Source organism: Phenylobacterium sp. (genome assembly GCF_036677185.1).
GTDB lineage: Bacteria > Pseudomonadota > Alphaproteobacteria > Caulobacterales > Caulobacteraceae > Phenylobacterium.
This window is the reverse complement of sequence record NZ_JAKFEN010000028.1, coordinates 1-113,746: the sequence shown is the minus strand read 5'-3', so window position 1 is coordinate 113,746 and position 113,746 is coordinate 1. Positions and strand designations below refer to the sequence as shown.

97 protein-coding genes, 3 tRNA genes and 3 rRNA genes are annotated in these 113,746 nt (G+C 67.8%); 39 read left to right on the top strand and 64 right to left on the bottom strand.

Translation table 11 applies throughout. The features are described from left to right. Positions 1 to 98 precede the first annotated feature (98 nt). From V6M51_RS17535 to V6M51_RS17510, 6 genes are all read left to right on the top strand, one after another. Complete coding sequence (locus V6M51_RS17535) at positions 99 to 2,402, top strand: TonB-dependent receptor (RefSeq protein ID WP_332769232.1); 2,304 nt, start codon at positions 99 to 101, stop codon at positions 2,400 to 2,402. Between the two features lie 106 nt (positions 2,403 to 2,508). Further along, positions 2,509 to 3,594 (top strand): Zn-dependent alcohol dehydrogenase, encoded by a 1,086-nt coding sequence (locus V6M51_RS17530; RefSeq protein ID WP_332769230.1) that lies wholly within the window; start codon positions 2,509 to 2,511, stop codon positions 3,592 to 3,594. Positions 3,595 to 3,687: 93 nt separating this feature from the next. Beyond that, positions 3,688 to 4,005 carry a 2Fe-2S iron-sulfur cluster-binding protein gene (locus V6M51_RS17525; RefSeq protein WP_332769229.1) on the top strand — a complete coding sequence of 106 codons (318 nt, stop codon included), beginning with the start codon at positions 3,688 to 3,690 and terminating at the stop codon, positions 4,003 to 4,005. Positions 4,006 to 4,084: 79 nt separating this feature from the next. Beyond that, positions 4,085 to 5,515 (top strand): aldehyde dehydrogenase family protein, encoded by a 1,431-nt coding sequence (locus V6M51_RS17520; RefSeq protein WP_332769228.1) that lies wholly within the window; start codon positions 4,085 to 4,087, stop codon positions 5,513 to 5,515. Between the two features lie 69 nt (positions 5,516 to 5,584). Then, entirely contained in the window at positions 5,585 to 6,916 is a 1,332-nt protein-coding gene (locus tag V6M51_RS17515; protein ID WP_332769226.1) for an SCP2 sterol-binding domain-containing protein, read from the top strand. Positions 6,917 to 7,092: 176 nt separating this feature from the next. Continuing rightward, positions 7,093 to 7,998: an alpha/beta fold hydrolase gene (locus V6M51_RS17510; protein WP_332769224.1), complete on the top strand. Its 906-nt coding sequence runs from the start codon at positions 7,093 to 7,095 to the stop codon at positions 7,996 to 7,998. 75 nt (positions 7,999 to 8,073) lie between these two features. Here V6M51_RS17510 and V6M51_RS17505 read toward each other — a convergent pair whose 3' ends face one another. The 29 genes from V6M51_RS17505 to V6M51_RS17365 form a co-directional block, all read right to left on the bottom strand. After that, positions 8,074 to 8,691, bottom strand: a complete 618-nt coding sequence (locus V6M51_RS17505) for a TetR/AcrR family transcriptional regulator (RefSeq protein WP_332769222.1) — start codon at positions 8,689 to 8,691, stop codon at positions 8,074 to 8,076. Between the two features lie 179 nt (positions 8,692 to 8,870). Further along, a complete protein-coding gene (locus V6M51_RS17500; protein ID WP_332769220.1) occupies positions 8,871 to 9,845 on the bottom strand; it encodes an alpha/beta fold hydrolase in 975 nt (324 codons plus the stop codon). A 38-nt stretch (positions 9,846 to 9,883) separates the two neighbouring features. After that, the gene (locus V6M51_RS17495) at positions 9,884 to 10,192 is read right to left on the bottom strand and encodes a hypothetical protein (protein ID WP_332769218.1); all 309 of its coding nucleotides are present in this window, start codon (positions 10,190 to 10,192) and stop codon (positions 9,884 to 9,886) included. A 111-nt stretch (positions 10,193 to 10,303) separates the two neighbouring features. Continuing rightward, the gene (locus tag V6M51_RS17490) at positions 10,304 to 10,753 is read right to left on the bottom strand and encodes a host attachment protein (RefSeq protein ID WP_332769217.1); all 450 of its coding nucleotides are present in this window, start codon (positions 10,751 to 10,753) and stop codon (positions 10,304 to 10,306) included. 384 nt (positions 10,754 to 11,137) lie between these two features. After that, positions 11,138 to 11,869, bottom strand: coding sequence for a c-type cytochrome (locus V6M51_RS17485; protein ID WP_332769215.1), 732 nt, complete (start codon positions 11,867 to 11,869; stop codon positions 11,138 to 11,140). 287 nt (positions 11,870 to 12,156) lie between these two features. Next, complete coding sequence (locus V6M51_RS17480; protein ID WP_332769213.1) at positions 12,157 to 12,624, bottom strand: Hsp20/alpha crystallin family protein; 468 nt, start codon at positions 12,622 to 12,624, stop codon at positions 12,157 to 12,159. A 192-nt stretch (positions 12,625 to 12,816) separates the two neighbouring features. After that, the gene (locus tag V6M51_RS17475; RefSeq protein WP_332769212.1) at positions 12,817 to 13,809 is read right to left on the bottom strand and encodes a zinc-dependent alcohol dehydrogenase family protein; all 993 of its coding nucleotides are present in this window, start codon (positions 13,807 to 13,809) and stop codon (positions 12,817 to 12,819) included. A gap of 40 nt (positions 13,810 to 13,849) precedes the next feature. After that, entirely contained in the window at positions 13,850 to 14,074 is a 225-nt protein-coding gene (locus tag V6M51_RS17470; protein ID WP_332769211.1) for a hypothetical protein, read from the bottom strand. Between the two features lie 299 nt (positions 14,075 to 14,373). Continuing rightward, positions 14,374 to 15,132 (bottom strand): histidine utilization repressor, encoded by a 759-nt coding sequence (gene hutC / locus V6M51_RS17465; RefSeq protein WP_332769209.1) that lies wholly within the window; start codon positions 15,130 to 15,132, stop codon positions 14,374 to 14,376. Between the two features lie 85 nt (positions 15,133 to 15,217). Beyond that, positions 15,218 to 15,958 carry a PepSY domain-containing protein gene (locus tag V6M51_RS17460; RefSeq protein WP_332769208.1) on the bottom strand — a complete coding sequence of 247 codons (741 nt, stop codon included), beginning with the start codon at positions 15,956 to 15,958 and terminating at the stop codon, positions 15,218 to 15,220. A 7-nt stretch (positions 15,959 to 15,965) separates the two neighbouring features. Continuing rightward, positions 15,966 to 16,667, bottom strand: coding sequence for a hypothetical protein (locus V6M51_RS17455; protein WP_332769207.1), 702 nt, complete (start codon positions 16,665 to 16,667; stop codon positions 15,966 to 15,968). An 82-nt stretch (positions 16,668 to 16,749) separates the two neighbouring features. After that, on the bottom strand, positions 16,750 to 19,437 hold the full coding sequence (locus V6M51_RS17450; RefSeq protein ID WP_332769205.1) for a TonB-dependent receptor: 2,688 nt from the start codon (positions 19,435 to 19,437) through the stop codon (positions 16,750 to 16,752). A 689-nt stretch (positions 19,438 to 20,126) separates the two neighbouring features. Further along, positions 20,127 to 20,447 (bottom strand): copper-binding protein, encoded by a 321-nt coding sequence (locus tag V6M51_RS17445; protein WP_332769204.1) that lies wholly within the window; start codon positions 20,445 to 20,447, stop codon positions 20,127 to 20,129. Positions 20,448 to 20,532: 85 nt separating this feature from the next. Continuing rightward, entirely contained in the window at positions 20,533 to 21,462 is a 930-nt protein-coding gene (locus tag V6M51_RS17440; protein WP_332769202.1) for a copper resistance protein B, read from the bottom strand. After that, positions 21,459 to 23,183, bottom strand: a complete 1,725-nt coding sequence (locus V6M51_RS17435) for a copper resistance system multicopper oxidase (protein ID WP_332769200.1) — start codon at positions 23,181 to 23,183, stop codon at positions 21,459 to 21,461. The genes V6M51_RS17440 and V6M51_RS17435 overlap by 4 nt, the downstream gene beginning before the upstream one ends. 121 nt (positions 23,184 to 23,304) lie before the next feature. Further along, a complete protein-coding gene (locus tag V6M51_RS17430) occupies positions 23,305 to 23,880 on the bottom strand; it encodes an RNA polymerase sigma factor (RefSeq protein ID WP_332769198.1) in 576 nt (191 codons plus the stop codon). Continuing rightward, the gene (locus V6M51_RS17425) at positions 23,877 to 24,317 is read right to left on the bottom strand and encodes a Spy/CpxP family protein refolding chaperone (protein ID WP_332769197.1); all 441 of its coding nucleotides are present in this window, start codon (positions 24,315 to 24,317) and stop codon (positions 23,877 to 23,879) included. The genes V6M51_RS17430 and V6M51_RS17425 overlap by 4 nt, the downstream gene beginning before the upstream one ends. Then, the gene (locus tag V6M51_RS17420) at positions 24,314 to 24,607 is read right to left on the bottom strand and encodes a hypothetical protein (RefSeq protein WP_332769196.1); all 294 of its coding nucleotides are present in this window, start codon (positions 24,605 to 24,607) and stop codon (positions 24,314 to 24,316) included. Before V6M51_RS17420 ends, V6M51_RS17425 begins: the two co-directional genes overlap by 4 nt. A gap of 88 nt (positions 24,608 to 24,695) precedes the next feature. Then, on the bottom strand, positions 24,696 to 26,327 hold the full coding sequence (locus V6M51_RS17415; protein ID WP_332769194.1) for a long-chain fatty acid--CoA ligase: 1,632 nt from the start codon (positions 26,325 to 26,327) through the stop codon (positions 24,696 to 24,698). Beyond that, positions 26,324 to 27,727: an aldehyde dehydrogenase family protein gene (locus V6M51_RS17410; RefSeq protein ID WP_332769192.1), complete on the bottom strand. Its 1,404-nt coding sequence runs from the start codon at positions 27,725 to 27,727 to the stop codon at positions 26,324 to 26,326. The genes V6M51_RS17415 and V6M51_RS17410 overlap by 4 nt, the downstream gene beginning before the upstream one ends. A gap of 56 nt (positions 27,728 to 27,783) precedes the next feature. After that, positions 27,784 to 29,982: a TonB-dependent receptor gene (locus V6M51_RS17405; RefSeq protein WP_332769190.1), complete on the bottom strand. Its 2,199-nt coding sequence runs from the start codon at positions 29,980 to 29,982 to the stop codon at positions 27,784 to 27,786. 23 nt (positions 29,983 to 30,005) lie between these two features. Beyond that, the gene (locus tag V6M51_RS17400) at positions 30,006 to 30,491 is read right to left on the bottom strand and encodes a cytochrome C (protein WP_332769188.1); all 486 of its coding nucleotides are present in this window, start codon (positions 30,489 to 30,491) and stop codon (positions 30,006 to 30,008) included. Then, complete coding sequence (locus V6M51_RS17395; protein WP_332769186.1) at positions 30,488 to 30,922, bottom strand: c-type cytochrome; 435 nt, start codon at positions 30,920 to 30,922, stop codon at positions 30,488 to 30,490. The genes V6M51_RS17400 and V6M51_RS17395 overlap by 4 nt, the downstream gene beginning before the upstream one ends. 11 nt (positions 30,923 to 30,933) lie before the next feature. After that, complete coding sequence (locus V6M51_RS17390; protein WP_332769185.1) at positions 30,934 to 31,491, bottom strand: methylamine dehydrogenase light chain; 558 nt, start codon at positions 31,489 to 31,491, stop codon at positions 30,934 to 30,936. A 3-nt stretch (positions 31,492 to 31,494) separates the two neighbouring features. Next, positions 31,495 to 32,085 carry a redoxin family protein gene (locus V6M51_RS17385; protein ID WP_332769184.1) on the bottom strand — a complete coding sequence of 197 codons (591 nt, stop codon included), beginning with the start codon at positions 32,083 to 32,085 and terminating at the stop codon, positions 31,495 to 31,497. After that, entirely contained in the window at positions 32,085 to 32,573 is a 489-nt protein-coding gene (locus V6M51_RS17380) for a MauE/DoxX family redox-associated membrane protein (RefSeq protein WP_332769182.1), read from the bottom strand. The genes V6M51_RS17385 and V6M51_RS17380 overlap by 1 nt, the downstream gene beginning before the upstream one ends. Continuing rightward, complete coding sequence (locus V6M51_RS17375; RefSeq protein WP_332769180.1) at positions 32,573 to 33,754, bottom strand: amine dehydrogenase large subunit; 1,182 nt, start codon at positions 33,752 to 33,754, stop codon at positions 32,573 to 32,575. The genes V6M51_RS17380 and V6M51_RS17375 overlap by 1 nt, the downstream gene beginning before the upstream one ends. A 210-nt stretch (positions 33,755 to 33,964) precedes the next feature. Then, complete coding sequence (locus V6M51_RS17370; RefSeq protein ID WP_332769178.1) at positions 33,965 to 34,654, bottom strand: TetR/AcrR family transcriptional regulator; 690 nt, start codon at positions 34,652 to 34,654, stop codon at positions 33,965 to 33,967. Positions 34,655 to 34,738: 84 nt separating this feature from the next. Beyond that, complete coding sequence (locus V6M51_RS17365; RefSeq protein WP_332769176.1) at positions 34,739 to 35,512, bottom strand: SDR family NAD(P)-dependent oxidoreductase; 774 nt, start codon at positions 35,510 to 35,512, stop codon at positions 34,739 to 34,741. A 240-nt stretch (positions 35,513 to 35,752) separates the two neighbouring features. Here V6M51_RS17365 and kdgD point away from each other — a divergent pair, with 240 nt between their 5' ends. From kdgD to V6M51_RS17345, 4 genes are all read left to right on the top strand, one after another. Beyond that, the gene (gene kdgD / locus V6M51_RS17360; RefSeq protein ID WP_332769174.1) at positions 35,753 to 36,697 is read left to right on the top strand and encodes a 5-dehydro-4-deoxyglucarate dehydratase; all 945 of its coding nucleotides are present in this window, start codon (positions 35,753 to 35,755) and stop codon (positions 36,695 to 36,697) included. Next, positions 36,681 to 38,264, top strand: a complete 1,584-nt coding sequence (locus V6M51_RS17355) for an aldehyde dehydrogenase (NADP(+)) (RefSeq protein WP_332769173.1) — start codon at positions 36,681 to 36,683, stop codon at positions 38,262 to 38,264. Before kdgD ends, V6M51_RS17355 begins: the two co-directional genes overlap by 17 nt. A 101-nt stretch (positions 38,265 to 38,365) precedes the next feature. Beyond that, the gene (locus V6M51_RS17350; protein ID WP_332769172.1) at positions 38,366 to 39,274 is read left to right on the top strand and encodes a LysR substrate-binding domain-containing protein; all 909 of its coding nucleotides are present in this window, start codon (positions 38,366 to 38,368) and stop codon (positions 39,272 to 39,274) included. Between the two features lie 31 nt (positions 39,275 to 39,305). Beyond that, positions 39,306 to 40,871 carry a carboxylesterase/lipase family protein gene (locus V6M51_RS17345; protein WP_332769171.1) on the top strand — a complete coding sequence of 522 codons (1,566 nt, stop codon included), beginning with the start codon at positions 39,306 to 39,308 and terminating at the stop codon, positions 40,869 to 40,871. Here the strand turns inward: V6M51_RS17345 and V6M51_RS17340 are convergent. Next, positions 40,855 to 42,726 carry a hypothetical protein gene (locus V6M51_RS17340; RefSeq protein ID WP_332769170.1) on the bottom strand — a complete coding sequence of 624 codons (1,872 nt, stop codon included), beginning with the start codon at positions 42,724 to 42,726 and terminating at the stop codon, positions 40,855 to 40,857. The two genes, V6M51_RS17345 and V6M51_RS17340, sit on opposite strands and share 17 nt — an antisense overlap. A gap of 12 nt (positions 42,727 to 42,738) precedes the next feature. Beyond that, positions 42,739 to 44,073: an MFS transporter gene (locus V6M51_RS17335; RefSeq protein ID WP_332769169.1), complete on the bottom strand. Its 1,335-nt coding sequence runs from the start codon at positions 44,071 to 44,073 to the stop codon at positions 42,739 to 42,741. 437 nt (positions 44,074 to 44,510) lie between these two features. On the opposite strand from V6M51_RS17335, the gene V6M51_RS17330 reads away from it, so the two are divergent. The 3 genes from V6M51_RS17330 (at position 44,511) to V6M51_RS17320 (ending at position 49,719) form a co-directional block, all read left to right on the top strand. Next, on the top strand, positions 44,511 to 47,306 hold the full coding sequence (locus tag V6M51_RS17330) for a TonB-dependent receptor (protein WP_332769168.1): 2,796 nt from the start codon (positions 44,511 to 44,513) through the stop codon (positions 47,304 to 47,306). Positions 47,307 to 47,324: 18 nt separating this feature from the next. Further along, positions 47,325 to 47,750 (top strand): cupin domain-containing protein, encoded by a 426-nt coding sequence (locus V6M51_RS17325; RefSeq protein WP_332769166.1) that lies wholly within the window; start codon positions 47,325 to 47,327, stop codon positions 47,748 to 47,750. A 373-nt stretch (positions 47,751 to 48,123) separates the two neighbouring features. Beyond that, the gene (locus tag V6M51_RS17320) at positions 48,124 to 49,719 is read left to right on the top strand and encodes an amidohydrolase (RefSeq protein ID WP_332769165.1); all 1,596 of its coding nucleotides are present in this window, start codon (positions 48,124 to 48,126) and stop codon (positions 49,717 to 49,719) included. A 90-nt stretch (positions 49,720 to 49,809) separates the two neighbouring features. Here the strand turns inward: V6M51_RS17320 and V6M51_RS17315 are convergent, their stop codons facing one another. Continuing rightward, positions 49,810 to 50,304, bottom strand: coding sequence for an Lrp/AsnC family transcriptional regulator (locus V6M51_RS17315; protein ID WP_332700231.1), 495 nt, complete (start codon positions 50,302 to 50,304; stop codon positions 49,810 to 49,812). A 436-nt stretch (positions 50,305 to 50,740) separates the two neighbouring features. On the opposite strand from V6M51_RS17315, the gene V6M51_RS17310 reads away from it, so the two are divergent. Continuing rightward, positions 50,741 to 53,566, top strand: a complete 2,826-nt coding sequence (locus V6M51_RS17310; protein WP_332769163.1) for a TonB-dependent receptor plug domain-containing protein — start codon at positions 50,741 to 50,743, stop codon at positions 53,564 to 53,566. A 118-nt stretch (positions 53,567 to 53,684) separates the two neighbouring features. Further along, on the top strand, positions 53,685 to 55,916 hold the full coding sequence (locus tag V6M51_RS17305) for a hybrid sensor histidine kinase/response regulator (protein ID WP_332769162.1): 2,232 nt from the start codon (positions 53,685 to 53,687) through the stop codon (positions 55,914 to 55,916). Positions 55,917 to 55,927: 11 nt separating this feature from the next. Here V6M51_RS17305 and V6M51_RS17300 read toward each other — a convergent pair whose 3' ends face one another. Continuing rightward, a complete protein-coding gene (locus V6M51_RS17300; protein WP_332769160.1) occupies positions 55,928 to 56,713 on the bottom strand; it encodes an energy transducer TonB in 786 nt (261 codons plus the stop codon). Positions 56,714 to 57,005: 292 nt separating this feature from the next. On the opposite strand from V6M51_RS17300, the gene V6M51_RS17295 reads away from it, so the two are divergent. Continuing rightward, positions 57,006 to 57,173: a hypothetical protein gene (locus V6M51_RS17295; protein ID WP_332769158.1), complete on the top strand. Its 168-nt coding sequence runs from the start codon at positions 57,006 to 57,008 to the stop codon at positions 57,171 to 57,173. Positions 57,174 to 57,218: 45 nt separating this feature from the next. Here V6M51_RS17295 and V6M51_RS17290 read toward each other — a convergent pair whose 3' ends face one another. Then, on the bottom strand, positions 57,219 to 57,401 hold the full coding sequence (locus V6M51_RS17290; protein ID WP_332769157.1) for a hypothetical protein: 183 nt from the start codon (positions 57,399 to 57,401) through the stop codon (positions 57,219 to 57,221). A 349-nt stretch (positions 57,402 to 57,750) separates the two neighbouring features. On the opposite strand from V6M51_RS17290, the gene V6M51_RS17285 reads away from it, so the two are divergent. Genes V6M51_RS17285 through V6M51_RS17275 form a run of 3 tightly spaced genes read left to right on the top strand, consistent with a single transcriptional unit; the run spans position 57,751 to position 62,407 of the window. Continuing rightward, positions 57,751 to 59,532: an FAD-dependent oxidoreductase gene (locus V6M51_RS17285; RefSeq protein WP_332769156.1), complete on the top strand. Its 1,782-nt coding sequence runs from the start codon at positions 57,751 to 57,753 to the stop codon at positions 59,530 to 59,532. Continuing rightward, positions 59,523 to 61,355, top strand: a complete 1,833-nt coding sequence (locus V6M51_RS17280; RefSeq protein ID WP_332769154.1) for a 2-oxoacid:acceptor oxidoreductase subunit alpha — start codon at positions 59,523 to 59,525, stop codon at positions 61,353 to 61,355. The genes V6M51_RS17285 and V6M51_RS17280 overlap by 10 nt, the downstream gene beginning before the upstream one ends. Next, a complete protein-coding gene (locus V6M51_RS17275) occupies positions 61,352 to 62,407 on the top strand; it encodes a 2-oxoacid:ferredoxin oxidoreductase subunit beta (RefSeq protein ID WP_332769153.1) in 1,056 nt (351 codons plus the stop codon). The genes V6M51_RS17280 and V6M51_RS17275 overlap by 4 nt, the downstream gene beginning before the upstream one ends. 158 nt (positions 62,408 to 62,565) lie before the next feature. Here the strand turns inward: V6M51_RS17275 and V6M51_RS17270 are convergent, their stop codons facing one another. From V6M51_RS17270 to V6M51_RS17260, 3 genes are all read right to left on the bottom strand, one after another. Then, a complete protein-coding gene (locus V6M51_RS17270) occupies positions 62,566 to 62,826 on the bottom strand; it encodes a hypothetical protein (protein WP_332769152.1) in 261 nt (86 codons plus the stop codon). Between the two features lie 235 nt (positions 62,827 to 63,061). Continuing rightward, a complete protein-coding gene (locus V6M51_RS17265) occupies positions 63,062 to 65,581 on the bottom strand; it encodes an ABC transporter permease (protein ID WP_332769150.1) in 2,520 nt (839 codons plus the stop codon). Beyond that, positions 65,578 to 66,255 carry an ABC transporter ATP-binding protein gene (locus V6M51_RS17260; protein ID WP_332769148.1) on the bottom strand — a complete coding sequence of 226 codons (678 nt, stop codon included), beginning with the start codon at positions 66,253 to 66,255 and terminating at the stop codon, positions 65,578 to 65,580. The genes V6M51_RS17265 and V6M51_RS17260 overlap by 4 nt, the downstream gene beginning before the upstream one ends. 56 nt (positions 66,256 to 66,311) lie before the next feature. Between V6M51_RS17260 and V6M51_RS17255 the strand changes: the two genes are divergently transcribed. After that, on the top strand, positions 66,312 to 66,956 hold the full coding sequence (locus tag V6M51_RS17255; RefSeq protein ID WP_332769147.1) for an arylesterase: 645 nt from the start codon (positions 66,312 to 66,314) through the stop codon (positions 66,954 to 66,956). 149 nt (positions 66,957 to 67,105) lie between these two features. Here the strand turns inward: V6M51_RS17255 and V6M51_RS17250 are convergent, their stop codons facing one another. From V6M51_RS17250 to V6M51_RS17240, 3 genes are read right to left on the bottom strand one after another with little or no spacing between them, the layout of a single operon-like run. After that, positions 67,106 to 67,855, bottom strand: a complete 750-nt coding sequence (locus tag V6M51_RS17250) for a GIN domain-containing protein (protein ID WP_332769146.1) — start codon at positions 67,853 to 67,855, stop codon at positions 67,106 to 67,108. Between the two features lie 5 nt (positions 67,856 to 67,860). Further along, positions 67,861 to 68,433 (bottom strand): DUF1700 domain-containing protein, encoded by a 573-nt coding sequence (locus tag V6M51_RS17245; protein WP_332769144.1) that lies wholly within the window; start codon positions 68,431 to 68,433, stop codon positions 67,861 to 67,863. After that, positions 68,430 to 68,756, bottom strand: a complete 327-nt coding sequence (locus tag V6M51_RS17240; protein ID WP_332769142.1) for a PadR family transcriptional regulator — start codon at positions 68,754 to 68,756, stop codon at positions 68,430 to 68,432. The genes V6M51_RS17245 and V6M51_RS17240 overlap by 4 nt, the downstream gene beginning before the upstream one ends. 124 nt (positions 68,757 to 68,880) lie before the next feature. Between V6M51_RS17240 and V6M51_RS17235 the strand changes: the two genes are divergently transcribed. Both V6M51_RS17235 and V6M51_RS17230 read left to right on the top strand, forming a co-directional pair. Then, positions 68,881 to 69,678 (top strand): peptidylprolyl isomerase, encoded by a 798-nt coding sequence (locus tag V6M51_RS17235; protein WP_332769140.1) that lies wholly within the window; start codon positions 68,881 to 68,883, stop codon positions 69,676 to 69,678. Between the two features lie 89 nt (positions 69,679 to 69,767). Next, the gene (locus V6M51_RS17230) at positions 69,768 to 70,400 is read left to right on the top strand and encodes a LysE family translocator (protein WP_332769138.1); all 633 of its coding nucleotides are present in this window, start codon (positions 69,768 to 69,770) and stop codon (positions 70,398 to 70,400) included. On the opposite strand, the gene V6M51_RS17225 is transcribed toward V6M51_RS17230, so the two are convergent. Both V6M51_RS17225 and V6M51_RS17220 read right to left on the bottom strand, forming a co-directional pair. Beyond that, complete coding sequence (locus tag V6M51_RS17225; protein WP_332769136.1) at positions 70,397 to 71,665, bottom strand: MFS transporter; 1,269 nt, start codon at positions 71,663 to 71,665, stop codon at positions 70,397 to 70,399. The genes V6M51_RS17230 and V6M51_RS17225 overlap by 4 nt on opposite strands. A gap of 77 nt (positions 71,666 to 71,742) precedes the next feature. Then, entirely contained in the window at positions 71,743 to 73,845 is a 2,103-nt protein-coding gene (locus V6M51_RS17220) for a winged helix-turn-helix domain-containing protein (protein ID WP_332769134.1), read from the bottom strand. A gap of 105 nt (positions 73,846 to 73,950) precedes the next feature. Between V6M51_RS17220 and V6M51_RS17215 the strand changes: the two genes are divergently transcribed. Then, on the top strand, positions 73,951 to 75,855 hold the full coding sequence (locus V6M51_RS17215; RefSeq protein ID WP_332769132.1) for a hypothetical protein: 1,905 nt from the start codon (positions 73,951 to 73,953) through the stop codon (positions 75,853 to 75,855). An 83-nt stretch (positions 75,856 to 75,938) separates the two neighbouring features. On the opposite strand, the gene V6M51_RS17210 is transcribed toward V6M51_RS17215, so the two are convergent. Next, on the bottom strand, positions 75,939 to 77,585 hold the full coding sequence (locus V6M51_RS17210; protein ID WP_332769130.1) for an amidohydrolase: 1,647 nt from the start codon (positions 77,583 to 77,585) through the stop codon (positions 75,939 to 75,941). A 104-nt stretch (positions 77,586 to 77,689) separates the two neighbouring features. Here V6M51_RS17210 and V6M51_RS17205 point away from each other — a divergent pair, with 104 nt between their 5' ends. From V6M51_RS17205 to V6M51_RS17195, 3 genes are read left to right on the top strand one after another with little or no spacing between them, the layout of a single operon-like run. After that, complete coding sequence (locus V6M51_RS17205) at positions 77,690 to 79,462, top strand: hypothetical protein (protein ID WP_332769128.1); 1,773 nt, start codon at positions 77,690 to 77,692, stop codon at positions 79,460 to 79,462. A gap of 55 nt (positions 79,463 to 79,517) precedes the next feature. Beyond that, entirely contained in the window at positions 79,518 to 80,162 is a 645-nt protein-coding gene (locus tag V6M51_RS17200) for a DUF47 domain-containing protein (RefSeq protein WP_332769126.1), read from the top strand. A 10-nt stretch (positions 80,163 to 80,172) separates the two neighbouring features. Continuing rightward, on the top strand, positions 80,173 to 81,186 hold the full coding sequence (locus V6M51_RS17195) for an inorganic phosphate transporter (protein ID WP_332769124.1): 1,014 nt from the start codon (positions 80,173 to 80,175) through the stop codon (positions 81,184 to 81,186). Here V6M51_RS17195 and V6M51_RS17190 read toward each other — a convergent pair. From V6M51_RS17190 to V6M51_RS17170, 5 genes are all read right to left on the bottom strand, one after another. Further along, a complete protein-coding gene (locus V6M51_RS17190; protein ID WP_332769122.1) occupies positions 81,183 to 82,304 on the bottom strand; it encodes a dipeptidase in 1,122 nt (373 codons plus the stop codon). The genes V6M51_RS17195 and V6M51_RS17190 overlap by 4 nt on opposite strands. Beyond that, positions 82,301 to 83,641, bottom strand: a complete 1,341-nt coding sequence (locus tag V6M51_RS17185) for an amidohydrolase family protein (protein ID WP_332769121.1) — start codon at positions 83,639 to 83,641, stop codon at positions 82,301 to 82,303. The genes V6M51_RS17190 and V6M51_RS17185 overlap by 4 nt, the downstream gene beginning before the upstream one ends. A gap of 379 nt (positions 83,642 to 84,020) precedes the next feature. Next, on the bottom strand, positions 84,021 to 85,472 hold the full coding sequence (locus V6M51_RS17180; RefSeq protein ID WP_332769120.1) for a glutamate synthase subunit beta: 1,452 nt from the start codon (positions 85,470 to 85,472) through the stop codon (positions 84,021 to 84,023). Positions 85,473 to 85,496: 24 nt separating this feature from the next. Continuing rightward, positions 85,497 to 90,128 carry a glutamate synthase large subunit gene (gene gltB / locus V6M51_RS17175; protein ID WP_332769119.1) on the bottom strand — a complete coding sequence of 1,544 codons (4,632 nt, stop codon included), beginning with the start codon at positions 90,126 to 90,128 and terminating at the stop codon, positions 85,497 to 85,499. A 140-nt stretch (positions 90,129 to 90,268) separates the two neighbouring features. Beyond that, positions 90,269 to 91,414 carry an L-lactate dehydrogenase gene (locus tag V6M51_RS17170; RefSeq protein WP_332769117.1) on the bottom strand — a complete coding sequence of 382 codons (1,146 nt, stop codon included), beginning with the start codon at positions 91,412 to 91,414 and terminating at the stop codon, positions 90,269 to 90,271. 87 nt (positions 91,415 to 91,501) lie between these two features. Here V6M51_RS17170 and V6M51_RS17165 point away from each other — a divergent pair, with 87 nt between their 5' ends. After that, the gene (locus V6M51_RS17165) at positions 91,502 to 92,257 is read left to right on the top strand and encodes an endonuclease III domain-containing protein (RefSeq protein WP_332769115.1); all 756 of its coding nucleotides are present in this window, start codon (positions 91,502 to 91,504) and stop codon (positions 92,255 to 92,257) included. 66 nt (positions 92,258 to 92,323) lie between these two features. Further along, positions 92,324 to 92,656, top strand: coding sequence for a hypothetical protein (locus V6M51_RS17160; RefSeq protein WP_332769113.1), 333 nt, complete (start codon positions 92,324 to 92,326; stop codon positions 92,654 to 92,656). On the opposite strand, the gene V6M51_RS17155 is transcribed toward V6M51_RS17160, so the two are convergent. From V6M51_RS17155 to rlmJ, 5 genes are all read right to left on the bottom strand, one after another. Further along, the gene (locus V6M51_RS17155) at positions 92,653 to 93,327 is read right to left on the bottom strand and encodes a cytochrome b/b6 domain-containing protein (RefSeq protein ID WP_332769112.1); all 675 of its coding nucleotides are present in this window, start codon (positions 93,325 to 93,327) and stop codon (positions 92,653 to 92,655) included. The two genes, V6M51_RS17160 and V6M51_RS17155, sit on opposite strands and share 4 nt — an antisense overlap. Next, positions 93,324 to 93,788: a c-type cytochrome gene (locus tag V6M51_RS17150; protein ID WP_332769111.1), complete on the bottom strand. Its 465-nt coding sequence runs from the start codon at positions 93,786 to 93,788 to the stop codon at positions 93,324 to 93,326. The genes V6M51_RS17155 and V6M51_RS17150 overlap by 4 nt, the downstream gene beginning before the upstream one ends. Before the next feature lie 85 nt (positions 93,789 to 93,873). Continuing rightward, a complete protein-coding gene (locus V6M51_RS17145; protein ID WP_332769109.1) occupies positions 93,874 to 94,437 on the bottom strand; it encodes a sugar transferase in 564 nt (187 codons plus the stop codon). Positions 94,438 to 94,502: 65 nt separating this feature from the next. Then, the gene (locus tag V6M51_RS17140; protein WP_332769107.1) at positions 94,503 to 94,982 is read right to left on the bottom strand and encodes a hypothetical protein; all 480 of its coding nucleotides are present in this window, start codon (positions 94,980 to 94,982) and stop codon (positions 94,503 to 94,505) included. Between the two features lie 76 nt (positions 94,983 to 95,058). After that, on the bottom strand, positions 95,059 to 95,874 hold the full coding sequence (gene rlmJ, locus V6M51_RS17135; RefSeq protein WP_332769105.1) for a 23S rRNA (adenine(2030)-N(6))-methyltransferase RlmJ: 816 nt from the start codon (positions 95,872 to 95,874) through the stop codon (positions 95,059 to 95,061). Between the two features lie 189 nt (positions 95,875 to 96,063). On the opposite strand from rlmJ, the gene V6M51_RS17130 reads away from it, so the two are divergent. The 5 genes from V6M51_RS17130 to V6M51_RS17110 all read left to right on the top strand — a co-directional run bounded on the left by V6M51_RS17130 (position 96,064) and on the right by V6M51_RS17110 (position 100,317). Next, positions 96,064 to 97,278: an LLM class flavin-dependent oxidoreductase gene (locus V6M51_RS17130; RefSeq protein ID WP_332769104.1), complete on the top strand. Its 1,215-nt coding sequence runs from the start codon at positions 96,064 to 96,066 to the stop codon at positions 97,276 to 97,278. 259 nt (positions 97,279 to 97,537) lie between these two features. Then, positions 97,538 to 98,836 carry a S8 family serine peptidase gene (locus V6M51_RS17125; protein WP_332769102.1) on the top strand — a complete coding sequence of 433 codons (1,299 nt, stop codon included), beginning with the start codon at positions 97,538 to 97,540 and terminating at the stop codon, positions 98,834 to 98,836. A 56-nt stretch (positions 98,837 to 98,892) separates the two neighbouring features. Then, entirely contained in the window at positions 98,893 to 99,132 is a 240-nt protein-coding gene (locus V6M51_RS17120; protein ID WP_332769100.1) for a hypothetical protein, read from the top strand. Between the two features lie 59 nt (positions 99,133 to 99,191). Beyond that, complete coding sequence (locus tag V6M51_RS17115; protein WP_332769098.1) at positions 99,192 to 100,007, top strand: arylamine N-acetyltransferase family protein; 816 nt, start codon at positions 99,192 to 99,194, stop codon at positions 100,005 to 100,007. Between the two features lie 100 nt (positions 100,008 to 100,107). Then, complete coding sequence (locus V6M51_RS17110; protein ID WP_332769096.1) at positions 100,108 to 100,317, top strand: hypothetical protein; 210 nt, start codon at positions 100,108 to 100,110, stop codon at positions 100,315 to 100,317. Here V6M51_RS17110 and V6M51_RS17105 read toward each other — a convergent pair. Beyond that, positions 100,314 to 101,294, bottom strand: coding sequence for an aldo/keto reductase (locus V6M51_RS17105; RefSeq protein ID WP_332769094.1), 981 nt, complete (start codon positions 101,292 to 101,294; stop codon positions 100,314 to 100,316). The genes V6M51_RS17110 and V6M51_RS17105 overlap by 4 nt on opposite strands. Before the next feature lie 68 nt (positions 101,295 to 101,362). Beyond that, the gene (locus tag V6M51_RS17100) at positions 101,363 to 101,644 is read right to left on the bottom strand and encodes a hypothetical protein (protein WP_332769092.1); all 282 of its coding nucleotides are present in this window, start codon (positions 101,642 to 101,644) and stop codon (positions 101,363 to 101,365) included. Between the two features lie 313 nt (positions 101,645 to 101,957). On the opposite strand from V6M51_RS17100, the gene V6M51_RS17095 reads away from it, so the two are divergent. Then, the gene (locus V6M51_RS17095) at positions 101,958 to 102,236 is read left to right on the top strand and encodes a hypothetical protein (protein ID WP_332769090.1); all 279 of its coding nucleotides are present in this window, start codon (positions 101,958 to 101,960) and stop codon (positions 102,234 to 102,236) included. A gap of 78 nt (positions 102,237 to 102,314) precedes the next feature. Continuing rightward, the gene (locus tag V6M51_RS17090; RefSeq protein WP_332769088.1) at positions 102,315 to 102,773 is read left to right on the top strand and encodes a hypothetical protein; all 459 of its coding nucleotides are present in this window, start codon (positions 102,315 to 102,317) and stop codon (positions 102,771 to 102,773) included. On the opposite strand, the gene V6M51_RS17085 is transcribed toward V6M51_RS17090, so the two are convergent. Further along, positions 102,770 to 103,585, bottom strand: coding sequence for an acyl-CoA thioesterase (locus V6M51_RS17085; RefSeq protein WP_332769086.1), 816 nt, complete (start codon positions 103,583 to 103,585; stop codon positions 102,770 to 102,772). The genes V6M51_RS17090 and V6M51_RS17085 overlap by 4 nt on opposite strands. A 2-nt stretch (positions 103,586 to 103,587) precedes the next feature. Continuing rightward, positions 103,588 to 104,058: a hypothetical protein gene (locus V6M51_RS17080; RefSeq protein WP_332769084.1), complete on the bottom strand. Its 471-nt coding sequence runs from the start codon at positions 104,056 to 104,058 to the stop codon at positions 103,588 to 103,590. A 152-nt stretch (positions 104,059 to 104,210) separates the two neighbouring features. Here V6M51_RS17080 and V6M51_RS17075 point away from each other — a divergent pair, with 152 nt between their 5' ends. The 4 genes from V6M51_RS17075 to V6M51_RS17060 all read left to right on the top strand — a co-directional run bounded on the left by V6M51_RS17075 (position 104,211) and on the right by V6M51_RS17060 (position 108,092). After that, on the top strand, positions 104,211 to 105,614 hold the full coding sequence (locus V6M51_RS17075) for an aldehyde dehydrogenase family protein (RefSeq protein WP_332769082.1): 1,404 nt from the start codon (positions 104,211 to 104,213) through the stop codon (positions 105,612 to 105,614). A gap of 19 nt (positions 105,615 to 105,633) precedes the next feature. Beyond that, entirely contained in the window at positions 105,634 to 106,407 is a 774-nt protein-coding gene (locus V6M51_RS17070) for an alpha/beta fold hydrolase (RefSeq protein WP_332769080.1), read from the top strand. 219 nt (positions 106,408 to 106,626) lie between these two features. Next, positions 106,627 to 107,568, top strand: a complete 942-nt coding sequence (locus V6M51_RS17065; protein WP_332769078.1) for a hypothetical protein — start codon at positions 106,627 to 106,629, stop codon at positions 107,566 to 107,568. Then, a complete protein-coding gene (locus tag V6M51_RS17060; RefSeq protein WP_332769076.1) occupies positions 107,565 to 108,092 on the top strand; it encodes an SMI1/KNR4 family protein in 528 nt (175 codons plus the stop codon). The genes V6M51_RS17065 and V6M51_RS17060 overlap by 4 nt, the downstream gene beginning before the upstream one ends. 22 nt (positions 108,093 to 108,114) lie before the next feature. Here V6M51_RS17060 and V6M51_RS17055 read toward each other — a convergent pair whose 3' ends face one another. The 7 genes from V6M51_RS17055 to V6M51_RS17025 all read right to left on the bottom strand — a co-directional run. After that, positions 108,115 to 109,275, bottom strand: a complete 1,161-nt coding sequence (locus V6M51_RS17055; RefSeq protein ID WP_332769074.1) for a pyridoxal phosphate-dependent aminotransferase — start codon at positions 109,273 to 109,275, stop codon at positions 108,115 to 108,117. 86 nt (positions 109,276 to 109,361) lie between these two features. Next, a tRNA-Met gene (locus tag V6M51_RS17050) sits at positions 109,362 to 109,438 on the bottom strand. A gap of 57 nt (positions 109,439 to 109,495) precedes the next feature. Further along, positions 109,496 to 109,610, bottom strand: a 5S ribosomal RNA gene (gene rrf / locus V6M51_RS17045). A gap of 80 nt (positions 109,611 to 109,690) precedes the next feature. Beyond that, positions 109,691 to 112,483: ribosomal RNA gene (locus V6M51_RS17040) — 23S ribosomal RNA — on the bottom strand. A gap of 219 nt (positions 112,484 to 112,702) precedes the next feature. Then, positions 112,703 to 112,778 (bottom strand) — tRNA-Ala (locus tag V6M51_RS17035). Positions 112,779 to 112,839: 61 nt separating this feature from the next. Beyond that, a tRNA-Ile gene (locus tag V6M51_RS17030) sits at positions 112,840 to 112,916 on the bottom strand. A gap of 173 nt (positions 112,917 to 113,089) precedes the next feature. Further along, positions 113,090 to 113,746: ribosomal RNA gene (locus tag V6M51_RS17025) — 16S ribosomal RNA — on the bottom strand; the annotation flags it as partial.

The following is a 113,746-nucleotide window of genomic DNA, read 5'->3' as shown; positions in this document are numbered from 1 at the left end:
CATCACCGAATTCCTGGTCGGATCTCGACCGGTCAGGTCGAAGCGAGGGGGCGCAGCGAAACCGCCACAACGGGTGGGAGCGCACAGCCCGAGCGAGCTTGGCCGGCGTCTCGGCGGCGTTGATTGCGCCAGCCGCATTCGCTGCCGAGGGCATCCCGCCAGCCGGCCACACCATTGAGGAAATCGTCGTCACCGCCCAGAAGCGGGAGGAGGGTCTCAACAGCGTCCCGATGTCGGTGTCGGCGGCGACGGGCGAGCAACTCGCCCGGAAGGGCGTCGACGAGCCGCGCGACCTGGTGAAGATCGTCCCCGGCCTGACCTACGCCGACTCCTACACCGCGTCGCCCATCTACACGCTGAGGGGGATTGGCTTTAGCGACACCAGCCTGGGCGGACGGCCCACGGTCAGCATGTACGTGGATGAGGCTCCCCTGCCCTTCCCCGTGGAGACGCGGGGCGCGAATCTCGACCTGGAGCGCGTCGAAGTCCTGAAGGGTCCGCAAGGCACGCTCTTCGGCCAGAACGCGACGGGCGGGGCTATCAATTTCGTTGCGGCCAAGCCCACCGAGACCTTCGCCGCGGGCGTGGACGCCAGCTATGGCAGGTTCAACGCCGTCGATCTCAGCGGGTTCATCAGCGGCCCCATAGCGGAAACCCTGCGCGCCCGCGTTGCGCTCCAGACCACGCAGCGCGACGGATGGCAGAAGAGCTACACGCATGGTGGGACCCTCGGCCGCGAGGACTTCATCAATGGCCGCCTTTTGCTGGAGTGGACGCCAACCGACGCTCTCACCGCACAGCTCAACCTGAATGGGTGGATTGACGATTCGGACACCCAGGCCCCGCAGGTGACCGCGATCACGCCGTCTATCCCTCCGCTCGCGGCCTTCGTTCCCGCTATGCTCGCCTATCCGCTGTCCCCCAGGACGTCTCGCGCCGCGGATTGGGACCCGGCCGCCAACTACGATCGAAACCACAAGTTCTACCAAGCCAATCTGCGGCTCGACTACAAGCTGCCGTACGACCTCACCTTGACGTCCATCACCTCGTACAACCACTTCACCGGTCGTCAGCCTATCGAGGTCGACGGAACGCCTCTGCACAACATCGAGCAGGTGACTTACGGGCGGATTTCCGGGGTGTCTGAAGAAATCCGGCTGGCGGGCGAACTGGCTGGCCGAGGCCACTTCGTGGTGGGCGCCAGCGCGGCCTACGACAAGGTGTTCCAGAACGACGACACCGATCTCTCCTACAGCACCATCGCGTACTCGCTTACGCCTTTCGGCTTGCCGGTGTTCACAGGCTATAACGCCATCAGCCGCCAGCGGGCCCAAACCCAAGCGGTGTTCGCCAGCGTCGACTACGACCTGACCGAGACGGTAAGCATCAGCGGCGGCGCGCGGTACACGAAGAGCGACAACAAGTTCGAAGGCTGCACCGCTGACCGGGGCGACGGCAACACGCAGGCCGTGTTCGGCAACTTCTGGAACTTCCTGCGCTCGACGCAAGGCCTCCCGCCCAATCCGCCGATCCCGCCTGGGGGATGCGGAACCGCAAACGCCCAGTTCGTGCCTGGGATGATCCACAACAAGCTGAACGAGGACAACGTCTCCTGGCGCGCTGGCGCGGAGTGGAAACCCCAGGAGGGCGCTCTCGTCTACGCGAACCTCAGCAAGGGCTACAAGGCGGGGGGCTTCCCGATCCTGGGGGCGACCAGGAACCCACAATTCGATCCCGCGCGGCAGGAATCGGTGCTGGCCTACGAGGTGGGTTTCAAGACCGCGCTCCTCAGCCGAACGCTGCAGCTCAACGGCGCGGCGTTCTACTACGACTACCAGGACAAGCAGATCCTCGGGCGGGTCTTGGACCAGAATCTCGGTCCATTGCTTGCCTTGGTGAACGTCCCGAAATCCGACATCCGCGGGGCCGAACTGCAGGCGACCTGGTCGCCGATGCACGGCCTCACGATCAGCACGGGGGTCTCGTACATCAATTCACGGATTCTCGGCGGTTTCGTGAACTACGACCCGGACGCCGTCCTGGCCAACTTCGACGACGAGGCGTTCCCGAACACACCCAAGTGGCAGATCCTGTCGGACGTAAACTATGTCTGGTCCATCAACGACCAGCTGAACGGCGTGGTCGGCGGCGGCGTCACCTACCAGACCCGCTCGAACAGCCAGCTTGGCGAGCTGCCGAGCCTCGCGACGAAGGCGTACGCCCTCATTGATCTGCGGGTCGGCGTCGAGACCGTCGACGGCAGATGGCGGGTCTCGGCCTGGGGCCGCAACGTCGGGGACACCTACTATTGGTCCGCGGCCAATCGCAACATCGACGTCACGGTGCGGTTCGCCGGGATGCCGGCCACCTACGGGATTTCTCTCAGCCGTCGGTTCGAATGACCGACCCGCTGCGCCTGCCGAAGGCGCACTCGCGACCTTCGGCGGGACAGCTCCCCCTTCCAATCGGGGCCCTCCCCTTGCAGCCCCATGCTTCTGGAGTGACATGATGAAAGCCGCCGTCCTGCGCCAAATTGGCCAGCCCTTGCAGATCGAAGACGTCAGGATCGGCAAGCCCGGTCCGCACGAGGTGCTCGTCCGCACAGCCGCCGCCGGCGTCTGTCACTCGGACCTGCATTTCATCGAGGGCTCGTATCCCTATCCGTTGCCCGTGGTTCTCGGCCACGAGTCGTCGGGGGTTGTGGAACAGGTGGGTTCCGAGGTCCGCACGGTGAAGCCTGGCGACCATGTGGTCACCTGCCTTTCCGCCTTCTGCGGCCACTGCAATCACTGCCTGACCGGCCGAATGTCGCTGTGCGTCTCTCCGGAGACGCGACGCGACGACGACGCGGAGCCGCGGCTGGCCTCCACCACCGGTGGGTTGAACCAGTTTCTGAACCTGTCGTCCTTCGCCGAGCAGATGCTCATCCACGAGCATGCCTGCACGCCGATCCGCAAGGACATGCCCCTGGACGTGGCGGCGCTGCTCGGTTGCGCCGTGACCACGGGCGTCGGCGCGGTCATCCACACCTCCCGCGTTCGGCCGGGCGAGACGGTCGCGGTCCTCGGCTGTGGCGGCGTGGGCCTGGCGGCGGTCAACGGCGCGGCCATCGCCGGCGCCGGCCGGATCATCGCCATCGACAGACAGGCCAGCAAGCTGGAGCTGGCGCGCAGCTTCGGGGCGACGGACGTGATCAACGCCTCGGAGGGCGATGTCGTCCAGCAGGTCCGGGAACTGACCGGCGGCGGTGTCGAGCACAGCTTCGAGGCCATTGGCCTGAAGGCCACGACGGAACAGGCGTTCGCCATGCTGGCGCGCGGCGGCGTCGCCAACGTGATCGGCATGATCCCGGTGGGGACCAAGATCGAACTCGATGGCTACGAGTTCCTCGGCGAGAAGCGGATCCAGGGCAGCTTCATGGGATCCAACCGCTTCCCCGTGGACCTACCTCGGTTCGTCGACTTCTACATGCAGGGCAAGCTTCACCTGGATCAAATGATCTCCCGGCGCATCAAGCTCGACCAGGTCAACGAAGCCTTTGAGGAACTCAAGCGCGGCGAGCTCGCCCGCAGCGTCATCCTCTTCGACGCCTAGCCTCGCAGGCCAGCGGGTGCGGCGGGCCCTGAACCCCTGCCGCACCTGTCCAGCCCACCCGGATCCCTCCCCTCCCCGAACAGGAACGACCCTATGCCGCAGATCACCTACGTCGAGCACAGCGGCGAGGCGCACACCCTCGACATCGTCATCGGCCTCAGCGTCATGGAAGGCGCGGTCAAGAACAGCATCCCCGGCATCGACGCCGACTGCGGCGGCGCCTGCGCGTGCGCCACCTGCCACGTCTACGTGGACGAGGCCTGGCTTGGCGCCTTGCCCGAGAGGTCCCCGACCGAGGCGCAGATGCTCGAGTTCGCCGACGGCGCGACCTCCAACAGCCGTCTGTCCTGCCAGCTCAAGGTCACCGCCGCGCTCGACGGCCTTCGGGTGACCATGCCCGTGAGCCAGTAGCGCCGACGCGTTTCGGCCAACCCCCTTCAACCTGCGGGCGCCCGATCGGCCTCCCGCCTCCGCACCAGAGGCCTTAGCCATGAGAGACTATCGCAAGCACTACATCGACGGCGCGTGGGTCGAGCCGCTCGGCGGCGTTGCGCACCACATCATCAACCCGGCCACCGAAGCCGTCGTCGGACAGATCTCACTGGGGACGAGTGAAGACGTCGACCGAGCCGTGCAGGCGGCGCGACGTGCTTTCCAGACCTTCGCCCGGAGTTCTCGGGAGGACCGGTTGGGGCTGCTCAACGCCATCCTCGGTGGCTTTGCAGCGCGCCAACAGGAGCTGGCGGACGCACTGGTTGAAGAGCTCGGCGCACCCGCCAAGCTGGCCCTGGAGGCGCAGGTCGGGGCGGGGCTCATGCACCTCATGAACGGCATCGAGGCGCTGAAGACCTACGACTTTGATCATACGGCCAGCGCGCGGACCGCCGTGCGGCGAGAGCCGATCGGCGTCGTGGGCATGATCACGCCCTGGAACTGGCCGATCAATCAGGTGATGTGCAAGATCGTGCCGGCGATCGCGACCGGCGCCGCCATGGTGCACAAGCCGTCGGAAGTAACGCCCTTCACCGCCCATATCATCGCCGAGATTCTCCACGCGGCTGGCGTTCCGGCCGGCGTGTACAATCTGGTCGACGGCGATGGTCCGACCGTGGGCGCGGCGATCTCGGCGCACGCCGACGTCGACATGGTCTCCTTCACCGGATCGACACGGGCGGGGATTGACGTGGCCATCCGCGCGGCCAGCACCGTCAAGCGCGTTCACCAGGAACTCGGCGGCAAGTCCCCAAACATCGTCCTCGAGGATGCCGATCTGCCGCGGGCGATCGGCGAGAACATCTATCGCCTGATGATGAACAGCGGCCAGACCTGTCACGCGCCGACGCGGCTGCTGGTGCCTCAGGGAAGACTCGAGGAAGCCAAGGCGATCGCGGCGCAAGTGGTCGAGACACTCTCCGTCGGCGATCCAACAACTGGCGTCTACATGGGGCCGGTGGTCTCAGAAAGGCAGTGGACGCGGATCCAGACCCTTATCCGCCAAGGTGTCGAGGAGGGCGCAACCCTCGTCACCGGCGGTCCAGGGCGACCGGAGGGCCTCTCCAAGGGCTACTACGTCCGCCCCACCGTGTTCGCCGACGTCTCCAACGACATGACGATCGCCCGCGAAGAAATCTTCGGGCCGGTGCTGTGCATCATCGGCTACGGCGACGTCGAGGAGGCGGTCAGCATCGCCAACGACACGCCTTACGGCCTGGCCGCCTACGTGCAGGCCTCCACGGACGAGCGGGCGGAGGAGGTCGCCGCGCGGATCGAAGCCGGGATGATCTACATCAACGGCGCGGGCGAGGACTTCGCCGCTCCGTTCGGCGGCTACAAGACCTCCGGCAATGGCCGCGAGTGGGGCGAGGCCGCCTTCGGCGATTATCTCGAGACGAAGGCCCTGATCCATCGGCCTGCCGCTTAGGGCCGGCGCATCCACCCAAAAGCTACAGGAGCCCGCCCTCGGCGGCGCCCAGTGCGACAGGAGCCAGACATGGCCGGACTGAAAGACCACCCGATCGCCGAACGTATCCGGCTGAAGCCTCCGGGCCCGCCGCCGGTCGCCATGAGCATCGAGGCCCTCAAGGCGCTGACCATGGAGTGCGGCGCGGACGATTGCGGCGTGATCAGCTTCGACGATCCGCTGATGGAGGAGGAAGCCGTGCACGCCCGGCGCGCCTTCCCGGGGGCGCGGCTGGCGGTGTCCATCGTGTGCCGCACGCAGCGCTCCGCGATCCGTTCGCCCGTCCGTTCGGCGGCCAACAACGAGTTCCACAAGATCAGCCACGACGTGGACGACGTGGCGCGCGAGTTGGTGCGGCGACTTGAGGCGATGGGGATCTCGGCGATGAATCCGCCGATGGCCTTCCCCATGGAGTTTGATCACTATCCGGAGCGCGGTTGGGTCATCTCGCACAAGATCGTCGCCGAGGCGGCCGGCCTGGGCAAGCGCGGTCTCCACCGCAGCGTCATCCATCCCAAGTTCGGCAGCTTCATCTTGCTGGGCACGGTTCTGGTCGACCTCGACATCGAGGCTCCGGCGACGCCGCTCGACTACAACCCGTGCTTCGAATGCCGGCTTTGCGTCGTCGCCTGCCCCGTCGGCGCGATCAAGCCGGACGGGTACTTCGACTTCTCAACCTGCCTGAACCACAACTACCAGCAGTTCATGGGCGGCTTCACAAACTGGGTCGAGGACATCGCCGACGCCAAGTCGGCCAAAGAGTACCGGGAACTTCACCCGGTGGCCGAGACGGTGAAGCGGTGGCAGAGCCTGTCCTACGGTCCCAACTACAACGCCGCCTATTGCGTGGCGGTGTGCCCCGCCGGCGAGGAGATCATGGAAGGCTACCTCGCCGACCGGAAGGGCCACGTGGAGAAAGTCGTCAAACCGCTGCAGGACAAGGAGGAGCCCCTCTATGTCGTCCGGAACTCCGACGCCGAAAGCCATGCCGCCAGGATCTTCCCGCACAAGACCCTTCGGTATGTTCGCACCAGCGCCCGCGCGACGACCATCGGGGCGTTCCTCTTCGGGATCACGCTCAGTTTCCAGCGGGAGAAGTCCAAGGGCCTGAACGCCACCTACCACTTCGTGTTCACCGGAGAGGAGCCGGCCGAAGCCACGGTGGTGATCAACGACCGGAAACTGACGGTCACCCAGGGGCTGGTCGGCGACGCCGACCTGCGGGTCCAAGCAGACTCGAAAGCCTGGTTGCAGACGCTGGACGGCCGTCTTTCGGTCGTTTTGGCGCTCGCCCAGCGCAAGATCCGGCTGAAAGGTCCCCTGCGACTGCTGAAGGCCTTCGGCGCCTGCTTCCCCAGCTAGGGTCCGCTCTCTCTGCGATGCCGCGGCCCTAGGCTTCGGCGTCGCGATCCATCGACGAGTTCGAAAAACGTACGCACCAAGACACTTGGGATAGCCAGGGAACGAGGGTCCAGGCACTTGATCTGTGTCCCGAGCCGGGTCGAGCAAAACGGTCCCAACCAGAGAAGGATGGCCACATGGCGCTGCCGAATTCAGGGCTTTCGAACGACGAGGGCGTGACGCGACGGACGGTCGCCGCAAACGGTCTCGAGTTTCCCGTTCTCGAGGCCGGGGACGGCCCGCTGGTGCTTTGCCTCCATGGCTTTCCGGACCAGGCCCGCAGCTGGGCGCCGCTTCTGCGGCGCCTTGCCGGCGAAGGCTACTGGGCTGTAGCGCCGACGATGCGCGGATACTGGCCGGATGGCGCGGCGCCCGACGGCCAGTATGGCGGTTCGGCCCTAGGACAGGACGTGCTCGCGCTGATCGAGGCCCTTGGACACGATACGGCGAGCCTGGTGGGACACGACATCGGCGCGCGCGCGGCCTACTCCGCGGCCAGCCTGGGTCCGAACCGCATCGACAAGCTGGTGGGCATGGCGGTCCCCTACGGCCAGCAAGTCCTCACCGCATTTGTCGCCGACGGGGATCAGCAACGTCGGAGCTGGTACATGTTCTACTTCCAGACGCGTCTCGCCGAACTCGGCGTGCCGTTCGACGATTTCGCGTTCATCGACCGGCTCTGGCGCGAATGGTCGCCGAGCTACGTCCTACCCGATGGCGAGCGCGCCTTGCTGAAGGAGAGCCTCGCCAAGCCTGGCGTTCTGACTCAAGCATTCGGTTTTTACCGCCAGTTGTTCGGGCCGCCGTCAGAGGATCCCGCGATCCAGGCTCTGGAGGCGCGGGCGAACGGTCCGATCAACGCGCCATCGCTCTACCTGCATGGCGCCGAAGACGGCTGCATGGCGGCCTATCTCAGCGAGGGCATGGATGCGCTGTTCCCGAACGGCCTCGAACGTGTGGTCCTCCCTGGCGTCGGCCACTTCCTTCACCTTGAGCAACCAGACGAGATCGGCGACCGCGTCGTGCGATTCCTCGGGGGCTAGTGTCGCCCGGCTCCGCTCAGTCAGCCGGCGCTAGAACAAGGAACGGTTGAGCCGAACCTGGTCCGAGCGGTTGGCTCAGCATGACTTGGGTTGGCTGTGCGCCAGCCCTCGGCAAATCGTGGCCAGAGCCCTCCCAGCGGCGGCCCGCAGCCGTTCGGAGTCAATTGCTTGAAGAGGCTTGCTGGTTATCTCGAGTGCGAGCATCCCGTGCAGCATCGCCCAGAAGAGAACCTCGGCGAGCTGAGTGTCCGAAGGCGGCCGGACCCCTCCGAGCGCGCGCTCCGCGTTGCGGAACATGGACGCCCTCGCGCGGCTTACGGCGCTGACAAGCGCTGGATCTGCGCGCTGATCACTCGGCGGAAGCTCGAACATCAATCGGTAGGCGGAAGGGTGCTCCGAGGCGAAGGCGACATAGGCCTCGCCGACCGCATTCGACGCCCCGCTAGCGGAGGCGGAGTCGGCTGTCTCGAGCGCCTTGGCGAGCCGCTCGAACGCGCGCACCTGCAACGCGGTGACCAGGGCCTGCTTGCTCTCGAAGTAGCGGTAGGGGGTCATGGGACTGACTCCCAGCCTCGCCGCCACGGCGCGCATGCTGAGGGCTCCCCGTCCCCCCTCCGCGAGCAAGGCCTCCGCCGCGTGGCAGAGACGTGATCGGAAGTTTGCGATGTCTTCGTCAGTCAGGATCTGGGGCACCGGTCGCCCTTCCGGAGACGCTCTGCCATCAAGCCTCGCGGCGGAGAGCAGCGACGGCGCTTACTGACGAGTGAGTTCTAATTTCGCATTTTAGAACTCCAGACGCAACCTCCATGGGCGGACCGCTCGCAATTGACCGAGCTCTCGCGGGGGCGTCGGGAAACCCCATGCCTTGGCGGTTATCCAGATTGGCGGTCGACGCTCCCAGCGCCTGCGCTGTCGACAAACGCCTTCACCTCTGCGCGGACCGCCGCCCCGCGCCCGACCAGGAGGTGCCCGCCCGTGTCGTAGACGGCGAGCCGCGCGCCTGGAATCCGGTCCGCCGCGTACTGCGCCGCCGGCAGGGTGTTGAAGAGGTCGTCACGGGCCGAGACGATCAGGGTCGGCGCGGAGATCTGCTCAAGCGGCAGTTCGTGCAGATCCGGCGTGCTGTCGACATTGATGCCGCGATAGCGCTGCGACAGGGGTTCGACGCTCCGCACGATGTCCAGGACACGCCGCCGCTCGGCCGGCGACGCGGCCGCGACCAGCTCCGGCCGGACGCCGAGGAATCGGATGAGGATCGAGGGCGCCATCTTCATCGCGGCCCACCAGGCGAAGTCGCCACCGGCGTTGACCGCCCAGAAGGCGAAACGGCTGCCGCGGCTGGGTTCGATCGAAACGGGGCTCTCCGGCGCGTAGAGTCCGGGGACCATGAGGATCACGGCGGCGACCCGCTCGGGCCGCCGCAACGCCAGCTCCACCGCCGATCGGGCGCCCGCCGAGACGCCGAGGACGATGGCCTTGGGTATCGAGAGCGCCTCCAGCAGCGCCGCATGGGCCTCGGCTTGCGCCGCCGGCGAGGCGTCCGGCGGAACGGGCGTGCGGAGATAGCCGAACCGCGACGGCGCGACGATCCGGTAGCCATCCCCCACCAGCTCGGCGGCGTTGGCCAGTCCCTGGTCGAAGCCGCCGCCAGCCCCATGGATCGACAGCAGGACAGGACCGCCGCCCTGGTCGGCATATTCAATCGACTGGCTGGGAAGGCTCAGCAGCCGGCTCCGGTGGCGGACGCCGGCTCGGGCATGGCCAAGGTCCGCGCCGAAGCGCCAGGCGACGCCACCGAGCGCCGCCGTTGCGGCCAGACCGCCGATCAGCATCCTGCGGCTCGTCATCGCCGGCTCCTCGGCGGCCACCCGCGAGCGGATCCCGGCTAGGCGGACTTCTTCCGCTTGACACTCAGGATGGTGATCAGGGCGGCGGCCGCCGACAGCGCCGCCGCCGCCGTGGCGATCGGGTGCGCCTTGGCCTCGGCCACGGCTTTCTGCGCGACGTATTTCACTTCGGGCGACGCCTTGTCGGCGAGCGCCTCGGCGGCCAGGCGAAGGGCCTGAGCGGCCTGCGCCACCGCCTTCTCGGCGTCGTCACTCAGGCCGTCGGCGGCTTGCCGCAGCGTCTTGGCGACGTCCTCAAGGGTGTCCTCGAGCTCGTGCTTCACCTTGCGGGTCAGGGATTTCGTCATCGGCATTTCTCCTGTGGACATCAGACTGGCGCAGCAGCGGACGGCGCGCTTTGAGCGAGATCAACCGCGCGAGGCCGTCGGCGGCGAGGAAGACGGGGTCGAGGGCCGCGCTCAGGTCCGAGCACGGGCTTCGCGGAGGTGACGGCGTAGGGCCTCTGTATCGTCCTGTTTGCGCTCGTGCGGGTCGGTGACCTCCACCCGCGCGACCACCGCGGCGGGCAGCACGCTCCTCAGGGCTCCCAAGGCGTGCGGCGGGCCCATCAGCACGAGCCGGTCGAAGTCGCCGCGGCCGGCGCTCACCATGAGACGCGTCGCCACTCGCTTCATGAACCGCCGCTCGGCCTCGTGTTCCGGCGAGCGCTCGCCCGCGCCATGGCGACCCGCGCCGACGCGCTGATGCACAGTGGCCGCCTGACGGCGCCCGGCGCCGCGCTCGGCGTTGCTCGCGGTCATCCGCAGCTCCGGCAGTTCGCGCACCGCGCCGGCCCGCACAGGTTCGGAAAAGAACCGCGCCTCCACCGCGTCCGCCGTCACGATCCAAGTCACGCCGCCTTCGTCCATGCTGTCCTCCATAGGTCAGAGGCAATGTGCGCCGGCGCGGCGTCCGGCGCCGTGACACAGATCAAACGAAGGGGCCGGTCGCCTCCGTGCTGGTACCTAGGGGACGCTCCTGATTGTTCGGGCGGGGCGGCAGGGCGTAGCTCTTGGATTCTCGACGAGGAGCCTTCGATGACCCTGGCTTGTCCTTTGAGTGATCCCTGTCACGCCCATCTGGCTACGGCCCTCACCGACGCCTTTGACCGGCTCGGGGTGCGCATGCCTTTCCCTCGCAATGCGGAAATCGCCTGTGCGGTCGCAGGCGTAACGCCGGCCGCGACCTGGCAAGGGAGCCAACCATGACGAAGCCAAGTTCGTCACCGGCGCGGAGCGCGTGATCGACGGCGGCTATGCCCGACTGGGCGGCGCGCCGCCCCGCTGCCTCACCTGGAGGCTCTGCAGGTAGCGCAGGATCGAGTCGATCTCGTGCGGTTCGAACCGGAACTCGGGCATGTCCGGGTGGCCGGTGAGAATCCCCTCCGCCAGGGCCTCGCCCAGCACCTCCACGTCGTAGCGACGCCATAGGTCGCGGAGGGCCGGCGCGACGGGATTGGAACTGTCGTCCGCGCGCCCGACCGCGTGGCAGCGACCGCAGTTGCTGATCACGAGCTCGCGGCCGAGCTCCAGCGCCTCAAGGGGGTCGACGCCGGCCTCATCGGCTTGCGCAACGGCGGGCGGGGCGGCCCGGCGGAGCCCCTGCGGGCGGGAAGCGGCTCGGGACCCCTCGTGGGAGCGAGCACCTCGTTCCCCTAGGCTCTCGATATAGGCCACGATGTCACCGACCTCCTGGGCGCCCAGCTCTATCGGCGGCATGCCGTAGTGGCCCTGCCGCGTCAGGGCCGCGACCCGGCCCTCAAGCCCCGCCGTGTGCTGTATTTCTCGGCTGGCGAACGCCGCCGCCTTGGGATGTGGGCTGACGCCGCCCGGCTCCACCGCATGGCAGGCGGCGCAATGGCGCAGCGCCGCCAGGTGGCCACGCCCGGCCGGCGTCGGAGCCGCCTCGCGCGGCGCTTCAAAGAGCGCACAGCCCGTCGAGGCCAGGGACAAGGCTAGGGCAAGAATCAGACGGGCCGTTCGCATTGACCTCTCCCTGTCAGGCCCGCCTCGGCAAGCGGCCGAGTCCGCATTGGCGCCGGGCAACCTAGTCCGATCGTGACAGCGCGCCTTTGCGATGGCGCAAGGCCGAAACGGCGCGAGCGCTTTCGGCATAGACCGCCACACTTACGCGGGCGAGTGGTTCGGTACGGAGGCCGGGGCAGCCGCCGAAGATCACAATGCGGCGGCCCATGGAAGATCCTCGTCGTCCTGGAGACGCCCCGGCCGGCGTCGGCCGGGGCGTCCAAGTCACCAGGCCGGAAGCCGGAGGATTACTTGGACTGGATCTCAATGGCCTTGGGCTCGCCCCCCGGACGCTTCGGGATGGAGATGGTAAGCACGCCATCCTTCATGGCGGCGTCGATCTTCGACCCGTCCGCGCTGCGGGGCAGGTAGATCGAGCGCGAGAACCGACCGAAGCTGCGTTCCGTGAGGCGCATGGCCCCCTCGGTCTTCTCGCTGGTTTCCGACTTCTCGCCGCTCACGGTGAGCACATCGTCCTCGGCCGTGACCTTGATCTGGTCGCGGGTCAGGCCCGGCACTTCCAGGGTGACCCTGAGGCCATCCTTTGTCTCGACCACGTCCATGCTCGGCGCGAAGTCAGTTTCGGTGAAGGCGCTGAGGCCATCGCCGAGCTCGTCGAAGAAGCGGTTGAACTCACGCTGCAGGGGCGCGAACACCTGTTTGGCGTTACGCTGCAGGGCGGGCACGAAATTCTGCGTGGTTGTGTGAGTTGTCATGGGTCGCCTCCTTGGCTGACGACCGCAATTAAGCCTCGGGGAGCCCCCGGCGCTTTGCGCGAGGTCAAGAGACGAACGGACCGGAATCGCGCCCGCAAGGTGCGAGGTCGCCCTGTTGGGCGGATTGATCGGGGCCCTGGTCGCCGTCTGCTGCAACGCGTCGGCGTTTCTCAACCGGCCCTCGCCCCGGTTCTAAGGCAGCAGCACCGCCGCGCCCGAAAACGCGCCATGGCGCAGGTCATCGAGCGCCTGATTGGCGTCCAGCAGTGCGTAGCGCCGCACGTGCGGGCGCACGCCCGCCGCGAGAGCCAGCGGCAGGTAGTCCCGTGCATCCTGGCGAGTAAGGTTGGCGACTGACACCAGACGCCGTTCGCCCCAGAGCAGATCGTACGGAAAGCTCGGGATGTCGCTCATATGGATTCCGCCGCACACGACGATGCCGCCCTTGCGGACCGCGGCCAGGGCTGTGGGTACGAGATCCCCGACAGGGGCGAAGATGATCGCGGCGTCCAGCGGCTCGTGCGGCCGTTCGCCGGACCCGCCGGCCCAGACGCAGCCGAGCTGGCGTGCAAGCGCCTGGGCCGCCTCGTCCCCTTCGCGCGTGAAGGCGAGAACGGTTTGGCCCTTATGGACGGCGAGCTGCGCCAGGAGGTGCGCCGCGGCGCCGAAGCCGTAAAGTCCGAGCCGCTCGACCTTCTGGGCTTCACACGCCATCCGCCAGGCGCGGAAACCGATGAGCCCCGCACACAGCAACGGCGCCGCCTCCAGGTCGGACAGGCTTCCCGGTAAGGGGAAGGTGCAGTCGGCCCGAGCAATCACCGTGTCCGCATAACCGCCGTCGCGGGTCCAGCCGGTGAAGGTCGGGTCGTCGCAGAGGTTCTCCTGGCCATCGCGGCAGTAGCGGCAGAGGCCGCAGGTCCCGCCCAGCCAGGCCACGCCCCGCCGCTCGCCAATCGTCACGCCCGCCACGCCCGGTCCGAGAGCATCGACGACACCAACGATCTCATGGCCGGGAACCACCGGCGCGCCAGGGGCCCCCAGGTCTCCATCCACCACGTGCAGGTCGGTCCGGCAGACGCCGCAGGCCCGCACCCGCAGCCGAAGCTCGCCCGGCCCGGGTTCGGGGTCGGCGCACGCCTCCGCGACGAGCGGCGTGCGGGGGGTCTTCAGGACCATGCGCAGCATCGGGCGATCCCCGGGGGTGAAGGCGAAACGATCAGCGCTCTCAGTGCTTGGACCGCCACAGCAGCCAGCCTCCCAACAACACCATCGTCTGGGCGACCGCCGAGAAGAGCAGGCTGAGGGTGAGGCCCAGTCGAAGCGCCCACGACTGGGACGCCGCGGAGTCTCCATAGGTAATCGCGATCAAGGCGGCCGTGCCGGAGAGTCCCGCCAGGAGGAGCACCAGGCCGAATATGACTTGGGCGAGGTTGGATCGGCGAGCCGCCATGGTCAGACCGTGAACAGTTCGTCGCACGCGCCGACGAAGCCATTGTTGAAGGGTAGGTCGGTCGCCGGGCTCAGCGTCAGGACCGGATTTCGAACGGTCACGTAGATTTCTCCGTACGCCAATGCGAGCCGCTTCGCGCGGGCTCGGTGGGAGTTGTAGGTTCGGCCGGAACCGGGAACCGGGCCTTGATCAGGGTCAAGCCGATTCCAGCGGCCACGGACCTGAAGCGGCCCTGGTGCAATGGTGGAGGCCCTCAAGCCGGGCCCCGCATCGAGCTACGGTCGTGCCTGCCGTCGCCCCTACTTGCCGCCACGCGGAACCGCGCTCGGCAGGCTCGGGCTCGAGGCCGGGGCGAAGCGCGCCACGAGGTCGTAGGAGTCGCCCGGGAAGGTCAGGCGGACTTGGGTGATCGGCTCGCGTCCCCGCCAGGTCCGTCGCTCCAGGGAGAGACACGCGGCCGTGGGATCGATCCGCAGGATCTTCGCGGTCGCGCGCGAGACATTGATCGCACTGATGCGGTGTTCGGCCTGGGTCCAGGCCACCGACGCGAGCAGCCAGGTTCCCGGCGGCGTCGCCGCGAAGTTCATCGCCAGGGCCTTGGGCGCCGACGCAAGGCTGATGAGCCGTTCCTCCAAGGCGAAGGGCCGGCCGTTGGCCCGATGGAGGCAGCGCAGGGCGACGACCTGGGCGGGGCCGTCCAGCTCGAGTTCCTCGCGGTCTCGCTTGTTGGCCGCGCGCGATTTCTGCGACAGCAATTCGTAGCCGTAGGCCTCGCCGCGGCTGGTGATGTCCGCCTGGATATCCAGGATGTCGAGCACGGCCGAGTGGACCTTCGGCCGCGAGACGAAGGTTCCCGCGCGCCGCTGCCGGACGATGAGGCCGCTCTCTGCGAGCGGCGAGAGGGCCTTGTTCACCGTCATCCGCGAACAGCCGTACTGGGCCATCAGCTCGTGCTCGTAGGGAATCCGATCACCAGGGGCCAACTCCCCGGACAGGATGCGCTCGGCGATCTCCGTGCGGATCCGCTTGTGGAGCGTGGTGTCGCCGCCGGACGTCATGCGGATCTCGGCCCTCCCGACCTCATCGTCGCCGCGAGGCTATCATGGTCGGTGAGGCGGCGCGTAGACGCCGCGGGCCGATGGATCAGCTCTCGCGTACTCGCGCCTTCGGCGCGCCGCGCAGACGCTCGACGGGGTCCAGGATCCAGGCGAAGTCGCGGCGGCGGAAGCTCTGGACAAGCAGGATGAGGCCGCTCAGCGCCAGCCAGGCGATACCTGCCGCCACGGTGATGATCAGCGGGTGGTTGAAGCTCTCGCGCTTGGTGTAGTCCATGATGTGGATCATCCAGAACACGTCCCAAAGCCGCCAGCTGTTGTTGCGGCGCTCGAGGACGTCCCCGTTGGTCGACGATAGGAGGAGCGTCGTGCGCTCGGCGTCGGCGAACTCCACGCGCCACAGCGGAAGCGGCAGCTTGCGGGTCTCGACGTCGGCCGCGTCCACCTTCCGGACCGAAGCCACGGGCTCGGAGCCGCTGAAGGCGGCGGCGGCCAGGGTCCCTGCCCTCGCCGCGTCGATGGGAACCGGCCGGCCGCTCTTCGCGTCGATCAGCTTCACGCCGGATGCGGTGGCGGCCTCGTAGACGAAACCGTCGCCGAGCGGCTTCAAGCGCAGGGCCAGGATGGGGCCCCCGACGGCCTCGGCGACGCGGGCCAGGGGAAGGGTGTCGGCCGGGACAATGAGCGCCGCCGGCTCGCGGACGGAATGCTCGGCCGAGACCTTGTGGTGGTCAAGCAGCGCCATCATCGCGCCGCTGATCGCCCAGAGGACGAACTGCAGGCCGAGGATCAGGCCGAACCATTTGTGTAGCGTGCGGATCAGGAACATCGGAACCTCAGGCTGCGGCTTTGCGCGCGCGGCGCCGGCGTCGGAAACTGTAGAGCAGGAGCCAGGCCCCGGTGAGCGAGGTCGCCACGGCCATCCAGGTGGCCACGCGCAGCAGGAGGTTGTTCACGTCCTCGCGCTCCTCGTAGTCCATGATGTGGAACATCCAGACGAAGTCAAAGATGCGCCAGAGGTCGTGCCGCTTGGCCACCAGCCCGCCGGTCTGCGGAGAGATGTAGAGGGTCGGCCGCCAGAAGCCTTCGAACTCGACCCGCCAGATCGGCGCCGGCCGGCCCTTGATCTCGCCCGGCACGACGTCGAGCAGCTCGGTCTTCACGATGCCGCCGGTCCCAGCATAGTGAAAGAGCGCCCGATCGCGGGCCGCGTCTTCGTCGAGCGGCGACAGCAACGCGCCGCTGCGGGCGTCGAACAGCATCTGGCCCGGGATCGCATCGACGACATAGACGGGCTTGCCGAGCTGGGTCTCCAGGCGAACCGACCTGGCGCCGGATTGGGCGAAGGTGGCGGGTTCCACGAGGCCCGCCATCGACAGGGCGCGCGGCTCGGCCGTCCGCACCAGGTGGTCGCCGTGGATGATGTCGATGTGGACGGCGGTCATGTAGAGGCCGCTCAGCGTCCAGAACACCGCCTGGACGGCGATGATCAGGGCGAGCCACTTGTGGGTCGTTCGCGCCAAGGCTGGCAAGCGCATCGTGGTTTCTCTTACCGCCGAATTCTCGAAGGGATCGGCGCCGGGCAGGACATGGGGTATCCCGCCCGGCGCCCGAAGGCGTCTAGTTGAACTGATAGGTCAACCGCACATAGCCCCGGCGACCGAGCAGGTCGTAGGTCATGGTGTCGGTATTGCCGTCGGTCCAGCTTTTGATGAAGGGCGCCTTCTTGTCGAAGATGTTGTCGACGCCGACGGCGATGTCGGCGCTCTCGCCCAGGCGATAGGCGAATTGGGCGTTGTGATAGAAGACGTTCGGCGCTCGGTAGCCGATGTCGGCGGGCGCGGCGTTGAAGTCGGTCGCCTTGCCGATCCACTGGACCGAATAGGTCCCCGTCCAGCGCTCATCCATCACCGCGAAGCTGGCGTTCGATCGCCAGTGCGGATAGCCGCCATTGCCGCCGCCGATATGGCCGTCGAACTCGATCGGGTCCGCACCGAGGAACGGCGTGATCACATACTCGTCGAGATAGGTCGTGTTCCAGTCGAGGCTGGCGCGCCGTTCGCCGATGTCGAAGTCGTAGCGGACGCCCACGTCGACGCCCTTCATCTGCTCCATGCCCGCGTTGGACGGCTGGGCCGAGAGGAAGTTGACCTCCCCGGTCAGCGGGCTGCGGGTGAAGTTGGCCGGGCCGCAGAAGGGGTGGGTCAGGCCGGGCGCCGCATAGCAGACCGCCAGCTTGGTGGAGCCCGGGATCGAGCGGATGGCGTCCTCGATCTTGATGTCGAAATAGTCGACGGTCACCGAGAGGCCGTTGACCTGGGTCGGCTGCCACACCAGGCCGAGGGTCAGGGTCTCGGCGGTTTCCGGCTGCAGGTTCTGGTTGCCGCCGACCGTGGTCAGCACGGTGTTGCCGAGCTGGACGTAGCCGGCGGGAACGCCGGAGGCCTGGCAGTTGGCGATCAGGGTGGCGTTGCCGCTGGTGCTGTAGCGGCTGCACGGATCGGTCGTGGTCAGGTTGCCCTCGGCCACACCGCCGAACAGCTCGGGCACGCTCGGAATACGGAAGCCGGTGCCGAAGGTCGCCCGCAGGCGCAGGCTGTCGATCACGGTCCAGTTCAGGCCGACCTTATAGGTCGTGTTGCTGCCGAACAGGTCGTAGTCGGAATAGCGGACCGCACCGTCGAGCTCGAGCTTCCGCACCATCGGCAGGTCGGCCAGCAGCGGCGCGGAAAGTTCAAGATAGGCCTCCTTGGCCTTGGTCTTACCGGCGATCGGGTCCTGTTGGTTGGTGTTGGCGATGCCCAGCACCGTCAGCGCGTCGGGGTTCCGCCATCCCTCCTCGTCCCGATAGACCAGGCCGGCGGCGGCCAGGAGCGGGCCGGCCGGCAGTTGGTAGACCGTGCCGGTGACGTCGGCGGTGATGCTGCGCTGCTCGTTGCCGCCGGAGTCGCGCGAGGTGAACAGGATATAGTCCAGCACCTGCTGGGTGACGTCGCCCGCGCCTAGATAATCGGCGCAGGGAATGGCCGCGCCGGCCGCCGTACTGCAGACGGCGGTGTTCAGCGTGTTATTCACCCGTTCCTTGTTGGCGATGTTGGTCATGCCGTCGATGCCGGTGTTGCGGCCCCAGTTCACGGCCGCTTCCCAGGTCCAGTCACCCACGATCGAGCCCTTGGCGCCGCCCACCAACCGGTAGGTGTCGGTCTCCTGGAAGAACTGACGCGGGCCCGGCTCGGCCAGGCGGCGCTGGATCACCGTGATGTTCTGGCCCGTCGGATTGGTCGGGTTGGTCGCCGAGACCACCAGGTTCCGCAAGGTCCCCGGCGTCGCGATCTGGTTGCTTTCGCGGTGGGTGAAGAAGAACTCCGCGAACAGGCTGACCTTGTCGTTGAGCTCGTAGTCGGCCAGGAACGCCGTGCTGATCCGCTCCAGCGGGGAGACCGCGTTCAGGAACGGGTTGGAGTTGAAGTTGTGCTTGGCCGCGCTGTAGGGCTCGTAGAAATTTCCGTTGCCGCCGGGCGTCTGGTTGAAGTTGATCTGCTGGCCGTTGAGGACCGCGCGGCCGCCGATGGTCGAGGCGCTGGAGACGCAGACCAGCGCGCCGCCGACCTCGCCCAGGCCGCAGGGCGCGCGGCTGGCCAGGTTGACCACCTCGGTCTTCTGGTAGGTCAGGGCCGCGGTGACGCCGCCGCGCTCGCCGCGCAGACCCCATAGGACGTCGACATTATATTCCCCGCCGTCGCTCTCGTCGGTGACGCCGTACTTGGCCGAGAGCTTCAGGCCCTCGTACTTGTCGAGGGTGATGATGTTCACCACGCCCGCGACCGCGTCGGCGCCGTAAATCGCCGAGGCGCCGTCCTTCAGGACGTCCATCCGGCCGATGATAGCGGTTGGGATCATGTTCAGGTCGGGGGCGCTGTTGGCGCCCGTGCCGCCGTTCACGACGCGACGACCGTTGATCAGGGTGAGGGTCCGGTTGATGCCCAGGCCGCGCAGGTTCACCTGCGCCGTGCCGTAGCCGTTGCCGGTCCAATAGGCGTTGGTCTGGTTGCCGGCGTTGCCGGCCGAGGCCGGCAGTCGCTGCAGCAAGGCCTCGACATTGGTGATGCCGGCCCGCGCGATCTGCTCCTGGCTGACCACCGTGGCCGGGCCGACCCCGGTGATGTCCTCGCGCTTGATGCGGCTGCCGGTGACCACGACCTCGTCGACGTCGTTGGCGGCCAGCTGCTGCGCGCCTGCCTGTGTGCTCAGCATCGCGGTGGTAAACAGCGCGCTCGCGAAAAGCAGGCGCTTCGAAATCCGGCTCATGGCCATCCCCTGTCTCTTTGGACCCCGGCCCGACCGATCTCCAGCGAGGCCGCGCCATTCACCAGACTGTCTTGTTTCGCCCGTCAGAGTGTCAAGATAGGTATATACATATTAGACGCCCTCAAGCTGGCTCGAGATTGCCGCTACAGGCCAGTTCCAGACCATTATGCGGTAAAATGCGATTAATTCGGCAATAATATCCCCGTTTTTGGGACTTATCCGCATGATATTGGCTATTTTTGGCTCGTCGCGTTTTCGCGCATAATACGCGCCTGGATGTATGTTTTCGATCACTACTCGTCAGGAACGCCGGAAATTTGATCGCAGAATCAGCACCCGTGTTCGGCGTTATATTTGGCGCATGACAATATTCATGGGTTCGTAAACGAACACATGGGGCAGCAGTTCTTATCTTTACAACCATTGCGACGATATATGTCGAGCATCATCATCGCTTCCGCGGATGCAATGCTCGAAACACTAAGATCTTTTGAAATCCCAAGCTGAATGCGAATATCCTTCGCCCCCCACGCAAAACAGAGGGCTGGATAGGACGGATACGCACCGGGAAGACCGATCCCTCATCTCTCGACGCAATATGCTGGCGAGGGACGCCAGGATCGTCTCGCGAAGACCAAGGGGGCCTGTCGGCCGGGGCGACGACGAGGCCCGACCGACAGGCCCATGGCCTAGAAAGCTCGGATGCCCACGATGGTCTGACCGCTCAGCTGGAAGCGGATCTTGCTGCCGACGGCCGCCTTTGCGAGCAGGGCCTTGTCGGACACCTTGAAGGGCATGGTCATCGCCGGCCAGTTGAGCGCCTTGATGGGGTCGTGGGCCAGGGTGACCGTGCCCGCCTTGGCGTCGATCTTCTTCACGACGCCGATGCCCTCGACCACGGCCGCGGACGGAGCGGCCGTCGGGGCGGCGTGGCCGCTGTGATCGCCTTGAGCGGCGGCGGCGGAGGTCATGGCCAGGGCGGCGGCAAGGGATAGGACGAAGGTTTTCATTTCGATCTCCAGACTGGCGCCAACGGCGCGGCATAGGCGGCGGCGGACGGCCGCCGGAAGAACCGACCTCGGAGAGGCCGGGTTGCTAGAACCAGGCCCGCAGGCCGATGACCAAGCGGGTGGTGTCGACATCCTCGCCGGCGGCGCGCGCGAAGTCGGCGGTCCGCCCGTACTTCCGCTCGTGGACGACGCCGACATAGGGTGCGAACTCGCGGCGGAACTCGTAGCGCAGGCGCAGGCCGAGCTCGGTGTCGGTGAGGCCCGAGCCGACCCCGGTCGCGGGGTCGTCCTGGGCCGCGAGATTGATCTCGGCCCGCGGTTCCAGGATCAGCTTCTGGGTGAGCCGCAGGTCGTAGGAGCCCTCGAGGCGCGCCGAGATGTCGCCCTTGTCGGAGAGGAAGGCCGCGCCCTCCAACTCGAACCAGTAGGGCGCCAGCCCCTCGAAGCCGAGAGTGGCGTAGGTGCGTGACGGGGTGGGCTCGAAGTCGTGCCGCAGCCCGACCTGAAGATCGAAATAGGGGCTGATCGGGCGGGAATAGAGCGCCTGCAGCTCAGCGCTCTCGAGATGATCGGCGCCCTCGCCTTCCGTCTTCACGACCAGGCGATGGGCGTCGCCGCCGTACCAGGCCTCGCCCTCCCAGGCGTAGCTGTCCTCGCCCGAGGCGGGGCGGAGTTCGGCCGTGCTGAGCATCACCTTCCAGGCAGGTTCGCCTCCATGCTCCCGGGCGAGTTGCGCGCGCGCCGCGGCCATGGCGGCGGGCGCATGGAATCGCTCGGCCGCGTGGTCGCTGGGAGTCGGCGGCGGAGGTTCGGCGCCCACCGGCGGCTCCATCTTCGACATGTCGTGACCAGCGTGCGGATCGATCGGCGGCGGAGCGGCTTCCGCCGGCATGACGTGCCCGGCGTGGGGGTCGGCCGCCGGCGGCGACGCAGGCATGGTGTGGCCGGCGTGCTGCGCCGAGGCGGGCGCCGCGACGGCGAGCGGCAGCAGGCCGATCAGGAGAAGGCGTTTCATGCGCCGCCTCCTTCGAGGGGCCGCACGGTGACGACGTTGAACATGCCCGCATGCATGTGGTGCAGCAGGTGGCAGTGGAACGCCCAGTCGCCGGGGGCGTCGGCCGTGAGGTCGAAGGTGACCTTGCCGCCGGGCAACACATTGACCGTGTGCTTCATCGGATGATGCCCAGGGTTCCCATTCACCACCTCATAGAAGTGGCCGTGGAGGTGGATCGGATGGGCCATCATCGAGTCGTTGACCAGGGTCACCCGCACCCGCTCGTTCAGACGGAAGGGGATGGGCGCCTTCAGGTGGCTGAACTTCTCGCCGTCGAACGACCACATGAAGCGTTCCATGTTGCCGGTCAGGTGAATCTCCATCTCGCGCGAGGGTGGTCGAGGATCGGGATTGGGGTTGAGCGCGACCAGGTCGCGATAGGTCAGCGCCTTGTGGCCCACATTCTCGAGACCTAGGCCCGGCTCTCCGGTGCGGTCGATCGGCATGGGCGAGATCATCTGCACGCCCGGCCCCAGCTTCACCTGCGGCGCGTTCCTCGGATCGCGCATGGACATGGAGCCATGATCCATCCCCTCCATGCCCGCCATGCCCGAGTGATCCATACCCATGTCGCGCATGGTCAGCAGCGGGCGCTCGCGCAGCGGCGGGACGGCGGCGACCATGCCTGGCCGCGGCGCCAGGGTGGCCCGGCCCATGCCCGAGCGGTCGGCGGCTTCGGCGACCAGGGTGTAGGCCTGGTCGGCGGTCGGCTGGACGATGATGTCATAGGTCTCGGCCGGAGAGATCTGGAACTCGTCGACCTCCACCGGCCGCACATTTTGGCCGTCGGCCTGGACGACGCTCATCTTCAGGCCCGGGATGCGGACATTGAAGGCGCTCATGGCGCCGGCGTTGATGAAGCGCAGCCGCACCCGCTCGCCGGGCTTGAACAGGCCGGTCCAGTTGTCCTTCGGGCCATGTCCGTTGATCAGATAGGTGTAGGTCGAGCCGGTGATGTCGAGGATGTCCGTGGGATCCATCAGCATCTTGGACCACTCCACACGGTCCTTCAGCGGCTGGTCCCTGCCCCGCATCAGACCCGCGATGGTCTGCTTCTGCTCATTGAAATAGCCCGCCTGGGCCTTGAGCTTCCGCATCATCACGTGCGGATGCATGAAGCTGTAGTCGGAAAGCACCACCACATGCTCGCGGTCGTAGGCGACCGGATCGGGGCCTGCCGGATCGATCACGATGGGGCCGTAGTGGCCCTCCTGCTCCTGGAGGCCGGAATGGCTGTGGTACCAGTAGGTGCCGGCCTGGCGGACCGGGAACTCATAGACGAAGGTCTCGCCCGGCTTGATGCCGGGGAAGCTGACGCCCGGGACGCCGTCCATCTGGAAGGGCAGGATCAGGCCGTGCCAGTGGATCGAGGTGTCTTCGTCCAGGGTGTTGGTCACCGCGATCCGGACGTTCTGGCCTTCCTTCAGCCGAACAAGCGGTCCGGGCACGGTCCCGTTGGTGGTGACCGCGTGGCCCGCGCGGCCGTCGACCTTGAACGCCGTGTGGCCGATGGCGAGCTTGATCTCCTCGCCGGAGACGGTCGGCAGGGTGGAGACCAGGCCCGGCGTCGCGCTCTGGGCCCAGGCCGGCAGCAGGGCGCTGACCGCGGCGCCTCCCCCCAGGGCCGCGGCTCCACGCAGAAGTTGGCGACGATCGAAATCAGCAGGGGCGCGTCGGCGCATACAGACAGGTCCTATCCTCGTGGCGCGGAGGAGATGGGGCTTCCCATGGCGGGAGGGTCAAGGGGGCGTTTGCAGAGATGGATACGCAAGGCCGTCCTCCACCCCTCGGCCGGCGGAACACTTATTCAGCGTCGAGACCCAGGATCTGGGCCAACTTCTGACGGGCTCGGTAGACTCGCGTCTCCACGGTCTTGGCGCTGACCCCCAGAAGCTTGCCGGCCTGTTGCTGCGAGAGCTCGTCGAAATAGGTGAGGATCAAGGGTTCCTTGAGCTTCGCAGGCAGCTTGGCGATGGCTGCGTCGAGGGCGGCGCGGCGCTGGGCCGAGACCAGCACCGCCTCGGCGTTCGGCGCCGGATCGGCCTGGCGCTGGGCCTCGGGGGACTCGGCGTCCTTCTCGCCGAGGACGATGCGGCGCACGGCCTGGCGCCGGCCGCGGTCACGGCACTTGTTGAGGGCGATGGCGCGCAGCCAGACACCGAAGGGCCTGGCGCGGTCATAGCGGCCCAGCGCCTTCCAGGCGGCGACGAAGCTCTCCTGGACAACCTCGTAGGCGGCGTCGGTATCGCCCACATAGCGCCGCACGAAGCCATACAGCCCGCCCTTGTGACGGCGCATCAGCAGGGTGAAGGCATGGTCCTCGCCGCGGACGGCGCGAGCCGCCAGCGCCGCGTCGCTTTCCTCGTCGGCGCCGATCACAGCGCCTGGTCGGTCAGCGCCTCGGCGATCCGGCGATCGAACTTGGCCGCCTGTTCCGGCGTCAGGACCTTCCGCATCTCCAGGACATGGAGAATGGTCTCCTTCTGGAGCTCGCCCATGGCGTGGTGGAACCGCTCGACCGCGGCCTTCACCTCGGGGGAATATTCGTGCCGGGCCTGGATGGCCGCGGCCAGTTCGGCGTTGGCGGCCCGAAGCTGCGCCTCGCGCGCCCGCCGACGGACGGCGAAGTCCTGCTCCAGGGCTTCGAGCCGACGCTCCTGATCCGCGGACAGGGCCAGCTCGTGATGCACGAACTCATGCAGAGACGGCGTGCGCCGCTGTTCCACGACATAGCGCGCGCCCACCCAGGTGCCGCCGGCCGCCGCGAGCGCGGCCAGCACGAGCGTGAGGACCAGGCCCCGTCCGACGAACTTCATCCTTGTTCGTCGAGTAGGGTCGAGGGCGCGAGGCGCGAGTCGATCGAGAAGACGGAGATCTCCCGGCTTTCATTCGCGGCCGCCGAGGCGGCGAACCCGCCGCCGGCCACGCCGACGCCCAGCGCCACGACCACCGCGGCCGCCCGCACTGGCAGCACGATCCAATCCATCGAACGCATTTCGCTCACGGCCTCGATGCGCCGCCACACGGCGGGCTCAAGTTGGTCCAAGCTCCGCTCGGGCCCCACAGCCTTCAAGGCTTCCAGCGCGTTGTCGAGCCTGCGGCTCATAGCTCACCCATGGAAAGACGACTCCTACCTTATACGTATCGCAAGCGCGGCCCCCTCACCTAGCGACTCGTATGACGGCAGGTACGGCTCACTTCACAGCCGCGATCAGGGCCTCCCCATGCCTTTCGCGAAGGCGCTTCTTGTCGACCTTGCCCGTGGCGGTCAGCGGCACGGGCTCGAAAACGACGAGGTCGGGCATCCACCACCTGACGATGCGCGGCTCGAGGAACCCCTGGACCTCGGCTTCCGTCAGCTTGGCGCCCTCGTGTCGCTCGATGACCAGGATCGGGCGCTCTTCCCACTTGGGATGGGCGACGCCCACGACCGCGGCGGTCTTCACGCCCGGGCAGGCGGCCATGATGTTTTCGATGTCGATGGACGAGATCCACTCGCCGCCGGACTTGATGACATCCTTCTTGCGGTCGGTGATCCGAAGGAAGCCGTCCTCGTCCAGGGTGGCGATGTCCCCCGTGTCGAACCAGCCGTCCGGCCCGAGGGCCGACTGGCCGGCGCGATAATAGCGCTCGATCACCCAGGGCCCGCGGACGAGCAGCGATCCGGCGCTCATGCCGTCGCGGGGGAGTTCGACCCCGGCTTCGTCCACGACCTTCAGCTCCACCCCGAACTGCAGGCGTCCCTGCCGCGTCCAGATGACCTCGTTCTCATGGGCCTTCCCCCGTTCGGCGATGGCGGGCGTCGAGGTGGCGATGACGCCCAGCGGGCTCATCTCGGTCATGCCCCAGATCTGCAGGACCTGGACGCCATGGCGCTGCTGGAAGGTCTCGGCCATCGCCCGGGGCACCGCCGAGCCGCCGATCACCACCCGCTGAAGCCGCCCGGTGTCCTGACCGGTTCGGTCCAGGTGATCCAGGTACATGGTCCAGATGGTCGGGACGCCGCCCGAGAAGGTCACGCCCTCGGCGCCGATGAGTTCCGACAGGCTGGCCGGGTCCATCCGGTCGCAGGGCAGGACGAACTTGCAGCCGCTCAGCAGGCCGGTGAACGGCAGGCCCCAGGCGGTGGCGTGATAGAGCGACGAGCACGGCATGATCACGTCGAAGGCCGAGAAGCCGAACGCGCCCGACAGCCCGGCGCCCATGGCGTGGAGCACGACGGATCGGTGCGAATAGAGCACCCCCTTGGGATCGCCGGTGGTCCCCGAGGTGTAGCAGAGGAAAGCCCCGGCGTTCTCGTCGAACTCCGGCCAGTCAAGGCTGTCCGCCTCCCCCGCGATCAGGGTCTCGTAGGAGACGGCGCCGACAGCGCCGGGGATCAACCGCTCCTGATCGCTCAGCATCACGAAGCCGCGGACCGTCGGAAGCTGGCCCCGGATGCGATCGACCAGTTCCGAGAACGAGCGATCGAAGAACAGCACCCGGCTTCCGGCATGGTTGATCGTATAGGCGATCTGCTCGTCCGAGAGCCGAGGATTAGCCGTGTGCAGGACCGCGCCCACGCCGGGCGCCGCATAGAACAGCTCCAGATGGCGGTGCGTGTTCCAGGCCAGGGTGGTGACCCGGTCGCCCGGTGAGACGTCGAGCCGCTTCAGCAGGTTGGCGGCCCGCGCCGTACGCCGCGCGAAGTCGTCGTAGCTGTATCGCCACAGGGGTTCGTCCACGAGCCGCGAAACGATCTCGCGCCGCGGGTGGGCGCGGACCGCATGCTTCAGGATGCTGGAGATCTGCAGCGGGACGGGCTGCATGAGGCCGGGTTGCGTCATCGGGCTTCGTTGATGACCTGCAGCTGGGTGAACTCGTGCAGCCCTTCCTCGGCGAACTCGACCCCGATGCCCGACTGCTTGGCCCCGCCGAACGGGATGTTGGGGCCGAAGTCGAGGTGCTTGTTGATCCAGACGGTTCCGGACTCCATCTCGCAGGCCAGCGCATAGGCCCGGGCGCGGTCCCTGGACCAGACCGAGCCGCCCAGGCCCCAGGGCGAGGCGTTGGCGCGTTCCAAGGCCTCCTCGGCGTCGGTGAAGGAGATCACCGGCAGGATTGGACCGAACTGCTCCTCGTCAACCAGCCGCGTGCCATCGGTGATATCGCGCACGATGGTCGGGCGGATGAAGTAGCCGGGACGGTCTTCCACCACGCCGCCGGCGATGATCCGGCCATCGGCGCGGGCGTCCTCCAGGAACCCCTTCACCTTTTCGTACTGCGCCTTGTTCTGCAGGGGGCCGATCTGCACCCCCTGCATCAGGCCGTCGTCGACAACCGCGGCGTCGGCGAGAACGGCGAGTTCGTCGCACAGGGCGTCATAGATCGACTCGTGGGCATAGACCCGCTTGATCGCCAGGCAGACCTGGCCAGCATTCATGGTGGCGCCGCCGAATATCCCGGCCGCCGCCGCCTTGGGGTCCACATCGCCCAGCACGATCGCCGCGTCGTTGCCGCCGAGTTCGAGGGTGATGCGCTTGATGGTGGAGGCCGCGCTGGCCATCACCTTCTTGCCGGTCTCGGTGGAGCCCGTGAAGCTGATCTTGGCGACATCGGGATGGGCCGTAAGCACGCCGCCCAGGTCGTTGTTGTCGGTGACGATGTTGACCACGCCCGGGGGGAAGATCGCCGCGCACAATTCGCCGAGCCGCAGGGTGGTGAGCGGTGTGGTCGGCGCGGGTTTGATGACGATCGTATTGCCCGCGATCAGGGCCAGAGGCGCCTTGAAGGCGACGATCAGCACCGGGAAGTTCCAGGGGATGATGCATCCAACCACGCCGAGCGGCTTGCGGCGCATCTCGACCCGGCGGGTCTCGTTGTCCTCGATCAGGCGGCTCGCCAGGTCGAGGCCGGCGAGGTAGCGCAGGAAGGCCGCCGTGTAGCTGATCTCCGCGGTGGATTCGGCCAGCGGCTTGCCCTGTTCCTGGGTGAGCAGGCGGGCGAACTCCTCGGTGCGCGCCTCGATGGCGTCGGCCAGCGCCAGCACCAGGGCGCGTCGGCGCTCCACGGGCGTCTTCGCCCAGCCCTTGAAGGCGGCCTTGGCGGCGGCGACCGCGGCGTTGAGCTGCCGCTCCGAGCCGCGTGGACATATCGCCAGCACCTCCTCGGTGGCCGGATTGATGACCTCCATCGTCGCGTCGCCGTCGACGAGCTCGCCGCCGATCAGCAGCCTGTAGTCAGCCATGGTTTCCTCCTTGGCCCGCCGTCGCGCGGCGGGACCTGTTCTTGTCAGCGGTCAGGTCAGAAACTGCGGCCCACGGTGACGCCGAACGTGCGGGGGGCGCCGACGTGGTTGTAGTCGAACCCGAAGCCGGCCAGCAGATCGACCCGCGAGGTGAAGTAGAACCGGTCGGTCAGGTTCTTGCCCCAGATCGACGCGTTCCAGGCGCCGTCGGCCGACTCCCAGTCGATATGGGCCGAGACCAGGGCGTATCGGTCCTGGCGCAGGCGCGGGATGTTGAGCACCTCGAAGTACTGGCTCGAGGCGTAGCTCAGATCCGCATGGAGGCTGAGCTTACCGCTGTCGCCGTCCATCACCGTGGCGTCGACGCCACCGCTGAAAGTGAGCGCCGGCGCGTTGGCCAGTTCGCGCCCCGAGACATCGACGCCGCTCACGATCCCCTCCTCGATCTCGGTGTCGAGGAGGCCGACGGCGCCACGCAGGGTCAGGCGCTCGTTCGCATGTGCTGTGAGTTCGATCTCGCCCCCCATGATGCGTGAGCGCGGGATGTTCTGCAGGGTCTGGGCCGCCGTCGACGGGTCGATGTTGATGAACTGCTGGTTCTCATAGCGGTAGTAGAATGCGGCCATGTTCAGCGTGACCCGCCGGTCGGCGAACTGGGTCTTGGCGCCCAGCTCGAAGGCGTCGACCGTCTCGGGCTCGGCGACCGACAGCTCGGACGGGTCGAAGAATGCCTGGGCGTTGAAGCTGTTGGCGCGATAGCCCCGGCTGTAGGTGGCGTAGACCAGGTCGCCGCTGGCCAGGCTGTAATCGAGGCCGATCTTTCCCGACAGGTTGTTGGTCTTGTAGCTGAGCGACGACGAGGGGATCAGGTTGACCACCAGCACCCCGTTGGGGCCCAGGGCGTCGGAGCGGAAATTGGTCTGCTCACCGGTGTCGTGGGTGTAGCGCAGGCCGCCGCGCAGCTTCAGGGTTTCGGTCAGGTCGAAGCTGGCGTCGGAGTAGAGCGCCACGCTCTCCTTCAGCTGGTCGAAGCTGTTCTCGAACAGGCAGCCGAGCGGCAGGCCGATGGCGCAGTCGGCGTCGGTCACCCCCGGCAGGCCGTCGGAATCGACGTCCTTGGCGATCTCGAAGGTCGTCTGGTTGAAGACCTTTTCGCGGTTGTAATAGGCGCCGACGATGAAGTTGAACGGGCCGTCGAGATCGCTGGTCAGCCGCAGGTCCTGGGCGAACTGGGTTGCGCGGTCGGCATAGGGGATCTCCAACAGCTCGATCGCCTGGCCGTCGGTGTCCTCGTAGAAATTGAGGCGGCCCTTGTCCCAGGAGGTGATGCTGGTGACGGTCAGGGTGTCGGTGACGTCGAAATTGCCGGTCAGCGACAGGGAGTAGGTGCGCGCGTGGCGCCGGTCGGTGACGTTCGCGGCGATCTGACGTTCGTCGAGCCCCGGGCGATTGACGGCCTCCGGCTGGGCGTAGATCCCGTAATTGCGCGGGTTCTGGTAGCTGGTCGATCCGCGCACGATGATCCGCAGCCGCTCAGACGGCTCGTAGAGCAGGGTCGCGCGGACCCCGTACTCGCTGACGCTGGCCAGGTCCGGCTGGCCCGGCAGCACGTTCTCGAACCAGCCGTCGGCCTTGGCGTAGACCCCGGCCACCCGCAGGGCGGCGTTCTCGCCCAGGGGCAGATTTACCGCGCCGCTCACGTCAACCCGATCGTAGTTGCCGTAGCCGACGCCGATATTGCCGCTCGTCTCACCCAGCCTCGGGGCCTTGGTGATCAGGTTGACCGCCCCGCCGGTGGTGTTCTTGCCGTAGAGCGTGCCCTGCGGCCCCCGCAGGACCTCCACGCGCTCCAGGTCGAACATCGAGACGCCCAGGAAGGCGAAGTTGCCCTTGTAGACCTCGTCATAATAGGTGGCGACGGGGCTGGACTGGTTCAGGCTGTAGTCGGACATCGACACGCCGCGCAGGGCGAAGATCGGCGTGTTGTCGCCCACCGTGGAGGTGAGCTGCAGGTTCGGGATCTTGGTCACCAGCTCGTCGGCCTGGGTCACCCGGCTCTTGGCCAGGGCGTCACCGGTGATGGCGGAGACCGAGATCGGCACGTCCTGCAGGTTCTCGGCCCGCTTGTTGGCCGTGACGATCACCTCCTCGATGGCCGTGGGTTCGTCCTGCCCATAGGCCGCGCCCGCTGCGCTGGTGAGCAGGAGGGCCAGAAATCCTTTGGCCAGATAGCCCCTGGCGATTGAGTGCCGCATATACCTTCTCCCCCAGTGTTTGGTCATTTGCCCGGGCTTTCCCAGTCCGGCATGCGCGCGATCAGTTCGGCCCGGACCCGGGACGCCTCGGTGCGCAGCGGTGTGCGCCGCAGGTGTCCGATCTCGGCGGCCGTGTAGGCCCTGAAGTCGTCCGGCAGGTTCGCCGGATCGAAACGATAGAGCGTCCAGTTGAGGAGGCCGGCGAGCCGCGCGTCGTCGAGATCGGTCGTGGCGACGCCGGGCACCCGCCCGAGGTATTCGCGCCCGCCCGGCACGGAGAGGAATTTCGCCACCGACCCGCGCATCGGCGGCGTGGTCCGCAGATCGCCGCCGCCCTCGGGGCGGTGGCACCCCTGGCACTTCAGCATGTAGTCGGCGCGTGCCTGGATCGGATCGGCGACGCCGCGCGGCGGCGGTTGCGCCCGGCTGGCGGTGGCGGTTCCGGCCAAGGCCGCGGCGGCGGCGAAAGCCGCCAACGAGGCCGACAGGGCGGGCGCCGAGGCCCTCATCTTCCCATCGCCTGGACGCGCAGCTTGCCGACTGCCGAAGGATTGAGCGCCGCGCCGGAGGCCCGGGCCGCGGCGACCTCCGCCGCGCTGAAGGGCCGGAACCCCTTGCCGGCCATGGCGACGTTCACGCCGACATGGTTCAGCGCCGCGGCGATGGCCGCGTCATCCAGGGTCTGGGCGGGCATGACGCCCCGAAAGGGCTTGCCCTCGACGGTGATCGGGCCGGCCAGGCCCTTGGCGATCACCAGGATCAGATAGCTGCGTCCGGCCGGCGACGCGGCCAGCGCCTTGAAGTTCGCGCCCAGCATCGGATAGGCGCCGGGCACCCCGGCCCCCGTCGGCAGGTGGCAAGCCGAGCAGCGCTTGTAGATCGAGGCGCCGTCCGGCGCCGCGGCCAAGGCCGGTGTCGCCAGCAGCAGGGGAAGGAGCAAGAGCGCCCGCATCACCGGCGGTCCGTCGCCACGCCGACAATGATCGCCGTCGAGCAGTTATAGACGCTGCTCTCCGTGCCCAGGCACCAGTTGTAGTCGTTGTTGGACTGCGGCCGCACGGGCGGACGGTCGCCCTCGTTGCGGTTGCATAGGCAGTGGCCGCAGGACGACACCCCGCAACAGTCGTTGTAGCTGATGATGTAGGCGCGCTTGTCGACCGGATTGGTGCAGGTGCCGATCCAGGTGATCGGCGACATCTCCGTGCCCGGCGGGCAGGCGTTCACGCTGCCCCCGCAACAGGTGCAGAGGAAACCGTCGATCGCGCAGTAGCGCCAGTAGTCGCACTGGGTCCGGTCGCCCGGATCCTGCGGATCGCCGGAGGTGATCGGCGGGCGTTGCTCGCCGGCGGCGCCCGGCGCCCCGGCCGCATGGGCGCGGGACACCGGCAGCACCGGCAGAACGGCCGCCCCGGTCAGGGTTCCGCCCAGCCAGGCCAGCAGGCTGCGCCGCGACGAACCGCGGGCGATCCCGCGCGCCAGAGTCTCCGTCCACTTGTCGAGTTGGGCCACGGCCTAGGCCTCCCCTTGGCGACGGGCGAGGAAGTCCTGGATCGAGGCCACGCCCCTCTCCTTGGCCTCGAACAGGCTTTCCAGATGCTCCCGGCTGTTGATGAGGCCGAGGGAGGCCACGCGGCCAGTCTCGTCGAGCAGGACGGCATAGGGCAGTTTCGAGACCCCGAACGACCGCCCCAGAGCCTCGGAGAGCACGAACGGCGTGCCGCCCAGCCCCTGCTCCATGACCATGCGGCGTTGCGCGGCCTCGTCGCCATCGCTGGCCAGCAGAGCGTCGAGCCAGTCGGCCTCGGCCCTGGCGGCGGACTTGAAGACCGGCAGGAGGGACTTGCAGACCGGGCAGTCGGGAGAAACGAAGAAGATCAGCTGGCTGCGGCCGTCGCGCTTGCCGCCGACGGTCACGCTGGATCCGTCCAGGGCGCGCAGGAGCATCGGCGTGGCCGCGTCGCCGACCTTGACCTTCTGATGCAGGGTCAGGGCGCCGGCCGGGGCGATCCGCTCGTGCAGGATGCCGACCTGCCGGGCCAGCGCGGCCACGAGCACGGCCAGCACAAGCACGGCGATCCACAACAGGATCTGGGAGGTGAGCATCACGCCTTCCTTTTCTGAGGCGCCGGGATGGCCGCCAGTTCGCCGAGCGCGAGATAGAGGGCGAGCAGGGCCAGGGCGGCGAACGGGGTTTCGATGGAGATCGGATCGGACGGAGCCGCCGCGACGGCCAGGGCCAGGCCCGCCAGCGCCGCGGCGCGGGCGACGGCCACGCCGTCAACAGGCTTCTCCCGCGCGGCGAAGGTGCAGCCGCAGTCGAGGCTCATGCCCTTGCGCCGCCAGAGGGCCAGGCCATAGGCGCTCCAGACCAGGGCCGCGATCACGCCGCCGAGCGGCTGGAGACCGGGCAACACCAGCGCCAGGGCGGCCGCGCCCTCGATAGCCGCCGCCGTGAGGCTGAGGACCGGGCCGATGGCGCCGTCGACGCCGGCCAGCCGGGCGGCCGCCACGCCCAGCCGGTCGCGCTCGATAAGCTTGTGGCCGGCCGACAGGGCCAGGACCAGGGCGAGGAATAGGGCGAGCGCGGCCATCATTCGACCGCCGTCAGGGTCTGAGGATTGAAGGCGACCCGCGCGCCCAGGCTGTGCAGGAAGGTCCCGGACACCGCGTCATAGACATCGATCACGCTGTCGACGCGAGCCACCACCAGCCTCGGCCGCGCCTCGCGGGTCAGCTCGATCGAGGAGCCGACGCCCTGCAACGGGATCCGCGCGATCCGCGCCTTCGTGGCCGGATCGACCACCCAGACCTCGGTTCCGCCGTCCTTATGGCTGCCCTCGCGGCCCGCGGGGTTCATCAGGACATAGAGGTGGCCCGCGGCGCTTCTGGCGATCACCTGCCAGCCGCCGGGACGCCACTCAGGGTTGGCCCCCTCGGCCCCGCCAAGGGTGAAGCCGCTCCCAACCTCCTTGGCCACCTGGCCGGACAGGTCGAAACCGCGGAGCTGACCGCGATAGGTCACGAACCAGGCGGTCCGCCCCACCAAGGCCGGCATGCCGAACATCGGCTGGTTGTCGATGTCGTGGATGGGCTTGGACGTGACGCTCGAGGCCAGCTTGCCCTCGGCGTCGAGGACCAGGCTGGTCATGGTCCCGTCGGCGCAGAAGGTCGTGAACCCGCGCTCGCCCGTCGGATAGATGAGCGCGCAGCCGGGCAGCTCGATGTCGCCCAGGACCTTGCGGTTCTCCAGGTCCACCACGGTCACCGACTGGCCTGGCGTGAAGTTGGAGACCAGCGCCCACCGCTCGCCATTGGTGAACTGGAAGCTGTTCTTGTAGGTGACCGACTGCTGGCGCTTGCCGCCGGGCAGGACGATCTCGCCCTTGGGCTTGAGCGTCGCCTTGTCCCAGATGGTGACGACGTCGGTCCGCTCCCCACGGGAGAGTCGGGAGAAGTAGGTCTCCGCCGAATAGAGCTCCGGCCTGGTCGAGGCGTGCAGGATGTTGCCGAACTGGGCGACCTGCACCCAGCCCTTGAGCGGCGCCGCCGGGGCGTTGGTGTCGACCACGACGCCGCGTCCGTCGACGAGTGCGTTGAAGTTGAAGTCGTGAACGATCATCCAGCTCGCGGGATAGCGCTCCGGCAAGACGAGGACGTTCGGAATCGCCTCTTCGGCCAGCGGCGTCGGGTAAGGCTGGGCGCACAACGGCTGAGCGACGAGCGCGGAGGCCAGACCTGCGGCCAGGGCCAAGCGGAGCCTCGTCGAACGCATCGTCTAATCCCCCAACAGGCCGCCGCTTCCGAGCGTGCCGAATGACGAGGAGAAAAGACCTGACCCAATCTTTTGTCAATCGACAAACTTTGGTCATTCGACAAATCTTGGGATCACACCGATTTGTCGCCTCCCAAGGCAGGGAGCCCCGACCGGCGCTTCACGCGTCGGGGCGGACGGGTTCATTGCGGAAGTGACCGCGACGACGGCTCAGGCGGGCTGAGGCTCGCTGTCCGGCTGCACGACGCCCGAGATCTCCCCCGGACGCATGGCGCGAATGGCGTAGAGGAAAGACTTCACCGCGATCCGCTCAATCGCCGGCATCTTGCCGATCCAAGGCTTGTCGTGACCGGCGAAGATGGTCATGCCCTCCATCGAGGCCGACATGAACAGCGCGAGCGTCTCACGTTCGTCCGCCGGCAAGGCGGGATTGATCTCCGCCACGAGGTCATTGAGCACCACGCGCGCGCGGCGATAGATGTGGTCCACGCGCTCGTGGACGAAGGGGTCGTGGTTGGACATCGCCCACAGTTCCGGAAAAATCCGCGTCGTCTGCTTCGTCTTGATGTCCTCGAGGATAAGCATGACGATCCGTTCGAGACGTTCCTCGGCCGTCGTGTCGGGGGCGTGATAGATGGCGTCGAACGCCTCCTCATAGCTGCTGATGATCGCATCCAGCAGCTCGCGCAGCAGCTCCTCCTTCGAGGAGAAATAGTAGGCGATGTTGCCCGCCTTGAGCCCGCACTCAGCCGCGATCCGGCGCAGGGTCAGGGCTTTCGAACCCTGCTCGACCAGCAGCGACAGGGCGGCCGTCAGGATACGCGCCAGCCCCTCCTGCCCCCGGGCGTATCCGCCCTCCCGGGGTTTGATCTTGAGGTCCGGGATGGTGAAGTCCGTCAACGGCGCATCCTTCGCGTGTCCGCCGAGACTTAGTGCCGCCGTCCGGCAGCGACAAGCGCCGACCCGATATGCCGCGGCCAGAGCTTATTTGGTCTGGCCGCCGTCCACGGGCAGGACCACACCGGTCACGAAGCTCGCGGCCGGACTGAGCAGGAAGGCGGCGGCGACGCCGATCTCGTGCGGCGCGCCGAACCGCTTCAGGGGCACTTCGCGGTTGATCCAGCGCAGCACCTTCTCGCCGCCGGGGCCCTGCGACCGCGCCTCCCAGTCGCCTCCGGGGAAGATGATGTTGCCCGGCGCGATGGTGTTCACCCGCACCCCGTGCCGACCGACGATGGCCGCCAGCTCCTTGCCCATGTGATTCATCGCCGCCTTCGACGTCCCGTAGGTAAGCGGCGTGCCCAGCGCCGCCCCACCGGCGATTGAGCTGATGAACAGCAGGGAACCTTCCTTGCGCTCGGTCATCCTGCGCAAGACGACCCGCGCCAGCCGATAGGCGGAATCCAGGTTCTGGACGAAGCCCGCGTCCCAGGTCTCGTCATCGACATCGAACCCCGGCGGGCAGGGATAGAGCCCGACATTGGCCACGGCGCCCCAGATCGGCCCGAACTCCGTCTCGACGGCCTCGATCATCTCGTCCAGGACCGCGCTCTCGCGCAGGTCGCCCGCCCGCGCCCAGACCCGATCCTCGCCCCATCGCGCGGCCAGCGTGTCGCGCGCCGCCATCAGCGGTCCCTCGCCCCGGGCGGCGAACGCCACGCGGGCGCCTTCAGCCAGGCAGGCCTCCAGGATACCGAGCCCGATTCCGCGGCTGCCCCCCGCGACGAAGACAACCTTGTCGTTCAGCTGCAAGTCCATGGGGCCTCAAGGGTCTGGGGTTTTTGCGACCCTCCGGCCGCCGGCGCGATACAGCCTACAGTGCTCCGGACGCTTGGGGAGCCCAATCAAGCCAATTCCCGCATCGGTCGATAGCGCCTTTGGCTTAGACCGCGACCGGCTCTGCTCCTAGCGTCGGCTCCAGTGAACGGCCGCGATGGGCCGAGGCCCCGCGACGCGCGCCTCGCTGTCGAAAAACGCCGACGCCTAGCGAGGAAACCGATGAGCCGAATGACCCCCGCCGAGATGGCCCAGCAGATTGGCGGAGGCCTGCTGTCGTTTCCGGTCACCCACTTCGACGCCCGGCGTCAGTTCGTCGAGGGCCCCTACCGCCAGCATTGCGCCTGGATGCTGCAGCGTGACCTGGCCGGCCTGTTCGCGGCCGGCGGCACCGGCGAGTTCTTCTCCCTGTCCCCCTCCGAGGTCGGCCGCGTGGTCCGCGCCGCGGTCGAGGAGACCGCCGGCAAGGTCCCGGTCATCGCCGGCTGCGGCTACGGCACGGCCATCGCCGTCGAGCTCGCCCAGGACGCCGAGCGCGCCGGGGCCGACGGCCTGTTGCTGCTACCGCCCTATCTGGTCAATTCCTCCCAGGAAGGGCTGGCGGCCCATATCGAGGCGGTGTGCCGCGCCACCGCCCTGGGGGTCATCGTCTACAACCGCGACAACGCCATCCTGACCGAGGACACCCTGGCCGGGCTCTGCGACCGCAACCCGAACCTGGTCGGCTTCAAGGACGGGGTCGGCGACGTCGAGCTGATGATGCGGGTCTATGCCCGGATGGGCGACCGGCTCACCTATATCGGCGGCCTGCCGACCGCCGAGACCTTCGCCCTGCCCTATCTGGAGATGGGGGTGACCACCTACTCCTCGGCGATCTTCAACTTCCTGCCCGACTGGGCGCTGGCCTTCTACAAGGCCGTGCGCCGCCGCGACCGCGAAACGGTGCTGGCCGGCCTGCGCGAGTTCGTCCTGCCCTATATCGCCCTGCGCAACCGGGGCCGCGGCTACGCGGTCTCCATCGTCAAGGCGGGGATGATCGCGGTCGGCCATGACGCCGGCCCCGTGCGACCGCCCCTGACCGACCTGACCGAGGCCGAAGGCGCCGAACTCCAGGCGCTGATCGCCCGCGTGCAGACCAAGGACCACGCCATTGCCGCCAACGGGTGAACTGCTGATCGGCGGCGGCGCGCGACGGGGTTCGGGCGGCGACCTCCAAGGGGTCGATCCCGCCACCGGACGGGTGCTCGATCCAGCCTTCGGCGGGGCGACCAAGGCGGATCTGGCCGAGGCCTGCGCCCTCGCCGCCGCGGCCTTCGGCCCCTATCGCGCGACCTCGCCCGAGGCCCGCGCGCGGTTCCTGGAGACCATCGCCGAGCGGATCGAGGCCATCGGCGATGCGCTGATCGTCCGCGCCATGGCCGAGACCGGCCTGCCCCGCGCCCGCCTCGAAGGCGAACGCGGCCGCACCACCGGCCAGCTTCGCCTGTTCGCCGGCGTGCTGCGCGACGGCGGCTGGCTGGAGGCGCGCATCGACCCGACCCTGCCCGAGCGCAAGCCCCTGCCCCGACCCGACCTGCGGCTGCGCAACGTGCCGCTGGGGCCGGTGGCGGTGTTCGGCGCCAGCAACTTCCCCCTGGCCTTCTCCGTGGCCGGCGGCGACACCGCCTCGGCCCTGGCGGCCGGCTGTCCCGTGGTGGTCAAGGCCCATCCGGCCCATCCTGGAACCTCCGAACTGGTCGGCCGCGCCGTCCAGGAGGCGGTGGCCGCGCACGGCCTGCCCACCGGGGTCTTCGCCCTGCTGCACGACGCCGGCGTCGAGATCTCCCAGGCCCTGGTCGCCGATCCGCGCATCAAGGCGGTCGGGTTCACCGGCTCGCGGCGCGCCGGCCTGGCCCTGCTCGCCGTCGCCCAGGCCCGGCCCGAGCCGATCCCGGTCTATGCCGAGATGAGCAGCATCAATCCGGTCCTGCTCCTGCCCGCGGCGCTCGCCGCCCGCGGCCCCGCCATCGCCAAGGATTTCGTGGCCGCCCTGACCCAGGGCGCGGGCCAGTTCTGCACCAATCCCGGCCTCATCCTCGCCATCGAAGGGCCCGGCCTGGACGCCTTCCTGGCCGCGGCGGCGCAGGCGCTTGGCCAGGCGCCGGCCGCCACCATGCTGACCGCCGGCATCTCCTCGAACTACGCCGCCGGGGTGCGGAGCCTGGCCGAGCGCGACGGCGTCGCCGCCGTCGGTCAGGGTCAGTCGCCCGGCCCCGGCGCGGGCCAGGGCCAGGCGGCGCTGTTCGCGACCTCCGCCGAGACCTTCCGGTCCGATCGCCGCCTGCATGAGGAGGTGTTCGGCGCGGCCTCGCTGGTGGTGCGCTGCCCCGACGCGGCGGCCCTGCGCGCGGCGATCGCCGAGCTCGAAGGCCAACTGACTGTCGCCCTGCACATGGACGCCGGCGACACCGACCTGGCGCGCGACCTGCTGCCCGAGCTGGAACTCAAGGCCGGCCGGGTCCTGGTCAATGGTTTCGGAACGGGGGTCGAGGTCGGCCACGCCATGGTCCACGGCGGCCCGTTCCCCGCCACCTCCGACAGCCGCGCCACCTCGGTGGGCTCCCTGGCCATCGCCCGTTTCCTGCGGCCGCTCTGCTACCAGAACCTGCCGCAAGCCCTGCTGCCGCCCGAACTGCGGGACGACAATCCGCTGGGCCTGGTCCGGCGGATCGACGGCAAGCTGGACCTCGCATGAGCGCGGCCGTAGTCGAGACGCGGCCGAAGGCCCCGGCTACCGCCCCGCCCCCCAATCGCCTAGCTTCGCGTCATCAGCGGATCACAAGCGGGCGCTTTCCCATGTTCGAGCTCAGCCAACTTCGCTGCTTCGTCGCCACCGCGGAGGAGCTGCATTTCGGCCGCGCGGCCCAACGCCTGAACATGACCCAGCCGCCGCTCAGCCGGCAGGTGCAGCTGCTGGAGCGGATCCTCGGCGTCACCCTGCTGGACCGCACCAGCCGTTCGGTCCGCCTCACCCCGGCGGGCCGCGCCTTCCTGCTGGAAGCCCGCCGCATCCTGCGCCTGGCCGAGTCCGCGGCGCTCGCCACCCGCCGCATCGCCAGCGGCGACGCCGGCCAGATCGCCATCGGGTTCACCGCGGCGTCCGGCTACAACTTCCTGCCGCGCCTGGTGATCCTGTCGCGCGCCCACCTGCCCAACGCCGACCTGACCCTGCGCGAGATGGTCACCCGCGAGCAGGTCGAGGGCCTGCTCACCGGCAGCATAGACATCGGCCTCGTACGCCCGCCCATGGAGCGCGCCGAGTTCGCCACCGCCCGGGTGCTGAGCGAGCCCCTGGTCGCCGCCCTGCCCACCGGCGACGCCCGGCTGGCCAAGGCCTCCCTCACCCTGGCCGACTTCGACGACGCCCCGCTGATCATGTATTCGGCCGAGGGCGCCGGCTATTTCCACAACATGCTGACCACCCTGTTCGACGCCAATGGGATCACGCCCAACTGCGTGCAGCACATCACCCAGATCCATTCGATGCTGGCCCTGGTCCATGCGGGGCTGGGCGCGGCCCTGGTGCCCGAGGCGGCGATGAACCTGCATTTCGACGACGTTCAGTACCGGCCGGTCGAGACCACCCCCGCGCGTCCGGTCGAGCTCTACATCGCCTGGCGCAAGGACAATGACAGCCCGATCCTGCAGCCGTTCATCGATCTCTGCATCGCCGAAGCCGCCCTGATCGAGGGGCCGAACGACTAATCCCCTGCGGCGCCGAAGGACCGACCAGACCATGCTGACCGACCGCCGCCGCCTGCTCGCCGCCGCCGCAGGCCTGGGGCTGGCGAGTCCCGCGGCCGCGGCCGCCAAGTCTCCGATCGCTGCCACCAAGGCCGGAAAGGTGCGTGGCGCCGTCCAGGACGGGATCTCGATCTTCAAGGGCGTCCGCTACGGCGCCGACACCGGCCCGCGCCGTTTCATGCCGCCGCTGCCGCCGCAGCCCTGGGCCGGCGTAAGGGACGCACTCGCCTACGGCCCCGCCTCGCCCCAGACCAAGGCCGAGGGCGCCACCAGCGAGGACTGCCTGTTCCTCAATGTCTGGACGCCTGGCCTGCGCGACGGCAAGCAGCGGCCGGTCATGGTCTATGTCCATGGCGGCGCCCACGCCAACGGCTCGGGGTCGGACCCGCTCTATGACGGCGTGAACCTAGCCCGCACCGGTGACGTGGTGGTGGTGACGGTCAACCACCGGCTCAACGTCTTCGGCTACGGCCATTTCGCCAAGCTGGGTGGGCCCGACCTGGCCGACAGCGGCAATGTGGGCAATCTCGACCTGATCCTGGCCCTGCAATGGGTGCGCGACAATATCGCCGAGTTCGGCGGCGATCCGGACAATGTCACCGCCTTCGGCCAGTCGGGGGGCGGGGCCAAGCTGGTCACCCTGATGGCCATGCCGGTCGCCAAGGGCCTGTTCCACAAGGTCGCCACCATGAGCGGCCAGCACGTGACCTCCATGGGCCCGATCAACGCCACCGAGCGGGCCAAGGCCTTCATGGCCGCCCTGGGTCTCAAGCCGGACCAGACCGACCTGCTGCGGACCCTGCCGGCGGAGCAGCTGGTCGCCGCGCTGAAGATCACCGATCCCGTCCTGCGCAAGGGCGCGATCATCTTCTGGTCGGTGATGGATCACCGCAGCCTGTCGCGGCATCCATTCTTCCCCGATGCGCCGCGGGAGAGCGCCCACATCCCGATGATCATCGGCAACACCCACGACGAGACGCGCGCCTTCCTGGCCGGGGACCCTAAGAACTTCGCGCTCGACTGGGACGAACTGCCCGCCAGGCTGGCCCCGGAAATGGTGGTGGACATCGATCCGGACGTGGTGGTCGCACGCTATCGCGAGCTCTATCCCCAGGCCTCGGCCTCGGACGTGTTCTTCTCCGCCTCCACCGCCGGCCGCTCCTGGCGCGGCCACCTGATCCAGGCCGAGGAACGGGCGAAGATCGGAGCGCCGGCCTGGATGTACCAGCTCGACTTCGGGTCGCCCCTGGAGGGCGGTCGCCTGGGCGCCTTCCACAGTTTCGACATCGCCCTGGTGTTCGGCAATCTGGCGGCGGAGGGGTCGAAGACCGGGACCGGACCCGCGGCGCTGGCCGTCTCGCAGCAGATGAGCGCGGCCTTCCTGGCCTTCGCCCGCACGGGCGATCCCAACTGTCCCGAGATCCCGGCCTGGGAGAAATACACCCTGGAGCGTCGCCCAACCCTGGTGTTCGACGTCACGTCGAAGATGGTCGACGACCCGCGGAGCGAGGAGCGCAAGCTGTTCGCCGCCGCCCCCTACTTCAAGCCGGGGAGCTGATCTCGGCCCAGGGGAAGGCCAGGGTCGGCCGGTTGGCGTGGCGCTGCATGCGCAGGGTGAGCCGCGCCCCGGCGCCGGGCGCGAGCCGCACGGTGAAGCTGGACGCGCCCACCGCGATCTCCTTGCCGCCCTCAAGGCTGACCCCGAGGATCTGGTGCTCGCCGTAGCCGCCGCCCTGGACGACCACTTCGCGGGCCTGGGTCTGGCTGACATTGACCAGGGTCACGCCGGTTGTCCGGTCCGTCAGGCTGTCGACCAGGGCCGCCACGTCCGGCGGGACTCCAGCCCGTCGTCGCTGCGGATCGAAGTAGCGCAGCCGGGCATATAGCGGCGCGCCGCCCTGGGCCGGCGAGGTCTTGCTCCACGGTGGCCGGGCGATATGGATGGCCCCTTGCATCAGGTGCATCAGGGCCGTGACGCTGGCCGGATTGATGTCCAGCGCGTTGTCGGCAAGCCGGGTGTCGGGGGTGGTCTTGTCGTCCCGCTGGGCCTGGACCCGCTGGCGCACGCGGCTCAGGTCGGCGCGCAGGGCCTGCCCCGGATAGGTCGGATTGCGGCCCTCGAGGAACGCCACCCACGGATGGTCGTCGCCCGCCCGCGCCCGGTCGGAGGCGCGCATGGAGAGGTACCAGATCTCCCAGTTGTTCAGCACATAGTCGCCGGGCGCATAGGAATACCAGCCGGCGTCGCCGTGCATGCGCGGGGTCGAGGGCTTGCCGTCGACCAGCTTCTTCTGGGCGTTGATGACGTCGTTCTGCCTGCGCCAGACATCGAGATAGCGGTCGTCGCCGGTCAGCAGATAGGCGTTCATGAAGGCCACGATGGAGCGCGGCACACGATTGCGGTCTTCCCGCTTGCCGCCCGGAGGCGCCACCGGGCTGAAGCCCCAGCCATAGACCCCGCCCCACCACTTGCCGTCGGTCGCGCCGCCGATCTTGCCGTCCAGCCCGATATTGCTGGGCAGCACCCCGCCATTGGCCTTGGCCCGCGCCACCCAGGCGTCGACATAGTCGAGCAGCCAGGTCCGGTACTTCTCCTCGTGGTCCAGCATATAGGCGTTGAGCGCCAGGGTGGTGGCGTGCAGGTTGAGCGGGCTGTCGCCGATGATGTCGCCGTACTCGGCATAGTGCAGCAGGGTCTCCTTGTAGGTCCGCTCACCGTGCTCCATCTGGAACCGGTCGCCGACCTCGAAAGGATCGCCCGCCCAGTCCAGCGGCGTGGCCTTGCGCATCAATGGCCCGCGGCTGCCGTTGAACATGCTGCGGATGATCTTGACCTTGGGGTCGTAGTTGGGCGCCCCCGGATCCTCGTTCATGTAGAAGCCGGCGAAGCGCCGGGCGCGCTGGCGGAAACGCGGGTCGTACGGGTCCGACAGCCCCTGCAGATTGAACATCGACAGCCCCTCGCTGAGGTGCTGCCAGTCCATCATGACCGGGAATTCCTTGTAGTACATGCCATCGCGGGCGAACGGCACGTCCTTGGTCTTGGCCAGGGCGTATTGGCGCAGATTGCCTTCCCAGGCCTTCTTGTAGAGCTCAAGGATGCGGTCCGATCCGCCCAGCGCATGCAGGTGGGGCCAGTCGTTGACGTTCTCGATGGCGTCGTCGGGGCCGTCATTGGCGCCCCAGCGCTCATAGGCCAGCAGGAAGCCGCGATCGTCGAAATAACGGGCGAAGAATTCCTCGCAGGCCTCCGCGTTGGCGCGCAGCAGCTCGCGCTCCAGCAGCGCCCACTCCGGTGGCGCCATCGGCGTGGCGACCTCCAGCCGGCCCCCCTCGCCGGCCCGCGCGGACGCCGCCGGGGCGCCCAGCAGCAGGGCCGAGGCGCTGGCGAGAAAGCGGCGGCGGGTGGTCATGGGGTCACCGGATCAGGCGGCGGGATCGAGTTTCAGGCGCTCGATTTTCCCGACGATGAGGAAATAGGCCAGGATGGTGATGATGCAGTGGGCGCCGACGAAGATCAGGGCCCCGTCGAACGAGCCCGTCCCCTGCACGATGTAGCCGATGACGATGGGCGTCACGATGCCGGCGATGTTGCCGAAGGTGTTGAAGATGCCGCCGGTCACTCCGGCCATCTCCTTGGGCGAGGTGTCGGCCACCACCGCCCAGCCCAGCGAGGCCACGCCCTTGCCGAAGAAGGCCACCGCCATGATCAGCACCACCAGCCACTGCTGCTCGACGTAGTTGCAGACGATGATCAGCGAGGCCAGCAGCATGCCGACCAGCAGCGGGGTCTTGCGCGCGATGGTCAGCGACCCGGTCTTCTTCAGCAGGGCGTCGGAGATGATCCCGCCCAGCAGGCCGCCGACGAAGCCGCACAGGGCCGGCGCCGCGGCGGTGAAGCCGGCTTCCAGGATCGACAGGCCCCGCTCCTTGACCAGGTAGATCGGGAACCAAGTGACGAAGAAATAGGTCAGGACGTTGATGCAGTACTGGCCGAGATAGACCCCCAGCAGCATGCGGGTGGTCAGCACCTTGCGCACGTTTTGCCAGGTGAAGGCTGCGCCGCGATCGGCGGTCTTGTCCTCCATTCGCACCAGGCCGCCGCCGGCCTCGATATAGTCGAACTCGCCCTGGCTGATCTTCGGATGGTCGGTAGGCGCATGCACCAGCCGCACGAAGATCGCCGCGGCCAGCAGGCCGACCCCGCCCATGACGAAGAACACCGAATGCCAGTCGAAGGTGTGCACCAGCCAGCCCATCAGGGGCGCGAAGGCCACCAGGGCGAAATACTGCGCGGAGTTGAAGATGGCCGAGGCGGTGCCTCGCTCCGACCCCGGAAACCAGGCCGCGACGATCCGGGCGTTGGCGGGGAATGAGGGGGACTCGGCCAGGCCGACCATAAAGCGCATGGCGAACAGGGCCACGGCCGCGGCCAGGCCCGTGAAGATCCCCGCGAAACCCTGGAGCAGGGTGAACAGCGACCAAAGCACCAGGGCCGCGGTGTAGATCCGCTTGGACCCGAACCGGTCCAGCAACGCGCCGGACGGAATCTGGCCCAACACATAGGCCCAGGCGAAGGCCGAGAGGATGTAGCCCATGGCCACGGGATCGAGGCCCAGCTCCTTCGACGCCGACGGACCGGCGATCGAGAAGGTCGCGCGGTCGGCGTAGTTGATGGTGGTGATGACGAACAGCAGGAAGATGATCAGGTAGCGGACCCGCGTCCTCTTGATCCCGACGGCGGCGGCCTGAGTGGTCATCCGTTGCTTCTTCCCGGTGGTCTTGTTCCCGGCGAGCCCGCTAACGGGATTCGCCTCGCCCTCGTCGGAGGGTTTCCTTAGGCTCTGGACGCTAGAGGGGCGGGCGGCGACGGTCTAAGCCAATTCGCCTATGGACCGATCCAAGTTGGGCATGGATGGCAGGCTTTTGGCCGGCGGCCCAAGGCGGTCGCCTCGGAATGGACCGCCCGGGCAGGCCTTACGCGGACAGCCGAAACGGGCGCCGATGGCGACGCCCACGGACGTATCGGTGCAGATCGCGCATCGGTTCATGCCCAATTGGGATTGGCCTTAGGAACGCCTCCCAACCAGTCTTCCGCCGCCGACAAGAGGTTGCCGCCGGCCGCGCCGGATCAGCGAACATTGCTGACGACCTCGACAAGAACGACCTGCGACGGCCGCGGGCGGGGAGAGATACAATGGCGTTCAAGAACATTTCCAGCTTCAGGTCCGTGCTGCGTGGCGGTGTGTCGGGCTTGGCCGTCGGCCTGGCCCTATCGGCCGCCGGCGCCGCCCATGCGCAGGACGCTACGGCCGCGCCGGCCGAGGTCGACGAGGTGGTGGTCACCGGCTTCCGCGCCAGCCTCGCCAGCGCGATCAACATGAAGCGCCAGGAATCAGGCGTCGTCGACGCCATCAAGGCCGAGGACATCGCCCAGTTCCCCGATCTGAACCTGGCCGAGTCGCTGCAGCGCATCCCGGGCGTCTCGATCTCGCGGATCAACGGTGAAGGCCGCCAGGTCACCGTCCGGGGCCTCGGCTCCGACTACACCCGCGTGCGCAACAACGGCATGGAGGCGATCAGCACCACCGGCGGCACCGCCAACAGCGGCGGCACCAACCGTGGCCGCGGCTTCGACTTCAACGTCTTCGCCTCCGACCTTTTCAACAGCCTGGCCGTCCGCAAGACCGCCTCGGCCGATGTCGAGGAAGGCTCCCTGGGCGCCACGGTCGACCTGACCACCGCTCGGCCCTTCGACAGCAACAAGACCCAGTTCGTCATGTCGGCGGGCGCCAGCTACAACGACCTCTCCCAGAAGGCCACGCCGCGGGTCTCGGCCCTGGCCAGCCGCACCTGGTTCGACGATCGGCTGGGCGTCCTGGTCTCCGCCGCCTACGAGGAGCGCCGCCTGAAGGAGGAAGGCGCCAACATCACGCGCTGGACCTACGGCGGCAGCAACGGCGGCTTCAACGCCGCCTCCACCCTGCCCGGCTTCACCCTGGCCCAGATCAACAATCCCGATCCGGCCACCGGCATCTTCGCCCCGCGCATCCCGTCCTATGTGAGCTACGACATCGAGTCCAAGCGGCTCGGCCTCACCGGCACGGTGCAGTTCCGGCCCACCGACCAGACCCTGCTGACGGTCGACGCCCTCTACGCCTACCTCGCCGGGACCCGCAAGGAAGCCCAGCTCCAGGCCATCGGCCTGTCGCGCTCCGGGGTCGGCAAGCCGCAGACCATCATCCGCGACGGCGTGGTCGAGGACCGCAACCTGGTCTACGCCCGGCTGGACAACGTCGATCTGCGCACCCAGTCGGCCTATGACGAGCTGAACACCGAGTTCAAGCAGTTCACCGCCACCCTGACCCACGACTTCAGCGACACCCTGCGGGTCGGCGCCCTGGCGGGCTTCGCGGACTCCACCTTCACCCAACCGGTCTCGACCATCGTCACCTTCGACCGGGCCAACAGCCAGAACTACAGCTACGACTTCCGCGGCGACCGCGCGCCCACCATCCTGCTCGGCTTCGACCCGACGAACCCGGCCAACTGGTCGCACGTCACCGGCACGTCGGAGGTGCGCATCCGCCCGCAGTTCGTGGAGAACCAGTTCTCGACCGGAAAGATCTATGGCGAGTGGGACTTCAGCGACAACCTGACCTTCAAGGCCGGCGTCGATTGGCGGAAGTTCGAATACGACTCCTACGGCGCCTATCGGACCACCGAGACCGTGGTCCAGACCCTGACGCCGGCCCAGCTCGCCTCGGTGTCGAAGGTCTTCTCCGGCTTCGGGCGCAATCTCGACCTGCCGGCGGGTAACGCCACCAGCTGGCTGGCCCCGGACATCGACGCCTACAACGCCATGCTGAACATCTACAGCAACTCCGGCATCTACGCGCTCACCAACACCAACAACTCCTCGGCGCGGGGCCAGTACGGCGCGGTCCAGGAGGAGAGCACGGGCGCCTACGTCCAGGCCGACTTCAAGTTCGACGCCTTCGGCCTGCCCTGGCGCGGCGACGCCGGCGTCCGTTACGTCAAGACCGACCAGGAGTCGGCGGGCTATGCGGCGGTCAGCGGCGTCATCCAGCGGGTCCAGGCCAAGCGCAGCTACGACATGGCCCTGCCGTCCTTCAACATCGCCACCGACCTGACCGACACCGTGGTCGCGCGCTTCAGCGCGGCCAAGACCATCGCCCGACCGGGCATCGGCTCACTCTCCCCCGGCGGCGACGTCGGCGTCCAGGGCGCGAACCGAAACTTCAGCTCGGGCAATCCGGACCTGGAGCCGACCAAGTCGACCAATGTCGACCTGTCATTGGAATGGTATCCGTCCAGCGGCACGATCCTGGCCGCCGGCTTCTTTTTCAAGCGCATCGACACCTTCGTCGCGACCCTGCGCCGCGAGGCGGTCTTCAACACCCTGGGCCTGCCCGACTCGCTGCTGACCGGCACCGGCGCCCTGCCCACCGAGGTGTTCCAGGTCACCCAGCCGGTCAATTCCGACGGCGGCGACCTGACCGGCGTGGAACTGAACTGGCAGCAGCCGCTGAGCTTCCTGCCAGGCTTCTGGAGCAACTTCGGCTTCATCGCCAACTACACCTATGTGAACTCGGACATCGAGTACCTGACCTCCACCGCCCCCGGCGCGCCGACCGTCAGCGCCACCCTGGTGGGCCTGTCCAAGAACGCGGCCAACTTCACGCTCTACTATGAGACCGACCGCTTCAGCATCCGGGGCTCGGCGGCCTACCGCTCGGGCTACCTCACCCAGGTGCCCGGCAGCGACGGCAACAGCCGGCACGGCACCAACGAGACCCTGAACCTCGACATGCAGGCCACGGTGAACCTGCGCGAGAACCTCAAGCTCAGCTTCGAGGCGGTGAACCTGACCGACGAGTTCAACGATCAGTATGTCGGCGAGAGCAACCGCCTGAACGTCTACACCCACAGCGGGCGCCAATATCTCGTGGGCCTGCGCTACAACTTCTAGGTCCCTCGGAGACCGATCATGTTCAGCCCTCTCGCCGCCGCGCTCGCCGCCGTCGCCCTACAGGCGTCGCCGGCCGCCCCGGCCGCGCCCATGACGATCGTCCGCGAGCAGGACGTCATGCGGCGCGAGACGCCCCCGCCGCACGGGGGCGTCGGCGAGAGCACCGCCTATCGCCTGTCGGACCAGGCGCCGCGGCGGGCCATGGAGTTCCGCAAGCGCGTCCTGCACGCCGGCGCCTCCATCGGCCTCCACGTCCTGACCCACGACGAGGTCTATTATGTCCTCGAGGGCGAGGGCGAGGTCACGTCCGACGGCGACACCCGCCGCATCGGGCCCCGGACGGCGGCCTACCTCTATGAAGGCGCCAATGTGGGGATCCGGCAGGTCGGCGGCGGCGACCTCGTCCTGCTGATCTCCTATCCGCTGAAAGCGCGCACCAAGTAGGGGAGACCCCTCGGCCCGGCCCCGCGCGCGAGGCCCATGCGACCATCAAAGCAGCAGGTCGGCGCCGCGTTCCTCGCGAAATCGCCGCGAGATCGTTCATTTGACGGTCCGCGACGATTTTCCATGCAATCTCGATTGCTAGCGATCCATATCGCGCTCGATTAGGCAATGTATCGTCGATTTTCATCGTCATATCGCACCACGAAGCCGGATATCACCAACACAATCTCATATGGACGTCACGATCATGGATGTCTCGCGACGCTTTTGAGTATCGCAAAGTCGCGGTCAGTCACCTTCCGGCGGTGCGCAGTTCATTTCAAAACTCGATGGCGGTCGAAGCTAGCGAGTTCCATCAATCGTGGGGACCTGAATGAATAGCACCACAAGAACCAGGCCGCTGATGGCCCTGCTGTTGGGGACGGCCCTGGCCCTGCCCGGCCTCGCGGTCCAGGCGGAGCCCACGCCGGAGATGCGGGCGGCTGCGATCGCCGGCGTCGAGGCGCGCACGAAGCTCGCTCAGGAGATGGTGGACTCGGTGTTCAGTTTCGCCGAGCCAGGCTTCCAGGAGGTTCGGACCTCCGAATACATCACCGGCATCCTCGAGAAGAACGGCTTCAAGATCGAACGCGGGATCGCGGGCATCCCCACCGCCTGGACCGCCACCTGGGGTTCGGGGGGGCCGCTGATCGCGCTCGGCAGCGACATCGACGCCCTGCTGGGCCTGTCGCAGGCGCCCGGCGATCCGAACATCAGGCCGCAGGTCGTAGGCGCGCCGGGGCATGGCGAGGGCCACAATTCCGGAATGCCGCTGATGGTCGTCGCCGCCCTCTCGGCCAAGGACGTCATGGAGAAGAACAAGATCCCCGGCCGCCTGATGCTCTGGCCGGGCGTCGCCGAGGAGTTGCTGGCGACCAAGGCCTTCTATGTCCGCGACGGGGTGTTCAAGGACGTGGACGCCTCGATCTTCACCCATGTCAGCCGCGACTTCTCCACCGGCTGGGGGCCCGCGGGCAACAACGGGATGGTGTCGGTCGAGTACACCTTCCACGGCAAGACCTCGCACGCCGCCGGCGCGCCCTGGGCCGGACGCAGCGCTCTCGACGGGGTCGAGCTGATGAACACGGCGTGGAACATGCGCCGCGAGCACCTGCCGCTCACCCAACGCTCGCACTACGTGATCACCAATGGCGGCGGCCAGCCCAACATCGTGCCGGGCACGGCGTCGGTCTGGTACTATTTCCGCGAGAACACCTTCGACTCCATCCGCTCGCTCTACGAACTGGGCAACAAGATCTCGGAGGCCTCGGCCATGGCCACCGACACGACGGTGGAGCGTCGGCTGCTCGGCTACGCCGCGCCCAATTTCGGGAACAAGCCGCTGGCGGAGGCCGCCTACGCCAACATCAAGAGCGTCGGCATGCCTCAGTGGTCCGCCGACGACCAAGCCTTCGCCAAGAGCGTTCAGGAGGTGAACAAGTTCAAGCTCGAACCGCTCGCCGCCGAGGTGGCGCCGCTCTCGACGCCGGACTCCCGCGGCGTCTCGATGGGCGGCGGGTCGGACGACATCGGCGACGTCATGTGGACGGTCCCGACCATCACGATCCGCTATCCCTCGAACGTGCCCAACGCCATCGGCCACAACGTCACTTCGGCCATGGCGATGGCGACGCCCATCGCCCACAAGGGCGTCGTGGTGGGGGCCAAGGCCGTGGCCCTGACCGTGCTGGACATCGCCACCACGCCGTCGCTGGTCACCGCGGCGAAGGACTACTTCCAGAACGTCCAACTGAAGGGCCAGGCGTACGATCCGGTCCTGACCAAGGACGACAAGCCGGGCATCCACCTGAACGCCGAGATCATGGCGCAGATGCGGCCGAAGATGGAGCCATACTACTATAACCCTAAGAAATATAAGAGTTATCTAGAACAGATGGGCGTCAAATATCCCATCGCTCCGACGAAGTAACGTCTTCGCGCACCTGTCGCGGAGGCTGGATGCGCGCGGATGGTTCGGGGAGACGCCCAGCGTCTCCCCGAATTGATTCCGGCGGGTCGTCTAGGCCTTGCCCTGGAACACGATCGGCGGTGTTCCCCGCCGCGCGACCTCGCGCATCACGAAGCTACTGCGGATCTTCGCCACGTGCGGCAGGGTGGAGAGTTCGCGGCGATAGACCCGGTCATAGTCCTCGAACGACTCCACGTTCAGCATGAGCAGGAAGTCCGTGTCGCCGGAGACGAAGCCGCAATAGGAGACCGAGGGGCACTTCACCACCTCGCGCTCGAATTCGTTCAAGGCCCGCTCCGCCTGGGAGCTCAGCTCGATGGCCACGAACACCACCACGCTGTAGCCGAGCATCGGCATGTTGAGGTTGGCCGAATAGTTCAGCACCGCCTGGCGCTCCTCCAGGCTCTTGCGCCGCCGCGCCACGGCCGTGCTGGAGAGGTTGATCTTCTCCCCCAGCCAGACGTCCGACGCCCGCCCGTCGATGCAGAGCTCCTTCAAGAGCCGATAATCGACGTCATCCAGCTCAATCTGTTCGGATTTCGACATCGGTCCTGTGACTCCATGCATAAATCAGCGGCACAAACCCATTTTCGGCGCTGAAAACCCGCATTCCGCAAGTCAAATTTGCACGCCGGAATAACATGGCCTCAATCGCGGTCGGGGGCGCGTGGCGGTCCTATCATACGTGTCTCCTGCCGCCGCGCACGCTGCGCGGATATTTACTGAGCCGCCCTCCAGGGGCGGTCCACGGGGCTGGAAACAAACAGGATGCGCCGCGACCAACGCGGTGGACCGGAGCCTAGGTTCCGGATGGCGAGCTCAACCGTTCGGACGGTCGGGCGAGGGTTCAAAATCAAGTTGAGTAAGCGGCGCACCGAATAGCTCGGCGCCCGAGGGAACCGCTTTGCCCTTCTAGGAGGCGCACGGCGACAACAATTGCAATCGACCGCTTTTATTAGCGAACACTTATCTGGGGATAGAAATGAAGCTCGCGGAAAGCCTTCGGTCGGCATTGAATGTCCGGCGCCATGCGCTCGCAACGGTCAGCGCGACAGCCCTTCTCGTGTCGGGTCAGGCCGCATTCGCCCAGTCCGCGACGGACACGGCGGCGGGCGACGAGGCCGTCGACGAGGTCGTCGTCACGGGATCGCGGATCGCGCGCGACGGCTATGACGCGCCGACGCCGGTGAACGTCCTGGGGGCCCAGGAAATCGCCGCCGCCGCGCCGGCGAACATCGCCGACTTCGTCAACACAATGCCTTCGGTGGCCGGCAGCTCGACGGCGGCCAGCTCCTCAGGGGCGCTCAGCAACGGCGCGGCCGGCATCAGCGCGCTCAACCTGCGTTCGCTGGGCACCGGCCGGACCCTGGTGCTGTTCGACGGGCAGCGATCCGTCGTCTCCGCGGCCACAGGCCAGGTCGACACCAACACCTTCCCGCAGTCGCTGATCTCGCGGGTCGAGGTGGTGACGGGCGGCGCCTCCTCGGCCTATGGCTCCGACGCCATCGGCGGTGTGGTCAATTTCATCCTCGACAAGGAATACACCGGGGTCAAAACCACGCTCGAATACGGCGAGACCACCTACGGCGACGGCGAGAACTGGAAGTACAACATCACCGCCGGCGGCGGCTTCGCCGGGGGCAAGGGCCACGCCTTGGTCAGCGCCGAGTGGGTGCGGCAGGACGGGGTCCAGACCATCGACCGCGACTGGAACAAGAGCGGCCATTTCGCGATCCGCAACACCGACCTCTCGGCCACCGCGCCCTACTACATCGTCGCCGATCATGTGGGCATCTCGACCTACACCCCTGGCGGCCTCATCACCGCGGGCCCGATGCGGGGAACCTATTTCGGCGTCAACGGCTCGGTGAACCAGCTGGCCTACGGCGCGGTGTCGGGCCAGTGGATGGTCGGCGGCGACTGGGAATATTCGACCTCGGGGATCAACGGCACCAACACCCTGATCCCGAACGAGGACCGCGACAGCTATTTCGGACGCGTCAGCTACGAGCTGACACCCAGTGTCGAAATTTTCGCCCAGGCGTCCTACGCCAGGTACGAGGGCCTGGGCTACTACATCTCGCCGACCCAGACCGGCCTCGTCATTCGATCCGACAACGCCTACCTGCCGGCCGCGGTGAAGGCGCAGATGACCGCGCTTGGCCTAACCTCCTTCACCATGGGCACCAGCAACGCCGACATGCCAGCCTCCGGCAGCGCCATGGTCCGCGAGACAGAGCGCTATGTGGTCGGCGGCAAGGGCGACTTCCAGCTGTTCAACCTGGATATCGACTGGGACGCCTACTATCAGCACGGCAAGACCCAAACCCACGAGCAGCTGACCCCGACCTGGAACAATGCGCGCCTGGCGCTCGCCACGGACGCCGTGCTCAGCAACGGCCAGATCGTCTGTCGCTCCACGATCACCAGTCCCGGCAACGGCTGCGTGCCACTCAATCGCTTCGGCGTGGGCGTGGCCAGTCAGGCGGCGCTGAACTACGTGCTCGGCACGCCGCTGCGTGAGCAGGAATTCACTCAGGACGTCGCGGCCTTCAACCTGACGACCAGCAGCATCGAGGGCTGGGCCGGGCCGATCTCGCTGGCGGCGGGCGCTGAGTATCGCAAGGAGAAGATGACCGGCACGGTCGATCCCCAGTACGCGAACGGCTGGAAGTACGGCAACTACAAGGTCACCACCGGCAAGTACGACGTGACCGAGGCCTATTTGGAAGGCGTGGTGCCGCTCTATGCCGGCCTGGACTTCAACGGCGCGTTCCGTCTGACGGATTACAGCACCTCGGGCACGGTGAAGACGTGGAAGGCGGGCCTGACCTACGCGCCGATCGACGACATCAAGTTCCGAGCCTCGGCGTCGCGCGACATCCGCGCGGCGAACATGAGCGAGCTGTACGACGCCGGCACCGCGCGCAGCAATTCGGTGAACATCAACGGTGTCTCGACCGCTTTCGTCCAGAACCTGCAGGGCAATCCCAACGCCAAGCCCGAGGTCGCCGACGGCTATGGCGTCGGGGTGGTGGTCTCGCCGCGTTTCCTGCCCGGCTTCCAGGCCTCGATCGACTACTACGACATCAAGGTGAACGGGGTCATCAGCTTCGTCACCGCCCAACAGACAGCCGACTACTGCTACATCCAGAAAGTCGCGTCGTACTGCAGCAACCTGAAGTTCGTGAACGGGTCGCTGAGCACCATCGACCTCTACTACGACAACCTCAACAGCATGTCGGCGAAGGGCCTCGACATCGAGGTCTCATACCGCACCAACCTGGAGGACCTCGTCGCCTGGGGCGCCGGCGCCCTAACCCTGCGCGGCATGTTCACCCACTATATCGAGAACGTGACGGACGACGGCGTCACCGCGATCGACCTGGCCGGCGCCAATACCGGCAGCACGCCGGACTGGGTTTACCGCCTGTCGGCCACCTACAACCTGGAACCCTGGTCGTTCAACCTGACCGCCCGAGGCGTCAGCGACGGCGTGGTCAGCAACGCCTACACCGAGTGCCAAAGCGCCTGCCCGGCCAGCGTCGCGCCCTACTACACGATCAACGACAACAGCATCGAAGGGGCGATCTATTTCGATGTTTCGGCCACCCACAGCTTCACGGTCGCCAGTGTCGACGGCGAGGCCTTCGTCTCGATCAAGAACCTGTTCAACACCGAACCGGTCCTGGTCGGCAATCCGAACGCGCTCGGCGCCGAGAACACGGCGGGCTATCCGCAGACCAACCGGAGCCTCTACGACGTGTTCGGCCGCACGTTCCGGGTCGGCCTGCGACTGGATTTCTAGGCGGACGATCCGCAGCCGCGGATGCGGGGCGGCGCTGCGACGATTTGTCGGCAAGCGCTTGTTAACGCGACCTTCCAGGCCCCTGGCGTAGGCTTTGGCCAAAAGGGGGGAAACGTTGATGCCTCGCGCGCCGAAAGCGAAAGTCGCCGACGACCGGTCCGCCGCGGCCGTGGCGTTCGACGTTCGCACGGCGATCACCCTCGGCCGGCGCGGCAGGTTCGACCGGATCGGATTCGCGGCTGCTTACGCGCTGATTTCCCTCCACGTTTTGCCCTGGATGGTCTCGGCGGCCTGGATCGCGGCGATCGGCGCCTGGGAGCTGGTGGCGCAGCCCCTGATCGAGCCCTTCCTGACCCGGATGCGGGAGGATCGCGCAGCGGTCGGCCTGGCGGCCGTCAATTTCGTGGGCGCCTGCCTATTCCAGACCCTGACGGTGCTGTGGCTGGCCGACGGGTCGCCGGTGGGCGTCGCCTTGGCCGCGACCTGGATTGGCGGGTCGGTCCTGACCACCTTCGTCCATTTCAGCGCCAACCGGACGCTGCTGCTGGCGACCATATCGCCGGCGCTGATGGCCGCGGCGCTCGGCCCGGCCCTGGCGTTTGGCCTGGCCTGGCCATCCTTCCTCATTCCGACGCTCATTGGACTGGCGGCGTTGGCGGCGCGGCGCTTCTCGCTGGATCATGGCGCGGTCCTGAACGAACTCACCAATCGCCAGATCGAGTTCGTCGATCTCGAGCGCAAACTCTCGATCGCCGTCGAGTCCTCGGGCGACGGCTTTTTCGAGATTGACGTCGGCAGCGGCCGGCTCCACCCCAGCCCCGCCTGGTTGGCCATGCTCGACTATGCCCCCGGCGAGATCGAGACGCCGATCGCCGACTGGCGCGTCTTCGTCCATCCCGACGACCTGCCGATGCTGGGCGAACAATATGCGGCGCATTTTCAGGACCGAACGCCGCACACCACCTCGGAACTCCGGATGCGCTGCAAGGACGGCGGCTACAAGTGGGTGCTCTCACGCGGTCGGCTGGTGTCGCGGACACCGGACGGCCAGCCCCTGCGGGTGGTCGGCACCACCATCGACATCTCCGAGCGCAAGGCGCTGGAGCACCAGCTCGAGGCCGCCCGCGACCTCGCCGAGAGCGCCAACCACGCCAAAAGCGTCTTTGTCGCCAATATGAGCCACGAGATCCGCACGCCGCTCAACGGGGTGATCGGCATCGCCGGCGCCCTCGCGCGGACCGAGCTTTCGCCAGGCCAGCGCGAGATGGTAGCCCTGGTGCAGTCCTCAGGCCAGATGCTGGAGCGGATGCTTTCCGACATCCTCGACCAGGCCAAGATCGAGGCGGGCAATTTCCAGCTTCAGGTCGCGCCCTTCGACCTGCGCCAGGAGATCGAGGTGGCCGCGGAGCTGATGCGCGCCCGCGCCGACGAGAAGGGCTTGGAATTCCATGTCGCCTATGACGAGGCCGCCCAGGGCGTCTTCGAGGGCGACGCCGTGCGGATCAAGCAGGTCATTTCGAACCTCGCCTCCAACGCCATCAAATTCACCCCGGCGGGCGCCGTCGCCGTCAAGGTCGAAGCCATCGATCCTTTCCAGCCCGGGGAACCGACGATCATCCGCATCGAGGTGGTCGATTCCGGGATCGGTTTCGACGCCGAGGCCGCCAACCGCCTGTTCAGCCGGTTCGTCCAGGCCGACGGTTCGATCTCGCGGAAGTTCGGCGGCACGGGTCTGGGCCTGGCCATCTGCAAGGCGCTGACCGAACTAATGCAGGGCCAGATCTCCGCGCGTTCGGAACCCGGCGCTGGCAGCGTGTTCACCGTGGATCTGCCGCTCCGGCGGACCGTGACGCTCGCCGAATACGGGCGGCGACAGATCGCCGGGGTCGCGACGGATGAGCCGGCGAGCCCCTCCCCCCCGGATATGGGGAACATCCGGATCCTGCTGGCCGAAGACCATCCCACCAACCAGCGCGTCGTCCAGCTCATCCTGGCGCCCACCGGCATCGACCTGACCATCGTCGGCAACGGCCAGGAAGCCGTCGACATCTTCCAGCCGGGCTTGTTCGACCTGATCCTTATGGACATGCAGATGCCGGTGATGGACGGGCTGGCGGCCACGCGGACGATCCGGCGACGCGAAGCCGCGGCGGGCTATGCGCCCACGCCGATCGCCATGTTCTCCGCCAACGCCATGGACGAGCACCTGGCCCTGGCCGTCGAGGCCGGCGCCAATCATCACATCTCCAAGCCGATCACGCCCGAGCGCCTGCTTGCCGGCATCGAGCTCGCGCTAAGCCAGGACGCGTCCGAAGAACTAGGCGCGCCGAGACGCACTTCGGCCGGCTAGGTTGGGGGGCCTCAGTCTCTTGGCAGCGTGAATCGAATGGGAATCTTCACCGTCCCTCCTGAGACCGGCGCACCGTCGCGCGTCATGGGCCGCATCTTGAAGAGCCTCGTCATGCGCAAGGCGGCCGCGCCGAACTCCTGATCGTCCGGGACCTCGGAGGCCACCGTGCAGCCCTCCAGGGCGCCCTTGGCGGTCACTGTGCAACTCAACGTCACCCGTCCCTCCACGCTCATGCGCAACGCCCGATCGGGATAGTAGCGGGCGAAATCCTCCCCGCTGGGCCGGCGCAGCCAATCGGGGTTCTGGATCACGGCCGGGCGCGGTGGCGCGACCACCGGCGTCGGCGGCAACGGCTCGACAATGCGGGGCGGGGCGGGCTGCTCCACCCGGCGCTCAACCGGCGGGACGGGAAGCGGCGGAATCGTCGGCGGCAGATCGACCACGGCGGCGGGCGGGCGGGGCTGCAGTTTCGGCGGCGGCGGCGGGGGGGTGTTCGGGGGCGGCGGAGGCGGCGGCGGCGGTGGAGGTGGCGGTACGGGCTTGACCAGTTCCACGCTGGTCACATCGTCGGCGTATTCTCTGTAGTTCGGCTCGAACTTCGCCTTCCACACATAGACGCCGATGATGGCGTGGACCGACAGCGACGCGAGGACGGCCAGCCAAGGGCCTTGGCGACGGCGCCTTGCCCGCGGCCTGGGCGGGTCGCGCGCTCCCCGGACCAGAACGCGCCGCAGGACGCGGCCGACCTCGCTGTCCAGGCCATGGGCGGCGTGCGCGAGTGCGGTGGAAGACGGCATGGCGACCACTCCCGCCGACCGCCTCCGGTTCAACTCACGGCGACCGGCCACCCTTCAGATGGGAAACACGGCGACGTGCATGAAGGGCGTGTCGGGAAATATTCGATCCGAGGCGCGTGGCGGGTCGTTGGCAAGTCGCAGAATCCGGAACCGAGTCCAAGCGAAACCGTTGAACAAAAGCCAGGCGCGGCTGCGTCTACGCGCGGCCTCCGCCGGTCATCGTATGGAGGTCGCCATGAGGGCGATAAATCTACACCTACCGCATCTGCATATTCCACGCGTCGGACGTCCCTTGACGCCGCACCGCGCGGCCGATGCGCACGTCAAGACTCGCGGCATACCGACTCTTGGCAATGCCTGGGCCCTGGTGCTGGCCGCCATCGTCGCGATCGCGGTGCTGATTGGCCTCTGGCTGTCAGGCAATGTCCCGATGTCGGCGGCCGAAATTCCGCAGCTCTGACGAGCTGTTGCGCGAGCCTAGGCTGGGTCTCGACGGGTGCGTCGGTCAGAGTGCGCGGGCGCGGCGCAGGCCTTCTGGGTTTTCCACCTGGGCGCGGCGCTCGTTGATCGCCATCGCCGCGGCGATCCGCTCGGCTTCGCCGTCGTCGAGATCGACGGTGTAGGAGACGAAATCTTCGGGAACGGGCGAAGCGAGCACTGAACTGACGTCGATCATCGGATTCGGCATCGATGGTTCCTCGCGGCAGGCCACCCCTTGCGGGTTAATCAAGTGTTACGACAATCCCGCGACAGTCAAAGGGTCAAGCTCGGGATTCGTCGCATGATCACAGGCTGTTGAGCGGGATTTGGGCGCTGCACCATCCGCGAGGCTGGCGCGCCAAGAGCGACCCGGATCGCGATTTTCAGACGCCGCCAGGCGAAAAATCGCCTCCCGCGGTCCGAGAAACGTATTGGCCGAGACCCGGATAAGGACTTACCATCGATAACGAACGTCGCGCCGCAATTGGCTGGATTTGCTCCATTGGAGCTCGTCTTCGCGGTTGCGGGAGAACGGCGTCGGGGAGAGGGAGTGGTTTGTGCAGCGCACCAGTACCGAGGGTCCCGACTACTTCCACAAGGTTGTCGATTGTCAGTGGGCCTGTCCTGCCCATACGCCGGTTCCCGAATATATCCGTCTGATCGCCGAAGGCCGATATTCCGACGCCTACATGGTCAACTGGAAGTCCAACGTCTTCCCGGGGATCCTGGGACGGACCTGCGACCGCCCGTGCGAGCCGGCCTGCCGCCGCGGCCGGGTGGAGGACGAACCCGTCGCCATCTGCCGCCTCAAGCGCGTGGCCGCCGACAACAAGGATGACATCACCGGCCGCCTGCCCCCGCCCGCCGCCGCCTCCAACGGCAAGCGGATCGCCCTGATCGGCGCTGGCCCCGCCTCGCTGACCGTGGCGCGCGACCTGGCGCCCCTGGGCTACGAGCTGGTGCTCTATGACGGCGACACCAAGGCCGGCGGCATGATCCGCAGCCAGATCCCCCGCTTCCGCCTTCCCGAGTCCGTCATCGACGAAGAGGTGGGCTACATCACCGGCCTCGGCATGGAGATGCGGCTGGGCTCCTATGTCGACAGCCTCAAGTCGGTGCTCGACGAGGGCTATGACGCGGTCTTTGTCGGCTCGGGCGCTCCCCGCGGCCGCGACCTGGACCTGCCGGGCCGCCGCGAGGTCTCCGGCCACATCCACATCGGCATCGACTGGCTCTCCAGCGTCTCCTTCGGCCACATCGAGAAGATCGGCCGCCGCGTGATCGTGCTGGGCGGCGGCAACACGGCCATGGACTGCTGCCGCACCTCGCGCCGCCTGGGCGGCGAGGACGTCAAGGTCATCGTCCGCTCCGGGTTCGAGGAGATGAAGGCCTCGCCCTGGGAGAAGGAAGACGCCATTCATGAGGACATCCCGATCCTCAACTTCCTGGTCCCCAAGGCCTTCACCCACGAAGACGGTCGCCTGACCGGCGTCACCTTCGAGAAGGTCGAGCCGCGGCTGGACGAGCGGGGCCGCCGCAGCCTGGTCCCCACTGGCGAGCCCGACCAGCATTTCGAGTGCGACGACGTCCTGATCGCCGTGGGCCAGGAGAACGCCTTTCCCTGGATGGAGCGCGACATCGGCCTGGTCTTCAACGAATGGGGCATGCCCCAGGTCGACCCGGTGACCTTCCAGTCCACCCATCCGAAGGTCTTCTTCGGCGGCGACGCGGCCTTCGGGCCCAAGAACATCATCTGGGCCGTGGCCCAGGGCCACGACGCGGCCATCTCCATCGACAAGTTCTGCAAGGGCCAGGACCTCGCCGAGCGCCCGCCGCCAGGCTTCTCCATGGCCAGCCAGAAGATGGGCATCCACGAGTGGAGCTACGACAACGACATCGCCAACGACCTCCGCTACCGGGTGCCGCTGCGCGACAAGGCCGTGGCGCTCAAGGACGTGAAGGTCGAGGTCGAGCTCGGCTTCGATCGTGAGATGGCCTATCGCGAGGCCCAGCGTTGCCTCAACTGCGACATCCAGACGGTGTTCTCCGAGCCCGCCTGCATCGAGTGCGACGCCTGCGCCGACATCTGCCCTGTGGACTGCATCACCTTCACCGAGAACGGCGACGAGGAGGACCTGCGCGGCCGTCTCAACGCCCCGGCGCTCAATACCGAACAGGCCATCCTGGTCTCCGGCGATCTCAAGACCGGCCGGGTGATGGTCAAGGACGAGGACGTCTGCCTGCATTGCGGCCTCTGCGCCGAACGCTGCCCCACTGGGGCCTGGGACATGCAGAAGTTCCTCCTGGATATGACCCATGCGGGGGGGACATGCCGCTAGAGGCCGTCAACGACTTCGTCGTCAAATTCGCCAACGTCAACGGATCGGGGTCGGCGAGCGCCAACGGCATGTTCGCCAAGTCGATCCTGCGGATGGGCGTGCCCGTGGCGGCGCGCAACATCTTCCCGTCCAACATCCAGGGCCTGCCCACCTGGTTCGAGGTGCGGGTCACCGGGGCGGGCCACCTGGGGCGGCGCGGCGGGGTGGACCTGATGGTCGCCATGAACCCGCAGACCTGGGACCGCGACATCGCCGAGATCGAGCCGGGCGGCTACCTGTTCTACGATTCCACCAAGCCCCTGCCCCGCGAGAAGTTCCGCGACGACATCAATGTGGTGGGCGTGCCCCTGACCGCCATCTGTAACGCCGCCTACCAGCTTCCGCGCGAGCGGCAGCTGTTCAAGAACATCATCTATGTCGGGGCCTTGGCCGCCCTTCTTGGCATCGAGCTTGAGGTCCTGGAGACCCTGCTGTCCGAGCAGTTCGCGGGCAAGGAACGGCTGATCGCCGCCAATGTCGCGGCGCTCAAGATGGGCCGGGACCATGTGAGCGAGAACCTCCAGCCCCTCGGCCTCAAGGTCGCCCGCGCGGACAGCGTCGGCGACCGCATCTTCGTCGAGGGCAACATGGCCGCGGCCCTGGGCGCGGTCTATGGCGGCGCCACCGTCTGCGCCTGGTATCCGATCACCCCCTCGACCTCGCTCGCCGAGGCCTTCACCGGCTTCTGCGAGGATTACCGGACCGATCCGGACAGCGGCAAGGCGCGCTACGCCATCGTCCAGGCCGAAGACGAGATCGCCTCCATCGGCGTGGTGGTGGGCGCCGGCTGGAACGGCGCGCGCGCCTTCACCGCCACCTCGGGGCCCGGAGTCTCGCTGATGACCGAGTTCATCGGCCTGTCCTATTTCGCCGAGATCCCGGCGGTGATCTTCGACGTCCAGCGCGGCGGGCCGTCCACCGGCATGCCCACCCGGACGCAACAGGCTGACCTGCTGGCCAGCGCCTATGCCGGCCACGGCGACACCAAGCACCCCATGCTGCTGCCCGCCGATCCGGGCGAAAGCTTCGAGATGGCGGCGCTCGCCTTCGATCTCGCCGACCGGCTGCAGACCACGATCTTCGTCATGCTCGACCTCGACATCGGCATGAACGAGTGGCTGACCAAGCCCTTCGAATGGGACCCCGAGCGCAAGCTCGACCGCGGCAAGGTGATGACCTACGAGGACCTGGAGGCCGGCAAGGAGTTCGGCCGCTACCTCGACGTCGACGGCGATGGCGTCCCGTACCGCACCTATCCGGGCGTGCACCCCACCAAGGGCGGCTATTTCACCCGCGGCACCTCGCGCAATCCCTATGCCCGCTACAGCGAAGAGGGCGCGGTCTATGTCGACAACATGGAGCGCCTGCTGCGCAAGTTCGACACGGCCAAGGCCCTGGTCCCGGCCCCGATCGCCCGCCCTGCCAAGCGCGCCACCCGCGAGGGGGTGATCTATTTCGGCTCCAGCACCCCCTCCATGCACGAGGCGCTGGAAACCCTGGAAACCCAGGGTCTGCACCTGGACGCCCTGCGCGTGCGCGGCTTCCCCTTCGCCGACGAGGTGTTCGACTTCATCGCCGCCCACGACCGGGTGTTCGTGGTCGAACAGAACCGCGACGCCCAGCTACGCACCCTGCTGGTCAACGAGGGCGACGTCGCCCCGGCCAAGCTGGTCCCTGTGCTGAACTATGACGGCTCGCCGATCACCGCCCGCTTCATCGCCGGCGCCATCGGCGATCTGATGACCGCTTCCGGGCGGGTGCGTGCGCCAGAGGCCGCCGAATGACCTACATCACCAAGCCCCAGCTGCATCACCCCAAGCTCGCGGCCAACAGCCTGGGCTACACCCGGCGCGACTATGAGGGCTCGGTCTCGACGCTTTGCGCCGGCTGCGGGCATGACTCGATCTCGGCGGCCATCATCCAGGCCTGCTACGAGCTGGAGCTGCCGCCGCACCGGATCGCCAAGCTCTCCGGCATCGGTTGCTCATCCAAGACCCCGGACTATTTCCTGGGCAATTCCCACGGCTTCAACACCGTCCACGGCCGCATGCCCTCGGTGCTCACCGGCGCCAACCTGGCCAATCGCGACTTGATCTATCTGGGCGTCTCGGGCGACGGCGACTCAGCCTCCATCGGCCTGGGCCAGTTCGCCCATTCCATCCGCCGCGGCGTGAACATGCTCTATATCGTGGAGAACAACGGGGTGTACGGCCTGACCAAGGGCCAGTTCTCCGCCACCTCCGACAAGGGCTCGAAGTCCAAGAAGGGCGTGGTCAACCACGACGCCGGCATCGACCTGGTCATGCTGGCCCTGCAGATGGGCGCCACCTTCGTCGCCCGCTCCTTCTCCGGCGACAAGGCCCAGCTGGTGCCGCTGATCAAGGCGGCGCTGGCCCACAAGGGCGCGGCCTTCATCGACTGCATCAGCCCCTGCGTACAGTTCAACAACCACGTGGGCTCGACCAAGAGCTACGACTATGTCCGCGAGCACAACGAGGCGGTGAACCGCCTGGACGTCGTCGTCCCGCGCGACGAGATCCAGGTCGACTACGCTCCCGGCACGACCGTCCCGGTCACCCAGCACGACGGCTCGATCCTGCAGCTTCATAAGCTGGCCCAGCACTACGACCCCAGCGACCGGGTCGGCGCCCTGGCCTATCTCCAGGCCCGCCAGGCCCTGGGCGAGATCGTCACCGGCCTGCTGTTCATCGACCCCGAAGCCCGCGACCTGCACGAGAACCTCGACACGGTGGATGTTCCCTTGAACAGCCTGAACGAAGCCGAACTGGCGCCCGGCGTGGACGTGCTCGCCAAGTTGAACGCCTCGCTGCGGTAGGCGGCAGACCAGCCGGCCTGACCTCAAGCCCGCTCATCCCGGCGCAGGCCGGGACCCAGATTCAGCCGCCGCGCTTCGGATCAGACACCTAGCCCTTCGCCCTACGACCTGGGTCCCGGCCTGCGCCGGGATGAGCGGTAGGTGAGCTGATCCGGCCCCTACGAATGAAACGCTCGGCGTCCCGCATGGGCCACGTGGAACTCGCCGCTCACCGACAGCACGATCCAGTCGCCGGGCTGGGCGACGGTCCAGCCCTCGGGCGTGCAGACCTGGACGGAGCCGGCCTCGGTCATGGCCTGGGCGTCCTCCCCCAACCACATCCACAGCGTCCGCCAGTTCTTCACGTCATGCGGCGGCGGCACGCGCAACGCCGCGCCGTGGTCGAAGCGAACGGGTTCGGCGGAATGGACTAACCTCATCCCGCGCATACCGGGCTGCTTCGGTGACTAGAAACTTAATGCGACTCGCTCCGCCTCGAGTTCCTCCCCCAGCGCGCAGCGCGATTTGGGTGAGGTGGATCGTCGCCTCTTCGCGACGAGACGGAGGGGGATCGGACCCTCCACAAGAGTCAAAGTCCCCCTCACCCGGCCATTCGGCCGGGAGCTCCCCCAGAGGGGGAACACCTCCTGGTCTCAGTCCACGCGTCGCAAGACCCTACTCCGCACGCAGCGCGTCGGCCGGGCGCTTGGCCAGGGCCTGCAGCGAGGCCAGCAGTCCGCCCAATCCCGCCAGCAGGGCCGCGCCGCCCACCAGGGCCGCCACCCCGCCCCAATCGATGGCCCAGTCGGCCTTGAACACCAGGGTCACCACCGGCCAGGCGGCGATCACGCCCAGGCCGACGCCGGTCACCCCGGCGATCAGGCCCACCGCGCCGTATTCCAGAACATAGGCGGCGAGGATCTGCAGCCGCGAGGCGCCCAGCACCTTGAGGATGGTGGCTTCCCGCGCCCGGGCCTGGGCGCGGGCGGCGATGGCCCCGGTCAGGACCAGCAGCCCCGCCAGGGCGGCCACGCCGGCCGCGCCGCGGATGGCGAGCGCCAGGCGGTCGAACAGGTCGGTGGCGGCCTCCAGCTGTTCGCGCACCGAGATCACGTTCACTTCCGGGAAGGCGGCGCCGAGCGCGCGTCCTACGCGGGCCTCCTGCGCCCGGCTGGCCTTGGCGATGGCCACATGGCGCAGCTCCGCGCCTTCCAGGGCCGAGGGGTTCAGCATCAGGGGGAAGCTCGCCCCGAACCCGCCCACATCGACCTCGCGCAGCACGGCCACCTTGGCCTCGATCTCGCGGCCCAGCACCGACAGGGTCACCAGGTTGCCGACTTTCAGCCGGCCGGCCCGGGCGGCGTCGACCTCCATGGCCAGCAGCGGCGGGCCGGCATAGTCGGCCGGCCACCAGCGCCCCTCGACGATCTTGGCGTTCTTGGGTTCCGCCCCGATGGCCGACAGCGAGATGTCGTTGTCATAGGCCCAGCGCTCCTGCTCGTTGATGGCGTTGCGGTTCACTGGCATGCCGCCCAGCCGGATGATCCGTCCGGTGAGGAACGGCGCGCGCAGATAGGTCTCAGGCGTCAGGGGGGCGGCGAAGGCGGCGGCCACCGCCGCATCGAACTCCGCGGCCCGCGCGCCGGGAATCTCGGTGAACACCAGGGCCGGCGCGGTGCGCGGCGCGACCTCGGCCACCTGGCGCAGCAGGCTGGACTGGATCAGCACCACCGCCGACAGCAGGGCCACCCCCAAGCCGATGGCGGGCGCGGCGGTGCGCGCCGCCGAGCGTGGTCCCGCCAGATTGGCCAGGCCCATCCGCACGGACCCTCGCGTCCGCCCCCGCAGCCGCCCAGCCAGCCAGGCCGCGCCCAGCCCCAGGCTCCACAGCAGGGCGAACGACACCGCCACCCCGCCGATCATCCCGGCCGCCGCCAGGGGCGTCGGCGCGGTGATCACCGACAGCGCCGCCAGCGCCAGGGCCGCGACGCCCGCCCCCACGGTCTCCACGCTCAGCTTCAGCCGCCCCCCGACGTCGCGGCGAAACAGGCTGGCCGGTGGGGTCACCCGCGCCCGAGCCAGCGGCGCCAGGGAGAAGGCCGCCGCCGATAGCAGGCCGAAGGCCGCGGCCTTCAGCAACGGGACCGGATAGATGTCGAACAGGGCCGGGACCGGGATGTCGTCGGGGACCAGCCCGCCCAGGACGAAAGGCGCCGCGGCCCCGACCGCCAGGCCGATGGCCACGCCCAGCAGGGCCAGGACCCCGATCTGGATCAGGTAGAGGTCGCGGATGAACGGCCCCTCGGCCCCCAGCGCCTTCAGCACGGCGATCGACGGCTTGCGGGCCTCAAGGAAGGCGGTCACGGCGCCGAACACCCCCAGGCCGCCGGCCACCAGGGAGGCCAGGCCGATGAAGCCCAGGAAATATTCCAACTGGTCGATCAGCCAGCGGATCCCCGGGGCGGCGTCCTCGCGGTCGCGAATGCGGATGGACTTGTCGCTCAACGCCTTGCGCAGGGCCTGGCGCGCGGCCCTCAGGTCCGTGGCTGGCGGCAGGGCCACGCGCGCAGTCTCGGCGAAGGTCAGGCCTGGCTCCAGGAACCCGCCCGCCGCCACCGCCTGGCGGCGGACCAGCACCCGCGGGCCCAGCGCGAAGCCGCGCGACAGCCGGTCGGGTTCCTCCAACAGGACGTCGCGGACCACCACCGGCATCTCGCCGACCAGGATCTGGTCGCCGATCTTTAGGCCCAGGCGCTCCAACAGGGCGCGCTCCACCGCCGCGCCGGCGACCCCGTCGCGGATGGCCAGGGCCCGGGCAAGGGGCTGGCCGGTTTCCAGGGTCACCTTGCCTGAGAGCGGATAGGCCTCGCTCACCCCGCGCAGCTCGACCAGGCGGCGCTCGCCGGACGCGGTCTGGGCCATGGCCCGTGTCCCCACCGCCCAGGAGGTCGCGCCGGCGGCCTCGATGGCTTTGCGCTCGGTGTCGGTGAACTGGCGCTGCTCCAGGGAGACAGCCATGTCGCCGCCCAGGATCTCGCGCGCCTGGACAGCCAGGCCGGTGCGGAAGGCCTCGGCGGTCGATCCCGCCGCGGCGATAGCCGCCACGCCGAGCGCCAGGCAGGCCAGGAAGATGCGGAACCCCTTCACCCCCGAGCGCAGCTCGCGGGCGGCGAACCGCCAGGCCAGGAACCTCACAGCGCCACGCGCCCGTCGGCCAGCCGCACCCGGCGGTCGGCGCGGGCGGCCAGGGCTTCGTCGTGGGTCACCAGGACCAGGGCGGCCCCCTCCTCCGCCACCAGCCCGAACAGCAGGTCGGCCACATGAGCGGCGTTGACCCCGTCCAGATTGCCCGTGGGTTCGTCGGCGAACAGCAGGGCCGGCCGCGGCGCCAGCGCTCGGGCCAGCGCCACCCGCTGCTGTTCGCCGCCGGAGAGTTGGTGCGGATAGTGCTTCAGGCGCGCCGAGAGCCCGACCCGGTCCAGCCAGCCCTTCGCCACGGCCTCGGCGTCGGCCGTCCCAGCGATCTCCATGGGGGCGGCGACATTCTCGAGCGCCGTCATGTTGGGCAGCAGGTGGAAGGCCTGGAACACCAGGCTGACCCGGCCCCGCCGCAGGCGGGCGCGGCCGTCCTCGTCCAGCTTCGAGAGTTCGCGGCCGAACAGGGTGACCCAGCCGGAAGTCGGCCGCTCCAGGCCGGCGGCGACGGCGATCAGCGAGGACTTGCCCGAGCCCGACGGCCCGGTGACCGCCACCCGCTCCTTTTCGGCCACGGAAAAGCTCAGGTCGCGCAGGATATCCACCGGACCTGCCGCCGACGGCAGGGTGAGGCAGACGTTCGAGAGGACGAGCGGCGGACCAGCGTCGGACAAGGGGACCTCTGAAGCGATGGCGGCTTGGCAAGCGAAGCCTTAGATAGGGCAGGAGAATGGCCGACACACCCACAAGCCTGACGACCCGCCGCGCCTTGATCGCAGCGGTGACCTTGACCCTGCCCGGCGCGGCCCTGGCGGCGCCACGGCGTGTGGTCACGCTGCTGGGCGACTCCATCACCGCCGGCTACGGCCTGCCTGCGCGGGCCGCCCTCCCCGCCCGGTTGCAGGCCGAGCTCGACCGGCTGGGCGCGAGCGCCCTGGTGCGCGGCGCGGGCGTCTCGGGCGACACCACGGCCGGCGGCCTCGCCCGGCTGGATTTCAGCGTCCAGAAGGACACGAGCGTCTGCGTGGTGGCGCTGGGCGGCAACGATCTGCTGCAGGGTCAGGATCCCAAGCGGACCAAGGCCAATCTTGACCGCATCGTCGCTCGGCTGCGGGCGCGGAAGATCGCGGTGGTGGTGGCGGGCCTGAAACCCCCGGCGGTGATCGGCCGTGCCTACGCCCGCGAGTTCGAAGCGGTGTTCGCCGCCGTGGCCCGGACCCATGGGGCGGCCCTCTATCCCAACCTCCTGGCCGGCGTCGCCCAGACCCCGACCCTCAACCAGCGCGACGGCTTCCACCCCAACGCCCAGGGCGTCCAGGTCATCGCCCGCGGCCTGGCGCCGGTGGTCGCCAGAGCGCTCTCGGGTCAGCGCTAATCCCATACCCTCGCTCGTCATGGCCGGGCGTAAGTCCCGGCCATCCATGGTCTCCGAGCCAGCGGATCGATCTTCGAACGCGGTGTTCATGGGTCCCCGACACGCGCGTCGCGCGGTCGAGGATGACGAACCTTCGAGCGGGGCCGAACCTAGTTCGCCTCGTGCAGCTCGCCTGCCCCGGAGATGTCGGTGTCGAGCTGGGCGGGCTTGGTGAGCAGGGTCACCTCCGAGGCGCCCGAGATGTCCAGCCTGGCCGCGGTCTTGGGGGCGAGAGACGTCTCGGCGCTGCCGGAACTGTCGAGCGCCGCCTCCTCGGCCTCGAGCCCTGAGAGATCCAGTTCCGAGGACCCCGACACATCGATGGCGAGCTTGCGGGTCACGCCGCGGACCGTCACCTCGGTGGATCCGGAGGCGTCGATCGCCAGGCTGTCCTGCTTGTAGGCCTCGACCACCAGTTCGCTGTCGCCGCCGATGCGGAACTTGCGGACATCTGGCGCCGCGATGGTGATCTTCAGCCGGCGGCCGGAATAGTGGGTCCCGTCGGTCCCCAGGCGTCCGTTCTCCAGCACCACCCGCTCGACGGCGCGCTTGGGGCCGGTGATGACAACCTTGCCCGGGCCCGGCGCCTGGGTGAACTGCACGTCGGCTGGGACGTCGATCTCCAGCTCCGAGCCACCGGTCCAGGCGATCTCGCGAGTGACGGTGGAACTGGACTCGCCGGCGTCGATATCGAAGTCGACGTCACGATCGACATGGTCCCAGTCGATGTCGCTCCAGTGATTGATCCAATGCCAGTTGCGGGCGGCGAGGTCGGGCCCGCCGATGGCCGCGGCGCTGGAGAGCGCCACCACGCCGACGAAGAACCCGGTGATGGCGATGAGGACGAGGACGCGGATCATGGAGCTCACCCTTGCACTTGAGGTTCGATGGCCGGCTTCAGCAGCCGGTAGTGGAGACGCCCATACCAGACCAGGGCGTTGACGAAGGCGATCACGATCAGGGTCAGCACGGCGCCGGCGGAGCTCGCCAGGGCCATTAGGCCGATGCCGCCCAGCAGGGCGGTCGCCGTCCCGCCCGGGGGCTGGAAGAAGGGGCCCACCGCGAAGACGACGCCGCCGGCGAAGAACACCGCGATGACCGCGATGATCAGCCCGAACAGGGTCCCGGCCACCGCCATCAGGATCGGCAGCAGGATCAGCAGGTCGATGGCGCCCAGGCCCAGAACGGCGAAGATCGCGCCGGCCGCGGCCGAGGGATTGCGCTGCTCTTCCCACTTCTTGAGGCCGACCTCGGCGCGCAGCTCGCGCGCCAGCCGAGCGGGATCGCCCAGGGCGGCGGCCACCTCCTCCTCGGAGCGGCCGGCGGCCAGCCCCTCGTCGAAGTGCGCCTCATAGTCGGCGATGGCGTCGGCGATGGCCTGCGGCGGCATCCCCGAGAGGCCCAGCCGCAACCGGTCGATAAAGGCCTGCCGGGTCATTTCGTGTCTCCCAGGATGGCCTCGACGGCGCGGGAAAACGCCGCCCATTCCGCCTTCTGGGCCGTGAAGCTCTGCTTCCCGGCCTCGGTCAGCTTGTAATACTTGCGTGGCGGACCGGAAGAGCTCTCCACCAGATAGGTGTCGACCAGCCCGTCGGTCTGCATCCTTCGCATCAACGGATAGATGGTGCCTTCCCCCATATCGATCCCCTCGGCCAAACGGCTCGCGATCTCATAGGCGTAGCTGTCCTGTCGGGAGAGCAGCGCGAGCACGCAGAGCTCGAGCACCCCCTTCTTCAGCTGGACTTGAACGGCTTCCGCCACGACGCGCACCTCCACTTCGAGCTAACGTGTATCGCACGGTAGTGATCGGTGCAAGGTAGCGTGCATTACAAGTTAGTAAGCTCCGCCCGTTGCGAATGGCGACGGTTTGTCGATAGTCGAAAACATGCTTCGTCTATTCACTTTCTGTATGGCCGCCCTGTCGATTTCGGCGCCCGCCCAGGCCGCCGACTGGCGGGCCCTGGACCCCGCCGAGACCCTGGTCATCGAGACCTCCAAGGGAACGATCCTGGTGGAGATGCGGCCCGACCTGGCGCCCAAGGCCGTGGAGCGGATCAAGCTGCTGGCCCGGGAGGGGGTCTATGACGGCCTGCTGTTCCACCGGGTGATCGAGAACTTCGTCGACCAGACCGGCAATCCGAACAACAGGGACGGCGGGGTCTCCAAGCACCCCGACCTGGCGCCGGAGTTCACCTTCCGCATCAAGACCGGCGATCCCCATGTCATCGTCCGCGACACCAGCGACGCGGTTGAGGGCTTCGTCGGATCGACCCCCTTCATCGGCGCCCAGGACCTATTGGATACGAACCCGCTCGGCCGCCGCGCGAGCGGCGCCTACTGCCCCGGCGTCGCCGGCATGGGGCGGCAGGAAGCCATCACCACCGCCAACAGCGAGATCTTCTTCATGCGCCAGGCCAGTCGCCGGCTGGACGGCGACTACACGGTCTGGGGCCGGGCGGTGAAAGGCCTCGAGGTGATCCGCGCCATGGCGGTCGGCGAGCCGCCGGCTGAGCCTGACCGGATGATCCGCGTCCGGGTCGCCGCAGACATCCCGGCCATTGAACGGCCCAAGGCCGAGGTGCTGGACGAGCGCGGGCCGGCCTTCAAGGCCCTGGTCGCTAAGGTCCGCGCCGCCAAGGGCGCCGACTTCACCGTTTGCGACATCGAGATCCCCGCCCGCTGAGAGACCGCCTAACGATCCGCGCGGGATTTCTGGCGCGCGGGACTCGGAGGCTGCCGCTATAGCCAGGCTCCAAGCAGAGGAGCCGACACATGGTCGCCTGGACGGATTGGATCGCTTTCGGATTGATCGCTTTGGGCATGGCCATGACCCCCGGCCCCAACATGATCTATCTGATCTCGCGCTCCATCAGCCAGGGCCGCCGCGCGGGGTTCATGTCCCTGGCCGGGGTGGCGGCGGGCTTCATCTTCTACATGGTCTCGGCGGTGGTCGGCCTGACCGCGATCGTCATGGCGGTGCCGATCGCCTACGACGTGCTGCGGATCACTGGCGCGTGCTACCTGGCCTGGCTGGCCTGGCAGGCGCTGAAGCCCGGGGCGGCCTCCCCCTTCGCGGTGCGCGAGCTGGAGCCGCACGGCGACGCCCGGCTCGTCGCCATGGGCCTGTTCACCAACCTGCTGAACCCCAAGGCCGCTGTGCTCTACCTGTCCCTGCTGCCGCAGTTCATGCACCCGGAGCGCGGCGACATCCTGGCCCAGGGGATGATCCTGGGCGCCACCCAGATCGCCGCCAGCCTCGCCTGCAACAGCGTGATGATCCTGGCCGCCGGCTCGGTGGCCAAGTTCCTCGCGACCCGGCCGACCTGGGCCATGGTTCAGCGCTGGCTGATGGGCACGGTGCTGGGCGCCCTGGCGGTGCGGATGGCGCTCGACTCGCGCCGCTAGGCCAGAGCGGGCTTCACCTGCCGGCGGATCATGATCGAGGCGACGGCGGCGACCAGGGCCGCGGCGCCGGCCAGGACGAAGGCTTCCAGATAGCGGCCCTGCGAGGCGCGCAGCACCCCGGCCATCACCGCCGCGGTGGCCGCGCCCGCCTGGTGTCCAGCGGCGATCCAGCCGAACACGATGGGCCCGTCCCGGTCGCCGAACGCCTCGGTGGCCAGGCGCACGGTGGGCGGCACGGTGGCGATCCAGTCCAGGCCGTAGAACACCGCGAAGATCCCCAGGGCCACGATGGAGAAGTCCGTATAGGGCAGGACCATCAGGGAGAGGCCGCGCAGACCGTAATAGACGAACAGCAGCTTGCGCGGGTCATAGCGGTCGGTAAGCCAACCCGACAGGGTGGTGCCCACCAGGTCGAACAGCCCCATCAGGGCCAGCAGGGTCGCCGCCCGCGTCTCAGGCAGGCCCTGGTCGGCGCACATGGCGATCATGTGCACCCCCACCAGGCCGTTGGTGGTCAGGCCGCAGACGAAGAAGCCGGCGAACAGCAGCCAGAAGGTCCGGGTCCGCGCCGCGCGGAACAGGGCGCCGAAGGCCACGGCCAGGGCGCCGCGCGCCGCCGGCGGCGGGATGGGGACATAGTCGTCGGAGGCGCCAAAGGGCTTCTGGCCGATCGCCTGCGGGCTCTCGGGCAGGAGCAGCCAGACGATGGGCGCCAGCAGCGCCATGACCCCGGCGATGATCAGCACCACCGGCCGCCAGCCGCCCTGCTCGGCCACCATCGCCATGCCCGGCAGGAAGATCAGCGAGCCGGTCGCCGTCGAGGCGGTCAGCAGACCCATCATCAGGCCGCGCCGCTCCACGAACCAGCGGTTGACCACCGTGGCCCCCAGCACCATGGCCACGGCCCCGGAGCCGAGGCCCGCCATCACGCCCCAGGTCGCCACATACTGCCAGGGCTCGGTCATCAGGGCCGAGAGGCCGGTCGAAACCGCCATCAGCAGCAGGGCCAGCGCCACCGTGCGCCGGATCCCGAAGGACTGCATCAGGGCCGCGGCGAAGGGGCCGGTCAGGCCGTAAAGGAAGATGCCCACCGCCGCCGCGGCTGAGACTGTGCCGCGGTCCCACCCGAAGGCTCGCTCCAGCGGCAGCATCAGCACGCCGGGCGCGGCCCGCAGACCGGCTGCGGCCATGAGGGCCATGAATACGGCGCCGGCGGCGACGAAGGCATAGTTCCGCCCGAACGGGCGTGGAATCGGGCGGGTCATGCCCGCGACCCTAGTTGGGGCCGCACGATCCGTTCAATCAGACTTCCTGCAACCGGTCGCAGATTGCCTCGTTGCGCCTAGCCGCCGGCGGCCAGATCCACCAGGCCCAGATCGACCTGATCGTCGAGGCTTTGTGAGAACAGCACCGTGCCGTCCGGCGCCAGGCCCACCGAGCCGCAGCAGTTCGGCGTGTCGCCCAGCTTGCGCGGCGGCCCGCTCCAGGGATGCAGCCAGATGCTGGATGGCGCGGCCCGTTGGCCGCGCAGCACCACGACGCCGTCGGTCCCGACCGCCCATTCGTCATAGCCGCCGATCTCGACCGGCGGGACCGGCCGGCCGGGCGACAGGGCGCGGACCACGGACTCTCCGACCCTCTGGCCGTACAGCCGCCCGTCGGGTCCGCCGCGCAGCACCTGCCAGCCGCCGCCGCCCGGCACGGCTCGCGGATGGGCGCCGGGCGTCAGGGCGATCTGCATCACCCGATATCCCGCCGCCGTGCGCTCCAGATAGTAGAGGCTGGACCCATCGGCGGAGAACTCGGGATAGAGCTTGTCCAGGCCATCCCAGGTCATGTCGCGCAGGCGTGAACCGTCGCGCGCCACGGTGTAGAGGTCCGAGCGGCGCCCCTTCACGGCGATGAAGGCGATGGTGCGCCCGTCGGGCGACCAGGCCGGCGCGCTCACATAGCTGCCGACGATGGAGGTCAGGCGGACCGATCGGCCGTCGGGATGGGTCACCCAGATCTCCGAGGAGCCGCTGCGGTCCGAGGCGTAGGCCACCGCCCCGTCAGGCGCGCCGTCCGGGTCCCAGTCGAAGCCGCTGTCGTTGGTCAGTGGCCGCGTCACCCCGCCTGGCCCCAGCGCCGCGAGGTTGGTCCGGCCGCGCGGGATCTCCACCGCCAGGCGGTTGTTGCGGTCGGCCGACATACGGCTGAAGCTGATCTGGCCGAGGCCCAGGCTCACCTGGCGCGGGGGGCCGTCGATCCGGGTGTCGACCGTCCAGAGGCCGAACTCGCCGCCCCGGTTCGAGGAATAGAAGATGTGCCGCCCGTCGGCCGACCAGACATAGCCCGCCGCCTTCCAGCCATCGGTGGTCAGCGCGCGCTCCCTGCCGGTGCGCAGGTCCAGCAGGAACAGGTCGTCGGCGCCGTGCATCAGGCTGCGGCGGAACACCACGTGGCGACCGTCGGGCGAGGCCATGGGGTCGCTGTCGCCCAGGGTCGAGGGTGAAGGCGCGGTCAGGTCGCGCACCGCGCCGGTCTCGATATCCACCGAGCGGATCCGCCAGATGGAGGCCGCGTCCGGCCGGTCGCCGATCACCAGGGTCGCATCGTCCAGCCAGCTTACCCGCGTGTAGCTGGCCGACTGGCAGCGGGCGACGATGCGTTCCGGGCCGAGCGGAATCGGTGTCACCACCAGACTGCACGTCCCTTCGAGCGGGGTGCGGACGAAGGCGATGCGATCACCCTTGGGCGACCAGACGGCGCTGTGGTCGTCGGCCGGGTCGGTGGTGATCCGCACCGGCGTCCCTTGCCCCACGCTGCGCAGATAGAGGTCGCGGCGCGACACCACGTCGGAACGCTGGGCGTAGACGATCTGGTCGCCGGCCGGCGAGAGGCCAGGATGGGTCTCCAGGCCGCGCTCGGAGGTCAGGGGCCGGAAGGCCTGCGCCGTCCAGGTCACTGGACGCGGCAGGGCGACCAACAGGGCGACGACGGCGACCGCGGCGGCTCCGACGAATCCGGCTGCGATCAGCAGGGTCGGGCGCGAAATCTTCGGCGGCGCAGGCGACGGCGCCTCCGCCGGCTCGGCCGCCGGGGCGACGCGATGTACGCCCGCGCTGGCCTGCAGGCGGTAGCCTATCGTGGGGATCGTATCGACCACGATGCGCCGATTGTCGCCGAGCGCCTTGCGAAGCTGGGCCACGCAGCGGTTGAGCGCGCCCTCGGTGACGATGCGCCCGCCCCAGCAGAGATCGATCAACTCGTCGCGGCTCACCGGCTGGCCGCGCGAGCGGTGCAGCGCCACCAGCACCTTCATCACCCGCGGCTCCAGGGTGACGACCTTGCCGTCGTGCTCGGCTTCCAGGGCGGCCGGACGCACCTGGGTCCCCGCCAGGCTGAACGGCAGTTCTCGCGCCAGGTTGAGCTCCGGCCATCGGATGGCCACGTGTTCGTTCATCGCGAAACCATCACGAATAAATCACGCCCACAGCCACGCCGTCCCCACCGCACTGTCCGACAAACCCCGGTCTCTGAACAGTCCAGTTCGCCCGGGATTACAAGAATGAAATGTTCGGCCGCACCCTTCGTGCTCGCCCTCTTCGCCTCGACCTCCGCCCTCGCCCAGGAAAGTGCGGTGAGGTCCGCCGCCGATGCTTTCGGGGAACGCGTGGGCATCGAACAACTCGGCCTCTACGGGGAGGGCCAGGTCCGCGGCTTCGACCTGCAGGCCAGCGGCAACTACCGGGTCGAGGACGCCTATTTCGCGCGGATGGCGCCGTTGAACGATCCAGTGATCGGCGGCGTCAGCGTGCGGGTGGGGGTCAACGCCGCCCGCCTCGCCTATCCCGCGCCTTCGGGCGTCGTGAATTATCGCCTGCGCGCGCCCAGTCCCAACAACCGGTTGACGGTCGGCGGCGGCCGGCGCGACTTCGGGACCACGGTGGTGCAGGCCGAGGGGTCCTGGACCGCGCCCTCCAAGGAGGTCTGGATCGCCGGCGCATCCTTCTACCGCCCGAACGTCACCTGGGGCTCGGGTGGCAACGGCGAGGCCTTCGACATCGGCGCGGTCGGCGGCTGGGCCCCGGCGGAAAACCACAACATCCGGGTCTTCGCCACCTGGTACGCCCGCGACTATGACGGCGACTGGGCGGTGGTGGCGCAGGACAGCGCCACCCCGCCCTCGGCCAAGGCGCTGCGTCAGCACTCGCCCACCTGGGCCAATGTCAGGGCCCAGAACACCAATCTCGGCGCCCTCTACAAGGGTGAGGTCGGCGGCTGGACACTCGACGCCTCGGCGTTCCGGTCGATCTACAGCAATGACGCGTCCGACTTCACGGTCCTCGCCACGCGCCGTGATGGGAGCGCGGCTTCGACCACCTTCGTGGGTCCCGGCCGCACCAGCCAGTCGGATTCTTATGAGGCGCGGGTCTCGCGGGTGATCGACGGCGGCGCGGTCGACCACCTGGTCAGCGCCGCCCTGCGCTACCGGCACGCCGAGGTGGACCTTTCCTCGTCGGTCAGCATCGCCAACGGCGCCTTCAACCTGCGCGATCCCGCTCCCTCGGCCCCGGCGCGCCCGGTCTGGCACGGCGCGCGCGGCGAGGACCGGACCGACCAGCTCACCGCCAGCCTGGTCTATGGCCTGGTCTGGGAGGACCGGCTGCAGGTCCGGCTCGGCGCCCATCGCAGCCGCTACGAGAAGGAGGTGCTGGCCTATGACGGCTCGACCGAGCGGGGCGAGGACCAGGCCTGGTACTACAATGCCTCGGCCGTCTGGAGCCTCTCCCCCGCCACCAGCCTGTTCGGAAGCTATGTCACCGGGCTGGAGGAATCCGGCTTCGCGCCCCAGAACGCCACCAACAGCAACCAGGTGCTGCCGCCGGTGAAGGCCAAGCAGAAGGAAATCGGCGTGCGCCACGCGCTCACCGACAATCTCACCCTGCTGGCGGCCGCTTTCGAGGTGTCCAAGCCGACCACCGGCTTCCGCGCCGACGGCTCCTATGGCCTGGTCGGCCAAGTGTCGCACAAGGGGTTGGAGGCCTCGCTGTCCGGACAGCTGGACGCCAAGACCAGCATCGTCCTGGGCGCCGTCTCCTATGAGGCCGAGATCAGCGGGCCCCTGGTGACCTCCGGCATTGTGGGCGCCAGCCCGGCCGGCGTCTCGGAGCTGATCGCCAACGCCAGCATCGAGCGGCAGGTCACCCCGGTCTGGTCGCTCGACGCCCAGGTGAACCACCAGAGCGAAGCGTATGCGGACACCCGCAACACCTTCAAGGCGCCGGCCCTGACCACCTTCGGCCTCGGCGCCCGGGCGCGGTTCAACGTCGCCGACCGCCCTGCCCAACTCCGGCTTCTGGTCTCCAACCTGACCAATGAGCGCGGCTGGTACGCCTCCACCAGCGACCTCCTCTGGCCCATCGCCCCCCGCACCGCTCGCGCGATCTTCACGGTGACGTTCGGCGGTTGAGCGGCGAGACCCTCATCATCCTTCTCCCTGCAGGGGAGAAGGGACGCCACAGCCCATTCCGAACGCGTCCGGCTTCTCGCCCCCTAGCGCGTGTCGTGGACGATCCTGCCGCCGACCACGGTCATCACCGCGCGGGCCTTGGCGATCTCCGGGAACGGGGCGGTCATCAGGTCGACGGAGAAGACCGAGATATCGGCCGGGGCGCCGACCTTCAGCAGGCCCAGCTCGCTCTCGCGGGCGGAGGCGTAGGCGGGGCCGCGGGTCAGCAGGGCCAGCGCCTGCTGGCGGGTCAGGGCCTCGTCGAGTCCCCAGTCCGGTCCGGCGAAGCCCTTCAGGTCGTGGCGATAGGCGGCGGCGTAGAACTCCACCAGCGGGTCGCCCTTCTCCACCGGGGCGTCCGAGCCGCCGGCCACCACCGCCCCGCTCTTGACCAGGCTCTCCCAGGCATAGGCGCCCTTCAGCCGCTCCGGGCCCAGGCGGGCGGGGGCGAAATACAGATCGCCGATGGCGTGCGAGGCCTGCATCGAGGCGATCACCCCAAGCTCGGAGAAACGCGGCAGGTCCTCCGGCGACAGCACCTGGGCGTGCTCCACACGCCAGCGGGCCTTGCGCAGGGCCGTCGGGTCGTCGGCGAAGGCCTGCTGAAAGGCGTCCAGGACCAGGCGGTTGCCGCGATCGCCGATGGCGTGGACAGCGATCTGGGCGCCGGACGCTCGACCCCGCTTGAGGAAGGTGTCGATGGTCTCGCGCGGGGTGAGGATCAGGCCCGTCCCCTCCGCGTCGGCATAGGGCGCCAGCAGGGCCGCGCCCCGCGAGCCCAGGGCCCCGTCCATGTAGAGCTTCACCCCGCGCACCCGCACCAGGCCGGTCGGGTCCTGCGAGGGTCCGGAGGCCAGCACCAGGTCGGCGTCCTGCGGCGACATGTAGTTGTCGATGCGGATCGGCAATTGGCCCTTGGCGGCCAGGGCCTGCTGGTGGCCGACCTCCTCGCTCGAGGCGCCCATGTCGTGCAGGCCGGTCCAGCCGCGCGAGGCGTAGAGGTCGACCCCGCGCTTGACCGCCTCGGCCCTGGCCGTGGCGGTGGGCGGCGGAACCTTGCCGCGCACCAGGGCCATGGCGTTGTCGATCAGCATGCCGGTGGGCTCGCCCGCCGCGTCCTTGAGGATCTGGCCGCCGGCCGGAACCGCCGTGTCGCGGGTGACGCCCGCCAAGGCCAGCATGGCGGTGTTGGCGACGATGGCGTGGCCGTCGGCTCGGCCCAGCACCACCGGGCGGTCGGGGATCGCGCGATCGAGGTCCTGACGGCTCGGGAAGCGCTTCTCGGGCCAATGGGTCTCGATCCAGCCTCGGCCGGAGACGGCGCCGGTCCCCGGATTGGCCGTGTTCCAGGCTTTCAGCCGGGCCACCAGGCCCTCGACCGACTCCGTCCCCTCCAGGTTCAGCGTCATCTCGCGGAAGCCGATCCCCGACAGGTGGGCGTGGGCGTCGACGAAGCCTGGGAAGGCCGCCGCGCCCTTCAGGTCGATGTCCCTGGCGGCCGGGGCCGCTCGACGCGCCTGGGCCAGGGGACCCGCGAAGGCCACCTTGCCGTCCTTGACGGCCAGGGCTTCGACCGAGGCTTCCCCCGTGTTGATCGGCCCGCCGTGGATCAGCAGGTCTTGGGCCCAGGCGGCCGGCGCGGCGGCCAGCGTCACGGCGGCGATCGCCAATCGGAGAAGTTCGATGCGCATGGGGCCTCCCGCGGACTCGTTAGAGGCACAGCTAGGCGGCCCTCGAATTCGAAAGCAAGGCTCCGGGCCTAGTCACGCTCGCCGCGAACCGCCAGATTGCGCGCATGAGCGCCGGGGACGACGGTTCGGAGGATGGGGTCGGCGCGCGCCTGGGCATGGGGCTGCTCGTGCTGGCGGGTCTGGCCGTGGTGTTGGCCTATGTGAACCAGGTCTTCGCACCTGAGCCGATCTATGCGGGCGACGAGGGCGCCTATCTGATCCACGCCCTCTACGACAAGGCGCTCGCCGCCGATGAGCGGCTCGCCCCGCAGCTCCAGGCGCTCAACAACACCGTCTTCCTGCTGATCATACGTGCCGTCACCTACGGGACGGAGCACCTCCTGGAGTGGCTTCGCGTCCTGGGCGCCGGAGCCTATTTCGGCGGACTGATCCTGGTCTGGATGGCCGTGCGGCCGAAGCTCGCCGACCGGCGCAACAGCGGCTTCCTGCTGCTGGCCCTGGCGTTCCCCTACTATCGCTTCGTCTTCACAGCTCTGCCGGAGGGCTGGTACGTCGGCCTGCTGGGCGTGCTGATCCTGGCCACGACCCGCCTCTATCTGAAACGCCCGGCGGCCCACGCCCTGCTGGCCGGAGCCCTGACCGGGCTGCTGACCCTGATCAAACCGCACGGCCTGGCCGTGGCCGCCGCCTTCATGGCCCTGGCGGTGCTGGACGGCCTGCTGGGCCGCCGACAGCTGTGGGTCTTCACCGCGCGGATCGTGCTGTTCGTGGCCGGCTTCCTGGCGGCGGGCAATCTCGTCCAGTTGGCCGCCGGCGCGCCGATCACCCAACCCTTCACGTTCTTCCTGGGCGGCCACTATGTCCGCGCCCTCGACAACCCGACCGGGCCCGAGGGGCTGAGCCTGGCGCTGTGGGCCCTGGCCGCCATGGCGTCCGCCAGCCTCCTGCTGGCCGGCGTGCCCATCGCCACGGGCTTGGCGCGGATCATCGCTCGCTGGCGCTGGAGCCTGCGCCGCGGCGGCTATCGCCTGGACGAGACGGAGACCACCTTCCTTCTGGTCCTGCTGGCCCTGGCCGCCACCCTGGCCATGGTGGCGATCTTCTCGGCCAAGGCCCTTGTCTATGGGCCTGACGAGACCGGCCGCCTCTGGGGCCGTTATTTCGAGTTCTTCGTGCCGATGATCTGGCTCGCCGCCGCTCCGTTCATCGGCGAATTCCAGCGCGGCGGCGGCCGTCCCTGGCGTATCGCCATGGCGCTGGTGACTCTCGTGGGCCTAGCGGGCCTGGCCGCCTGCATGCTGGGCGGCATGGCGATCTTCCCCTGGGACGGCTCGGCGCTCACCGCCTTCTACCGTCCCTACCTCACCCGCTGGAATTTCGACGCCGGGATCCCGCTGTTTACAATGGCGGTCGCCGCCAGCCTCGCCGTGGCGAGCGCCTGCCTCACGCGGATTCGGACTTCCGTCGCGTGGCTGGCGTATTTCGTCGCCCTGGGCCTGCTTTCGACCTTCCTGGACCTGCGCTGGCGCGGCGTGATCGCTCCGGAGCGCGCAACCTTGCAGGCCGAACTTCAGGCCGCCCAGTCCCAGCTCGAGCGGCAGCCGGACCTGGCCGCGGCGATCGTCGACGGCCTGGACGTCCATCACCTGGTCCTGCTGGGCCTGCGGGGCCGACCGCACATGGTCCTGACGGCGCCCGAGGCGGACGTCGAAGCCGACGCCCTGGCCGACTACGACACCGTGATCGTGGTCGGTCCTCACGATCTGGTCGGCGACGGATGGAAACCGCTGTTCCAGGGCCAGCGACTCGCGGTCTTTCGACGCGAGGCGGCGCTCGCTCCCAGCAGCCGCCTTGGGCTTGAGGCAGGAACACGCTAAGAGCCGCCCGGGGGCCAGCTCGACGCGCGGCCGACAATCTGAAGACGGATCGAAGATGCTGAGCTGGTTCCAGGCAATGATGCCGAAGGAAGAGAAATTCTTCCATCTGTTCAAGGCCCATGCCCAGACCTTGGTCGAGGGCGCCAGCGCCCTGCGTGACGTCCTGAAAGGCGGCGACGGCGTGCCCGCCGCCTGCGCCCGGGTGGTCGCTCATGAGAACGCCGCCGACGAGATCACCCGCGAGGTGCTCACCGCCGTCCGCCGCACCTTCATCACCCCGTTCGACCGCAGCGACATCAAGGACCTGACCACCTCGCTCGACGACGCCATCGACCAGATGCAGAAGACCGCCAAGGTCATCACCCTGTTCGAACTGCGCGAGTTCGAAGACCCCATGCGCGAGATGGCCGACATCATCGTCGAAGCCGCGCTGCTGACCCGCGAGGCGGTCGGTCTGCTGGACAAGATGCGTCAGAACGCCCACCGGCTGAACGAGCTGACCGAGCACATCACCCAGATCGAGGACCGCTCCGACGCGATCTACGACGCCGGGCGCAAGGCGCTGTTCCTGGCCCACCGCAACAGCGACCCCATGGCCTTCGTGGTCGGCGTCGACATCTACAGCCACCTGGAAAAGGTGATGGATCGCTTCGAGGATGTGGCGAACCGCATCAGCGGCATCGTGATCGAGCAGGTCTAGGGAACGCCACGTGGACCTTCTCGGCTTCACGCCGCTCCTGATCTTCCTGATCATCGTCGCCCTGGCGTTCGACTTCCTGAACGGCCTGCACGACGCGGCCAACTCCATCGCCACGATCGTGGCGACCCGCGTCCTGCCCCCCTTCGCGGCCGTGGCCTGGGCCTCCTTCTTCAACTTCATCGCCTTCCTGTTCTTCGGTCTGCACGTAGCCAAGACGGTGGGCGCGGGGCTCATCGAGCCCAACCTGATCACCGACGGCCTGATCTTCGCGGCCCTGATGGGCGCCATCGGCTGGAACCTGCTCACCTGGTGGGCGGCGATCCCGTCGTCGTCCTCCCACGCCCTGATCGGCGGGCTGGTCGGCGCGGGCCTGGCCAAGGCGGGGACGGACGCGGTGATCTGGACCGGCCTCAACAAGACCTTGGCGGCCATCGTGCTGTCGCCGGGCACGGGCTTCGTCCTGGCCCTGCTGCTGACCCTGATCGTCTCGTGGGCCTTCATCCGCTTCACGCCGCTCGCGGTGGACGGCGTGTTCCGCAAGCTGCAGTTCGTCTCCGCCTCGCTCTATTCGCTGGGTCACGGCGGCAACGACGCCCAGAAGACCATGGGCATCATCGCCGCCCTGTTGATGGCCCACGGCATGGGACCGGCGTCCGGCGAATTCCATGTGCCGCTGTGGGTGGTGCTGTCCTGTCAGGCGGCCATGGGTCTGGGGACGCTGTTCGGCGGCTGGCGGATCGTCCACACCATGGGCTCGAAGATCACCAGGCTGACACCCATGCAAGGCTTCTGCGCGGAGACCGGCGGGGCCATCACCCTGTTCGCGGCCACCAGCCTGGGCGTACCGGTCTCCACCACCCACACCATCACCGGCGCCATCGTCGGCGTCGGCGCGGCGCGGCGGGTCTCGGCGGTGCGCTGGGGCGTGGCGCGGCGGATCGTGGTCGCCTGGGTGATCACCATCCCGGCGGCGGCGGCGATCTCGGCGGCGACCTACTGGCTGGCTGGCCAGTTCATGGGCTAGCCCCAGACGCGCCCGGCGAAGCTGACGAAGTTCCGACCCATCACCTTGTCGATCACCCGCTGGCTGTGCCCCCGCGCCCGCAGCAGGCTCGCCAGCTTGCGGAACTGGTCGGGGCCCCGCAGGTCCATGACGAAGGGCTGGGTGTCGGCCCGCTCGCCCTTGGCGGCGATGCCGGCGGCCTTGCGCTCCTCATGCTCCTGGGCGAGCGCGGCCTTGTAGGCCTCCATGTCATCGATGGTGGCCACCGACCCGTCGGTGCCAATCCCCACATGGTCCTCGCCGCAGATCTTCAGGGCGTGCTCGATGTGGGCTGTCACGTCGGCGGCGCTGGCCTGGCTGGTCGGGTTCAGGAACGGCATGAAGTAGACGCCGACAAATCCGCCCTTCTCCGCCACCCCGCGCAGCTCGGCGTCGGTCTTGTTGCGCGGCAGGTCGGTGAGCGCCCGGCAGCCGGTGTGGTTGATCGAAATGGGCGCCTTGGACGCGGCGATGGCGTCCAGGCAGGTCCGCTCTCCGGAGTGCGACAGGTCGACCATCAGCCTGGCGCGGTTCAGGCCCGCCACCACCTCGCGTCCCAGCGGCGTCAGGCCGCGGTTCTCCGGCGCCATCGAGCCGTCGCCCAGGAGGGTGGGGAGGTTGTAGGTGATCTGGACGATCCGCACCCCGCGCGCGGCGAACTCGTCGATCCGCTCCAGTTTCTCACCGATCTGGACAGCGTTCTGGAAGCCGTAGATCACCCCGATCTTGCCGTCGGCCCCGGCCTTGGCGATGTCGCCGGCCTTGCGCACCAGTGTCAGGTCGGCGGCGTTGTCGGCGATGATCTTGTCCCAGACGTCGAGGGTCTTCTGCGTATAGGCGTAAGGCTCCTGGGGCCCGGCCACATAGCCCAGGGTGATGTTCACAGCCGTCAGGCCGGACGCCTTTGCGTCACGCAGGCCCCGCGCATCGAAATCCACGATCGAGGTGTCCGCGGCCGGTCCCGCCGGGCGGCCGATCTGCAGGTTGGGGTTCGAAAGTCCGCCCAGGGCGTTGACGATGATCGGCTTTTCGGCGCGGGCGACGGCGGGACCGGCCGCGAGGGCGGCGGCGAAGCCGAGGGTCTGGCGACGGGAGATCATGGCTGGCTCTTTCGTGCGGCCAGGTCGGCCTTGGGATCATAGTCGGCGCGGGCATAGGCCACGCCGCGCTTCACGGTGGTGATGACGGTGCGCAGGTTGCGGATGTCGGCGGTGGGGTCCTTGGCGACAAACACCAGGTTGGCCAACTTGCCGGCCTCGACGGTCCCGAAGTCGGCGTCCCTGCGCACGGAGAGCGCGCCGTTGCGGGTCGCGGCCACGATGGCCTGCATGGGGGTGAAGCCTGCCTTGTCCACCAGCAGCTCCAGCTCCTCATGCAGCGACGGATAGGCGGCCTCGGGCGCCGACGCGCCGTCGGTGCCCGCCGAGATAGTCACGCCCGCTTCCAGCGCCTCGCGCGTCAGGCGCGCGGCGAGATCCGTCGAGCAATAGGGCTTGGCCGGCCGCCCTTTCATGGCCTCGTAGATCCGCACCGTGGCGTCCAGCACCACACCGTCGGCCTTCATCCTGGCGTAGAGGCCGGCCATCGCCGGATGCACGCCCTGGCCGAACCGTCCTTCCTCGACGGCGGCGCGGTTGTGGTACTGGCCGGGGATCGGGTCCGACACCTGGTAGGCCAGCATGCAGACATGGCTGACCACATCGGCCTTGGCGTCCAGCACCTGGGCTGGGGTGGCGGGAAACACCGCCGCATGGGCCCAGATCGGCACGCCCTGGCGGTGGGCCTCGGCGGCGATCTCGGCCACCGTCTCGCCTGGCAGGTTCGCATAGACCTTGATCGCCGAGGCGCCGAGGCCGCGCGCCTGGGCGACCGCCAGGGGCAGGTCGGTCCGCGGCCCGATGGCCTGCATCCAACCGACCTCGCCCGCCCTGGCGCCACGCGAGGCCGCATGCACCCGCTTGTCCTCGAAGAACGACGGGCCGGCCATCAGGGCGGCGTAATAGATGTCTGGCCCAGCGATCTCGCCGATCCGCGCAGCGCGGGACAGGTCGGCCACGTTGCGTAGGTCGTCGGCCATGTCGCGGATCGAGGTGATCCCGCCATAGAGGCTGCGCTTGAGTTCCGCCTCCGCCCAGGTCCGGGCAGGCGGCGTCGCCAGGTGCTGATGGCTGTCGGTGAGGCCCGGCAGGACATACTGACCCGAGACGTCCACCACCTTGGTCTGCGGCGGCAGCTTGAAGGCGATCTCGCCGTCCCGCCAGATCCGCTCGATCCGCTCGCCCTTGACCAGAATGGACATGCCGGGCTTCGGCGGCGCGCCGGTCCCGTCGATCAGGGTCGCGCCCCTGTAGACGGTGAGCGGCTCGGACTGCGCGCTGGCGAGGCCGGGAACCAGGACGAGGACGGCGGCCATGGCCGCGACGCGGAAAGCGATCATGCCTCCCGTTTAGCGCGGCTCATCGACGGTGCGAAAGGTGAAGCTCGCGGATCAAGGGTCCGCCAAAAGCGTCCTTCTCCCCTTGCGGGAGAAGGTGGCCTTGCGAAGCAAGGTCGGATGAGGGGTCGATAGCCCTATCCGGTTGGCGGCGGCGCAGCCGCGAATGTTGGAAGAAGATGAACCACAAAGGCGCAAAGGGCACCAAGGCGCGGCGGCGCGGCCTATGAGGGTTTAGCTCCCTTCGTGCCCTTGGTGCCCTTCGTGGTTCAAGTCGGCTTCGCCGGGTGCACTAGCCGTCAAGTTCTGAGAGCCCCCTCATCCGACCCCGCTCTCGCGGGGCCACCTTCTCCCGCAAGGGGAGAAGGAACGCCTGACGTTGTTAGCGCGGCAGCTTGCTGACACCCATCAGGTAGGCGTCCACGGCCTGGGCGCACTGGCGGCCCTCGCGGATCGCCCAGACCACCAGGGACTGGCCGCGCCGCATGTCGCCGCAGGAGAAGATGTTGGGCGTCGAGGTCTTGTAGTCCGTGACCGGGGCCTTGACGGCGCCGCGCGGGTCCAGCTCGACGCCGGCCTGCTCGACGAACGCGTTGTGACGTGGCCCGACGAAGCCCATGGCCAGCAGGACCAGGTCGGCCGGCAGCTTGAAGGCGCTGCCCGGGACCTCTTGCGGGGTCAGGCGACCGTCCTCGCCGGCCACCCATTCGATGCGCGCGCACTCGATGGCCTCGACCTTGCCGTTGGAGCCCAGCACCTGCTTGGTGGTGACGGCGAAGTCACGCTCGCAGCCCTCTTCCTGGCTGGAGGAGGTACGCAGCTTCAGCGGCCAGTCCGGCCAGGTCATGAACTTGTTCTCGCGGGCCGGAGGCTGCGGCATGATCTCGAGCTGGGTGACCGAGGCCGCGCCATGGCGGTTCGACGTGCCGATGCAGTCGCTGCCGGTGTCGCCGCCGCCGATCACGATCACATGCTTGCCGGTGGCCGAGATCGCCCCGGTGGGCGCGGCGCGCAGTTCGTCGTCGCCGGCGTTGCGCTTGTTCTGCTGGGTCAGGAAATCCATGGCGTAGTGGACGCCCCGAAGCTCGCGACCGGGGATCTCCAGGTCGCGCGGGTTCTCCGCGCCGCCGGCCATCACCAGCACGTCGTAGTCGTCCAGCAGGCGTTGGACCGAGACCGTGACCCCGACTTCGAAATTGGTGCGGAAGATCACGCCTTCCTGCTCCATCTGGGCGATCCGGCGATCGATCAGATGCTTCTCCATCTTGAAGTCCGGGATGCCGTAGCGCAGCAGGCCGCCGATCCGGTCGCTCTTCTCGAACACAGTGGGCGCATGGCCGGCGCGGGCCAGTTGCTGGGCGCAGGCCAGGCCGGCCGGGCCCGAACCCACCACCGCGACGCGCTTGCCGGTGCCGCGGGGCGAGCCCTGCGGCTTGATCCAGCCCTCATCCCATCCCCGGTCGACGATCTGGCATTCGATCGTCTTGATGGTCACGGGCGCATCGACAATGTTCAGGGTGCAGGCGGCCTCGCACGGCGCGGGGCAGACCCGGCCGGTGAACTCCGGGAAGTTGTTGGTCGACTGCAGGTTCTCCAGCGCCGCCTTCCACTGGTCGCGATAGACCAGATTGTTGAAGTCGGGGATCTGGTTATTGACCGGACAGCCGGTGTGGCAGAATGGAATCCCGCAATCCATGCACCGCGCGGCCTGGCCGGCCACGGCCGGCGCGGCTAGCGGATGGGTGAATTCCTTCCAGGTCTTCAGGCGGTCGGACGGCGCGTCATAGGTGCGGTCCTGGCGCTCGATCTCAAGAAAGCCGGTGGGCTTGCCCATGCTCTAAACTCCCGACTTTGAAAGCTATTCGGCCGCGACGGCCGCGACCGCCTGGCGTTCGGCGGCCATCTCGACCAGGGCGCGCCGATAATCCTTGGGCATGACCTTCACGAAGGCCCCCAGCGACGTCTCCCAGGTCTCCAGGATCTCGCGCGCCCGCCGCGACCCCGTATAGAGGTGGTGGCGCTCGATCAGGATGCGCAGGCGCTCGGCGTCGAAGGACAGCATGTCGCCCATGCCGCTGTTCTCGACCGACACCGCCTTCTGGCTGGGCGCGTTGTCGTGGCCGGAGGCGGTCACGCTCACGCGGTCCAGGTCGACCATGGCCTTGTTGCACAGCGCGTCGAACCGGCCCTTCGGATCATAGACATAGGCGACGCCGCCCGACATCCCGGCGGCGAAGTTCCGCCCCGTGTCGCCCAGCACCACCACCACGCCGCCGGTCATGTATTCGCAGCCGTGGTCGCCCAGGCCTTCCACCACCGTCACCGCGCCGGAGTTGCGCACGGCGAAGCGTTCGCCGGCCACGCCCTCGAAATACGCCTCCCCGGCGATGGCGCCGTAGAGCACCGTATTGCCGACGATGATGTTCTCGGTCGGGTCGCGATTGGCCTCGGGCGGTTGGCGCACCACCACCCGGCCGCCAGACAGGCCCTTGCCCACATAGTCGTTGCCGTCGCCGGTCAGCTCCAGGCTGATCCCGCGGGCGGCGAAGGCGCCGAAGCTCTGGCCGGCCTGGCCGCGGAACTTCAGGGCGATGGTGTCGTCCGGCAGGCCGGCATGGCCGTAGCGGCGCGCCACCTCGCCCGACAGCATGGCGCCGACCGTGCGGTTGATGTTCTTGATTGGGTATTCCCCGAGGACCGGCTTGCCCTCTTCCAGCGCCGCCTGGGCGTCGGCGATCAGGGTGTTGTCCAGCGCCTTTTCCAGGCCGTGGTCCTGCCGGTCCATGTTCCAGAGGCCGGTCGGGCTCTCGGACGGGATGGCGTAGAGGAGCTTGGAGAGGTCGACGCCGCCGGCCTTCCAGTGGTCCACCGCGTGGCGCATCTCCAGCCGATCGACCCGGCCAATCATCTCGTTGACCGTGGCGAAGCCCAGCTGCGCCATGATCTCGCGCAGTTCTTCGGCGACGAAGAAGAAGTAGTTGATCACGTGCTCGGGCTGGCCGGTGAAGCGCGCGCGCAGCACGGGGTCCTGGGTGGCCACCCCCACCGGGCAGGTGTTGAGGTGGCACTTCCTCATCATGATGCAGCCGGCCGCGATCAGCGGGGCCGTGGCGAAGCCGAACTCGTCGGCCCCCAGCAGGGCCGCCACCGCCACGTCGCGCCCGGTACGCAGGCCGCCGTCGGCCTGGACCGCCACGCGGGTCCGCAGTCCGTTGAGCAGCAGGGTCTGTTGGGTCTCGGCCAGGCCGATCTCCCAGGGCGAACCCGCATGGGTCAGCGAGGTCAGGGGCGAGGCGCCGGTGCCGCCCTCGAAGCCGGAGATGGTGATGTGGTCCGCGCGCGCCTTGGCCACCCCGGCGGCGACCGTTCCGACGCCGACTTCCGAGACCAGCTTCACCGAGATGCGGGCCTTGGAGTTCACGTTCTTCAGGTCGTGGATGAGCTGGGCCAGGTCCTCGATCGAATAGATGTCGTGGTGCGGCGGCGGACTGATCAGGCCGACACCCGGCGTCGAGTGCCGGACGCGGGCGATGTTCTTGTCCACCTTGTGGCCGGGCAGCTGGCCGCCCTCGCCGGGCTTGGCGCCCTGGGCCATCTTGATCTGGATGTCGTCGGCGTTGACCAAGTACTCGGCGGTGACGCCGAACCGACCCGAGGCCACCTGCTTGATCGCCGAGCGCATGGAGTCGCCGTTCGGCAACGGAACGAAGCGATCCGCCTCCTCCCCGCCCTCGCCGGTGTTCGACCGGCCGCCGATGCGGTTCATGGCCATGGCCAGGGTGGTGTGGGCTTCGCGGCTGATCGAGCCGAAGCTCATCGCCCCGGTGGCGAAGCGCTTGACGATCTCGGCCGCGGGTTCGACCTCGTCGAGCGCGATCGGGGTCTCGGCGGTCTTGAAGCGCATCAGGCCGCGGATGGTCAGCAGGCGTTCAGACTGCTCATTAATTCCCGCCGCGAAGGCCTTGTATTCATCCGGCAAATTTCCGCGCACGGCGTGCTGCAGTTTGCTCACGGTCTCCGGCGTCCAGGCGTGCTCCTCGCCGCGCAGGCGGAAGGCGTAGGTCCCGCCAACGTCCAGCATCGAGGCGTAGATCGGGTTGTCGCCAAAGGCGTCGCGGTGACGGCGCACGGTCTCCTCGGCGATCTCACGCAGGCCGACGCCCTCGATGGTGGTGGCGGTGCCGGTGAAGTACTGCTCGATCAGCTCGCTCGACAGGCCGACCCCGTCGAAGATCTGGGCGCCGCAATAGGACTGGTAGGTGGAGATGCCCATCTTGGACATCACCTTCAGCACGCCCTTGCCGATGGCCTTGATGTAGTTCTTGCGCACCTCGTAGGCGCTGAGCGTCGAGGCGGTGGAAACACGGATCTGCTCCAGGGTCTCGAAGGCCAGGTAAGGGTTCACCGCTTCCGCGCCATAGCCCGCCAGCACGCAGAAATGGTGCACTTCGCGGGCTTCGCCGGTCTCGATCACCAGGCCGGTCTGCATGCGCAGGCCCTGGCGGATCAGGTGGTGGTGCACGGCCGCGGTGGCGAGCGCCGCCGGAATCGGGATGCGGTCGGACGAGACCTCGCGATCCGACAGGATCAGGATGTTCTTGTCGGCCAGCACGTTGTCGGTGGCCTCGCGGCACACCCGGTCCAGCGCCCGCTCCAGGCCCGCGACGCCTTCCTCGGCCGGCCAGGTCGCATCGATGGTGGCCGTGCGGAACGATCCGTCCACCAGCTCGCTGATCGAGCGGATCTTCGACAGATCCTCATTGGTGAGGATCGGTTGCGAGACTTCCAGCCGCTTATGGGTCCCGGCGTGGCGGCCCAGCAGGTTCGGCCGCGGCCCGATCATCGAGACCAGGCTCATGACCAGCTCCTCGCGGATCGGGTCGATGGGCGGGTTGGTGACCTGGGCGAAGTTCTGCTTGAAATACTCGTAGAGCAGCTTCGGGCGCTTGGAGAGCACGGCGATGGGCGTATCGGCGCCCATGGAGCCGATCGGGTCCTCCCCCGTCCGGGCCATCGGCTCGAGGAAGAACTGGACGTCCTCCTGGGTGTAGCCGAAGGCCTGCTGGCGATCGAGCAGCTGGGCGCCGTCGTTGGCGAGCGCCTCGTCGAAGGCGATCTCGGGCAGCTCCTCCAGCTTGAACTGAGTCTGGGAGAGCCACTCGGCATAGGGCTCGGCCTGGGAGAGGGTCGCCTTGATCTCCTCGTCCTCGATGATCCGGCCTTCCTCCATATCGATCAGCAGCATCTTGCCGGGCTGCAGCCGCCACTTGCGGACGATCCGCTCTTCCGGAACGGTCAGGACCCCGATCTCGGAGGCCATGATCACATGGTCCTGGTCGGTGACCACGAAGCGGGCCGGACGCAGGCCGTTGCGGTCCAGGGTCGCGCCGATCTGGCGGCCGTCGGTGAAGGCCACCGCGGCGGGGCCGTCCCACGGCTCCATCAGGGCGGCGTGGTACTCATAGAACGCCTTGCGCTCGGCGTTCATCAGCGGATTGCCGGCCCAGGCCTCGGGGATCAGCATCATCACCGCGTGGGCCAGCGGGTAGCCGCCGGCCAGCAGCAGCTCGAGCGCATTGTCCAGACAGGCGGTGTCCGACTGACCGTGCGGGATCAGCGGCCACATCTTGTTGAGGTCGGGTCCCAGCAGGTCGCTCTCGAGCGTGCGCCGCCGGGCGTTCATCCAGTTCACGTTGCCGCGCACCGTGTTGATCTCGCCGTTGTGGGCGATGAACCGGTAAGGGTGGGCGAGCTTCCAGGACGGGAAGGTGTTGGTCGAGAACCGCTGGTGGACCAGGGCCAGGGCCGATTCCGTGATCGGGTTGGCGAGATCCTCGTAGAAGGTCCCCACCTGGCCGGCCAGCAGCAGCCCCTTATAGACCACCGTCCGGGTCGAGAAGGACGGCAGGTAGAGCTGGGTCAGGCCCGGCAGGTTCATCCGCGTGGCCATCTCGGCCAGGGGGTTCTGGAGCTGCTTGCGCACGGTCAGCAGCTTCCGCTCGAAGGCGTCCTGGTCCTTGGTGTTGGGGCCGCGGCCGACGATGGCCTGGCGGATGACCGGCATCTGGGCCAGCACCGCCGCGCCCAGGCCTTCGGTGTTGATGGGCACGTCACGCCAGGCGATGAAGGTCTGGCCTTCCACCTTCAGGAAGTGCTCGAACTGGTGGACCGCCACCTCGCGGGCGGCGGCGTCCTGCGGCAGGAAGCACATGGCCACGGCGTAGTCGCCGGGCGGGGGCAGATCGACGCCTTCCTTGCCGGCCCAGTCGCGCAGCAGGCCGTCCGGAATCTGGATCAGAATCCCGGCGCCGTCGCCCACCAGCGGATCGGCGCCCACGGCGCCGCGATGGTCCAGATTGACCAGGATCTCCAGGCCGCAGGCCACGACCTCATGCGATTTGCGGCCCTTGATATTGGCCACAAACCCCACGCCGCACGCATCGTGTTCGTTGCGCGGGTCGTACAGACCTTGACGTTCCGGAGCTCCCATCGGCGTCCCTCACTCGTAAGCTCGCAGGCGCGCACGGACGCGGCCAAACCCGACCGTTCCGCACGCCAATTCGGCGCGCATCTACACGGCAAGATCAACCCTTGTCGATGGGTCAGAACCTGCGGAATTGAAAAGATTTTCTAAGGTGCGACGTCTAGTAGCGTTTTGTCGGCCTTTTGCGCCACATTGCAGCCCGTCAGGATCATCGCCACGGCGAGCTCGCTGCGCAGGGTCCCCAGCATCTTCTCGACCATCGGCTGACCTCCGGCGCCGAGCGCATAGGCCCAGGCCCGGCCGACGAAACAGGCCCGGGCGCCCAGGGCCAGGGCCTTCAGCACGTCGAGGCCCGAGCGGACCCCGCCATCCATGAAGATCTCCAAATCGCCGCCGACCGCGTCCACCACCGCGGGCAGGGCCGAGATCGAGGACCGCACCCCGTCCAGCTGCCGCCCGCCATGGTTGGAGACCACCAAGCCCTGCGCGCCGGCTTTCACGGCCTCCCGAGCGTCTTCCGGATCCAGCACCCCCTTGATGACGATGGGTCCGTCCCAGGTCTTCCGCACCCAGTCGATGTCGGCCCAGGTGACGGTGCGGTCGAAATTGCGCGCGATCCAGCTCAGGAAATCGGTGACCCGCCTGCCTTCGGTCACCGCGCTCTGGACGCAGCCCAGGGTGTGCGGCCGGCCGTGCAGCCAGACATCCCACAGCCATTCCGGATGGGTCGCCCCCTGCCAGGCGGTGTTCAACGCCCCCGACAGGCCGCTCGCCCCGGTGAAGCCCGAACGGACGTCGCGATAGCGAGAACCCGGCAGCGGCAGGTCGACCGTGAAGACCAGAACCTTGCAGCCCGCCGCCTTGGCGCGCGCCAGCAGCTCGGCCATGTAGCCGCGGTCCTTCAGCATGTAGAGCTGGAACCAGGGCGGCGCGCCGGAGGCCGCCACCTCCTCCACGGAACAGACCCCCACCGTCGAGAGGCAGAACGGCACGCCGGCCGAAGCCGCGGCCCTGGACGCCTGGACTTCGCCGCGGCGGGCGTACATGCCCGCCATGCCCACCGGCGACAGGCCCACGGGAAAGCTCATGGTCTCACCGAACACCTCGACGCTCATGTCCAGCTGGCTCATGTCGCGCATGACCCGCTGGCGGAGGGTGATGGCCTCCAGGTCGGCCACGTTGCGGCCGAGCGTCACCTCGGCGTAGCTGCCGCCGTCGATATATTCGAAGAACATCTTCGGCAGCCTGCGCCGCGCCAGCTCACGATAGTCAGACACCGACGCCGGCTTCATCCTGGCCCTTCCCGTTTCCGCCCAGCCTTCTTGGTAGGGTCAAGCCGGGTCGTTGACAAATGTTCTGTATTTGTTCTTATCGGCGACATGCAAATCCGACTCGCCCTCCCCTCCGATCTGCCGGCCGTCCGCGACCGGCTCCGCGCGGTTTTCGGGCCGCAGAGGGCCGAGCATCGGATGGATCCGGTCTCCCAGCTCATCAAGGCGGTGATCAGCGCGCGCACCTATGACGAGGTGGCCTGGGCCGCCTTCATCCGCCTGCGCGCGGCCTTCCCGAACTGGGCGACCCTGACCCTGGCCGATCCGGCCCAGATCGAGCCGGTGATCGATCCGGTGACCTTCGCCGAGGACAAGGCGCGGCGGCTGCCGATCCTGATCCGGGTGATCATCCTCAAGCGCGGCGAGCTCAACCTCGACTTTCTGAAGGACGAACCGTTGGACGAGGCCATGGAGTGGCTGACCCGCCTGCCGGGCGTGGGCGTCAAGGCCGCGGCGGCGACCCTGAACTTCAGCACCCTGGCGCGGCCGGTCCTGACCGTCGACACCCATGTCCAACGGGTCGGCGGCCGGCTCGGCCTCACCCCGCGCGGCGGCGACCGGACCCTGGCCTATGATGGTCTGATGGAACAGGCCCCCGCCGACTGGGACGCAGACCGGTTCTTCGAGTTGCACTGGCTGCTCAAGGCCCACGGCCAGTCGATCTGCAGCCACTTCGACCCGGCCTGCGACCTGTGCGCCCTGCGCGACGCCTGCCCGCGCATCGGGGTCGGCCGCGACCAGGAGGGCGATGTGGTCGCCTTCCGCGGTCCCCGGACGCTCCCTGGCGAAGAAGCCGGAATCTGACGCCTACGGCGTTGGAGTGCGCCGCCGACCGCGCTAGTTTGCGGCCACGGATTCTAGGAGCGATCGATGACCGACTGGATTGAACGGCCCTGGGCCCTGATGCGTCACCATGCGGGCTGGGCGGACGTCTTCCACATCGAGAGCGAAACCGCGGATTCCATCACCGGCTTCTATCCCGACCGCGAGACCGTGGGGCCGCCGGTCAATTATAGCGTCCGCGCCGTCCTCGCCCGCTTCCCGACCATGGAGGCCGCCCGCGCCGCCCGCGAAGGCGCGGTGCTGGAATGGCGCAAGCACGACGAAGGGGTCCGCGAGGCCGAGACCAAGCTGCGCGAAGCCGAGAAGGCGCGTGAGGAAGCCTGGCTGGGCTGCCTGCGCGACGCGGCCAACGGGGGCTAGAACCGCAGCCCCTTGGCCGCCGCCCACGCGACGCCCACCGCCAGGATCAGCCCCACCAGCAGGCTCCACAGCCTTCCCCGCTTCAACGGTTCAGCGGCGAAGGCGCTCTTGCCGGTGATCATGGCGCCGATCAGGTTCTGGCGCTTCCAGGCCCAATAATAGGCCACCGCCAGCAAGTGCAGGACGACCAGGCCCTGCAAGACGCGGAACAGCAGCTCGTGCCACTCGGCGCAGAGCCGGCTGGTCTCGAAGCTCACCAGATAGGTGAGCGGCCCCGACTCCAGGCCGTCGATATCGCCGGCGAACAGGCCAAGCACGGTCAGGGCCAACATCACGGCGATCATCGCCACCACGCTCCAGGCGCCGACGGGATTATGACCGCCGGCGTGGCTGGGGCTGCGTTCGCCCGCGGTCTTCAAATAGGCCAGGGTCGCCTTGGGGCCGGTGAGGAAGCTCGCGAACCGCGCGGTCGAGCCGCCCGCCACGCCCCACCAGAGCCGGAAGACCAGCAGGCCCAGCAGCCCGTAGCCCGCCCACCTGTGGAGCTGCATGTTCTGTTCCGCGGAGAACCAGGCGACCAGGATCAGCACCACCAGGGTCCAGTGGAAGATCCGGGTCGGCAGGTCCCATAGCGCCACGCCGGGCGCGCGGGGCAAGGTCGAGTCGCTCATTTTTCCTCGGCGCGGAAGGGCTTATGGCAGCCGCCGCAGGCGCCGCCGGTGGCCTTGAACTGGAGCTTGATGGCCTCGACGTCGCCCTTGCCGGCCGCGACGCGCAACTTCTGGCTCTCGACCTGCAGCGCCTTGGTGGCCTCGGCGAACTTGACGGGCTCGGCCCAGATGTCGGCCTTGGCGCGCATCTTGATCCCGGCCTCGGGACCGGAACCCTTAGGGAACCATTTGGGGATGGCGAGGGAGAAGCCGTGGACCTTCTTGGCCTCCGCGGCGATCAGCTTGGTGTCCGGTGTGTCCTTCTTGAGCTCGTCGTTCACCGCCTTGAACGACTTGCCCATCTCCTTGTAGCTGGCCTGGCGCAGGGTGATGGCCTTTTCCACGGAGGTCGCCGCGACAGCGCCGCCCGCGGTCAGGGCCAGGGCGAGGGCGATACTGATGGCGCTGGTCTTGCCGGACATGACGTCTCCGCTGCGAGGTGTGGATGCGGCGGAGTTGAGACGAGCAAAAGAGGCCCGTCAATCAAAGCTAGCGCTTGGCGAGGCTCTAATGGCGCACGCCGTGGCCTGTAACCGCCGCCAAGCCGGTCAGGGCGATGATCTTGAGGTCCAAAAGGAAACTGCGCCGCGCCAGGTAGTCGGCGTCCAGCCGCGCCTTGTCGGCGATGGGCAAGGCGTCGCGGCCGTTGATCTGAGCCCAGCCCGTGAGGCCGGGCCGCAGGACCTCCACCCCGGCGGCGGTGCGCAGGGCCACGAGGTCGTCCTGGTTGAACAGGGCCGGCCGCGGTCCCACCAGACTCATGTCCCCGGCAAGGACGCTCCAGAGCTGAGGCAGCTCGTCGAGGCTGGTGCGCCGCAGGAAGACGCCCAGTGGCGTGATCCAGTCGCCCGCGTCCGACAACAGGTGGGTCGCCACGTCCGGCGCGCCAAGCCGCATGGTGCGGAACTTCGGCATGGCGAACAGGCCGTTGCCGCGCCCGACGCGGCGCGACCAATGCAGGGCCGGGCCGGGGCTCTCCAGGCGCACGGCGACCGCCACGGCGGCGAGCACCGGCGAGAGCAGGATCAGCCCCGTCAGGGCCGCCAGGATGTCGAACGCCCGCTTGGCCACTGCTTCTCCCACCGTCCCTCAGGTGCGGGTCAAGCCTTAGCGCGCCAAGCGCCCGACCGCCAAGCTCAGGCAGGGTCGTCGGAGATGGAACGCGTGGCGCGCGGCGTCTTCGGCTTGGGCGCCGCCGGCTCGGGCGCGAGTTCGGGCGCGGCCTCCATCACCGGTTCGGGCTCGACGACCGGCTCAGGCTCGGTCTCCGGCGCGGCGTCGACCACCGGTGCGGCGTCGGGCAGGAGTTCCGCAGTCGCGACGAAGGCCGGCTCAGGTTCGGGCTCGGCCGCCACCGCGGGCTCCAGCGCCTCGACCTCAGGTTCGGCGGCCGGAGCGGCTTCGAGTTCCAGCACGGCCGGCGTCTTCGCAAACAGGGCCTCGAGGTTCGTCGCCTCCCGCCAGCGGCTGAGCCACCAGTAGGCGACACCGGCCGAGGCCGCGCCGGCATAGAGGAACCAGAACGGCGAGGCTGCGCCCAGCGGCACATAGATCGCGCTCTTGGGGTCGAACTTGAGCTCAGTGGGAAGCTCGGGAAGGGTTTGCGACGGGATCAATGGACGCCTCCAAACGGCTAAGGTTTGTGCGATGCAGCAAATCCTAGCCGATCTCTTCGCAAGTGCAAAATGAACCTTAGGTGGCGGTCCAGATTCGGGCCGCCCCGCCCTGCCCCAGGGCGCCCACTGTCCAATCGCAGATCGATTGCAGGGTCTCGCCCATGCCGTCAGGCGCGCGGGCCACGACCAGGGCGCAGCCGTTCATCTTCATGGGATCGGTCAGGGGCCGCATCCGCGCCTCGGCGATCAGCAGCGGCCCGACCCCGGCGTCCTCGGCGTCGCGCACGAAGCTGTCGAAGGTCTCCAGGTCCTTGAGCGGCAGCCAGACCAGGGTCACGGCCAGGGGGTTCGCGGCCGCGACGGCGCCAAGGGCCTCTACGCAGCGGCGATAGTCGTCGGACTTCTCGAACGGCGGATCGATCAGCACCAGGGCCTGGCCGTCGCGGGGCAGCCTGGCCGCCGCCTCGGCATAGCCGTCGGCGCAAACCGTCCGCGCCGCCGGCCACGGCGTCAGGGCCTGGGTCAGGGCCGCATGCTCCTCGGGCCGCAGTTCGCAGGCCAGATAGCTGTCGCCCTTGCGCAGGGCGCCGGCGATCAGCAGGGGCGAGCCCGGATAGAGCCGCGCCGGCCCGCCGCCGTTCAGCTGGCTGACCGCGGCGCGCAGGGGCTGGAGCGCCGCCGGCAGATCCTGGGCCTTCATCAGCTGGCCGACCCCCGCCCGGGCCTCGCCGGAACGCTGCGCCTCGTCGCCGGAAAGGTCGTAGAGCCCGCGGCCGGCATGGGTGTCGATCACGGTCAACGGCCGAGGCATCTGGGAGAGCAGATCCAGCAGGGCCGCATGCTTGACCAGGTCGGCGAAGTTCCCGGCATGGAAGGCGTGGCGGTAGTTCATCGGCGTCGAAACCCTGCGGCGCCGCTCACGTCGAGCGCCTGCGAAGGGCGTTCCTGCCACGGCTCGCGGAATTTCCAAAGGCGCGAGATGGCCCGCGACACCGCTGGCTGGCCGCTTGAAGCTTTCCCCTAGGCGTCCCCCGCGTAATCGGCGCTAAGGTCGCGCAAAACACCCCCAGGGAGGGCTCACATGCTCGGAGACAAGCTGCGTTTCGGCGCCTTCATCGCGCCGTTCCATCCCATCGAGGAGAACCCGACGCTGGCCATCCAGCGCGACCTCGAACTCGTCCAGTGGATGGACCAGCTCGGCTATGACGAGGCCTGGATCGGCGAACACCACTCCGCCGCCTATGAGCTTATCGCCTCGCCCGAGGTGTTCATCGCCGCCGCGGCGGAGCGCACCAAGCACATCCGCCTGGGCACCGGGGTCTCTTCCCTGCCCTACCACCATCCCCTGATGCTGGCCGACCGCATCAACCAGCTCGACCACATGACCCGTGGCCGGGTGATGTTTGGCGTCGGCCCCGGCGCCCTGGTCTCCGACGCCTTCATGATGGGCATTCCGCCTTCCAAGCAGCGCGACCGCATGGACGAGGCGCTGGACGTCCTGGTGCCCCTGCTGCGCGGCGAGACGGTCACCCACAAATCCGACTGGTTCGAGCTCGCCAACGCCCGCTTGCAGATGACCCCCTACTCGCGGCCCAGCGTTGAGATCGCCGTGGCCAGCCAGGTGTCGCCGACCGGCGCGCGGGCGGCGGGCAAGCATGGCGCGGGCCTGCTGTCGCTTGGCGCGACCTCGACGGGCGGCTTCAATGCGCTGGCCTCCAACTGGGCGGTCGCCGAGGAGCAGGCCAAGGACTATGGCCAGACCATGGACCGCCGCGCCTGGCGTCTGGTCGGACCCATGCACATCGCCGAGACCCGCGAACAGGCCATGGCTGACGTCCGCTTCGGCCTGGAGAAGTGGATCTACTACTTCCGCGAGATCGCCAACCTGCCCATCGTGCCGGCCGACGCCGAGAATCCCGTCGAGGCGCTGATGGAGTCCGGCATGGCGGTGATCGGCACGCCGGACGACGCGGCGGCCAAGATCCAGCAACTGCTCGACGAGAGCAAAGGCTTCGGCGCCTTCCTGTTCATGGCCCACAACTGGGCCGACTGGACAGCGACGAAGAAGTCCTACGAGCTGTTCGCCCGCTATGTTGCGCCCCGCTTCCAGGATCTGAACGTCAACCGCCAGGCCTCCATGGACTGGGTGAAGTCCAACAAGGCCGAGTTCACCGGCCAGATGCAGGCCGCCGTCGGCGCCCGCATCGTCCAGCACATGATGGAGAAGGGCTCCGAGAACATCCGGCCCGAGATCGTCGAGATGATCACCGGCGGAGCGAAACCTCCCGCCGAGTGAGAGACGGCGCCCGCGCCATCACGCAGGCGTGAACGTCATACGTGTCCGACTTGACCTTGCAACTGACCCGCGATTCGCGTAATCTGTAAAGTGTCAGAAGCCGCCATTGCGACTTCAAGTTCTCGAAAATCGACTGGTCGTTCACCTGGACCCTGTGCGTACGGGGGTGGCGCCGCTGTGTGTGGGACGTGGCATAGACGAAGGCTAGGCCTGAGCAGCGACATCAAGGTCCGTTCACCCATCCTGGAAGGGAAGCAACGTGGCTAAGAATCCTACCAACGGCGGCGCTAACGGCGCCAACGGCTCCGGCATCGACAACATGCTCATGGCGGCCCTGCAACACAGCGGCGAGGAGCTCCAGACCGGCCGCTACGTCATCACCTACAAGGAAGGGGCGCTCGAAAGCGGGACCTCGTCCCTGCAGGCCGAGGGCCTGCGGACCGCGGACGCCCGCGACTTCGCCGACCAGGACATCAGCCTGGCCGAGCTCGGGGACGCCGACGCCTTCGTCCTGCCCGAAATCGGCGTGGCGGTGGTCAGCGCCGCAGCGCTCCAGAAGTCGCGTGTCAGCGCGGTCGAGGCCCTGGCGCAGGACAGCCCGATCGAGGCCGTGGAGCCGGAATATTTCGCCTTCGCCGACAATGTGGCCACCGAATATCTGCGTGGCTTCCGGCGCGCGGTCGACATCATCGTCATGGACTTCGAGCAGCTGGGAGACCTCGAACCCGACGATTCCGATGTGGAGGCCGAGGTGCTCGGCGCGACCTGGGGCCTGGCCCGCTGCAAGGTTCCGCCCAGTTCGCGCAGCGGCGCGGGGATCCGGCTGGCGGTGCTCGACACCGGCATGGACCTGGGCCACCCCGACTTCACGGGCCGGCAGTTCTTCACCCAGACCTTCGTCGGCCAGCCGGTGCAGGACCTCCACAGCCACGGCACCCACTGCATCGGCACGGCGGCGGGTCCGCTCGCCCCGCCCGGCGTCACGCCGCGCTACGGCATCGCCTACAAGGCTCCGATCTATCCCGGCAAGGTGCTGACCAATTCCGGCTCCGGCACCACCGCCAGCGTCCTGGCCGGCATGAACTGGGCGATCGCCAACAGGTGCGCCGTGATTTCGATGTCGCTGGGCTCAAGCTCGCCCGTCCAGGCCGCCTACACGGCCGCGGGCCGCGCCGCCCTTGTTCGGGGCTGCCTGATCGTCGCCGCGGCGGGTAACAGCGGAGGTCCCACCGGATCGCCGGCCAATTCGCCGACCATCATGGCGGTGGCCTCGTTGGACTCCAACCTGGCGCCGTCGAGCTTCTCGTCGTTCGGGAAGATCGAGATCGCGGCCCCCGGCCGGGACGTCCTTTCGTCCGTGCCGCGGCCGACGCGTTATGGCGTGAAGAGCGGCACCAGCATGGCCACGCCGCATGTCGCCGGCTGCGCGGCCCTCTGGGCCCAGACCAATCCCAACCTGCGGGGCCAGGCCCTGTGGAACAAGCTGATCGCCACCGCCCGTCCGTTGCCCTATCCCCGTACGCGGGTGGGCGCGGGATTGGTCCAGGCGCCGGCCTGATTGAGGTCACGCCCGCCGTCCCAGGGCGGCGGGCGTCCTTTCGATAGGAGGCAGGCATGGCCGACGCCAAGCGCTGGGTGGTGACCGCCACCCCCGAGCGACCGTTGCCGGAGATCGCCAAGACTCTGTCCGACCACGGCTTCTCCATCGACCAGCAGCTCGACGACATCGGCGTCCTGATGGGCAGCGCCGACGAGGCCCTGGCCGAGCGCATTCGCGGCCTGCCGGGCGTCGCCGACGTCTCCCCCAACGAGGACGTCGATATCGGCCCGCCGGACTCGCCCGAGACCTGGTGATCGGCTGGCTTGGCGTTGCGTTCCCGTCTAGCCTGAGCGACTGAGCTCAGGGAATCGCCGTGGACGTCCAGGCCTATTTCGACCGCATCGGCTTCTCGGGCCGCGCCAGGCCGGACCTGGCGACCCTGACCGCCCTTCACCGCGGTCACCTGCGGGCCATTCCCTATGAGAACCTCGACGTCCAGCTTCGCCGGCCGATGACGCTGGATCCGGCGGCGGCCTTCGACAAGCTGGTCACCCGGCGGCGCGGCGGCTGGTGCTACGAGATGAACGGCCTGTTGGGCGCGGTGCTGCAAGAGATCGGCTTCTCGGTCACCCGCATGTCGGGTTCCGTGGCCCGCGGGGAGCGCGACGATCGTCCGCTGGGCAACCACCTGGTCCTGCGCGTCGAACTCGACCAGCCCTACATCGCCGACGTTGGCTTCGGCGACGGCATCCTCGAGCCCTTCCCGATGACATTCCAGGCGCATGAATGCGCTGGCTACCGGTTCCGGCTGGAAGATCTCGACGGCGAATGGCTGCGATTCCACAACCACGCCAACGGCGGGGCGCCCTTTTTCGACTTCACCCTGGCCCCCGCCTCGCCCGACGAACTGGGCGCCACCTGCCGGTGGCTCTCGACCTCGCCGGAGTCGATCTTCGTCCAAACCGCGCTGGCCTTCCGCCATACGCCGGACGGCATCGTCAGCCTGCTGGGCCGGGCCCATCGCCGCATCCGGCCGGACGGCAAGGAAACGCGACTGCTCAATTCGGCCGAGGAATTCGTCGGCGTTCTGAAGCGCGACTTCGACCTCGACGTGCCCGAGGCCGCCGGCCTCTGGCCCGCGATCCACGCCAAGCACGAAGAGTTGTTCGGCGAAGACGCCCAGGCCTGAGCCCTAATAGGTTCCTACCCGCCAAGTCATAAAAGCGTGCCTGGACATCCTGGGCGTGCGGTCCCACATCCCCATCCGTTGGGGAAATGGAGACGCAGACATGCTCGACCTTTCGCTTCCGCCGTCCGTCACCGTCAGTCCGACCGTCGTGGGCGTCTCCGTCCTGACCGACGATGGGGTCATCGTCCAGATCAGCCTGCCGCGCCCCCGCGGCCTGCACGACCTGCCCGCCGAGGTGGTCGCCGACCGCGCCATGACCCTGGCCAAGGCGGCGCTGAAGACCGCCTCGGAGACCCTGGAAGCCGCCTAGCCCTCGGTGTCGACCGAGGCCTGCATGGCGGGCGCGTAGCGGGGACCGGTGACGGTCTTCTCGTTCACCAGGGCCTCGACCCTGGCCAGGGTTTCCGCCGACAGCGTCACCTCGGCGGCCTTGGCGTTCTCGGCCATGTGGGCCGGCGAGGTGGTGCCGGGGATCGGCACGATGATCGGGTCCTTCGCCAGCAGCCAAGCCAGGCAAAGCTGGGCCGGGGTGCAGCCGGATTCGGCGGCGAGCGCCGCGAACGCCTTATAGAGCTTCAGGTTGGCGGCGAAGGCCGCGCCCTGGAAGCGCGGCATGTCCTTGCGGAAGTCCCCTTCGCTGAGCACGCTCGGATCGGGGACGCCGCCCGCCAGGAAGCCGCGACCCACGGGGCTGAAGGCCACGAAGGCGACGCCTAGTTCGCGGCAAGCATCCAGCACCGCGATCTCCGGATTGCGGGTCCAGGGCGAATATTCGGTCTGCAGCGCGGTGACGGGATGGACAGCGTGCGCCCGGCGCAGGGTGTCTGCGGAGACCTCCGACAGGCCGATCGTCTTGATCTTGCCCTCGGCGACCAGTTCGGAGAGCGCGCCGACGCTCTCCTCGATCGGCACGCGCTTGTCCCAGCGGTGCAGGTAGTAGAGGTCGATGACGTCGGTCCCCAGGCGCTTCAGGCTGCCTTCGCAGGTGGCCTTCAGGATCTCGGGCCGACCGTTCAGCTCGCGCTTGTCGCCGTTGGTCAGGCCGCATTTCGAGGCCAGGATGAAGTCCTTGCGATGCGAGCCCAGAACCTCGCCCACCAGGGTCTCGTTGTGACCGATCCCGTAGACCGCGGCGGTGTCGAAGAAGGTGTAACCGGCGTCCAGCGCCCCCTTCAGCACCTGATGGGCCTGTTCGCGTGGCGGCGGCGGGCCGTAGGCGTGGGACAGGCTCATGCAGCCCAGCCCGATAGCCGAGACCTCGAAGGGACCGATCTGACGTCTATCCATGCCCGCGCTCCATGCCTCTGGTGACGCTGGCGAAGAGCGTCGAGGCGGGGCGTCAGGTCAAGCGCAGCTTAGGGGTTGACCGTCATCTTGATGACGATCCGGCCCGGATTGGCCAGCGCGAAGCTCTCCGGAACCTCGACCTGGGCCGCCAGCTTCACGGCCGCGTCGGCGGTGGCGCCCTGGGCGTCGAGCGCTTTGCAATCCTTCAGGCCGGTTTCCGACACCTGGCAGTCCAGCAGCACCGCGGTGGTGACCGCCTCCACCATGGGAGCCGGGGCGGTGGCCGAGGCCGGTTGAGCGGCGGAAGACGCCGAGAGCGCGGCGGCGGCGGCAAGAACGGAAAGCAGCATGGGGCCTCGGCGTTTACGAAGATTAGTCAATGGTGAAGCCGGGCGGAACGCAAGTGTTTCATTCCGGCGCCTTCGGAAATCCACGTCGCAACGGACGCGCCAACTCCAGCGCGGACGCCTGGATCAGCGGCAGGCGCCTAGCTTTTTTGCAGCGCAGCAAAGATTTCATCGCACTGCGAAATTGACCTTGAACCCGTGCTGGAGCCTGCGGTATCCGAGTCGTGGGCGAAGCGGTCGCGACAGATTTGGCCGCCGTCCAAAGGGAAACGCCGGGAGGTGGTTGGTCTTCAACCCCCTTTCGGGACTTCAAATTATGATCCGTTCTTTCGCGCTCTCGGCCCTGGCCGTTCTGGCCATCTCCGCGCCCGCCCAAGCCGCTTCCTCCGTGAAGGTCGACCTGGTCGGTAAGTCGTCCGCCCAGATCGAGGCTGACATCACCAAGGCCGCCAAGAAGGTGTGCTTCTATGAGACCCGCAGCGAGACCCTGGCGCTGGACGCCTACGGCCGCTGCGTGAAGGCCACCACCAAGGTGGCGTTCGAGCAACTGGCCACCGCCCAGGCCCAAGCCGGCACGACCCTGGCCGCGCGCTAGGCCCGACAAGTTCCAAGCAAAGGCCGGCGGCGACGCCGGCCTTTGTGATAGGGGCGACCCCGCCCTACCGTGCTCGCCATGAGTCGATCGGACCTGACGCCCGACCTCGCCGCGACCCTGGATGTCGTGGCCGCCGCGGCGGGTGGCCTCTCCGACGACTGGTGGCTGCTCGGTAGCGCCGCCATGGCCCTGGTCGGGGTGTCGGGACTCACGCCGCCGGATGTCGACCTGCTGGTGAGCGAACGCGACGCCCGAGGTCTCATCGGCGCCTGGAACGCCGAGGTCGCGCCGCTATCGAGTTCCGACCTGTTCCGCTCCAGGATCTTCGCCAAGGCCAGGCTCGCGCCCCTGCCCGTCGAGATCATGGCAGGGTTCGAGGTGCAGGCGGACGAAGGCTGGCGCTTGGTTCTACCTCGGACGCGGATTGCGATCGGCGGGGTCTTCGTTCCGACTATCGCCGAGCAGGCCGAGATTTGCCGGCTGTTCGGGCAGCCTAAGGACCTGGCGCGGATCGCCGCCCTGGAGGCCCTGGCCTAGCGCCGGTCCTCGTGCACGCGGACGATCAGCGACTGGCTGGCGGTGGCCATCAGCTCGCCATCCTGGGCGAACAGGTACATGGCCCCGTGTCCGAACCCGCCGTGGACGCCCAGGATCCGGGTGTCGCACAGCACCCAGTCGGTGGGCACGATCGCGCGCACGCGGATGGTGTTGTCCAGGCTATTGCCGCCGGCGTTGAGACCCAACGCATTGCCCACCGCGCCCGGCACGAAGTCGGCCATGATCGCCAGCATGGTCGCGTCGATGGCGATGGCTTCCCGGGGCCGGATCCACAGCAGCAGGCGGCCGTCATCCTCGCCGTCGCCAGCGTCCGTGCCACCATAGCGCCCCTTCGCGACCCGCACCTCGATGCGGCTGTGCAGGTCCTCGCCGCCGCCGCGCCAGTGGGCGGCGGGTGGGCAGTCCTCCGGCGGGTCGCAGTCGGGCATGGCCAGCCACTGGCGCGACAGGTCGCTGGGCCGCGCGCCGAGGGCGGCGTTGACGGTGAAGATCTCCTTGTCGCCCACATGGCCGATCACCCGAGCCTGGCTGTTGTACTTGCCGGCTGCGGGAACCCAGACATCCAGGTCCACCACGCTGGGCGGCCGGGCATAGGAGAGGTATTGCGCCGTGGCCCAGATCACCGGCCGCTCGCAGGTCCGCTGCAGGGCGGCGATGGACGAGCCCAGCCCCACCCCGCCGAACATGAACAGGTTCCCGGGCGGCCCGACGCAGACCCCGGGGCTTAGCGGCAGGTACCAGCGGTGCGGATTGTGCGTCGCCTGGATGTCGAAGAAGAGCGGGGCTGTCATGGTCAGCGCGACGCCGCGGCGGCTTCGGCTTCGTTCCGCAGACGCTTCTCGGCCTCCTTCATCAGGGCGTCGGTGGAGAGGTTCTTGGCCTCCCGCGCCCTGATCTCGTCGACCAGCCGCTGATCGGCGTTCTGCACATGCAGGGCGTAGAGGAAGGCGCCGAACCCGCCCAGGGCCGCCACGGTCAGCACCAGGGCCGCGATCGCCGCCATGCTGGTCCAGGCCTTGGTCTGCTGGCCAGGGGGCGCGGGCTTCAGATAGGCCGCGCCGATGAACACCACCCCGGCCAGGAAGGTCGCGCAGCCGGCCTGGTGGATCATCGCCCTCTGGCCGACCAGGTCGGCGTTGGCCACCACGCTGGGCGCCAGGCCGATCAGCCGGTTGCCCTCGGTGAGCTGCGAGACCTCGATGGTCCCGGCGAACACCACCTGGGCCAGTCCCAGCAGGGCGAGAATCCATCCGGCGATGATCATCAGGGGTCTCCGCGCCGCGCGCCTGGCGGACTCAGTTCAGGGGGCTTCTAGTTATCACGCCGCACCGCGCTTTCGACTTCCGCTCGCGCAGTCTTGACCGCCGCTGCGGCAGGTGGGCGAGATTTCGCCAATCGCAAAGGGAAGGAAGCGCCATGGCCCAGTTCAAGCTGCTCATCGACGGTCGTCTGGAGGACGGCGACTCCACGATGGAGGTGATCAACCCGGCCACGGAAGAGTCGGTCGCCACCTGCCCGCGCGCCTCCAAGGCCCAGCTCGACAAGGCGGTGGCCGCCGCCAAGACCGCCTTCCCCGCCTGGCGCGACACCCCCATCGCCGAGCGCCGCGCCGCCCTGGTCGCCATGGCGGATGTCATCCAGGCCAATGCGCCGGAACTGGCCCGGCTGCTGACCCAGGAGCAGGGCAAGCCCATCGAGGCCGCCACCGGCGAGGTCTACGGCGCCGCGGCCTTCTTCCGCTATTTCTCGACCCTGGACCTGCCGATCAAGGTCCTGGACGACGGCCCGGGCCGCAAGGTCGAGCTGCGCCGCCGCGCCCTGGGCGTGGTCGGGGCCATCGTGCCCTGGAACTTCCCGATGATCCTGATGGCCTTCAAGGTGCCCGCCGCCCTGCTGGCCGGCAACACCGTGGTGCTGAAGCCCGCGGCCACCACCCCGCTCTCCACCCTGCGCTTCGCCGAACTGGTGAAGGACATGGTCCCGCCGGGCGTGCTCAACGTCATCGCCGACGCCAACGATCTGGGCGGGGCGCTCACCGCCCATCCGGACGTGAACAAGATCTCCTTCACCGGCTCCACCGAAACCGGCAAGAAGGTGATGGCCGGCGCGGCCGATGCGCTGAAGCGCATCACCCTGGAGCTCGGCGGCAACGACGCGGCCATCGTGCTGGGCGACGTGAACCCCGAGGCCACGGCGGGCAAGATCTTCAGCGCCGCCTTCCAGAACTCCGGCCAGGTCTGCATCGCCGTCAAGCGCGCCTATGTGCATGAGAGCATCTACGACGCCGTCTGCGACGAACTGGCTCGGCTGGCCGACGCCGCCGTGGTCGGCGAGGGCTTGCAGCAGGGGGTCCAGATGGGGCCGCTGCAGAACAAGATGCAGTACGAGAAGGTGCTGGGCGTGATCGAGGACGCCCGCAAGACCGGCAAGATCATCGCCGGCGGCCTGGCGCCCGAGGGCAAGGGCTACTTCATCCGCCCGACCATCGTGCGCGACATCACCGACGGCACGCGGCTGGTGGACGAGGAGCAGTTCGGCCCGGTCCTGCCGGTGATCAAGATCCGCGACGGCGAGGATGCGCTGGCCCGCGCCAACGCCTCGGCCTACGGCCTGGGCGGCTCGATCTGGTCCGACGACCTGGACGTGGCCTATGACCTGGCCGGCCGGATGGAGAGCGGCACGGTCTGGATCAACAAGCATGCCGAGCTCGACCCCGGCATCCCGTTCGGCGGGGCCAAGACCTCCGGCATCGGTTCCGAACTGGGCGAGGCGGGCCTGGCGGAGTTCACCCAGATGCAGGTCATCAACATGGCGCGCTAGGCGCCCGAGAGGACGGCCGATGGCCAAGCTCAATCGCGACGGGGTCGAGATCTATTACGAGGTGCATGGGGAGGGCCCGCCCCTCCTCCTGACCCACGGTTTCTCGTCCACCGCCCAGATGTGGAAGGGCCAGATCGACGCGCTCGCCCCGCACTTCCAGCTCATCACCTGGGACATGCGCGGCCACGGTCAGTCGGACTATCCGGACGATCCCGCCGCCTATTCGGAAGCGGCCACGGTCGCCGACATGGCCGCGATCCTGGACGCCGTCGGCGCCAAGGACGCGATCATCGGGGGCCTGTCGCTGGGCGGCTATATGAGCCTGGCCTTCCACCTCACCCACCCGCAGCGCACGCGGGCCCTGCTGATCATAGACACCGGACCCGGCTACAAGAAGGACGAGGCCCGCGACGGCTGGAACGCCAATGCGCTGAAGCGCGCCGACCGCTACGAGACCGATGGCCTGGGCCTCCTGGAAAAGGGCACCGCCGAGACCCGCACGGCCCGCCACCGCGACGCCACGGGCCTCGCCCACGCCGCGCGCGGCATGCTCACCCAGCGCGACGCCAGGGTGATCGAGAGCCTGCCCGACATCGCCGTACCGTCCCTGGTGGTGGTCGGCGCCGATGACACCCCGTTCCTCGCCGCCAGCGACTACATGGCCGGCAAGATCCCGAACGCGCGCAAGGTGGTGATCGAGGGCGCCGGGCACGCAGCCAATATCGACCAGCCAGCGGCGTTCAATGCCGCGCTGCTGAATTTCCTGGAGAAGGCCGGGTTGATGGAGGCGTGAGGGCTTTCGACGCCGAGCGGCCGCGATCTCCTCAATCAGACGTAGGACGCTCCAAGCTCAGCGCTAGCCGGATAGGAGACGAAGTGCGCCGGTCAGTTTGTTCCCTTTTTGTTCTTGCATTCTAGAACAACCTGAGCTATAGTTTTGCTGCGCTGGAGGCGTGTACCCGGGCTCGGCCACTCCCATCGCTTGAACAGAACATTCTGAGAGGTGATCGGCATGGCTGGCATTCAGCCGGCGCGCGTTGGCGTGGGCGAAACTATTGAGGAATTCATGGCGCGGCGAGGCCGAGAGGCGGCGCGGCGCCAGGCGGCGGAAGCCGCCGGTCGAGACACGTGGGCAGCTTCCAATGATACCGGTCAGGGTTGGGCGGCGCCCAGGACCGCTGATGTCGTCGCGTTGGGCGTGCGGGTGCTGGATGCGCGAGAGCGTCAACCGCTCGCCGCGGCTCAAACCGCGCCCATGCCTCACCGAGCAGCGACCGTCGCGACGCTTCAACCTGCTTCCGCACCATCGTTGCAGCCTGCCCGCGAGGCCGGGTCCCGATACGGAAGCCTGTACGCGCCGCCGCCTAGCGATCTCGCGGAGTTGCGCCGTCAGCAGGCTGAATTCGCGCGGACGACACGGGAGATCAGCAACCAGAACAGCTGGATGGCGGTTCCGGCTCTGGCCCCAGCCGCGGTGGTCCTTGGGTTGGGTGGCGCTTCGGCCCTCGGAACTGGCGTGGCGGGGTCGGAAGGCGCCGCAGGACCTCTCAGCTTCCTCGGCCGCGAGGCCTGGCAGCGCGCCCGGCGGGCCCTCACTCGCAATGAAAGGACGGCCTTCCGAGAGAAGGGGCGGGCGAAGTTCGAGCGTGCAAACAACATCGCCGCATCCGAGATGAAGGCCGAGGTACATCACAGCGACCCTCTGGAATGGGCCCATCTGAAACCAAATGCGGACCCGAATCGGCTGGCGAACCGGTGGGGTCTCCGACCGGAAGCGCATGCCATCGCGTCGCGGGAATGGGACGCCTTCCGAAGAGCACTCAAGGGCCGCATTCCAACGCAAGCCGAATTGATGGAAGCTAAGCTGCGCATTGATCGGCTGGTGGAACCCTACATTCGGCGGGCCGGAGTGCCGCGGTCGAACAAACCGCCCAACAAAGGGGGGCCGAGATGAGGATTCCTGTCGCCGAAGCGGCGCGGCGACTTGAGGATCGCGGCCTGCTCAAGCGGGAGCGTACTGACCATTCTGCACGGATCATCGAACACGTCCGCAAGCTGCTCGGCCGTGAACTGCCATCGGATTTGATCGAGTTCTATCGGGAACGGATCGCGCAGGTCGGGGAATTCTACGCGATGACACCTGGGTGGAACGACCACGTGGGCTGGCGTTCGCCCGATAGCTTAGTGACCGAATTGCTGCACGCAAACGCCGTGCCGCTCTTCGGCGATGGGTGCGGGAGCATCTACGGCCTTGATCTCACGCCAAACGTCGAAATCCCCGCCGTCTACTTCTTTGATCACGAGCGCGGCTACGAAGAGGCCGAATGGGCGGCAGGATCTTCGCTTGGTGCGTTCCTCCTTGTTCTAGGCGACAGCGATCGCGCTCGCGACGAAGAATGGCCTCCGCGTTGGGAGTTGAAGATCGATCCAGACATCGAGAAGTGTCCGCGTGCCCCGGCGCTATGGCTTGCAGGCTGAGGCATTCGCTTTTCGCCCGGCCTCAGGTCGCCGCTTCCAACGCCCGCCGCTCGGCGGCGCGGGTCTGGAACCAGGGGGTCAGGCGGCGCAGGGCTTCCTCGATCTCGGGGGTGGAGACCGCGAAGCTCATGCGGATGAACCGCCGCCCCTCGACGGGATCGAAGTCGAGGCCCGGCGCGGTGGCGATGCCGGTTGCGCGTAGCAGCTCCTCGCAGAAGGCCAGGCTGTCGTCGGTCAGGTGCCCCACCCGGGCGTAGATGTAGAAGGCGCCGTCCGGCGGGGCGATGGCGTCGAGGCCGAGCGCCGGCAAGGCCTGCAGCAGCAAGGAGCGGTTGGTCCGGTAGACCTCGAGATGGCCCTCCAGCTCCTCGCGGCAATCCATGGCGGCGAGCGCCGCGTGCTGGCTGAGCGAGGGCGGGGTCAGGAACAGCGCGCCCATATAGGCCCGCGCGGTCGCCGCCTCGTCGGGCGGGACCAGCAGCCAGCCCAGCCGCCAGGCGGCCATGCTGAAATACTTCGAGAAGCTGTTGATGACGATGGCACCGGGCTCGAACTCCAGCATCGAGCGGGTCGGCTCGCCATAGCTCAGCCCGTGATAGATCTCGTCGGAGATGATGCGGATGCCCCGCGCGCGGCAGACCTGGGCGATCGCCGCCAGCTCGGTCTCCGGGATGATGGTGCCTGTGGGATTGGCCGGGCTGGCCAGGATCACCCCGGCCGGCGCGGGCTCCAGGGCCGCAAGGGCCGCGGCGGTCATCTGGAAGCGCACCTCCGGACCGCAAGCGACCTCCACCGGAGTCATGCCGAGCGCCTTCAGCGAATTGCGATAGGCCACATAGCCCGGCCGCGCCGTGGCCACCCGGTCGCCGGGCTTGAAGGTCATCGATAGCGCCAGGACCAGGGCCGGCGAGGCGCCGCAGGTGAGGATCAGCTGCTCCGGCGCGATCTTGACGCCATAGGTCTCGTCATAGTGGCGGACGATGCGGCGCTTCAGCGGCGCGCTCTCCCAGTAGCCCATGCCGTCGGTGTCCAGGACCTGGTGGGCCACGGCGATGGCCGCCTTGGGCGCCCCGGTCGAGGGCTGGCCGAACTCCATATGGATGATCGAGCGCCCCTGGCTCTTCAGCTCATGGGCCACGCCGCTGATGGTGATGGCGTGGAAAGGTTCGATCGGCTCGGCCATCTGGATCCTCGGGGAGACTTCGGCCCGTCTATAGCGCGTTGGGGAACGAAAAAAGCCCCCGCATCGGCGGGGGCTTTTTGAAGTCTTGGGTGCGGGGACAGGATTTGAACCTGTGACCTTCAGGTTATGAGCCTGACGAGCTACCGGGCTGCTCCACCCCGCGGCAAAGCTTGGATAGAAGATCGTGATTGAAGGGTTGGACGTTTCATCCGTTTGGTAGACCTGGCGGCGACCTACTCTCCCGCGCCTTAAGACGAAGTACCATCGGCCCAGAGAGGCTTAACGACCGAGTTCGGAATGGGATCGGGTGGGGACCTCTCGGCAAAACCACCAGGTCAACGAAACGGATGAAAAACGAGAAGACATCAGCACTCTCGAAGAGTGCGCAACAAAGCGAACATGAGTTCAACTAAGAACGATCAAGCCGATCGAGCGATTAGTACCAGTAAGCTGCATGCCTCGCGGCACTTCCACACCTGGCCTATCAACGTGGTGGTCTACCACGGCTCTCGGCGAAGCCTTGTTTTGAGGTTAGTTTCCCGCTTAGATGCTTTCAGCGGTTATCTATTCCACACTTAGCTACCCTGCTGCGCGGCTGGCGCCACGACAGGTCCACCAGAGGTGTGTCCATCCCGGTCCTCTCGTACTAGGGACAGATCCTCTCAAGCTTCGTACACCCACGGCAGATAGGGACCAAACTGTCTCACGACGTTCTGAACCCAGCTCACGTACCACTTTAATCGGCGAACAGCCGAACCCTTGGGACCTGCTCCAGCCCCAGGATGTGATGAGCCGACATCGAGGTGCCAAACTTTGCCGTCGCTGTGGACGCTTGGGCAAAATCAGCCTGTTATCCCTAGAGTACCTTTTATTCGTTGAGCGATGGCCCTTCCACGCAGAACCACCGGATCACTATGGCCGACTTTCGTCTCTGCTCGACTTGTCAGTCTCGCAGTCAGGCGGGCTTATGCCATTGCACTCGTCGAGCGATTTCCGACCGCTCTGAGCCCACCATCGCGCGCCTCCGTTACACTTTGGGAGGCGACCGCCCCAGTCAAACTGCCCGCCACGCCATGTCCCGAACCCGGATAACGGGCTGCGGTTAGACGTCAGCGACAACAAGGGTGGTATTTCAAGGATGGCTCCACCGGAACTGGCGCCCCGGTTTCATAGCCTCCCACCTATCCTACACATGTTGCCGCTAACGCCAAGGCGAAGCTGCAGTAAAGGTTCATAGGGTCTTTCCGTCTGACCGCGGGAACCCCGCATCTTCACGGGGAATTCAATTTCGCTGAGCCTATGCTGGAGACAGTGGGGAAGTCGTTACGCCATTCGTGCAGGTCGGAACTTACCCGACAAGGAATTTCGCTACCTTAGGACCGTTATAGTTACGGCCGCCGTTTACCGGGGCTTCAATTCGCAGCTCTCACCGCTCCTTTTAACCTTCCGGCACCGGGCAGGCGTCAGACCCTATACGTCGCCTTGCGGCTTCGCAGAGCCCTGTGTTTTTGATAAACAGTCGCTACCCCCTGGCCTGTGCCACTCTACAAAGGTTGCCCTAAGCAGAGTCACGCTTATCCCGAAGTTACGCGTGCAATTTGCCGAGTTCCTTCAGCATAGTTCTCTCAAGCGCCTTGGTATACTCTACCTGTCCACCTGTGTCGGTTTCGGGTACGGTCTCCGTTGGAGTTATTTCCAGGGACCCCTTCACTGCAAGGAACAATCCAATAAGCCCTCACAATTTACGGGATCCGTCACTACCAACTGGCTCAGGAATATTCACCTGATTCCCATCGACTACGCCTTTCGGCCTCGCCTTAGGGGCCGGCTAACCCTGCGCAGATTAGCTTTACGCAGGAACCCTTGGACTTTCGGCGAGAGTGTCTCTCACACTCTTTGTCGCTACTCATGTCAGCATTCTCACTTCCGATACCTCCAGCCAGCCTCGCAGCTGACCTTCACAGGCTTACGGAACGCTCCGCTACCGCTTGCAGTAAACTGCAAACCCATACCTTCGGTGCCTGGCTTGAGCCCCGTTACATTTTCCGCGCAGGATCGCTTGACCAGTGAGCTGTTACGCTTTCTTTAAATGATGGCTGCTTCTAAGCCAACATCCTGGTTGTCAAAGCAATCCCACATCGTTTCCCACTTAGCCAGGACTTGGGGACCTTAGATGATGGTTAGGGTTGTTTCCCTTTTCACGACGGACGTTAGCACCCGCCGTGTGTCTGCCGGATAGTTCTCTTGGGTATTCGGAGTTTGGTTAGAATTGGTAGATCTCGCGACCCCCGCATCCATCCAGTGCTCTACCCCCCAAGGAATTCGTCCGACGCACTACCTAAATAGTTTTCGCGGAGAACCAGCTATGTCCAGGTTTGATTGGCCTTTCACCCCTATCCACAAGTCATCCCAGAATTTTTCAACATTCACGGGTTCGGTCCTCCAGTAAGTGTTACCTTACCTTCAACCTGCTCATGGATAGATCACCTGGTTTCGGGTCGTCATGCGACAAACTTATTCGCCCTATTCAGACTCGGTTTCCCTACGCCTACACCTATCGGCTTAAGCTTGCTTGGCACATGAAGTCGCTGACCCATTATACAAAAGGTACGCCGTCACCACGCGAGGTGGCTCCGACTGCTTGTAGGCTTCCGATTTCAGGTTCTATTTCACTCCCCTCGTCGGGGTGCTTTTCACCTTTCCCTCACGGTACTTGTTCACTATCGGTCGTCGAGGAGTACTTAGGCTTGGAGGGTGGTCCCCCCATGTTCAGACAGGATTTCACGTGTCCCGCCCTACTCGAGTCCGTCGCTAATTGACGCCTACGGGGCTATCACCCGCTATGGCTGACCTTTCCAAGTCATTCGGCTTTATGTCACGACGGCGCTGGCCTGGTCCCGGTTCGCTCGCCACTACTACGGGAGTCTCGGTTGATGTCCTTTCCTCCGGGTACTGAGATGTTTCAGTTCCCCGGGTTTGCTTAATGAACCCTATTTTATTCAGGTCATTATACCTTTGAACAACCAACGAACCTGAGTTCCGGCCGAAGCCGGAAATCAAATTCGCAGATTGTAAAGGTGGGTTTCCCCATTCAGAGATCACCGGATCAAAGGGTGCTCGCGCCTCCCCGGTGCTTATCGCAGCGTGCCACGTCTTTCATCGCCTCTCGACGCCAAGGCATCCATCAGAAGCCCTTATGCGCTTGATCGTTCTCAGCAAAACTCATGTATGGGGACGGTATATGCGTCTCGGCCGTACGAAGGGCCGGGACACGCCCACACATGCGCTTTGTTTTGATGTCTTCTCGGGTGCGTCCTCAAGCTCAGGGGAGCCGGACAGACCCTTCAATTCACGATGTCTTTTTGCCAGCGCCGGCGAAGCCAGGCGTTGGAAACTTGTATCTCCGCGATCGCGGCGGGAGGCTTCTTGGTGGAGCCAGACGGGATCGAACCGACGACCTCATGCTTGCAAAGCACGCGCTCTACCAACTGAGCTATGGCCCCAACTAGAAGGCGCTCAGTGAGAGCTGTCATCGACCTATCCGCCCAGGGAACACACGAAGTGTGGTGGGCCCAGGCAGACTCGAACTGCCGACCTCACGCTTATCAGGCGTGTGCTCTAACCAACTGAGCTACAGGCCCTTGAAGCGGCACGTTCCCGGTCCGAGACCGGGAACACGCGATCGCACCGCAACCTCAATCATGCGGTTGCAGTGTTTTACGGAAAGAGAAACGAAGACGGCGGCGTTCCGCACCTGTTTAGTGTCTATGACGAACCAATAGAACCGCGAGAGGCTCTGGAGGCTCATCCTTAGAAAGGAGGTGATCCAGCCGCAGGTTCCCCTACGGCTACCTTGTTACGACTTCACCCCAGTCGCTGACCCTACCGTGGTCGACTGCCTCCTTGCGGTTAGCGCATCGCCTTCGGGTAAAACCAACTCCCATGGTGTGACGGGCGGTGTGTACAAGGCCCGGGAACGTATTCACCGCGGCATGCTGATCCGCGATTACTAGCGATTCCGACTTCATGCACTCGAGTTGCAGAGTGCAATCCGAACTGAGACGACTTTTGGGGATTAGCTCACCATCGCTGGGTTGCAACCCTCTGTAGTCGCCATTGTAGCACGTGTGTAGCCCACCTTGTAAGGGCCATGAGGACTTGACGTCATCCACACCTTCCTCCGGCTTACCACCGGCGGTCCCATTAGAGTGCCCAACTTAATGATGGCAACTAATGGCGTGGGTTGCGCTCGTTGCGGGACTTAACCCAACATCTCACGACACGAGCTGACGACAGCCATGCAGCACCTGTGTCCCAGTCCCCGAAGGGAAAGCCAGATCTCTCTGGTGGTCCGGGCATGTCAAAAGGTGGTAAGGTTCTGCGCGTTGCTTCGAATTAAACCACATGCTCCACCGCTTGTGCGGGCCCCCGTCAATTCCTTTGAGTTTTAATCTTGCGACCGTACTCCCCA

What these genes read in the sequence shown, in the direction of transcription:
- V6M51_RS17420 (WP_332769196.1), bottom strand. Translation starts at nt 24,607, where the DNA reads ATGAGCCGCAGGCTCGACAACGCGCTGGAAGCCTTGAAGGCTGTGGGG.
- V6M51_RS17095 (WP_332769090.1), top strand. Translation starts at nt 101,958, where the DNA reads ATGATCCGTTCTTTCGCGCTCTCGGCCCTGGCCGTTCTGGCCATCTCC.
- V6M51_RS17325 (WP_332769166.1), top strand. Translation starts at nt 47,325, where the DNA reads ATGTTCAGCCCTCTCGCCGCCGCGCTCGCCGCCGTCGCCCTACAGGCG.
- V6M51_RS17250 (WP_332769146.1), bottom strand. Translation starts at nt 67,855, where the DNA reads ATGATCCGCGTCCTCGTCCTCATCGCCATCACCGGGTTCTTCGTCGGC.
- V6M51_RS17055 (WP_332769074.1), bottom strand. Translation starts at nt 109,275, where the DNA reads ATGGCCGAGCCGATCGAACCTTTCCACGCCATCACCATCAGCGGCGTG.
- V6M51_RS17530 (WP_332769230.1), top strand. Translation starts at nt 2,509, where the DNA reads ATGAAAGCCGCCGTCCTGCGCCAAATTGGCCAGCCCTTGCAGATCGAA.
- V6M51_RS17210 (WP_332769130.1), bottom strand. Translation starts at nt 77,585, where the DNA reads ATGCGCATCGAACTTCTCCGATTGGCGATCGCCGCCGTGACGCTGGCC.
- V6M51_RS17180 (WP_332769120.1), bottom strand. Translation starts at nt 85,472, where the DNA reads ATGGGCAAGCCCACCGGCTTTCTTGAGATCGAGCGCCAGGACCGCACC.
- V6M51_RS17310 (WP_332769163.1), top strand. Translation starts at nt 50,741, where the DNA reads ATGAAGCTCGCGGAAAGCCTTCGGTCGGCATTGAATGTCCGGCGCCAT.
- V6M51_RS17200 (WP_332769126.1), top strand. Translation starts at nt 79,518, where the DNA reads ATGCTGAGCTGGTTCCAGGCAATGATGCCGAAGGAAGAGAAATTCTTC.
- hutC (WP_332769209.1), bottom strand. Translation starts at nt 15,132, where the DNA reads ATGACGTCCGGCGGCGACACCACGCTCCACAAGCGGATCCGCACGGAG.
- V6M51_RS17120 (WP_332769100.1), top strand. Translation starts at nt 98,893, where the DNA reads ATGGCCGACGCCAAGCGCTGGGTGGTGACCGCCACCCCCGAGCGACCG.
- V6M51_RS17290 (WP_332769157.1), bottom strand. Translation starts at nt 57,401, where the DNA reads ATGCCGAATCCGATGATCGACGTCAGTTCAGTGCTCGCTTCGCCCGTT.
- V6M51_RS17230 (WP_332769138.1), top strand. Translation starts at nt 69,768, where the DNA reads ATGGTCGCCTGGACGGATTGGATCGCTTTCGGATTGATCGCTTTGGGC.
- V6M51_RS17165 (WP_332769115.1), top strand. Translation starts at nt 91,502, where the DNA reads ATGCAAATCCGACTCGCCCTCCCCTCCGATCTGCCGGCCGTCCGCGAC.
- V6M51_RS17070 (WP_332769080.1), top strand. Translation starts at nt 105,634, where the DNA reads ATGGCCAAGCTCAATCGCGACGGGGTCGAGATCTATTACGAGGTGCAT.
- V6M51_RS17155 (WP_332769112.1), bottom strand. Translation starts at nt 93,327, where the DNA reads ATGAGCGACTCGACCTTGCCCCGCGCGCCCGGCGTGGCGCTATGGGAC.
- V6M51_RS17400 (WP_332769188.1), bottom strand. Translation starts at nt 30,491, where the DNA reads ATGAGGGCCTCGGCGCCCGCCCTGTCGGCCTCGTTGGCGGCTTTCGCC.
- V6M51_RS17220 (WP_332769134.1), bottom strand. Translation starts at nt 73,845, where the DNA reads ATGAACGAACACGTGGCCATCCGATGGCCGGAGCTCAACCTGGCGCGA.
- V6M51_RS17065 (WP_332769078.1), top strand. Translation starts at nt 106,627, where the DNA reads ATGGCTGGCATTCAGCCGGCGCGCGTTGGCGTGGGCGAAACTATTGAG.
- V6M51_RS17300 (WP_332769160.1), bottom strand. Translation starts at nt 56,713, where the DNA reads ATGCCGTCTTCCACCGCACTCGCGCACGCCGCCCATGGCCTGGACAGC.
- V6M51_RS17445 (WP_332769204.1), bottom strand. Translation starts at nt 20,447, where the DNA reads ATGAAAACCTTCGTCCTATCCCTTGCCGCCGCCCTGGCCATGACCTCC.
- V6M51_RS17405 (WP_332769190.1), bottom strand. Translation starts at nt 29,982, where the DNA reads ATGCGGCACTCAATCGCCAGGGGCTATCTGGCCAAAGGATTTCTGGCC.
- V6M51_RS17170 (WP_332769117.1), bottom strand. Translation starts at nt 91,414, where the DNA reads ATGAAGCCGGCGTCGGTGTCTGACTATCGTGAGCTGGCGCGGCGCAGG.
- V6M51_RS17100 (WP_332769092.1), bottom strand. Translation starts at nt 101,644, where the DNA reads ATGCTGCTTTCCGTTCTTGCCGCCGCCGCCGCGCTCTCGGCGTCTTCC.
- V6M51_RS17475 (WP_332769212.1), bottom strand. Translation starts at nt 13,809, where the DNA reads ATGCTGCGCATGGTCCTGAAGACCCCCCGCACGCCGCTCGTCGCGGAG.
- kdgD (WP_332769174.1), top strand. Translation starts at nt 35,753, where the DNA reads ATGAGCCGAATGACCCCCGCCGAGATGGCCCAGCAGATTGGCGGAGGC.
- V6M51_RS17190 (WP_332769122.1), bottom strand. Translation starts at nt 82,304, where the DNA reads ATGATCTCCCGTCGCCAGACCCTCGGCTTCGCCGCCGCCCTCGCGGCC.
- V6M51_RS17160 (WP_332769113.1), top strand. Translation starts at nt 92,324, where the DNA reads ATGACCGACTGGATTGAACGGCCCTGGGCCCTGATGCGTCACCATGCG.
- V6M51_RS17470 (WP_332769211.1), bottom strand. Translation starts at nt 14,074, where the DNA reads ATGGCGGCTCGCCGATCCAACCTCGCCCAAGTCATATTCGGCCTGGTG.
- rlmJ (WP_332769105.1), bottom strand. Translation starts at nt 95,874, where the DNA reads ATGAACTACCGCCACGCCTTCCATGCCGGGAACTTCGCCGACCTGGTC.
- V6M51_RS17255 (WP_332769147.1), top strand. Translation starts at nt 66,312, where the DNA reads ATGGCCGACACACCCACAAGCCTGACGACCCGCCGCGCCTTGATCGCA.
- V6M51_RS17425 (WP_332769197.1), bottom strand. Translation starts at nt 24,317, where the DNA reads ATGAAGTTCGTCGGACGGGGCCTGGTCCTCACGCTCGTGCTGGCCGCG.
- V6M51_RS17060 (WP_332769076.1), top strand. Translation starts at nt 107,565, where the DNA reads ATGAGGATTCCTGTCGCCGAAGCGGCGCGGCGACTTGAGGATCGCGGC.
- V6M51_RS17340 (WP_332769170.1), bottom strand. Translation starts at nt 42,726, where the DNA reads ATGACCACCCGCCGCCGCTTTCTCGCCAGCGCCTCGGCCCTGCTGCTG.
- V6M51_RS17335 (WP_332769169.1), bottom strand. Translation starts at nt 44,073, where the DNA reads ATGACCACTCAGGCCGCCGCCGTCGGGATCAAGAGGACGCGGGTCCGC.
- V6M51_RS17235 (WP_332769140.1), top strand. Translation starts at nt 68,881, where the DNA reads ATGCTTCGTCTATTCACTTTCTGTATGGCCGCCCTGTCGATTTCGGCG.
- V6M51_RS17525 (WP_332769229.1), top strand. Translation starts at nt 3,688, where the DNA reads ATGCCGCAGATCACCTACGTCGAGCACAGCGGCGAGGCGCACACCCTC.
- V6M51_RS17510 (WP_332769224.1), top strand. Translation starts at nt 7,093, where the DNA reads ATGGCGCTGCCGAATTCAGGGCTTTCGAACGACGAGGGCGTGACGCGA.
- V6M51_RS17440 (WP_332769202.1), bottom strand. Translation starts at nt 21,462, where the DNA reads ATGAAACGCCTTCTCCTGATCGGCCTGCTGCCGCTCGCCGTCGCGGCG.
- V6M51_RS17270 (WP_332769152.1), bottom strand. Translation starts at nt 62,826, where the DNA reads ATGAGGTTAGTCCATTCCGCCGAACCCGTTCGCTTCGACCACGGCGCG.
- V6M51_RS17090 (WP_332769088.1), top strand. Translation starts at nt 102,315, where the DNA reads ATGAGTCGATCGGACCTGACGCCCGACCTCGCCGCGACCCTGGATGTC.
- V6M51_RS17415 (WP_332769194.1), bottom strand. Translation starts at nt 26,327, where the DNA reads ATGACGCAACCCGGCCTCATGCAGCCCGTCCCGCTGCAGATCTCCAGC.
- V6M51_RS17435 (WP_332769200.1), bottom strand. Translation starts at nt 23,183, where the DNA reads ATGCGCCGACGCGCCCCTGCTGATTTCGATCGTCGCCAACTTCTGCGT.
- V6M51_RS17215 (WP_332769132.1), top strand. Translation starts at nt 73,951, where the DNA reads ATGAAATGTTCGGCCGCACCCTTCGTGCTCGCCCTCTTCGCCTCGACC.
- V6M51_RS17075 (WP_332769082.1), top strand. Translation starts at nt 104,211, where the DNA reads ATGGCCCAGTTCAAGCTGCTCATCGACGGTCGTCTGGAGGACGGCGAC.
- V6M51_RS17150 (WP_332769111.1), bottom strand. Translation starts at nt 93,788, where the DNA reads ATGTCCGGCAAGACCAGCGCCATCAGTATCGCCCTCGCCCTGGCCCTG.
- V6M51_RS17495 (WP_332769218.1), bottom strand. Translation starts at nt 10,192, where the DNA reads ATGACGAAATCCCTGACCCGCAAGGTGAAGCACGAGCTCGAGGACACC.
- V6M51_RS17365 (WP_332769176.1), bottom strand. Translation starts at nt 35,512, where the DNA reads ATGGACTTGCAGCTGAACGACAAGGTTGTCTTCGTCGCGGGGGGCAGC.
- V6M51_RS17280 (WP_332769154.1), top strand. Translation starts at nt 59,523, where the DNA reads ATGCCGCTAGAGGCCGTCAACGACTTCGTCGTCAAATTCGCCAACGTC.
- V6M51_RS17205 (WP_332769128.1), top strand. Translation starts at nt 77,690, where the DNA reads ATGAGCGCCGGGGACGACGGTTCGGAGGATGGGGTCGGCGCGCGCCTG.
- V6M51_RS17320 (WP_332769165.1), top strand. Translation starts at nt 48,124, where the DNA reads ATGAATAGCACCACAAGAACCAGGCCGCTGATGGCCCTGCTGTTGGGG.
- V6M51_RS17080 (WP_332769084.1), bottom strand. Translation starts at nt 104,058, where the DNA reads ATGATCATCGCCGGATGGATTCTCGCCCTGCTGGGACTGGCCCAGGTG.
- V6M51_RS17450 (WP_332769205.1), bottom strand. Translation starts at nt 19,437, where the DNA reads ATGAGCCGGATTTCGAAGCGCCTGCTTTTCGCGAGCGCGCTGTTTACC.
- V6M51_RS17105 (WP_332769094.1), bottom strand. Translation starts at nt 101,294, where the DNA reads ATGGATAGACGTCAGATCGGTCCCTTCGAGGTCTCGGCTATCGGGCTG.
- V6M51_RS17490 (WP_332769217.1), bottom strand. Translation starts at nt 10,753, where the DNA reads ATGGACGAAGGCGGCGTGACTTGGATCGTGACGGCGGACGCGGTGGAG.
- gltB (WP_332769119.1), bottom strand. Translation starts at nt 90,128, where the DNA reads ATGGGAGCTCCGGAACGTCAAGGTCTGTACGACCCGCGCAACGAACAC.
- V6M51_RS17375 (WP_332769180.1), bottom strand. Translation starts at nt 33,754, where the DNA reads ATGCGTTCGACGAGGCTCCGCTTGGCCCTGGCCGCAGGTCTGGCCTCC.
- V6M51_RS17345 (WP_332769171.1), top strand. Translation starts at nt 39,306, where the DNA reads ATGCTGACCGACCGCCGCCGCCTGCTCGCCGCCGCCGCAGGCCTGGGG.
- V6M51_RS17515 (WP_332769226.1), top strand. Translation starts at nt 5,585, where the DNA reads ATGGCCGGACTGAAAGACCACCCGATCGCCGAACGTATCCGGCTGAAG.
- V6M51_RS17225 (WP_332769136.1), bottom strand. Translation starts at nt 71,665, where the DNA reads ATGACCCGCCCGATTCCACGCCCGTTCGGGCGGAACTATGCCTTCGTC.
- V6M51_RS17380 (WP_332769182.1), bottom strand. Translation starts at nt 32,573, where the DNA reads ATGGCCGCGCTCGCCCTATTCCTCGCCCTGGTCCTGGCCCTGTCGGCC.
- V6M51_RS17460 (WP_332769208.1), bottom strand. Translation starts at nt 15,958, where the DNA reads ATGTTCCTGATCCGCACGCTACACAAATGGTTCGGCCTGATCCTCGGC.
- V6M51_RS17485 (WP_332769215.1), bottom strand. Translation starts at nt 11,869, where the DNA reads ATGCGAACGGCCCGTCTGATTCTTGCCCTAGCCTTGTCCCTGGCCTCG.
- V6M51_RS17130 (WP_332769104.1), top strand. Translation starts at nt 96,064, where the DNA reads ATGCTCGGAGACAAGCTGCGTTTCGGCGCCTTCATCGCGCCGTTCCAT.
- V6M51_RS17330 (WP_332769168.1), top strand. Translation starts at nt 44,511, where the DNA reads ATGGCGTTCAAGAACATTTCCAGCTTCAGGTCCGTGCTGCGTGGCGGT.
- V6M51_RS17385 (WP_332769184.1), bottom strand. Translation starts at nt 32,085, where the DNA reads ATGCTCACCTCCCAGATCCTGTTGTGGATCGCCGTGCTTGTGCTGGCC.
- V6M51_RS17410 (WP_332769192.1), bottom strand. Translation starts at nt 27,727, where the DNA reads ATGGCTGACTACAGGCTGCTGATCGGCGGCGAGCTCGTCGACGGCGAC.
- V6M51_RS17275 (WP_332769153.1), top strand. Translation starts at nt 61,352, where the DNA reads ATGACCTACATCACCAAGCCCCAGCTGCATCACCCCAAGCTCGCGGCC.
- V6M51_RS17520 (WP_332769228.1), top strand. Translation starts at nt 4,085, where the DNA reads ATGAGAGACTATCGCAAGCACTACATCGACGGCGCGTGGGTCGAGCCG.
- V6M51_RS17480 (WP_332769213.1), bottom strand. Translation starts at nt 12,624, where the DNA reads ATGACAACTCACACAACCACGCAGAATTTCGTGCCCGCCCTGCAGCGT.
- V6M51_RS17110 (WP_332769096.1), top strand. Translation starts at nt 100,108, where the DNA reads ATGCTCGACCTTTCGCTTCCGCCGTCCGTCACCGTCAGTCCGACCGTC.
- V6M51_RS17085 (WP_332769086.1), bottom strand. Translation starts at nt 103,585, where the DNA reads ATGACAGCCCCGCTCTTCTTCGACATCCAGGCGACGCACAATCCGCAC.
- V6M51_RS17305 (WP_332769162.1), top strand. Translation starts at nt 53,685, where the DNA reads ATGCCTCGCGCGCCGAAAGCGAAAGTCGCCGACGACCGGTCCGCCGCG.
- V6M51_RS17245 (WP_332769144.1), bottom strand. Translation starts at nt 68,433, where the DNA reads ATGACCCGGCAGGCCTTTATCGACCGGTTGCGGCTGGGCCTCTCGGGG.
- V6M51_RS17500 (WP_332769220.1), bottom strand. Translation starts at nt 9,845, where the DNA reads ATGACGAGCCGCAGGATGCTGATCGGCGGTCTGGCCGCAACGGCGGCG.
- V6M51_RS17455 (WP_332769207.1), bottom strand. Translation starts at nt 16,667, where the DNA reads ATGCGCTTGCCAGCCTTGGCGCGAACGACCCACAAGTGGCTCGCCCTG.
- V6M51_RS17315 (WP_332700231.1), bottom strand. Translation starts at nt 50,304, where the DNA reads ATGTCGAAATCCGAACAGATTGAGCTGGATGACGTCGATTATCGGCTC.
- V6M51_RS17350 (WP_332769172.1), top strand. Translation starts at nt 38,366, where the DNA reads ATGTTCGAGCTCAGCCAACTTCGCTGCTTCGTCGCCACCGCGGAGGAG.
- V6M51_RS17185 (WP_332769121.1), bottom strand. Translation starts at nt 83,641, where the DNA reads ATGATCGCTTTCCGCGTCGCGGCCATGGCCGCCGTCCTCGTCCTGGTT.